Below are 111571 nucleotides of genomic sequence, written 5' to 3'. Positions count from 1 at the left end.
GCTCGTCGCGGGATGGCTCTGGCGTGGGGTCGACCTCACGCCAGGGTTGCGCGTGATCGGCTGGCTGATCGGAGTGGCTGTCGCCGGGACCGTCGTGGGCTGGCTGCTGGTGGCGACGTACTCACCGCGACTGCCGAGCCACGTCGGCGCCGCGCTGTTGATGCTGACGCCGGTCGGCGCGCTCGTGCTGAGTTCCGTGGTGCTGCACGAGCGGCCGACCGGGTTGCAGCTGATCGGGTGTGTCCTGATCCTGGCCGGTGCCTACTTCTCCGGGAACCGGATCAGAGGCCGGCGAACAGGTCGTGCTCGAGGCCGTCCGGGCCCGGAGCAGGGGTGCCCTTGACCAGGCGGTAGGGCTCGGAGGCCCAGATCTGGTTGCCGTTGTTGTTGGACAGCGCGAAGAACGGGCCGTCGACGGTGATCTGGGTGGCGTGCGCCTTCATCGCGTTCATCTTCCGGTCGAGGAACTCCTCGCCCTCGATGACGCAGTCGATCAGCCGGTCCGGCGTGATCATCGGCGGCAGCGGGCCGTCCGGGTCCATGCCCTCGAAGGTCGTGGTGTCGCCGGCGTCGCGGAGCGCCCGCAGTTGCTCGCGCATCGGCGACTCGGCCATCGCGGTCCAGTAGATCTTCGGGATGTCCCAGGCCGGGCCGAGGTCCTCCCGGTACGACCGGGCGGCGGCCAGGTCGGCGGCGTAGGTCGCGACGCGGTGTGCCTTGATGTGGTCCGGGTGGCCGTAGTTGCCCCACTGGTCGTAGGTGACCAGGACCTGGGGGCGGAGCTCCCGGATCACCGGGACCAGGTCGTTGGCCGCGGCGACCAGGTCGGCCTGCCAGAAGCTGTCCTTGCGGGTCTCCGGCGGGACATCCGCGTTACCCGAGTCGTTGTAGATCATCCCGGTGTCGCGGTACTTGCCCGCGCCACCCAGGAAGCGGTGGTCGGTGACGCCGAGCTCGGCCATCGCGTTCGCGAGTTCACCGATCCGGTGCTCGCCGAGGCCGTCGTCCTGGTCGGAGGCCAGGTGGGACAGCTCGGGGACGAGCACCTCACCCTCCTCGCCGAGGGTGCAGGTGATCAGCGTGACGTGGGCCCCCTCGGCCACATACCGCGCCATCGTCACACCGTTGTTGATGGTTTCGTCGTCCGGGTGCGCATGCACCAGCAGCAGCCGGCGCTCAGCAAGCTCAACCATGCCGAAAGCCTACGTCGGCGTCCGGACAGTCTCCGGAGCGCGCACTCTGCCAGGCGGAAGATCAGCCGAAGCGGCGGACCAGCAGGCACCCGGCCTGGAACCGCGACTTGGCACCGAGACCGGCGATCAACGCACTGATCTCGGAGCGGACGGTGCGCAGCGAGAGCCCCAGCTCACGGGCGATCGCGGCGTCCTTCGCGCCGGTGGACATCATCCGGCCGATGGCGACCTGACGGCTGGTCAGCTCCTTGACCGCGGCGGGGATCCGCCGATGCGATCCGAGTTCGTACACCTCGCAGACGACGTCCGGTGCGAAGTCCTCTCTCGGCACCATCGGAACGGCCGGATAGACCGACATGCGTCACTCCTCCCCAAGAGTTCAGGGAAAGATTCTGTCGACGGTCCCGATCGGTCGCCAGGTACAACCCATACAAACGACCCATACAGTTCCAGGCCGTGATCTTCTGGTGGCGACCCGCGATGTGACTTCCGCCACTCACAGAAGGTTGCGCACCACCCGGACGAAGGGCCGGTCGGGGACGAGCCAGTCCTGCTCCTCGAGTTCCCCCGCGGTAAACCAGCGCAGCTCGGAGTGCTCCCGCAGTACCGGATCGCCGGCGACGACCGTGGCCAGATAGACGTGCAGCCGATAGGCGCCGGAGATGTCGACGCCCGGCCCGAGCGAGGCACCGACCTTGACCTCCAGGTCCAGTTCCTCGCGAATCTCCCGCACCGCGGCCGCCTCGTCGGTCTCCCCCGGCTCGACCTTCCCGCCCGGGAACTCCCACCCACCGTCGGGTCCCGGCCGGTACGCCGCCAGTACCCGGCCGTCCTCGACCACAGCCACTCCTACCACCGTCTGCATGTCGCGACTCTGCCAGAAATTGTCCGCCGGGTCCGAGATGATGCCTGGCATGCCCTTGCAGAACAGGGTTCTACCCACCCAGGAGATCGTCGCCGACCCCGCTCGCGGCCTGCTGATGGGCAACCGCGGCAGCCTGCACGGCCCGGATCGCCGCCTCGGGACCACCCGCTGGCGCTCGAAAGCGTGGATCTGCTGCGTCCTTGACTGGAAGGGGATCCGGCGCGACCCGATGCCGCCCGGCCGCTGGACCGCACTGTTCTTCTTCGACGAAGCCGTCGCCCTCGCCGCCGGCCATCGCCCCTGTCATTACTGCCGCCGCAGGGACTTCCTGCTGTACGCCGGCGCGTGGGCGACCGGCCGCGGCCTCGGCGAGCGGCCGCGGGCCGCGGCGATGGACGCGCAACTCCACAGCGAACGCGTCGAACCACGGACCAGAAGGCAGCGGACGACGGTGCGCCCGCTGGCCGAACTCCCTGACGGCGCGATGATCCGCTACGACGGCAGCCCCGCACTGATCCTCGGCCACCAGGTGCTCCCCTGGTCCTGGACGGGGTACGCCGTGGCCCGCAGACCGCCCGGGCTCCGCGAGGCCGAGGTGCTCACCCCACCGGCGAATCTCGTTGTCCTACAGGGCGGATTCGCTCCATTACTCCACCCGTCGGCACGGTCGCAACTGAGGTGACCCTTACCGGAAACACGCCGTACCGAGGGGTCTTCCGTTGGGCGCTCGGCAGGGGCAAAGTGTGCCCATACTGACAGCTACATAACCATCACTGGAGTCGGCATGAGTGAGGGCAACAGCGGCCGTGACGTTACCGCCGGAGTCGTCCGTGCGCTCGAAGGACTGCATGCGGCAGTCGGCAGACTCAGCCAGGAGTACGGTGACACCCTCGGCATCCGCCGCCTGGTGTCCGATGTGGCCCGGCTGAGCGACGATCTCGCAGAGCTGGGCCCGCCCGACCCCAGGCACAGGCCCGGACCAGTTCCGGAGGAACTCGAGGAGATTTCCGACGTGGAGTATGACGCGTCCATGTGGACAGACGCGGAGCACGAAGGCTTCGGCGCCCCAGATCGGCACGCCCCCTGATGGCAACGGGTGTAAGCGCACCGGGCCGCGCTCAAGTAGGCCTGAAGACCGCACGTACGGATCGATGGTGGCTCGCGCCGTTGCGCATCGGCGTGATCCTGCTGTTCTTCATCGTCTACGCGACGGTCCGGATCTTCATGAACAAGTGGTACTGGGTCGACGCGTACCACTACCTCACGCCGCTGTACTCGCCGTGTGTGACCAGCAGCTGTGTCGAGGGCTCGAGCCACCTCGGGACCTGGTTCGGCGCGTTCCCACGCTTCCTGCCGTTCAGCCTGATCACGTTCGTGATCCTGGCCGGCTTCCGTGGCACCTGCTACTACTACCGCAAGGCGGGGTACCGGTCGCTGTTCTGGGCGCCGGCCGCGTGCGCGGTGCCCGAGCCGCACAAGACCTACACCGGTGAGCGGAAGTTCCCGCTGGTCGCGCTGAACCTGCACCGCTACTTCTTCTACGGCGCGCTGGTCTTCGGTCTGCTGAACGTCTACGACGGCATCCAGGCCTTCCACGGCAAGGACGGCGGCTTCGGTATCGGCCTCGGCACGCTGATCATCTGGATCAACCTGGTCGCGCTGTGGCTGTACACGCTGTCCTGCCACGCCTGCCGGCACATCGTCGGCGGCCGGCTGAAGAACTTCTCCAAGCACCCGATGCGCTATCGGTACTGGACGTTCGTGTCCAAGCTGAACCCGAAGCACGGCACCTTCGCGATGACGTCGCTGTTCACCGTGATCCTGACCGACTTCTACATCATGGCGCTGTCGGCCGGATGGTTCTCCGACCTGCGCTTCATCAATTGAGGACTTCATGACTGAGCTGGAACGACACTCCTACGACGTCGTCGTGATCGGGGCCGGCGGCGCCGGCCTGCGCGCGGCGATCGAGGCCCGCGAGCAGGGCAAGAAGACCGCGATCATCTGCAAGTCGCTGTTCGGCAAGGCGCACACGGTGATGGCCGAGGGCGGTTGCGCGGCCGCGATGGGCAACGCGAACTCCAACGACAACTGGCAGGTCCACTACCGCGACACGATGCGCGGCGGGAAGTTCCTGAACAACTGGCGGATGGCCGAGCTGCACGCGCAGGAGGCTCCCGACCGGGTCTGGGAGCTGGAGACGTACGGCGCGCTGTTCGACCGCACGCCCGACGGGCGGATCAGCCAGCGCAACTTCGGCGGCCACACCTACCCGCGGCTCGCGCACGTCGGTGACCGCACCGGCCTGGAGCTGATCCGCACGCTGCAGCAGAAGATCGTCTCGCTGCAGCAGGAGGACTTCGAGGCCACCGGCGACTACGAGGCCAACCTCAAGGTGTACGCCGAGTGCACGATCACCGAGCTGCTCAAGGACGGCGATGCGATCTCCGGCGCCTTCGGGTACTGGCGCGAGTCGGGCCGCTTCATCCTGTTCGACGCCCCGGCCGTGGTGCTCGCGACCGGCGGCGTCGGCAAGTCGTTCAAGGTCACCTCGAACTCCTGGGAGTACACCGGTGACGGGCACGCGCTGGCGATGCGGGCCGGTGCGACGCTGATCAACATGGAGTTCATCCAGTTCCACCCGACCGGCATGGTCTGGCCGCCGTCGGTGAAGGGCATCCTGGTCACCGAGTCGGTCCGCGGTGACGGCGGCGTGCTGAAGAACTCCGAGGGCAAGCGGTTCATGTTCGACTACGTGCCGGACGTGTTCCGGGCGCAGTACGCGGACAACGAGGAAGAGGCCGACCGCTGGTACAAGGACGCCGACAACAACCGGCGCCCACCGGAGCTGCTGCCGCGTGACGAGGTCGCCCGGGCGATCAACTCCGAGGTCAAGGCCGGCCGCGGCACTCCGCACGGCGGTGTCTTCCTGGACGTGTCGACCCGGCTCCCGGCCGAGGAGATCACCCGGCGGCTGCCGTCGATGCACCACCAGTTCAAGGAGCTGGCGGATGTCGACATCACCAAGGAGCCGATGGAGGTCGGCCCGACGTGTCACTACGTGATGGGTGGCGTCGAGGTCGATCCGGACACCGCGTCGTCCGTCGTACCGGGGCTGTTCGCCGCCGGTGAGGTCGCGGGCGGCATGCACGGGTCGAACCGGCTCGGCGGCAACTCGCTGTCCGACCTGCTGGTGTTCGGCCGGCGCGCCGGAATGGGCGCCGCGACGTACGTCGACCAGCTCACGGAGCGGCCGAAGATCGACGAGGCCGATGTCGACGCGGCGGCGGCCGAAGCGCTGGCGCCGTTCGAGCTCGAGGGTGGCGAGAACCCGTACTCGATCCACCAGGAGCTGCAGCAGTCGATGAACGACCTGGTCGGCATCATCCGCAAGGAAGACGAGATGGAGCGGGCGCTCGGCCGGCTGGCCGAGTTCCGCGGGCGGATCGCGAAGATGACGGTCGAGGGTCACCGGCAGTTCAACCCGGGCTGGCACCTGGCGCTCGACCTGCGGAACATGCTGACGGTGTCCGAGTGCGTCGCCGGTGCGGCGCTGCTGCGGCAGGAGTCGCGCGGCGGTCACACCCGCGACGACTTCCCGGAGATGTCGGCGGACTGGCGCAAGAAACTGCTGGTCTGCAAGCTCGACGCCGAGGGCCACGTGAACGTGAGCGAGAAGCAGCAGATCCCGATGCGCGAGGACCTGCTCGAGCTGTTCGAGGTCGACGAGCTGAAGAAGTACCTGACGGATGAGGAGCTGCCGACCGCATGAGTTACAAGGGCAAATTCCGGGTCTGGCGGGGCGACTCCGAGGGCGGCGAGCTCAAGGACTACGAGGTCGAGGTGAACGAGGGCGAGGTCGTCCTCGACGTCATCCACCGGCTGCAGGCCACGCAGACGCCGGACATGGCGGTCCGCTGGAACTGCAAGGCCGGTAAGTGCGGCTCCTGCAGCGCCGAGATCAACGGCATGCCGAAGCTGATGTGCATGTGCCGGATGAACACTTTCGAAGAGGACGAGGTCGTCACGGTCACGCCGCTGCGGACGTTCCCGGTGATCCGCGACCTGGTCACGGACGTGTCGTTCAACTACCAGAAGGCCCGCGAGGTGCCGGCCTTCAAGCCGCCGGCGGACCTGAAGCCGGGCGAGTACCGGATGCAGCAGGTCGATGTCGAGCGGTCGCAGGAGTTCCGCAAGTGCATCGAGTGCTTCCTGTGCCAGGACACCTGCCACGTGATCCGGGACCACGAGGAGAACAAGGAGAGCTTCTCCGGTCCCCGGTTCCTGATGCGGATCGCCGAGCTGGACATGCACCCGCTCGACGCCGCGGACCGGCAGAAGGCCGCCCAGGAGGAGCACGGCCTGGGCTTCTGCAACATCACCAAGTGCTGCACCGAGGTGTGCCCCGAGCACATCAAGATCACCGACAACGCGCTGATCCCGATGAAGGAGCGCGTCGCCGACCGCAAGTACGACCCGCTGGTCTGGCTCGGCAACAAGATCCGCCGCCGCCCGGCCTGAGGACGTGACCTGACGAGGCCCCCGGAATCCGCCGAGATTCCGGGGGCCTCGGCCTGTCGCACCGCCGGTGAGGCGGACCGGCTGCACTCCTTGGTGCCCTAGGCTCGTCGTTGAAACATTTCAAGCACTGGGAGCGTGATCGATGGAACGCCCGAAGGTCCTCGCCTACTACTTCCCCGGGTGGCACGCCGACCGCCGGAACGCGCACTGGTTCGGCGCGGACTGGTCCGAGTGGCAGCTGCTGCGCGACGCGACGCCCCGGTTCGACGGCCACCGGCAACCCCGCATCCCGCTCCTGGGGTACGCCGACGAGGCCACGCCCGCGGCCGCCGAGGCGCAGATCGCCCTCGCGAAGCAGTACGGCGTCGACGGCTTCCTGGTCGACTACTACTGGTACGACGACGGCCCCTACCTGCAGGCCGCGCTCGACGAGGGGCTGCTGTCCGCGGCGAACAGCGACGACGTGCAGTTCGCCTTGATGTGGGCGAACCACGAGCTGCTCGACATCTTTCCGCACGGCGATCCCGCGCAGGGCCCGCCGCGGAAACTCAAGCACGGCGCCATCGACCGCGCGGTCTTCGAACAACTCGGCCGGCAGGTGATCGACAACTACTTCTCGCGGCCGAACTACCTGACCGTCGACGGCAAGCCGTGGTTCTCGGTCTACGAGCTCGGCAACCTGATCACGGGACTTGGTGGGGTGGCGGCGGCTGCGGACGCGCTGCGGTGGTTCGACGAGGAAACGCGACGCGCCGGGCATCCCGGCGTACATCTCGACGCTGTCGTCTGGGGGATCGCGGTGCTGCCGGACGCCGTGACGGTGGACGATCCGCAGGAGTTGGTGCGCGAGCTCGGGTTCGGGTCGGCGACGTCGTACGTGTGGGTGCATCACGCGGACGCGGGTGACTTCGACTTCCCGGTGGCAGACATCGGGCCGATGCGGGAGTCGGCGTTCGCGGAGTACGAGAAGTTCGCGGCGGAGCTCGACGTACCGTTCTACCCGAACGTGACGGTGGGATGGGACGCGTCGCCGCGGACCGATCAGTCGGTGCCGTTCGAGCGCCTCGGGTATCCGTGGACGCCGGTGTGGGACCAGACCCCCGAAGAGTTCCGCGAGGGCCTGCTGCGCGCCAGGAAGTTCCTCGAGCGGCACGGGCCGGCCCATCCGGTGGTGACCGTGAACGCATGGAACGAATGGACCGAGGGCTCCGCACTCCTGCCTGACACCCACCACCGCTACGCATTCCTGGAGATGATCCGGGAGGTGTTCGGAAGCGCCTAGTGTCCTGAGTCGGAAGTTCGACCCAGGACACTAAGATGGGCTGATTGCTTTGGGATTCGGGGTTTCTGTGGTGCGGAGTGTGACGATCAAGGACGTGGCGGCGCTGGCCGGCGTCTCGCTCGGCACCGTGTCGAACTACCTGAACGGCACCCGGACCGTCTCACCCGACACCCGCGCCCGAATCGAGCGGGCCATCGAGGTGACCCACTTCGTCCCGAACCGCGCGGTCCGCACACTGCGCGGCAACAGGACGCACACCGTCGGGCTACTGGTCCCGGACGCCGGCAACCCGTTCTTCACCGAGATCGCGCGCGGCGTCGAGGACCGGGCGCGCGAGCGCGGCGACGTCCTGGTGTACTGCGACACCGCCGGCGACCCGGAGCGCCAGTCGCTCTACATCCGCCGGCTCGCCGAGATGCGCGTCGGCGGGCTCGTCATCTCGGCGACCGCGTCGATGCCACCCGACCTCGGCGACCTGGAGTCCGTCGGCACCCCGATCGTGGTGGTCGGCGGCGAAGGGATGGCGCTGCGCACGTCGCGGGTCACCTTCGACCACCGGCTCGGCGGCGAACTCGCGATGCGGCACGTCCTGGAGCTCGGGCACCGCCAGATCCTGTACGCCGGCGGCCCGGGCGGTGAACTCGTCATCCAGGCCAGGTACCAGGGCGCGCTCGCGGCACTGGCGGAGTACGGCGACGCGGAGCTGCACCGGGTCGACGCGACCGGGCGCAGCGCACGGGAACGCGGCGAGCTGGCCGACGAGATCATGGCGATGCGGCCGCGGCCGACCGCCGTGCTCTGCGGCAACGACCTGATCGCGATCGCGATCGCCAACAAACTGATCCGGGCCGGCCGCGCGGTGCCCGGCGACGTGGCGATCGTCGGGTACGACGACATCACCGACGCGCAGCTGGCGGTTGTGCCACTGACCACGGTGCGGCAACCGGCGTACCAGATCGGGACCTCGGCCGCCGAGCTGCTGTTCGAGCGGGTGGACGACCCGGTGACGCCACACCGCGAGATCAGCTTCGCGCCGGAGCTGATCGTCCGCGACTCGTCGGGCCGGTCGCCGCGGGGGATGTCTCCGGGGGCCGTTCCCTCGCGTGGGTGAGTCCCGCGACGCCGGTCAGCCCCTAGGGTTCCGGGCATGGATGTTGTGCTGGGTGGCCTGTTCAGCCTGGGCGTGTTCCTGGTGATCTTCGTGCCGAGCGCGCAGCGGCTGCTCGGGGTGCGCTTCGGGCTGATGCGGATGGCGCTGGCGGCGGCGGTCACGTTGAGCCTGTTCAGCCCGATCGCCAACGCGCTCGTCGGCCGGGCGCCGTTCACGGGTTCGAACGGCGCCGCGATCGCGTTCCTGGTGCTGACGACGCTCTGCGCGATGCTTGCCGGACTGGTGTTCCTGGTCCTGTCCGAGGCACTGGTCCCGACCGGATCGTTGCCTCGGGCCCGCGATCTGCGCCGCGACCTGAGCGGCCGGATCGCACGCACCCGGCGCTACCTGCAGATCCTCCGGATCGCCCTCGAACACGGCCTCGGCCCGTACCTGCGCGGCCGCCGCCGCCCCGGCCGCGAGAACGCCGCCGGTCAGGCCGAGCTCGCCCGCTCGCTGCGCCTCGCCCTCGACGAAGCCGGCGTCACCTTCGTCAAACTCGGCCAGGTGCTGTCGACCCGCAGCGACATCATCCCGAGCTCGGTCGCCACCGAGCTGAGCCGCCTCCAGGACCAGGTCTCCCCCGCACCCTGGCCGCAGATCGAACAGGTCCTCACCGAAGACCTCGGCATCCCACCGGCCCAGTTGTACGCCGCCTTCGACCCCGAGCCGCTCGCGGCCGCGTCCGTCGCGCAGGTCTACACCGCGCGCCTCACCGACGGCACCGACGTGGTCGTGAAGGTCCAGCGCCCTGCGATCGCCGCCATGGTCGACCGTGACCTCGACATCGTCCGCCGCCTCGCCCGGCTGCTGGACCGCAACACCGACTGGGGCCGCTCGATGGGCGTCCGGGCACTGGCCGACGGATTCGCCGACGCGATGCGCGAGGAGCTCGACTTCACCGTCGAGGCCGGCAACATGACCACCGTCGCGGCCGGCCGATCCGTTGCTGATAGCAATGACCTCGTCGTCCCCCGGCTGTACGCCGAACACTCCACCCGCCGCGTCCTCACCATGCAGCGACTGGACGGCATCGGCCTCGGCAACGCCCAGCAGGCGATCGCCGATCGGGGGCTCGACCCGGTGCGCCTCGGCCACGCGCTGTTCAACTGTCTGCTCGGCCAGGTGGCGATCGACGGGGTGTTCCACGCCGACCCGCACCCGGGCAACTTCCTGCTGCTCACCGACGGCCGGATCGGGATGCTCGACCTCGGCTCGGTCGGCCGCCTGGACCCTGCCACCCGGGACGCCCTGCAACGCTTCCTGCTCGCTGTCGACCACGGCGACCCGATCGCCGCCACCGACGCCCTGCTCGAGATCGTGCACCGTCCCGACGTCATCGACGAACGGGCATTGGAGCGCTCCGTCGGCCAGTTCATGACCAAGCACCTCGCGGCCGGCGTAACGCTCGGGCCTGCCATGTTCAACGATCTGTTCCGGATCATCACCTCGCACGAACTCGGCGTACCGCCGGAAGTTGCCGCGGTGTTCCGCGCGCTGGCGACGATCGAGGGCACGATCTCGCGGATCTCGCCCGGGTTCGATCTGGTCGCGGCGTCCCGGCAGTTCGCCGGCGCCCATGTCACGGACCGGCTCGCTCCCGAGGCTCTTCGCCGTACGGCGACCGAAGAGCTCGCCACGCTGCTGCCGATGCTGCGCCGGCTGCCGCGGCGGATCGACCGGATCGCGGCCGCGGCGGAGGGCGGCCGGCTGGGACTGAACGTCCGCCTGCTCGCCGACGAACGCGACCGCCGGCACTTCACCGGCCTGCTGCACCAGGTTCTACTGGCGGTGCTCGGCGCGACGGCAGGGATCATGGCCGTCCTCCTGCTCGGTACGCCGGGCGGTCCGCGGGTCACCGATTCGATGTCGCTGTACCAGCTGATCGGCTACAACCTGTTGGTGATCTGCGCCGTCCTGGTGCTCCGGGTCCTGGTCCTGATCTTCCGGTTACCCAGGCACTTGACTTAAAGCTCACTTGAGCTTCGACGATAGCGGGCATGTCCTCCACGACTGAGTCCGCGACCCGGCCGCGCCTGTTCACCGGCCAGCACCTCCCGCTCGTGCTCGGCGTGATCGGACTGGTCACCCTGGGCGCCTTCGAGAACCGCGCCGTCGGGACGGCGTTGCCGACGATGGTCCGCGAGTTCCATGCCCTCGGCAGCTTCGGCCTCGCGAACGCGGCACCGAGCGCGAGCTACCTGATCTCGCTCGCGCTCGGCGGGCTCTGGTCCGACCGCCGCGGCCCGATCCCGACGCTGCGCGCCGGCGCCGTTTCGTTCGCGCTCGCGCAACTGCTGGTCGGAACCGCGACCGCGATGCCGATGGTGATCGCGGGCCGGCTGCTCAGCGGTCTTGCCGAGGGGTTGCTCGACGTGTCGTTGATGGTTCTCGTCGCCCGGGCGCTGCCCGCCGTACTGCGGCCGCGGATGTTCTCGCTGTTCGCGGCGATGTGGATCCTGCCGTCGGTGCTCGGGCCGGTGCTGACCGGGGTGGTGACCGAGCAGTTCGGCTGGCGCTGGGTGTTCCTCGCCGCCGTCGTCCTGCTGGTGCCGAGCTGGCTGCTGCTCGGCCCGGCGATGCGGCAGTCCGTCGACGTCCCCACGCCCGAACGCACAGCCGAGGACGCGGCAGAGCTCGAGGCCTGGCGCGCCGCCCTCCCGTGGGCCCTGGCCGCGTCCGTCGCCCTGTTCTCGATGACGCTGGCCGGAGACCACCTCCGGGCACACCCGATCATCAGCGGTACGGCGATCGTCGTCGCGCTCGCGGTCCTCGGGCGGGCCGCCGTACGCGTGATGCCGGCCGGTACCTTCATCGCCCGGCGCGGCTTCCCGGCGATCGTCGCGGTCCGCGGTCTCGGTGCCGCCGCGTTCTCCGGCGCCGGCGCGTACCTGCCGCTCCTCCTCACGCTGCAGCACGACTTCAGTCCGTCGCGCGCCGGCGTGACGTTGTCGATCACCGGAGTCTGCTGGGCGTTCGGATCGTGGCTGCAGGGCCGCGAACACGGCATCGCGCGGGTGACCGTACTGCGGACCGGCCTCGCCTTCATGACCGTCGGCATCGCCGTCACCTCACTGCTCGCCTGGACCGACGCGACGTCCTGGATCGGCTTGATCGGCTGGGGTTTCGCGGGCATCGGCATGGGCCTCAGCTCGTCGAGCCTGTCGGTCCTCACCCTCGATCTGTCCGACCACCACAACGCCGGCCGCAACAGCAGCGCCGGCCAGATGGCCGCAACGATGAGTGTCACCACGGCATTGGCGATCAGCGGCACGCTGCTGGCCTTCAACGCCGACGACCCCCGCCCGTGGGTCTTCGGCACGATCATCGCCGCAGGCGCCGCCTTGTCCCTCCTCGGCGTCCTCGCAGCCCCCCGAGCCCGGCGCACCACGCCTTGACGCGCGCGTGGCGCAGAGACCTCATCGTGAAACTTACCGCGGTCGCTCAGGGTCTAGAGTGAGGTCATGGCTGAGCTCCTGACCGATGACCAGATCGACCTCGCGATTCGTGACCACCTGCCGGAGTGGAAGGTCGTCGACCAGGAACTCGTGCGGAGCGTCAAGCGGGACAACTTCCTCGACGGCATCCGGCTGGTCGCGACCGTCGCGCAGCTGGCCGAGTCGATGAACCACCACCCGGACATCGACATCCGCTACACCACGATCACCTTCAAGGTCAGCAGCCACGAGGCCGGCGGCATCACCGACGACGACCTGGTGCTGGCCCGGCACATCGACACCGCCATCGGCTGACCTGTTCTCGTCATGGCGCCTGTCGGTCACCGCAGGCGCTGGTGACAGCTGCCCGAAGGCCCTTACATCTAAGGGATGACCGCCCTCGGAAGTGCCCTGGCCGCCCTGCTTCTGATCGTGCCGACCGCCGCTGATCCCGGCTGGTTCTGGAACGAGCCGCACTGCGACACCGTGTACGGCGACGGCTCGGTGACGATCACCGAGTCCGACGGGGCCACCCTCGCCCCGACGACCGGCACGCTGCGCCCTGTCACGTACGCGAAGGTCGCGACGCTCGAAGAACCGAACACGCTCATCACCATCGGCAAGCAAGCGATTCAACGCTCCAACGACGCAGGCTGCAGCTGGCAGCTCCTCGACAAGTCGCCGGACGATCTCAGCACGTACGACGTTCAGCCGGGCCCGGGCGACTCGGCGTACGTCTACAGCGTTAACGACCAGCCCATTCATCGCGTCCACGGAGCGCAGGTCAGCACGGTCGCGGGGCCCGTCGACGGCGGTGGTCTCGCGGCGCTCGACGCCCGGCCCGGGCGATTGCGTGCGGTGGCCGACGACGGGCAGCTCTACGACTCCTCGAACGACGGCGTGACCTGGCAGCGCGTCGGCGTACCGGCTGCTCGTGATCTGTTCCTGTACGACGCGGTGGTGGACCCGCGGAACCCGGACCACATCGTGATCGGGGTGATGTCGGACGGCGTGTACGTCACGTACGACGGCGGGCGGACCTGGACCCGGTCGCGGCCGGTCGAGCGCGTGAACGCGTTCAGCCTGGCGATCTCGCCCGCCGACCCGTCGAAGGTCTGGATGGAGGGCTACGACCGTGACCGGTCGACGCGGTTCATCTGGGAGTCCACCGACGGCGGACTGAAGTTCCGCGAGGTGCTGGACCAGAGCCGGGCCGACCTGATCAACGGCAACCACATGTGGGCGTCGCCGGCCGACCCGGACCTGCTCTACTTCAGCTACGGCACGTCGTTCGCGAACTACGGCGCCGACCTGTACCGCTTCCGCCCGTCGACCGGCGAGCTCACCAAGAACCACAACCGCAACGACGGCATCCCGTCCCTCGCCTTCAACCCAGCCGACCCGAAGATCCTCTACCTCGGCCTGGCGGAGGAACGGTAAGCGGACCTGCACCACTCACCAACCCCCGCCGGCGGCCGCTCCGCGCAGGGCGCCGAGCGCGGGGAGCCCTCACCGCCGGAGGTTGGTGAGTGGCTCAGGTCCGCTCCTCTGACCTGCCACCCCAGCCCACGCCTCAGATCGTAAGTCTCTGGCCGGGCCTCATCGGTTAACGTTGACGAGTGACGACTGCCGAGGAATATCGCCTGCTGGGGTTTGCCGAGGTCGACCGCGAGGCCGCTGAGGCGTTCTCGCCGGATCAGGTGGCGGTGAAAGATCTCGCCGACCAGATCCGGGGCGCGATCGGCCGGCTCGGGAGCGAGCCGGAGTTCCGGATGCCGGAGGACCCGCGGAACTCGATCCAGGCGTTCCTGGACACCGTGCCGGACATCCGCCGGTACCACGCGGAGCGCGGGATCCCGGACGACATCAGCTGGGCGACGCTCGCCGACCTCGGGCAGCAGATCAAGGTGAACCGCCGCACCCACGGTGACTACGGCCTGGAGACGCACTGGTGGATGACGATCCACTGGACCGGCCAGATCTACGCGCTCGGCCGGCTGCAGTACCTGCTGCACCAGGTCCCGGCCGACAAGCCGGTCCCGGGCACCGAGCCGGGCGAGTGGATCATCGGCGTCCACATCCCGGAGACCGGTGCGCTCACGCCCGAGCTGGTCGACGAGAGCCTCCAGCAGGCCCGCGAGTTCTTCCCGCGCTACTTCCCGGAGTACCCCGTGAAAACCGCGAACCTGTGGTCCTGGCTGATCGACCCGTACCTGCTCGACAACCTCCCGCAGGACTCGAACATGGTGAAGTTCGGCCGCCGCTTCACGCCGTACGGAACACCGAACGACAGCCAGGACAGCGCGATCTTCTTCACGTTCCGCACCCATGGCCTCGACCACCTCGACGAGCTCCCGCAGGACACCCGCCTGCAGCGGCTGGTCGTCGGCCGGATCAAGGACGGCGGCACCTGGCAGAGCGCGTACGGCTACCTGAAGCTATGACAGGGTTATGACGGCCGGTTCCGTCCACTGGGTACGCCGTACTTCGCCAGCCAGCTCGCCAGCTCCATGTTCGACACACACCGGACATCGGGCTGCGTGCACGTCTGCTTGACGAAATCGGTGAGCGCGTCGGAGTACACGCTGTTGTTCCACCGGTTGAAGTGGTTGCCGAGGAACAGCGGCGGGTTGCCGCTCGCCCGCGACTTCGCGAGCGCCTGCCGATAGGTCGCGAGCACCTGGGCCTTCAACGCGGGCGCCTGCGCGAGCGGCGCCTTGCGGGCCTGGGTCTGCGCGAACCACAGGTTGTAGTCCATCGTCAGCGTCTTCTTGCCGGTCCCCGCCAGCGTGACCGACTCGAGCGGGAAGTCCCACACCCCGTTCTGCTTCTTCGGCCAGGCGATGTAGCCGGGCGCGGACGCGTCGTACAGCATGCCGCGCTGGACCATCGCCTGCCGGTACGCGGGCCGGTTGCCCTCCAGGCACGGCGTCCGCATGCCCTTCACGGTCGCGGGGTCGAACGGTGGCGCGACCGTCTTGCCGGCCGCGAGTGACGGCCCGGTCCGCACCATCCGGTCGAACGCGCTCAGTTCGGCGGTCCACTGCGCCGTCGTCCACCGGCCGATACCGGTCGAGCCGCAGAAGTGCCCGTTCGCGTGGGTGCCGATCTCGTGGCCCTCGGCGATCGCCTGCCGCAGGACCGTTGTCCGGCCGAGCACGTTCGCGGTGTCACCCCAGCCGATATCCGACGCGCCGGGCTTCTTGTACGGCGGTTTGTAGTCGTCGCGGTGATCGCCCGGGTAGAGGTACGGACCGGAGAGGAAGAACGTCATTCGGGCGTTGACCTGCTTCGCGACCGCCCGCCAGTGCGCCCAGAGGGCGAGATCGCCGGCGCCGTCGAACGAGACGACCACGAACAGTGGCGGCTTCCCGGTCGGCAGCCGGCCCGGGAAGCTCCGGGTCACCGGTGCGGCGGCGAGCAGGTTCCCGGCCGGCGGTTTCGCCGGGGGTGTCGACGGCGTCGGCTTCGTTGACGGCGTGCTGGGCGTTGACGGCGTGCTGGGCGTCGGCTTCGTGCTCGGCGCCGGCGTGACGCTGGGCTTCGCTGTCGGCGCGGTGCCGGGCCGGGTGGCGGTGGGATTGCCCGGCGACGGAGCGCCTTCCAGGGGTACGTCGGCACATCCGGCCGCAACCGCCGCGATCACGAGCGCGGCGCCCACGAGGTTCACCCCAGGCCTCACCACCTGTCTACTGACGCACGTCCGCCCCGGAATGTTGGTCCGGGACACGCGTCGGCGGCGAAACCCGGGCGGGGATCGTTAAGCGCTCGTGATCTTCGCCGCGCGGCGCTTGACCGCGATCCGGCGGGTCGTCTCGATCACCAGACCGACCACGGCGGCCAGGCTCAGGCTGAACGCGAGCGCCTTCAGCTGGTCGTGCGCGAACGCGTCACCACCGAGGTACCCGAGCAGGGCGACGTACGTGTAGGCGACGGTGACGCCGGCGATGGTGAACACGATGAACTTCTTGAACGAGTACCGCGTCGCACCCGCCGTCAGCGTCGCGACCATCCGGGCGCCGGGGATGTAACGCACCGTCATCAGGATCAACCCGCCGCGCGAGTGCAGCGCGGCCGAGACTCTGTCGTAGACCCGCTGGCGACGCTCCTGACGCTTCATCCAGCGGTGCAGCGCCGGGCCGGAGCCGCGGCCCATGAAGTAACAGACCGATTCACCGATGACCGATCCGGCCATCGCGACCGCGATCACCAGCAGCAGGTTCTGGTGGCCGGCGGCGGCTGCCATGCCGGCGGTGACGACCATGCCCTCGCTGGGCACGACCGGGAACACCGCGTCGACCGCCGCGGCGATGAACAGCACCAGCAGCAGCCAGTGCGAGGCCATCGCGAGGCTCAGCAGGTGTCGCGCGACCTCCATCAACTCTGTCACCCGGACAGAATGACATCCCCGGTCAAGCAAGCTGCAATCCCACCGGTGTGATTCAGCCGCGGTTCATCGGATGTTCAGGCGGCTCCGACGAGGCGCGATTACAGCTGTACGGGTAGTTCCCGGATCGCGTTCATCAACAGGCTGGGGTGCCGCGGCGGGTCCTGGTCCGGCTCGGCCAGCCGTAGGTTGGGGAACCGCTCGAACAGCATGCCGAGCGCGATCCGGCCCTCCAGCCGGGCCAGCGGCGCGCCGAGGCAGTGGTGGATGCCGTGCCCGAACGCGAGGTGCGCGGTGTCGGCCCGGGTGATGTCGAGCTCGTCCGCGCGGTCGACCTTGCGGGCGTCGCGGTTCGCCGGGAGGAGCGCGAAGACGATCACCTCGCCGGCCTCGACCTTGCCCGTGGCGAGCTCGAGCGGCGCCTGCGCGACGTACGGGATCGCGGCCTGCAGCGGGCCGTCGTACCTGAGCAGTTCCTCGACGGCGGCGGGTAGCCGATCGGGCTCCGCCGTCAGCAGCGCGAGCTGGTCCGGATGCCGAAGCAGAGCGTGTACTCCGTTCGTGATCAGGCTGACCGTGGTCTCGTGCCCGGCGGCGAGCAGCAGGAAGATCATCGAGGTGAGCTCGTCCTCGCTCAGCCGGTCGCCGTCGTCCTGCGCCAGGATCAGGCCGGACAACAGGTCGTCGGCCGGCGCCGCCCGCTTGGTCGCGATCAGCTCGTGCACGAAGTCGAGCATCAGCGTGGTCGCCTCGATGTACTCCTCCGCGGTGTGCACGGTGGCGTTCACGAACACCGTCGACCAGCGGCGGAAGTCCTCGCGGCGCACCGCCGGGATGCCGATCAGCTCGCAGATCACGGTGATCGGCAGCGGGTAGCTGTACGCGTTCACCAGGTCGACGCGGTCACCCGCCTCAACCACCTCAGCCGCCATCTCGTCGAGGAGCTCGCCCGCGATCTCGCGGATCCGTGGCTCGAGGGCGTCGATCCGGCGGCGGGTGAAGGCGGCGGTGACCAGTTTGCGGAGCCGGGTGTGGTCCGGCGGGTTCGCGCCGAGCATGTGCTGCTCGGTGCGGTAGATCAGGTCGTCCATCACCGAGTCCCGGTGCGGGCCGTCCAGCGGTGCACGCACCACGTCCGGATGGGCGAGCAGTTCGCGCGTCTCGGCGTACCCGGTGACGAGGCAGACGGGGACGCCGGTGAACAGCGTCAGGCGCTGCAACGGTCCGCCGGCGGCGAGGGCCGCGAAGCCGTCGTGGCGGGCGGTTCCACTGGTCTCGATGAACGGCTGCGTCATGTCGGCCAGCGTACGGACTTGACAGAACACTTCACCAATTGGTGAAGTGTTCTCGTGCTGACCGGACTGCCGAGGACCTTCGGAGCGCTGGCGGACCCGACCCGGCTGGCGATCGTCGGCCGGCTCAGCCGCGGCGACGCGACCATGGGCGAGCTCGCCGAGCCGCACCGGATCACGCCACCGGCGATGACCAAGCACGTCCGGGTGCTGGTCGACGCCGGGCTGGTGCACCGGCGGCGGGTCGGCCGGACCGTGGTGTGCACGCTCCGGCCGGAGGCGTTCACCGAGGTGGAGCAGTGGCTCGGCGACCTCACGACGTACTGGAACAGCACCGTCGACCGGCTGGAAGAACTGCTGCGAGGGGACTCCGATGACCACTGAGATCCGGATCGAAAGGGTGCTGCCGGCAACGATCGGGCGGGTGTACGACGCCTGGACGCGCGCCGAACTGCTGGCCCAGTGGTACTGCCCGAACCCGGACCTGAAGCTGAAGGTCGAGGCCGAGGTCCGGGTCGGTGGGGACTACGTCGTGCGGATGGGACCACACGTGGTGCGCGGGACCTATCTGGAGGTCGAGCCGCCACGGCGGCTGGTCTTCAGCTGGAAGTGGGACGGAACCGACGACGATCCGACCCGGGTCGAGGTCGAACTGTCCGAGGTCGCGGACGGCACCCGGATGCTACTCAGCCACACCGGCTTCGCGAACGCCGAAGACGCCGCCAACCACCGGCAGGGTTGGGAGCCCGAACTCGGCCGGTTGGCCGGCCTGCTCGCGCCGATCCCCCAGTAGCCGTCGCCGCTCGGGGCAATCGACCGAACCTCGGACACTCGATGAAGCCCGCGGACAAGTTATCGCCTGTCCACAGCCCGCAAAGGGTATCCGCAGTCCTGAGAAGTTCCCGGAGCGCTGCCTCGACGTACTGCCCGGGGAAAGGTCGAGCCCCGGGCGGCAACCCGGGGCTCATGCGGATGGATGGACAGTGGCGGTGGTCAGCTGCCGGACTTGCGCCGGAACTGGCGCTTCTGCTTGTCGTTGTGCGCTTCGCCGACGCCCTGGCCACGGACCCCGCTGCCGGGGTGGTCGTGGTTTCCGGCGTTCTTCTTCTCGAGCGCTTCCCGGAACTTCTTCTGCAGATCGTCCGCCGGCGTGCTGGACTTGTCGCTCATACCGTCTCCTTCACAAACCGTCAGGCGTACGCCCCCACGCTAACCGAGGGTGAGCACCGGCCGCGAGTGCAATTCCGCCGATCGGAAAACCCCAACGGTCTCCGAGCCCGCGCTGTTAGGTTCGATCCATGCTGGTCAGCAACGAAGCGCTCCTCGGTATCGCCCTGGTCGAACTGGGTCTGGTGATCGTCCCCGGACCGAACATGATCTACCTGATCTCCCGATCGATCGCGCAGGGCCGGCGCGCCGGACTGATCTCGCTGGCCGGGGTCGGCGTCGGGTTCGGCATCTATTTGCTCGCGGCAAGCGCCGGTCTCGCGACGCTGTTCGCGCTCGTCCCCGAGATCTACGTGACGCTCAAGCTCGCCGGAGCGGCGTACCTGCTGTGGCTTGCCTGGAACGCGCTCCGCCCCGGCGGCTCGTCGGTATTCGCGACGCAGGAACTGGAGCCTGACCGGCCGCGGAAACTGTTCGGTATGGGCCTGCTGACCTGTCTGCTGAACCCGAAGATCGCGATCCTCTACATCTCGCTGCTCCCCCAGTTCCTCGACCCGTCCCGCGGCCACCTCGGCCTGCAGAGCCTGGTCCTCGGCCTCGGCCAGCTCACCGTCGGCGTCGTGATGAACGCAGCCTTCGTGATCACCGCCGGCTCCGTCGCGGTGTTCCTCGCCCGCCGTCCGACCTGGATGCGGATCCACCGCTACCTGACCGGTACGGCGCTCGCGGCCTTCGCGATCCGCCTGGCCACGGACCGCGCCCGCCCGCTCGCAACGCACTGAAGTAGGTTCTGCGGATGGTCATGCACGAGGGGCAGCTGAGCGTCACGACCGACGACGTGGCAGGTCTGGTCCGGGAGCAGTTCCCGGATTGGAGCGGGTTGCGGATCCGCGAGGTGACCTCGCACGGGACGGTCAACGCGCTGTTCCGGATCGGGGACGAACTGGTGGCCCGGTTCGTGATCCTGCCGGGCGACCCGGACGAGCTGCGGCGGGAGCTCGAGGACGAGGCCGACGCCGCGCGGCGGTTGCGCGCGATGTCGCCGTACCCGACGCCGGAGCCGGTCGCGATCGGTGCGCCGGGGCTGGACTATCCGCTGCCGTGGAGTGTCTACAGCTGGGTCCACGGGACGATCGCGTACGACGCCGACGTGGCCGGATCACCTGCCTTCGCGGAGGATCTGGCGCGATTCGTGCTGGCGCTGCGTGCGCAGCCGACCGAGGGGCGGGTGTTCACCGGGTCGTGGCGTGGCGGGCTGGTGACGTCGCAGGACCCTTATGTCGCGGACGGTCTGGAGCGCAGTCGCGGGATGATCGACGTGGACGCGCTCGCGCGGTTGTGGGCCGACCTGCGGACGACGCCCCACACCGAGCCGGACGCATGGACGCACCGCGACCTGATGCCCGGCAACCTGCTGGTCAAGGACGGCCGACTCGCCGGTGTGATCGACGTCGGCACCTTCACCGTCTCCGACCCCGCGATGGACCTCCAGCCCGCGTGGAACCTCCTCGACCCGACAGCGCGTTCCGCGTTCCGGACGGCACTCGGCAGCGACGACGCCGAGTGGCGCCGCGGCATGGCCTGGTCGTTCGCCCAGGCCATCGGCTGCCTCTGGTATTACGTGGAGACCAACCCGGTCATGTCCCGCACGGCCCACCACACCCTCACCGCGCTACTCAAAGCTTCCTAGCGACGAACACGAACTCTTTGCCCGGGCGATCCGGCGCCTCCCGTACGTCGTCCACCGCGAACCCGGCCGCCACCAACGACTGCTCGACCTCGTCCCGCTCGCGGAACCGCAACGTCGAGTCCGACGTCAGCACCGCCCCGTCGGAGGAGAACACGTAGTTCGCGCGGAACGATACGAACGGCAGGTCCACGTCGGTCAACTCGCTCCAGACCTCGACGGTCCCACCGTCGTCGGCCGCGACAACCTGCCCGGTCTTCTCGCGCGACCACTCCGCCCACTCCTCCCAGATCCGCCGCGCCGGATCCCGCGTCTCGAACACGAACCGCCCACCGGCGACGAGCGCATCATGCACCCCACGCACCGTCGCCGCCCAGTCCTCATCGGTCAGGAACACCTGCGCGACGTTGCCCGTCATCACCGCCAATTCGACATCCAGCTCCGGCAAGGACGTGGCGTCCCCATGGATCCACCGCACCCGCTCCGCAAACTCCTTGCCCCGAGCAACCTCCAACGAAGCCGCCGCCGGATCCACCCCCACGACCTCAACACCCCGCGCCGCCAGCAAACAGGCCAGTTCCCCCGTCCCACACCCCACGTCCAACACCCGCCGTAGCCCGAACTCCCCCACCATCGCCGCGTAATGCTCGAGATCCCCCCGCCCGACCTCCAACAAGTCATAAAGCCGAACCAACCGAGGCACCCCAAACAAGTCATCAACCATCCCGCGACGCTAACCGGCCGAGCCCTCGCCCGCGATGCATTTCTCGTACAGCTTCCACGGGAAAAGACGGCTGTCGATGGCCTGTTTCATTGAGATAGTCCGGGGATGCGTGCGGAGCGGCTTCTTCGGCTGTTGTTGCGGTTGCAGACGGGTGGTCGGTCGACGGTTGCGCAGTTGGCCGTGGTGTTGGAGGTCTCGCCGCGGACCGTTCAGCGTGACCTTGATGCGTTGAGTCTCGCCGGGGTGCCTGTGTATTCGATCCGCGGGCGTGGCGGTGGGTGGGCGCTGCTTCCCGATTACCGCAGCCGGCTCACCGGGCTCACGCCGTCCGAGGTGATGTCGGTGTTCGTGGGGGCGACCGCGCGTGTTCTCGCCGATCTGGGGCTTGACGCGTCCAGCGAACTCGCGGTCACGAAGCTGATCGCGTCGCTCCCCGAGGGGACCCGCCGAGAAGCGGAGTACGCGCGGCAACGGCTCCTGATCGACCACGCGGGCTGGGACGACCGCCGCGAAACCCCGCGCTGGCTCGACCTCTGCCGCCAGGCCGTCTGGGAAGAACGCACGATCGAGATCCAGTACGGCGAGCCCGAGTCGGCCGCCCACTCGACGGACGGCGGCACCCGGCGCCGCGGACCGTTCCCGATCGAGCCGCTCGGGCTGGTCGCGAAGACCCGCACCTGGTACCTGGTCGCCGCCCGCACCGACGGTCGTCTTCGCACCTACCGCCTGTCGCGTGTGACCTCGGCCGAACTCACGACTCGCACGTTCACCCGCCCGTCCGGTTTCGACCTGGCTGCCTACTGGGCCCAATCCCAAGAGGAGTTCCGGGCCGCGCGCCCGACGTACCCCGTCACCCTCAAAGTTCGCGACCACGCCGTACGCCGCTTCCGCCCCACCACCCCGATGGTCCCGGCAGACGACGGCTGGTGGCTCGTCCACACCGACCTGGAGTCCCACCCCGAAGCCCAAGCTGCCGTCCTCGCCCAGGCCGGCGCCGCCCAAGTCATCGCCCCAACAGAACTAGCCCAAGCAGTCCACAAAGCCGCCCAAGCCATCGCAGTCCAACACAGCCGCGACCCCGGGCTCGAAGATCAGCCGCGGTAGGTCGATGCCTGCGGAAACCGGTCGCTCGGCGGACGGGGGCGTCCTAGGGTCTAGGGGTGGCTCTTCGACTGGAAGCAGTTGTCTTTGACGTGGCCGACTCGGCGGCGGTGGCGGACTTCTGGGCCGGGATGCTCGGCCGGGAGGTTGTCATGGAGCCTGATGGCGCGTTGGTGCCGGGGAACGAGACGCAGGTTGGGCTCCGGTTTGTCACGTCCGACAGCTTGCAGGTTGGCCCGCGGCAGCTGCATCTGCATCTGACGAGCACCAGCCTTGAAGATCAGCAGCGGACCGTCGAGACAGCGTTGCGCCTGGGTGGTCGCCACCTTGACGTGGGACAAGGGCCTGACGAGAGCTTCGTCGTACTGGCCGATCCTGGTGGCAACGAGCTGTGTGTGATCGAGCCGGGCAACAACTGGCTGGCCGGCACCGGATACCTCGGCGAGGTCACCTGTAACGGAACGCGGGACGTCGGCCTGTTCTGGCGCGACGCGCTGGGCTGGCCGCTGGTGCTGGACGAGAACGAGCAGACCGCGGTCCAGTCGCCGCTCGGCGGCACCAAGATCTCCTGGGACGCATGGGACCGATCCAAGAACGCGAGGAATCGGCAGCGCTTCGATCTGGTGGCGGCGGATCCCGCCAACGAGGCGGAACGACTGGTCGCGCTCGGCGCGACCCGCCTCGCCGACCACGCAAACCACCTCGAGCTGGCCGACCCGAACGGCCACGAATTCAGCCTCCACCCAGCCTGAGCCCCGCCACCGACTCAACTACCGGTGGTCAGACGTTGAAGCAGAACTCCACCACGTCGCCGTCCCACTCCCCCAGCTTCATCTTTCTCAGACGTTGAAGCGGAACTCCACGACGTCGCCGTCTTGCATCACGTAGTCCTTGCCTTCCATGCGGACCTTGCCGGCGGCGCGGGCGGCGGTCATGTTGCCGGCGGTCATGAGGTCGTCGAAGGAGACGATTTCGGCCTTGATGAAGCCACGCTGGAAGTCGGTGTGGATGACACCGGCGGCCTCGGGGGCGGTTGCGCCGCGTTTGATCGTCCAGGCACGGGATTCCTTGGGGCCTGCGGTGAGGTAGGTCTGCAGACCGAGGGTGTCGAAGCCGACCCGGGCGAGTACGTCGAGGCCGGGCTCCTCGATGCCCATCTCGCTGAGCATCTCGCGGGCCTCGTCCTCGTCGCCGAGCTCGACCAGTTCGGCCTCGAACTTGGCGTCCAGGAAGATCGCCTCGGCCGGCGCGACCAGGTCCCGCATCTTCTGCAACAGGGCCTCGTCGGCGAGCTCGTCGGCGTCGCAGTTGAAGACGTACAGGTACGGCTTGGCGGTCATCAGCATCAGTTCGCGGATCGCGTCGCGGTCGATGTTCGTGGCGCTGATCGGCGTACCGGCCTCGAGGTGCTTCTGCGCCTCGCGGACCGCGTCCAGGACGGCCGCGCTCTCCTTCTTCAGCCGGGCTTCCTTCTCCAGCCGCGGGATCGCCTTCTCGACGGTCTGCAGGTCGGCGAGGATCAGCTCGGTCTGGATGGTGGAGATGTCGTCGGCCGGCGAGACCTTGCCGTCGACGTGGGTGACGTCGTCGTCGCGGAACACCCGGGTGACCTGGCAGATCGCGTCCGACTCGCGGATGTGGCTGAGGAACTTGTTCCCGAGCCCCTCACCCTCCGACGCGCCGCGGACGATGCCGGCGATGTCGACGAACTGCACGGTGGCCGGGATCACCTTGGCGGAGTCGTACAGCTCGGCCAGCTTCGGCAGCCGGGCGTCCGGGACGCCGACCACCCCGACGTTCGGCTCGATGGTCGCGAACGGGTAGTTCGCGGCGAGCACGTCGTTCTTGGTCAGCGCGTTGAACAGGGTTGACTTGCCCGCGTTGGGGAGTCCGACGATTCCGATGGTGAGTGCCACGGGCGTCAAGGTTACGCGGCCAACACCGAAGTACCCCAATCCGTCAGATCAGGAAGGCCTCGAGCTCGGCGCCGTACCAGCGGTTCGTGCGGCCGATCGGCTGCATGCCGAGCCGGCCGCAGACGGCCAGTGACGCGACGTTGTCCGGGCGGACGACCGCGTAGATCTGGCCCACGCCGGCCTTGAAACCGTGCTCGATCGCTCCCCGCGCCGACTCGGTCGCCAGCCCACGCCCCCAGGCGTCGGGGTGGAAGTGCCAGCCCACCTCGACCTCGCCCTGTCCAGGGGTTCCGTCGGTCGGGTCGGGCAGCGGTACCAGCAGGACGGTCCCCGCGACCGTCCCGGTGGCCCGCTCCTGGACCGCCCAGACGCCGTACGTCGAGTCGCGGTTGCGCTCGTTCCATCGAGCGATCACCTTCGACGCGGCGCCACGGTCGGGCATCACCCGCGGAGCGGCGCCGAGCCAGCGGGACACCTCCCAGCGCCGGTAGATGTCGAACACCCGGTCCCCGTCGGCGTCGGTCCAGTCGCGCACGAGGAGCCGGTCCGTCTCGTAGACCACCTTCGGTTCCATCGCCCACCTCCCGAAACTGTTCTTATTCGTCCCAACCAGGCGACCGCAAGCAACGTCTCCAGTCTGTGACCACCTGGACCGACCGCCTCGGGATCCCTTCACGCTTCGTGTTCGGTTGCTGGCAATTCCTCCGGTTCGGGTGTCTGGAACTGGTGTCGTGCCTGTTCCCGGCGTTCCTGTTCGCGGGCCTGGCGATCTCGAAGTACGTCGCACTCCCGATCGCCCGGTACGACGCGTTGCTGATCTACTGCCTCGCGCTGACGCTGCTGTTCTGGCTGGTCCGGCTGGAGACCTGGCGCGAGGTCGCGGTGATCTTCGGGTTCCATCTGGTCGGGCTCGGGCTGGAGCTGTTCAAGGTGCACGTCGGCTCATGGCAGTACCCGGGTGACGCGGTGACGAAGATCGCCGGCGTACCGCTGTTCGCCGGGTTCATGTACGCCGCGGTCGGCAGCTACATCTGTCAGGCGTGGCGCCGGTTCGACCTGCGGGTGAGTGGCTACCGGCCGCTCCAGACCACGGTGCTCGCCGTCCTGATCTACGCGAACTTCTTCACCCATCACTGGATCCCCGACCTGCGGATCCCGATCACGCTCGGGCTGCTCGTCGTACTGCGTCGCACCTGGGTCTTCTTCACCGTCGGAATACGGCGCTACCGGATGCCGCTCGCGGTCGCGTTCGCGTTGATCGGGTTCTTCCTCTGGATCGCCGAGAACGCGGGCACGTTCCTGGACGCGTGGAACTACCCCGACCAGGTGAACGTCTGGCGGCTCGTCCACCCGGCGAAGTTCGGGGCGTGGTCGTTGTTGGTCAGCATGAGCTTCGTGCTGGTCGCGAGCGTGAAGTCACTCGAGGGCCGGCTGTACCACCGCGGGGGCGCCGCGACAGTCGAGATCTCACCGCAACACAGCCAGGCCAACCAGGCTGACAGGTAAGGCGTCTTTGGTGTGTTGAGGCGCTCCTGACCATCTCGGCCGGGAGCACTGGGGAACTACCGCCTGATTCGCAGTGGGGAGCGATCATGTCCCGAAGGTTCGCCGCGTTCGTCGCGACCGGGGTGGCGCTGGCCGTCGTCGCCGGTTCGCTGCTGGTCCTGGCGCTCGGGCACGAACCGCCGCCGCGGCCCGCCGCCGCGGCCACCCAGACCTCGGTCACACCGTCGCCGATGCCGACCGCGACGCCGACCCTGAACGCGCCGCCGTCGACACCGCACCGGCCGGCGCCGAACCCCACCGCGGCGTTTGCCACCGGCAACAAAAAGGTGCTGTTCTTCAGCTTCGACGACGGACCGGACCCGTACTGGACTCCGAAGGTCCTGCAGGTACTGCGCAAGCACGGCGCGCACGCCACGTTCTTCGAGCTCGGCGCGATGCAGACCGCGCACCCCGGCCTGCGCGAGCAGGTGCTTGCCGCGGGCAACACGATCGGCAGCCACTCGATCACGCATCCGCAGCTCACCGCGGTGCCGGCGGCGAAGCGGCACCACGAGATCTTCGACGGACCGGCGTCGACCTGCTTCCGGCCGCCGTACGGCGCCTCGAACCCGAAGGTGCGCGCCGACATCAAGGCCGCCGGCAAGGTACAGGTGCTCTGGGACGTCGACCCGCGGGACTGGGCCCGTCCGGGGACGCCCGCGATCGTGCACAACATCATGACCCACGCGCACAACCACAACATCATCCTGCTGCACGACGGCGGCGGGAACCGCGCGCAGACCGTCGGCGCGCTGGACAAGGTACTGCCGTTGCTGAAGGCGCAGGGCTACACGTTCCCCGCGATGGACTGCTGACCGACCGGCCCCCGCGGGCGCACAATGCCCCATGGATGCTTCTCGGGAGTTGCTCCGCCTGATCGGCGGATACCAGGTGTCCCAAGCGATCTCGGTGGCCGCTCGGCTCGGGATCAGCGACGCGCTCGCCACCGGTCCGCAGACCCTGGCCGAGCTGGCCGAGTCGACCGGCGCCGACGAACAAGCGCTCGCTCGACTCCTGCACGCCTTGACCGCACTCGGCCTGTACACGGCTGACGACGGGAGCTTCGCGAACACCGAACTCGGGGCGGCGTTGCGGGTCGACGTACCGCGCTCGGTCGCGGGCTGGGCCCGATTCATCGGCACCGGCTCCTACTGGCAGACGTACGCCGCGTTGGAGCAGTGCGTGCGCTCCGGCGAAACCGCGTTCTCGATCGTGCACGGCGAACCGGTGTGGGAGTACCGCGCCAAGCATCCCGACGAACAGGAGGCGTTCGACGCCGCGATGACGTCGATGGCGGACGCGGTCTCGGACGCGGTCGTCACGGCGTACGACTTCAGCCGGTACGAGAGCGTGGTTGACGTCGGCGGCGGGCACGGGCGGTTGCTGAGCGGGATCCTGGAGCGCTACCCGACCATCCACGGTGTGCTGTTCGACCAGCCCGACGTTGTCGCCGGAGCGGATACGGAACGCTTCCAGGTGGTCGGTGGTGACTTCTTCGAGAGCGTGCCGGCGGGCGACGCGCTGGTGCTCAAGTCGGTGATCCACGACTGGGCGGACGCCGAGTCGATCGAGATCCTCCGCAACTGCCGCCGCGCGTTGCCGACCGACGGCCGTGTGCTGCTCGTGGAGCAACTGCTCGACCGATCACCCGATCCTGTTCGTACGGCGTTGTCGGACGTGAACATGCTGATCATGACCGGCGGACGGGAGCGTACGACGGACGAGTATCGCAGGTTGCTCGCGGCCGCCGGGCTCACGCTCGTCGACACGGTCGCGACGGCGGGAACGACGCACGTGATCGAGGCCGCGGCGACTCACTGAACAAGGTTGCCGGAAACTGTCGGTGGGCTTCGGCACTATCAGTGACATGACCGGTACGACGCTGTTGCTGATCCTGCTCTTCCTGATCATCGGGCTGTTGCTGGGTGCTGCGTTCGGCGTGCTCTGGGCGCGCGGGCGGGACGGGTCGCGCCTCGCGCGGATCACCGCCGAGCGGGACGCCGCCGAGGATCGCGTCGTCGAGCTGACCCAGGAGCGGACGTCGGTCGGTCAGCAGATGCGTGGTCAGGCGGTCGTGAAAGAGGCGCTGGATCGCCTGCATGCGCAGCTGAACAAGCTCGAGCAGGGTCGGGCCGCGTGGCAGAGCCAGTTGCATCAACAGGTCAACGAGGTGCGGATGAGCGGCGAGGCGTTGCGTCGCGAAACCGCGTCGTTGTCGACCGCGTTGCGAAAACCGCAGGTGCGTGGGCGGTGGGGCGAGCTGCATCTGCGCCGGACCGTGGAGCTCGCCGGGATGGTCGCGCACTGCGACTTCACCGAGCAGGCGACGACCTTCGGCGAGGACGGCGTACTGCGGCCGGACCTCGTGGTGAGGCTTGCCGAGGGCAAGAATCTCGTCGTGGACTCGAAGGTGCCGTTGGCCGCGTTCCTCGATGCCAGTGAGACCGATGACGCCGACCTCCGCGAGGACCGCTTGCGGGCGCACGCGCGACACCTGCGGACGCATGTCGACCAGCTCGCGGCGAAGGCGTACTGGACGCGTCTGTCGCCGTCACCGGAGTTCGTGATCCTGTTCGTGCCGGGCGAGTCGTTCCTGTCCGCGGCCCTCGACATCGAGCCGAGCCTGCTCGAGTACGCCGCTGAGCGCCGCGTGATCCTGGCGACGCCGACGACCCTGATCGCGACGTTGCGCGCAGCGGCGTACGCGTGGAACCAGTCGGCGCTGACCGAGTCGGCGCAGCAGGTCTTCGAGTTGGGCCGGGAGCTGTACGAGCGGCTCGGGACGATGGGCGATCATCTCGGGCGGGTCGGGCGGTCGCTGACGTCTGCGGTGGAGGCGTACAACGGGACGGTCGGGTCGTTCGAGCGACGGGTCTTCATCACCGCCCGCAAACTCCGCGACCTGCACGTCACGGAAGCCGAGCTGACCGCGATGGAGTCGATCGAGGCCTCGGTCCGGCCACTCACAGCCCCCGAATTCCTGGCCCTCGACGAGGCCCCGCCGACCCACCGCTGGCCCCCGTCTCAGGCCTCACACCTCGCCGACCCCCCTTCCCAAACAGGCTGACACGCCGCTGTCCCGGCCGGCCTTGGTTGTTCCGGAAGGGGAATGTCCGGAAAGGCGGATAGCGTGCTCGGCATGGAGAACGCACCACTGGCCGAGCCGCCGATCGCGGGGACTGAGGCCGACACGTTGCTCGGGGCGCTCGAGCGCAATCGGCGGACCTTCGCCTGGAAATGCGGAGGGCTCGACGCAGCCGGTCTGACCAAACAGCACCCGCCGTCGACGGTGACGCTCGGCGGACTGCTCAAGCACCTCGCGCTGGTCGAGGACGAGTACTTCACCCGCCGGCTGCTCGGCCAAGAGCTCGGCGCCCCGTGGGACACCGTCGACTGGGACGCCGACCCGGACTGGGAGTGGAGCAGCGCGGCGGACGACTCCCCCGAGGAGCTGATGGAGCTCTGGGAAGCGGCGGTCGCCCGCTCCCGCGCCGCCGTCGCCACGGTGCTCGCGACCGGCGACGTCGACCAGCTCGCGCAATGGAAGGGTCGCGGCGGACAGTCGCCGAGCCTGCGCTACATCCTCGTCGACCTGATCGAGGAGTACGCCCGGCACACCGGCCACGCCGACCTGATCCGCGAGTCGATCGACGGCCTCACCGGAGAGGGTGCGCCACAGGGCTGATGTCGGAAAGCCGACAGTGATGAGTTGTTGACAGTCGGTGGCCTCTTCACGGAACGATGAGAGCGCTCTCTCAGGCGGACGTGAGGAGAATAGAGATGCGCTCAAGAATGCGAATTGCCGGTGTTGTCGCGGCTGCGGTGGCTTTGGCCGGCGGGTGGTCGGCGGCACCGCGGCATGCGGCCGAGGCGGCGCAGGACGCCGTACCGTCGACCATTCCGCTCAAGATCACCAACAACTCCGGCCGTGGCGACGCGGTCTACATCTACAACCTGGGCACGAACCTGACGACCGGCGAGCAGGGCTGGGCCGACGCCTCCGGCACCTTCCACGCCTGGCCGGCCGGCGGCAACCCACCCACGCCGGCGCCGGACGCATCCATCCAAGGACCCGGCAACGGCCAGTCGCTGACGATCCAGATGCCGAAGTTCTCCGGTCGGGTCTACTTCTCGTATGGGCAGAAGCTGGTCTTCAAGCTCACCACGGGCGGGCTGGTGCAACCCGCCGTACAGAACCCGAGTGATCCGAACCGGAACATCCTGTTCAACTGGTCGGAGTACACGCTCAACGACGGCGGGCTGTGGATCAACAGCACCCAGGTCGACATGATCTCGGCGCCGTACGCGGTGAGTGTGAACGGCAACACCACCGGGCATCTCAAGTCCGGCGGATACAGCGCCGTCTACAACACGCTCAAGAACACCGCGGGCGGCTGGAGCGGCCTGATCCAGACCGCACCAGACGGCTCGAACCTCCGCGTGCTCTCCCCCTCGTACGGCGTGGAGACCGGCGCACTGCCCGCGAACGTCATGGACGACTACATCAACCGCGTCTGGTCGAAGTACAGCTCGGACACGTTGACGGTCACGCCGTTCGGCGACCAGCCGGACACGAAGTACTTCGGCAAGGTGTCCGGCAACGTCATGAACTTCACCAACGGCGCCGGCGCGGTCGTCACGTCGTTCCAGAAGCCGGACGCGGCGAGTGTGTTCGGCTGCGCGAAACTGCTCGACGCACCGAACGACCAGGTCCGCGGCCCGATCTCGCGCACACTGTGCGCCGGCTACAACCGCTCGACGTTGCTGACGAACCCGAACCAGCCGGACGCCAGTGACGCGGACTTCTACGAGGATGCGGTCACCAACCAGTACTCGAAGACCATTCACGCGCAGATGGCCGACGGCAAGGCGTACGGCTTCGCGTTCGACGACGTCGGCAACCACGAGGCCCTCGTCCACGACGGCAACCCGCAGGACGCCGGCCTGATCCTCGACCCGTTCAACTGACCCTTGACTCCTCGCTTCGTTAGTGGCAACTTACCGTTCGTGGAGACTTACGGATCGCTCGAGGTGGTCGGCCCGGTGCTGGATGCGCTCGGGGACCCGACCCGGCGAGTGATCCTCGAGACCCTGCGGACCGGCGGGCCGTGTTCGGTCGGCGTACTGGCCGAACACGTCCCGGTCAGCCGGCCCGCGATCTCGCAGCACCTGAAGGTGCTCGGCGCGGTCGGGCTGGTGCGGCACGAGTCCCGCGGGACGCGGAACATCTACCGCGTCCACCAGGCGGGTCTCCACGAGTTGCGCAGCTGGCTCGATCAGTTCTGGGGCGACGCGCTGCAGGCGTACGCCGACCACGTGCGGCGGACCGAGGAGGAACGGACATGACTGTGGAACAAGACCTGTCGCCGTTGGTGAAGACCGTTGTCGTACCGGTCGGCGTCGACCGCGCGTTCGAGGCCTTCACCGCGGAGACGTCGGCGTGGTGGCCGCTGTTCAGCCACTCGGTCGGCGAGGAGGCGGCGAACGAGGTGCGTCTGGAGGGCGCCGTCGGCGGCCGCATCGTCGAGTACGGCGCCGACGGTGAGCTCGCCACCTGGGGCACGATCTCGGACTGGGATCCACCCGCATCACTCAGCTTCAGCTGGCACCCCGGCGGCGACCCGTCGGAGGCCGGCCAGGTCACCGTGACCTTCGAGGCGACCGGCGGCGGCACCCAGGTCCAGCTGGTGCACTCCGGCTGGGAGCGCCGCGGTGAGGGCGGCGGCCGGGCCCGCCTCAGCTACGACACCGGCTGGGACTACGTGCTGGGCAAGTACGTGGAGTTCGCCCGATAGCTTCGGGTCACGCTGCACCCGGGGCACTATTGGGAGATGCTCAGTCCTGACGCGCTGGAAGCTTCGTTGCGGCCGCATGGTGAGTCGGTCATGTTGCCGCGGGCAGCGTACGTCGATGCGGACGTGCTCGCCTGGGAGCGCCGGCATTTCTTCGCCGGGACGTGGACATGTCTCGGCCGCGTCGACGAGCTGGCCGGCGGTACGACGTACCGCGAGGTGACCGTTGGTGACATCGCGACCGTTGTCACGTTCGGGGACCGGCCGCGGGCGTTCGCCAATACGTGCCGGCATCGCGGGCACGAGCTGTTGCGGCGCGACGAGACGAGCGACCGCCGCGCGGTGGTGTGCCCGTACCACGGGTGGTCGTACGAGCTCGACGGGTCGGTGAAGACCGCACCGAGGATGGGTGACACCTTCGACCCCACGCCGTACGGGCTGGTCGAACTGCCCGCCGAGGTGTGGCAGGGGTGGCTGTTCGTGAACGCGACGGGTACCGCCGGGGCGTTCGCGGACCACGTCGGTGGGCTCACGGATCTCGTCGCGCCGTATGCGCCGGAGAAGCTGGTACTGAAGGCCCGGCACGAGTACGACGTGGCCGCGAACTGGAAGACGATCGTGGAGAACTACCACGAGTGCTACCACTGCCCGCTGATCCATCCTGAACTGTGCAAGGTGTCGCCGCCGTCGTCGGGCGACAACTGGGACCTGCCCGGCGCGTGGGTCGGCGGGTTGATGGACCTGCGGCCGGACGCCGAGACGATGTCGCTCGACGGCCGGTCGCGTGGAGTTCCGCTGCCAGGCGTGAACCCACGACAGGTCAACTACGTCGGCCTGTTCCCCAACCTGCTGCTGTCATTGCACCCCGACTACGTGATGACGCATCGCCTCGAGCCGCGTACCCCGGGGGCGACCGCGGTCGAGTGCTCCTGGTACTTCCGTCCCGAGGTGACCGACCCGTCGTACGCCGTGGAGTTCTGGGACATCACCAATCGCGAGGACTGGGCCGCGTGCGAATCGGTCCAGCGCGGCGCCGAATCCCCGCACTTCCGGCCCGGCCCGCTGGCACCCGCGGAGGACGCCGTCTACCAATGGGTGACGATGCTGGCCCGCGGGTACCTCGGCAAGCCGCTCAGTACTCCAGCGTGAAGCGCTTGCGGTGGTGGGCGGGCTTCTCGAGCTCGTCGATCAGCGCGATCACGAAGGCGCAGGCGCAGGCGGCGTACGACGCCTGAACATCACAAGCTCCGCACTGTCGGATCACAGCTCAACCTTTCGGAACCCTCGCCTCATCACACTCCTGACCGGATGAGAGCTGGGGGTATGTGGCAATGGATCCAGGACGGGATCGGGAGTTCGCGGACTTCGTGGACGGGCGGTTCACGGCGTTGCAGCGGTTCGGATACCTGCTGACCGGCGAGTGGCATCTCGCCGAGGACCTCGTGCAGACGTCGCTGACGAAGGTGTGGTTCCACCGAGCGTCGCTGCGCAGCGGGAACGCGCTGGAGAGCTACACCCGCACAGTCATGGTGAACACCAGCACCCAATGGTGGCGCCGCAAATGGAAGGGCGAGACGCCGACCGAGCATCTCCCCGAACCGACGCAGTCCTCAGCACAGTCGGAGTACGGCGTCGTGGACGACCGCGACCTGCTGCTCCGGGCGCTCGCCACACTCCCCCGCCGGACCCGCGCGACGCTCGTCCTACGGTACTTCGAGGACCTGCCCGAGGCCGAGATCGCCCAGATCATGGGCTGTTCGCTCGGCACGGTGAAGAGCAACGTCTCCCGCGGACTGGCCAAGCTCCGCGAGCATCACCTGGTCGCCGCCGTCTCCGCCCCTGCCCAGAAGGAGGGCTGAGCCATGACCGAAGACCTGAAGAGCCGCTTCGACCAACTGGTCGCCGAACCACCACCGCCGAGCGCGGTCCCCAGCGAGGCAGTGTTCGCCCGTGTCCGGAAGGTACGCCGCCGCCGCACCGCCGGCGTGATCACCGTCGCCACCACTTGCGTCATCGCAATAGCCCTTGCCCTAGGCAACGTAACGGACATCGGCGGCGCACCCCCGGTCACCAACACCCCCGGCGCCCCGAAGTCGGTGGTCACCGGCCCACCCACAGCCACTCCCGAACCGGCACCCCCGATCAAGGTGCTGCTCAAGCCCTCGATCAAGGGCCGGACCGTCGGGATGACCGTGACGGTGTCCGGCAAGGCGTTCATCCCGACGGCGATCCCGGAGGGCACGCTGCTGCCCGCGGATTCGTTCGTGGACATCTCCGGGGGCACCGACTACTCCTTCGGCGAAGGCATGCCGGGCGGCTCCGACGGCGGTTCGATCGACTGCACGCGGAAGAAGCTGACCACGGGCTCGCAGACGTACGTGATCCCGGAGACGCACGTCTACCAGAAGCCGGGCAGCTACAAGTTCACGTACACGATCCGCTACTGCGGTACGAAGGGCTGGTTCCCGACGACCGCGACGACGCGGTTGACCGTCAAATAGTCCACGCGTGGTCCGAGGTGCCGGTGGTGGGGAGGCCGGCGGCTTTGAGGTCGGTGCGGAGGTCTCGGGGGAGGGCGAAGGTGAGGCTCTCCTCCGCGGTGGTGACTTCCTGTACGTCGGCGTAGCCGCGCTCGGCGAGCCAGCGCAGGACGTCGCGGACCAGCACCTCGGGCACGCTCGCGCCGCTGCTGACGCCGACCGCGTCGACGCCCTCGAGCCAGGCCTCGTCGATCTCGTCGGCGAAGTCGACCAGGTACCCGGCCTTCGCGCCGTGCTCGACCGCGACCTCGACCAGGCGCACCGAGTTCGACGAGTTCCGCGAGCCGACCACGATCATCAGGTCGGCCTCGGGGGCCAGCTTCTTCACCGCGGCCTGGCGGTTCTGGGTGGCGTAGCAGATGTCGTCGCTCGGCGGGTCCTGCAAGTGCGGGAACCGTTCGCGCAGGCGGCGTACCGTCTCCATCGTCTCGTCGACGGACAGCGTGGTCTGCGACAGCCAGACGACCTTCTCCGGGTCGCGGACGACGACGTTCGGCACGTCGTCCGGTCCGTCGACCAGGTGCACGTGGTCCGGGGCCTCGCCGGAGGTGCCGATGACCTCCTCGTGGCCCTCGTGACCGATCAGCAGGATGTCGTAGTCGGTCGCCGCGAACCGCTTCGCCTCGTGATGCACCTTCGTCACCAGCGGGCAGGTCGCGTCGATCGTCTTCAACTGCCGCACGGCCGCCTCCTCGTGCACCACGGGCGCGACACCGTGTGCGGAGAAGATCACCGTCTGGCCCTCGGGGACCTCGGCGGTCTCGTCGACGAAGATCGCACCACGTTTCTGCAGCGTCTGTACGACGTACTTGTTGTGCACGATCTCCTTGCGCACGTACACCGGCGGGCCGTACAGGTCGAGGGCCTTCTCGACCGCCACGACCGCCCGGTCCACGCCCGCGCAGTACCCGCGGGGGGCCGCAAGCAGCACCCGCTTGGTCGTAGTCGCAGTACCGGTGGTGTCAGGCTGGGCAGTCACGGTCCCCATGGTACGGGCCCGGATTCAACGCATCCGGCCGTGGAGAACGAAATCAGCCCCGGCGCAGGACTCGCCGCCCGTGGGTCTGTGAGCAGCATCACCACGAGCATGTCGAGGAGCCGTCCGCCCTGTCCGGACGGCTCCCCCATGGGAGGTGTTACCAGCACGTCAAGAATGCGACGGAAACGCCTTGTCCGCAAAGGGTTTTCCGCCCCACACCCGGAGCTCCTCGAAGTCCCGCTCGGTCAGCCCGGTCGTCGGATCGACGCGGAGAATCAGCTGGTGCGCCCCCGGAAAACGGGTCCGCTCGGTCTCCCCGATCTCGTCGTCCACCCAGGCGAACGGACGATCGCCGACCCACTCCGCGACGTACGGCGTCTTCCAGGAACCGCGGCGTACCGGCTTGCGACCGGGCCACTGCAGAGTGGGGAGCTCCGGCAGGCCGAGGCGCGGCCCGAGCAGGCGGTTCGCCCCGTCCTCCCAGCTGCTCGCCCAGACCAGCTCAAACGTTTTCGCAAGCTCCTTGAGCTGTACGCCGTGACTCGGGTTGAGCAGGATCCGCCAGGTCTTTGCGCCCTCAGTGATCTCGTGCCGCACGTACCCGGGCGGGATTCCGTCGGCCGCGTGGGGGTTGAGCGGACCGTCGACATCGAGCAGCAGCACCGGGCGCATCACTCAACGTTAGTGATTGTCGGTGCTGGGTCGTAGGGTCTGGGGGTGGCATTGGAGACCTCACCGGACGCACCAGCGGCCGTTCGCACGATCGCGAACGGGATCGCCAGCTGGATCAACCAGCTCGGCGCCGTGTGGGTCGAGGGGCAGCTGACCGACGTCTCCATCGGCCGCGGTACGACGACCGTCTTCGGCACGCTGCGGGACACCGACGCGGACATCTCGCTGCGGTTCACCTGCAACCGCCGGGTGTTCGAGGCGGTCGACCCGCCGGTCAAGGACGGCTCGCGGGTCGTCGTGAACGCCAAGCCGAACTTCTTCGCCCGGCGCGGCACGCTCGCGCTCGCGGTCAACGAGATCCGGCACGTCGGCATCGGCGAGCTGCTGGCCCGGATCGAGCGGCTGAAGCAGCTCCTCGGGGCCGAGGGGCTGTTCGCGGAGTACCGGAAGAAGAAGCTACCGTTCCTGCCGCACACGATCGGGCTGATCTGCGGGCGGGACTCGGCGGCCGAGCGGGACGTGCTGGAGAACGCGAAGCGGCGTTGGCCGGCGGTCGCGTTCCGGATCGAGTACGCGTCGGTTCAGGGGCCGTCGGCGGCGGGTGAGGTGATGACCGCGCTGCGGAAGCTGGATGCGGACGAGTCGGTCGAGGTGATCGTGATCGCGCGCGGTGGCGGCTCGTTGGAGGATCTGCTGCCGTTCTCCGACGAGGGCTTGATCCGCGCGGTGTCGAAGGCGAGCACACCCGTGGTGAGCGCGATCGGCCACGAGCCGGATTCGCCGCTGCTCGACCTGGTCGCAGATCTGCGGGCCTCGACGCCGACCGACGCCGCGAAGCGGATCGTGCCGGACGTGCGCGAGGAGCTGGACGGCGTGCGGCTGCTGCGCGAGCGCGGTTCGCGGGCGATCAGGTCGTGGCTGGATCGTGAAGCGCACGCTTTGGCGGCGATCCGAAGCCGGCCTGCGTTGGCGGCGCCGGTCACCGATCTGCAGCGCCGGTCCGACGAGGTCCTGGCGCTGATCGAGCGCAGCCGGCGGACGCTGACGCACCGGCTCGACCGGGCCGGCGACGACATCGCGCACCGGTTGGCGAGTGTGCGGGCGCTGTCCCCGAAGGCGACGCTCGAGCGCGGGTACTCCGTGCTGCAGCTCGCCGACGGGACCGCCGTCCGGGAAGTGGCGCAGGTCGCGCCGGGTGACCTGCTGCAGGCGCGGGTCACCGACGGCCGGTTCGCGGTCGAAGTCAAGTCCGAGGAGAACACGTGAGCGGCGACCGACCCGAGATCACCTACGAGCAGGCCCGCGAGGAGCTCGTCGAGGTGGTCCGCAAACTAGAAGCCGGCGGCACCACGCTCGAGGAGTCGCTGGCCCTGTGGGAGCGCGGCGAGGAGCTGGCCACCACGTGCCAGCGCTGGCTCGACGGCGCCCGCGAACGTCTCGCCAAGGCCCAGGCCGCCCACGAGGAGAAACCCCACTGATCGTCCGGCCGGCGCGCCCGGACGATCTGCCGGACGCTGCCGAGGCGCGGGTCGCGAGTTGGCGGGCTGCGTTCACCGGCCTGGTTCCGCAGGATTTCCTCGATGCCATGGACCCGTCGGCGATCGCGAGCTCGTGGGCCGACAGCATCGCAGCCGGCCGGTCCCGGATCCACGTCGCCGTACGGCACGACAAAGGCATCGGGTACGCCGGAGTCGGCCCCGAGCGCGCTCCGCAGGCACCGCCGACCACGGGTGAGTTGTACGCGCTCTTCGTGCATCCCGACCACTGGGGAACCGGCGCCGGACGGGCGCTGACGGACGCGGCGTGTGACGATCTGCGGGACGCGGAATGTACCACTGTGGGGCTTTGGGTGCTTGAGGCAAATAGTCGCGCGCGCACGTTCTACACGCGGTACGGGTTCACCGAGACCGCCGGCCGTACGTACTCGTCGCTCGGGAAACTCCCGGAAATCAGGCTGATCCGCGACCTGACGTGAAGGTTGCGCAAAGCCGGACCGGTTCGGCGAGTGGTGACCTGATCCGTCACTACGGTGAACCACTTTCCTGAAATTGGTTCACTCGCGTGGAGGATTTACACCCCATGATCGTGCTGATCGTGCTCGGCGTCATCGTTCTCGGGCTCGGCGGATTCGTCGTCTGGTTCCTGAAGATCCGCGACCCGCTGAAGGGCGAGGACTTCTACAAGTTCCACGCCGAGCAGAAGTGGGCCTGGGAGCTGACGCTGTCGCCGGAGCAGGAGCAGGCGTTCATGGCCGGCCTCGAGGCGTACGACGACGACCGCGGCTGCTACCCGATGCGTGAACAGGGCATCCTGCGCGTGCACCGCCCGATGATGCTGATCTCACTGTTCTGGATGACCGAGCAGTTCGCCGCGATGGGTCCGGGCGCCGTACAGGATCCGGCCGGCGCCGTGCAGCACCTGATGGACCGGGCCGCGGACGGTGAGATCCCGGGCGTGCTCTACTACGACGACGAGTGGATGGGCGAGGACGTCGAGCAGATCGACGGCCTGGACAAGTACGCGTTCACCGACGCGATGATGTCCGCGACCCACGCGCAGTCCGTCGACCACGCGTTCGCCGGCGGCTACGCCGACGAGGACAGCGGCTTCGTGGCGATGGGCGTGCTGGCGAAGGACCCCGCGCACGTCTCCCGGATGTACGACGAGGCGTCCGCGATGGGCGGTCCGCAGAAGCCGCTCGACAACCGCCTCGACGTGATACGCGAGGTGATGAAGCCGGTCGACCCGACCCTGATGGATGCGTACGGCCGGGCCGAGGCGGAGAAGAGCAAGTACATCAACACGCTGGTGTTCTGCTTCGAGCGCGTCGTCAAGCGGTACCACGAGGCGCGGCCGGAGATGCAGTACGCCGAACCGCGCGACGTACTGTCCGTCGTCATGGCGCGGATGCTGGAGGAAGGCCGTTCCGGATGCACGTGGACGCGGCCGCCGTCGCGGGAGCAGCACGACCTCGCGCTCGCGATCCTCAGCAATCGGGGCTGAGCGCGCCTCGTGGACAAGCAGCGTGAGGATGCACTGACCGCGATCCTGACCGGGCTCGCCGAACGGATCGCCGAGGCGGCGCCGAAGGGCTGGAAACGCGCGGTCCTGCACGGCTACGCGGCCGGCGACAGCGTGTCCGGACATCGTGGTTTCGGGTTCGTACCCGACGACCTGAACGTGCACGGCGCGAACGACATCGAGATCCATGACAGCCTGTGCGCGATCCACACGTTGCTAGCGGCAACGGAGTACCTCACGATCGATCTGCGACTGGAAGCCCGCGGCCGTTTCCGCGCGGTCCTGAGCGAACGGCTCACCCGCGCGGACGACCGCGGCTTCCGGTACATCCTGGACGCCGGATCCGAGCCGCCGTACCCCGCCGTACCGGCCTCGACCGCAACCGAGGCCGGTGACCCGGACGAAGCGGTCGCCCTGTTCACCGAGTACCACCAACTGCTGCGCGAACTGCTCGAAGAGCGCCCGGAGCTCCCACCGCCGCCACCGGCCGTTCCGGGGCTGCCGAGGGACCTGGCGGCGCTGTACGCCGTGGCCGACGGTGACGGCGGATTCGGTCAGCTGCATGGGTTCTGCTGGTTCGACGCCGAGACGCTCGAGGAGTTGAGCGAGGACCGCTGGTGGGTCACGCGCGGTTGGCGCCAGTACCTCGAACCCGCCGTCTCCGAGTTCGGCCCACCCGGCGCGGTCCGGCGGGTCGTCGATCATCCGGCCTGGATTCCGTTCGCCACCGACACGTTCGGCAACTACCTCGCCGTCGACCTGGCGCCGGGTCCGAACGGGCGACCGGGCCAGGTGATCCTGATCGGTAGGCATCAGTACGCGGGCGCCATCTACGTCGCCGAATCCGTGACCGATCTGCTCCGGCGGCACGTGAAAACACTCAAGGACGGCAACATCGGTCACGACGAGGACGGCAACCTCTGGATCAACTCGGGAGACGCCTACCACCACCAGCGCCGGTACGACGACAACTGCCGGCTGACCGTCAGCGGCCGGGAGGCGGGACCCGTCCGCGGAATGACCGCCGAAACCCGCGAACTGCTGATCCACGACGCACCCTGGGTCGACCTCGGCCCCGTCCGCGGAACTCCATTGCTGAAGCTGGAGGTCCGCAACTGCGCCGGCCTCGACCTGTCGTCCTTGCAGGAAACCCCGGTCGAGGTGCTGGAGCTCGCGGTCGACACGGTCGACCTGGCCGGTGTGCAAGGGCATCCGACGTTGAGTCGCGTCGTACTGCGCACCGAGAAGCCGGTGGATCTCCGGCCGCTCGGATCCTGCCCGAACCTGCACAGCCTCGACCTCACCGCCGCACCCGCCGCGGACGGGGTCGAGCACCTGACCGGCGTGCGTTACCTCCGGATGCTCCGCGCCCAGTGGCAGGCGTTTCCGCAGTTTCCGAAGACGCTTGCCGTCGCCGAGCTCGCCGAGGAACCACTGCAGGAACGCAAGTACTACTGGTCTTTCGACAAGGCCTACGAGAAGCGCCGTCCGACACTCGACGACGCGCTCGAATGGGCCGGGTCCCGCGACGGCGACGTACTGGTCGTCAGGGGGAAGTTCAGGCGCTGAGCAGGTTCTTGGCGATCGCGGCGAGGCCGGCCCGCATCCGGTCGAGCTCGAAACCCTGGGAACGCAGGGCGTTGTGCAGGTCGGCCGCCAGCGGCGCCAGCAGTACGTGCGCCGTGTAGTCGGCGTCGAGGTCCGGACGGGCGGACTCGACCAGGTGCGCGAGGTGCCGGTGCCAGAGGTGGTACGAGCCGATCCGGTAGCGCGCGCCGTCGGAGGCGTTCTCGCTGTCCATGAACAGCTCGGCATGCCGGTCCAGCAGCTCCAGGTACGCGTCGAGGAACGCCATCACCCGGATCATCGGCGGCGCCCCGGGGCCGAGCGGCGGTGGGCCGCTGATGATCTTCGCCTGGAGCTCCTGCTCGCGCTCGTCGAGCAGGGCGACCGCCAGCCCGGCCCGGTCCCCGAACCGGCGGAACACCGTACCCTTCCCCACGCCCGCTTCCGCGGCGATCGCGTCCAGCGACACGTTCTTCACCCCGTGTGTGGTGAACAGCCGATCGGCGGCCTCCAGCACCCGGAGCCGGTTCCGGCGGGCGTCGGCGCGTTCCGGGCGTCGCTCCCCCACGACCGGAAGATCCCGTTGTGAAGCGGACCGCGGTCCGGTACTGTCGTTCATAAGACGGACTGTAGTCCGCTAAAGACTCAGGAGGAAGCACCATGAGCACGAACAACGCCCGGATCGCGATCGCCTACCACTCCGGGTACGGGCACACCGCCAAGCAGGCCGAGGCGGTCGCGGAAGGAGCCGCGGGCGTCCCGGACACGACGGTCGACCTGGTCCCGCTGGACGAGTTGACCGAGGCCGTCTGGGAGCGGCTCACCGCCGCCGACGCGATCATCTTCGGAGCTCCGACGTACATGGGGAGTCCGAGCTGGGTGTTCAAGAAGTTCGCCGAGGAGAGTGTGCGGGTGTGGGCCGCGGACCTCGCCTGGCGGGACAAGATCGCGGCCGGGTTCACGAACTCGAAGGCGATGTCCGGCGACAAGCTCAACAGCCTGGTCGACCTGGCCGTGTTCGCCGCGCAGCACGGGATGATCTGGGTCGGCCTGGACATCTACCCGGGCTGGGCGGAGAGCACCGCGAGTATCGAGGACCTCAACCGGCTCGGCAGTTGGCTGGGCGCGATGGCGCAGTCCGACGCGGACCTGTCCGCGGAGAAAGCACCGCCCGCGACCGACCTGCGGACCGCCGCCGCGCTCGGGGCCCGGGTCGCGACGGTCACGCACCGGCACCTGCGAGGAGCGCTGGCGGCCTGATGGCGTGGATCGTCCTGCTCGCCGCGGCGGCGTTCGAGATCGCGTTCGCGCTCAGCCTGAAACCGAGCGAGGGTTTCAGCCGGCTGTGGCCGACCGCCGGCGTGCTGGTGTTCGGCGTGATCTCGGTCGCCCTGCTGGCGAAGACGCTCGAGCGGCTCCCCGTCGGTACGGCGTACGCGATCTGGACCGGCGTCGGCTCGGTCGGGGTGGTGACGCTCGGGATCATCCTGTTCGACGAGCCGATCACCCCGGTCCGCCTGGCCAGCATCGCCCTGATCGTCACCGGCGTCATCGGCCTCCGCCTCGCGGGCGCCGACTGACCCCGGCTGACCCCGGCAGCTCGCGTGGGCTTGAACACCATCTGGTGAGTAAATACAGGCAATAACCTGTGCTCTCCCAACAGTTCTTGTGCACCGCCACTGCAGTGGGTTGGGCGCGACGGTCTGGCGCCGCCGTGGATCAGGGGGCGGTACGGCGGCGGTGGCGGGTCATCGGGGCTACGGGAAGAGGGTGGGTGTCGAGCGGGAGGTCTGCCGGGACGGGGGTGCCGGAGAGGAGTTGGTGGTACTCGGGCCAGGTGGTGACGCGGGCCGGAACGTTGCCGATGGCATCGACTCTGGTGATCGGGTGGGTGCCTTCGTGGACGGAGTCCCACAGATCGGCGTCGCTACGGAGGGTGCGGAGTTCGCCGAACAGTTCGCGCCCGAACCAGCACGGGTAGCTCTCGCCGTCGTCGTACCGGCAGACACCGATCGGGGTCGCGACCTCGGCGACGAGCGACCAGACGGCGGCCGACGTGATCCCGGGCTGGTCACCGAGCAGGACGACGATCCCGTCGGCCCGCCGGTCGACCGCGTCGAGGGCCGGGACGATCGAGGAACGTCCGGTATCGGAGTGCGGGGACTCGACCACCCGCACTCCGTCGAGGTCGATCCGCTCGTGGACAGCCTGCGAAGAACTGCCCAGCGTCACCACCAACTGGTCGAAGGCGCACTCCCGCGCGCTCTCGAGGGCCGCACCGAACAGCGTGCCGCCGCGGTAGGCCAGCAGCTGCCACGGGGTGCCGAGATGCGGCGATCCGTTGGCACCCAGCAAGATCCCGGTGATGAACATCGGCAGGTCAACCCCTCACCCGGGACGGCGCGACCATGGTGGCCCTTCCGCTAGTCCCCGAGCGTGCACAAGCCGTGCATCGATCGAACCAATTGCCGAGGGCACGTGTCAACGACCGTCCGGAAAGTGGGCGGAATTGCCCGGAAATTGGTCAGCGCACGCACCGGAAACTCAGCGAAACGACCGCACCCGGAAACCCGGAAATCCCCGGCCCGGCCCGCGGCAGCTCAGAACCACTCAGTGCAACGCCGCGGCGAACGTCGCGAGGGCCGGGTACCCGGCATTTCCGGTGACGATCGTGGTCACCCCGGAACCCACCAGAACCAAGGCGTTCTCGCCCTTACGGTCGAGTAGGACCTTGCGTTGCCAGGTCACGCCGCCGACTGTCGCCGTACCGTCCTCGGTGGTTCTGCCGAGCTTGTCGGACAGGTATTTTCCGCCGGAGACATTCGACTGCTCGAGGCCGACGTATTTCTTCTCGTTCGTCACGACGCCGAGATGCCAGGTCATCGGCTCCTGCTGAGGTGAGCGGAACTCGACGCTCGTCGCCGTCCACCCGGACGGCATCGGCTCCGGTCCGCGGACCCAGGACGCGGCCTTCCGGGCGTCCTGCAGTTGCGCGGTGTATTCGACGGCCTTGACGGTCTCCTGCTTCGGCCGCCAGGTGACGATGATCAGGAACGCGACCACGACGAGGCAGATCAGCAGCGCGACCACCATGTTGCCGACGGTCTGCGACTTCTGCTTGTCCCGCCGGTACGCCAGGCGGTACTCGTTCGCCTCCGCCTGGATCTGCGCCTTCTCCCGCGCCGCAGCCTCGTTGGAAGCATCCTGACCTGTGGAACTCATGCCCACAGTGTCTCGCGAGGCGCAATCCGCCCGAACACCCCCCAGGGTCGTTGGCTACGATCCGTTGGCATGAGCGAGCGCAGCGAGCGACCAACAGGCAGAGCCGAGCTATCGCTCATGCTGGAGCCGAGCGGCGGCGAGGTGGAAGCATGAGCGATCCGACCACTCCGCCTGCCCATCTGGAGGTCGAGGCTGATGCGCCAGACCGGAACCTCGCGCTCGAACTGGTGCGGGTCACCGAGGCCGCGGCGATGGCGGCGGGGCGCTGGGTCGGCCGTGGCGACAAGAACGGTGCCGACGGCGCGGCCGTGAACGCTATGCGGACGCTGATCGGCACCGTCGGGATGAACGGCGTGGTGGTGATCGGCGAGGGCGAGAAGGACAACGCCCCGATGCTCTACAACGGCGAGCAGGTCGGCTCCGGCGAAGGACCGGAGTGCGACGTGGCGGTCGACCCGGTCGACGGTACGACGCTGGTCGCGAAGGGCATGGCCAACGGGATCGCGGTGATGGCGGTGGCCCCGCGGCACGCGATGTACGACCCGTCCGCGGTCTTCTACATGGAGAAGCTCGTCGTCGGCCCGGAGGCCGCCGAGGTGGTCGACATCCGGCTCCCGGTCGCGGAGAACATCCGCCGGGTCGCGAAGGCGAAGGGTTCCACGGTCGACGACGTCACCGTCGTCCTGCTGGACCGGCCGCGGCACGAGGACCTGGCCCGGCAGATCCGGGCCACCGGCGCGCGGATCAAGTTCATCTCCGACGGTGACGTGGCCGGCGCGGTCGAGGCGGCCCGGCCGGACACCGGTCTGGACATGCTGCTCGGGATCGGCGGTACGCCGGAGGGCATCATCGCGGCCTGTGCGATGAAGTGCCTCGGCGGGAAGATCCAGGGCAAGCTCTGGCCGCAGGACGACGCGGAGCGGCAGAAGGCCCTGGACGCGGGCCACGACCTGGACCGGGTGCTCGACACCGGCGACCTGGTCGGCGGCGACGACTGCTTCTTCGTCGCGACGGGCATCACCGACGGCGAACTGCTCCGCGGCGTCCGGTACGGCGGGTCCACCGCGCGCACCCACTCACTGGTGATGCGATCGCGCAGCGGCACGATCCGCAGCATCGAGAGCGTCCACCAACTGTCCAAGCTCCGCGCGTACTCCACGATCGACTTCGAGCACGCCCGATGAGCACGGTATCTTCGGCCGGGCCTCCGGCGCCGGCCCGGTCTTTGGGCCGCGGCTCCGAGCCGTCCCTCGCCGCCCCGCTTCCGATGCTCCTCAGTCCCGGCCGGGAGGCCCAGTGACCGTACCTCTGCTCGTCGTCGGTGAGGCCCTCGTGGACATCGTCGGCACTGCGGCCAAACCGCGTAACGGGAACGGCAGGACCAAAGCGACGCCCGGCGGGTCCCCGGCGAACGTCGCGGTCGGGCTGGCGCGGCTCGGCGTACCGACGGAGCTGGTGACGCGGTTCGGCACCGACGCGTACGGCGATCAGCTCGGCGCGCACCTGTTCGGGAACGGCGTACAGCTGGCGCCCGGCTCGGTCGACCCGACGTTCCGGACCAGTACGGCGACCGCGACGCTGGACGCCGCCGGAGTCGCGACGTACAAGTTCGACATCACCTGGGAGCCGCCGGCGCTGTCGCTGTCCCGCGGCTGTCCGGCGATCCACACCGGGTCGATCGCGACCGTGCTGGAGCCCGGCGCGGCGGCGATCCGGGAGTTCCTGGAGTCGGTCGCCGACCAGCCGGTGACCGTCACGCTGGACCCGAACGCGCGCCCGAGCATCACCCCGGACCCGGTCGCGACCTGGGAAGCGGTACGGGCGCTCGCGGCCTCGAGCGACCTGGTCAAACTCAGCGACGAGGACTGCGAGTTCCTCCGGCCCGGTCGGTATCCGGAGGACATCGCGGAGGAGCTGCTGACCGCGGACCGGACCCAGTGCGTGGTGATCACCCGCGGCGGCAAGGGCGCGCTCGGGGTCAGTCGCGACGCGAAGGTCGACGTGACCGCACCGGTGATCGAGGTCGTCGACACCGTCGGCGCGGGCGACTCGTTCATGTCGGCACTGATCGCGGGCCTGGACGCGCGTGGGATGCTCGGCGAACGGCGGCTGACCGGACTGACGTTCGAGGACCTGCGGGACGTCGTGGACTACGCGGTGAAGGCGGCGGCGATCACCTGCACCCGCCACGGCGCCGACCCGCCGACCGCGGCCGAGCACACCGCGAAGTGGGGTTCATGAGTGTCCGCCGAGACGTGGGCCGCTGAGCTCGAGTCCAAGGGCAGCGTGGAGTTCCCGCCACGCCGCGGCCGGCTCGTGGTCCGGCTCGCCGGTTTCGGCATCCTGATGGTGGCGTCCGCGTGGACGAACGTGGACCACCTGCAGTCCGACGGGTTCTCCGGCACCCTCAGCGTGCTCCGTCTCACCGCGCTGGCCGCGTTCGTCTACGGGACCGCGCTGACCGCGTGGCAGCTGATCACCAATCGCCCCGTGGTCCGGGTCGACGCCGACGGCATCAGCCGCGGGCGGAACCTGCCCTGGTCCGGCATCACGAGCATCGACGGCCCGGCCGGTCTGCCGCTCGCCCGGACGGTGCAGGTCACGCCGGCGGACCGCCGTACCCGGCCGATCTCGATCCCGCAGGACAACGTCGAGGATCTGGCCGCGCTCACGCCCTGGCTGCGATCACTTCTCGAACAGCACCGGAACTAGACCACCGAGCTCCGCACCGCGCTGAGGTGCTCGCGGGCGCGTGTCGCGGCCAGCTCCGGGTCCTTGGCGCGGATGGCGTCCGCGATCGCCTCGTGCGCGGCCTGGTCGTGCCGGTGGCGATGTTCGTCGTCCAGCTTCAGCATGTCGATCATCGCCCGCCGGATCCGCGGCACGAACGTGTCGAACAGCTCCGTCAGTACGGCGTTGTGCGCGGCCGTCACCACCGCGCGGTGGAACGCGAGGTCCGCTTCGATGTACCAGTCGTCGGGCGCGTTCGCCGCCGCCCGCTTCCGGTCCGCGAGTGTGTAGCGGAAGTCCTTCAGGTCCGCCGGCGTACGACGGGTCGCGGCCAGCCGGGCGCCCTCGGTCTCGATCGCCAGGCGCCCTTCGAGGACGTCGGTGATGTCGGCCTTCCGCAGTACCTTGTCCCAGTCCTCGGCGGCCTGGAGCGCGATCACGAACACGCCCGCGCCCTGCCGGCTCTCAAGCACCCGGCGCCCGGCCAGTTCGCGCACGGCCTCCCGGATCGTGGACCGTCCGACCCCGAGCTGCGCCGCCAGCGTGGTCTCGCCGGGAAGCTTCGCGCCGAGCGTCCACTCGCCGCTCCCGATCCGGCGCAGCAACTCCTCGGCGGCCTGTTCGGCAAGCGGGTGACGGCGAATCATCTCGGTAGTCTAAGGGAACTCAGGTTGTCAGCTTGTCTGAGGAGTTGATAGCGTGCTCGGCATGCGCAAGCTTCCGGGTCTCCTCCTTCTTCGCCGCCACGGCGGGAGCTGACTCGATCGGCGCTCCCTCCGTGGAGTGCCGTCACCTGCCGGTCCTGCCCCGCACTCCCCGGAAGGACCCACCATGAACCGCCAGCAGCCCTCCCCCATGCCCAGCCACCGGTACCGCGACGTCTTCGCAAGAGTCCCGGTCCCGCCGGTCGACCGCACCTGGCCGGACCGCCGGATCACCAGGGCCCCGCTGTGGGTCCCGGTCGACCTGCGGGACGGCAACCAGGCGTTGGCCGACCCGATGGACCCCGAGCGCAAGCGCAAGTTCTTCGAGCTGATGGTTGCCATCGGCTACAAGGAGATCGAGGTCGGCTACCCGTCGGCGTCGCAGACCGACTTCGACTTCGTCCGGATGCTGGCCACATCCGATCTCGTGCCGTCCGATGTCACGATCGTGGTGTTCACACCGGCCCGGCGCGACCTCATCGAACGGACCGTCGAGTCCGTCGCCGGAATGCGCGGCGACGTCGTCATCCACCTGTACGCCGCGACCGCTCCGGTGTGGCGGGACGTCGTACTGCGGAAGTCGCGGGACGAGCTGGCGTCGATGATCTACGCCGGGTCCGAGGAGATCCTGCGGCTGACCGGGGACTCGGTGCGGTTCCAGTTCTCGCCCGAGGTGTACAACCTGACCGAGCCGGACTACGTGCTCGAGCTCGCGGACCATCTCACCAAGCAGTGGGACGCGACACCCGAGCGGCCGGTGATCATGAACCTGCCGGCGACCGTCGAGGTCGCGACGCCGAACGTGTACGCCGACCAGATCGAGTACATGCACCAGAACCTGCCGCGTCGCGACGGGGTGATCCTGTCGGTGCACCCGCACAACGACCGCGGTACCGGGATCGCCTGCGCCGAACTTGCCGTACTCGCCGGGGCGCAGCGCGTCGAGGGCTGCATCTTCGGCAACGGCGAGCGCACCGGCAACGTGGACATCGCCACGCTCGCGCTCAACCTGCACGCGCAGGGCGTGGACCCGATGGTCGACTTCTCCGGCATCGACCGGATCCGCGAGGTCGTCGAGTACTGCACCCGGATGCCGATCCATCCACGGCACCCGTACGTCGGTGAGCTCGTGTACACCGCGTTCTCGGGCACGCACCAGGACGCGATCCGCAAGGGGTTCGCCGTCCAGGGTCCCGGTCGGTGGGAGGTGCCGTACCTGCCGATCGACCCGGCCGACGTGGGGCGCGGGTACGAGGCGGTGGTCCGGGTGAACAGCCAGTCGGGTAAGGGTGGGATCGCGCATGTGCTGGAGTCTGTGTACGGCATCCAGGTGCCGGTCGCGGAGGAACGCGCCTTCGCGCAGCAGGTCCAGCGGCATACGGACGCGACCGGGCGGGAAGCGAGCGCGGAAGAGCTGAAGGCGTTGTACGAGGAGGTTTACGGGTGCTCGAACTGAAGGACGTCGACTTCATCCGGGACGGCAAACTGCTGCTCGGCGGGGTCTCGCTGACCGTCGGCGAGGGCGAGCGCTGGGCGCTGCTCGGGCCGAACGGGGCCGGGAAGAGCACCCTGCTGAACCTGTGCGGAGCGATCACCCATCCGACCCGCGGTACCGTCGAGATCCTCGGACGCCGCCTGGGTACGGTCGACATTCGCACCCTGCGCGAGTCGATCGGGCACGTGAACCCGCGGCACCCGCTGCGCTCGCCGCTGAGCATCCTCGACATCGTGCTCACGGGTCTGACCGGGACGATCGAGCGGATGCCGCGCTGGGAACCGGCTCCCGCGCAGGTGCAGCGGGCCCGGGAACTGATCGACCTGCTCGGCATCAGCGCTCTCGCCGCCTCGCCATGGACCACGCTGTCCCAGGGCGAGCGCGGCCGTGCGCTGATCGCGCGGGCGCTCATCTCCGACCCGAAACTGCTGCTGCTCGACGAGCCCTCCACCGGCCTCGACGTCGCAGCCCGCGAACAGCTCCTGGAGACCCTCGACCAGATCGACGTCAGTCACCCGCACCTGGCCTGGGTCCTGGTCACCCACCACCTCGAGGAACTCCCCACCTGCACCACCCACGCGGCCCTCCTCACCGAGGGCCGTGTCCTGGCGGCCGGCCCGGTCGAGGGGACCGTTACCACCGAGCTGATCTCGACCACCTTCGCCCACCCGATCGAGATCAACCGCCACTCCGGCCGCTGGACCGCGACGGCACACCGGAACTGACCGACCCGGAGTACAGTCGTCCTGCTCCGGGGGTGGGGTCACACGGCTGGGGGACGACATGAAGGTGATGGGCGAACGCCTACCCGAGGCATGGCTGGTCGAGATGCACCGCAACGGCCGCGTCGAGTTCCCGGTGCGCCGGTCGGTGTGGGTGCAGGTCCCCGGATTCCCGGTGCTACTGATCGCGCTCAGCGGGGCGATCCACATCCCGTACGTCATGGACAGCGGCGGGCGATGGATCGGGTACCTGATGATCGCGGCCTACGCCTGCGCGTTCGTCGGATGCGTGTGGCAGCTCGTCACCCAGCGGCCTGTCCTGGTTGTCGACCGCCAGGGGATCCACCGCGGGCGTACTCGATCGATGGCGTGGAGCGCGATCGGTTCGATCGGGCTCACCTCCGGGCGGTCCCTGGCCCAGCAGTTTCGGGTGCATCCGAAGAACGTCCGGGCCAGGGATCTGGTCCTCAACAGGATGCACGTGAACGACCTGGAGGCGTTCCGCGGCTGGCTCGAGGAGTTGCTGGCGGAGCAGCGGCGACAGGTCAGGTGAGGCCGAGGCGTTTGCTCAGGCGGGGGCCTCGTTTGATCTTGATCTCGCCGAGGATGGCGGTGCCGCGGATGTGGATGCGCAGCGGCGCGGCCGGCTGGGCGTTCGGGTCCGGGACGGCTTTCAGGCCGGCTTCCTGTTCGGAGACCGAGCCGAGGATGGGGTTACTGTCCAGCAGCACGATCGCGTTCTGCGGGACGCGGATCTTCACGTCGGCGAGGATCGACTTCACGTCGACCTGAATCTCGTCGTACGGGATCTGCGCCTCGGTGTAGTCCAGCGTCACGTCGCCGAGAACTGCGTTGACTTCCTGGCGCTGCGGGACCAGCCAGTTGCCCATCCGCTTGGTGTCGGACAGGAACACGTTGATGACCGGCCCGGACTCGAGCAGCGCCCCGCCGTGCTGCGGGCTCGCGGCCGGCTGCGTCCCCGGGGCCTGCAGACCGTTCGGCAGGTCGGCCGTCAGCTCGACGAGCTCGCCGTAGGTCTTGGAGGCGTACAGCGTCTCGAGCCGCTCCTCGAGCTCGGCGTACGACAGCCGCCCCTCGCCCGCGGCCTCGCGCAGTACGTCGGCGACTCCCTCCCGCTCCAGGTCGGACACCCGGCGCCGCATCGCCAACTCGTCTCCGGTCGGCGCCTGCGCGGGCACCGCATCCTGCGGTCGGTTCTCCTGAGGAACGTCATCCTGAGCCACCCTCAGAACCATACGCGCGCGGCACCGCACCCGCTGCCCGTTTCTTCCCCCATTCGCCCCTGACCACGGCCCTGAATCGGCGCCGCGGAGTGAGGGTCGCCTCACCGGCGGGTGAGACGGAGGTCGCGTCAGCCGGTCCGGCGGGGAGAACTAGGCTTTGGGCGTCCAGTCCACTTCTTCTGGAGGTATGCCCGGTGTCTGCCGACTTCAACTACTCCGATCTGTTGCCCCTGGGTCAGGACGAGACGGAGTACCGGCTGCTGACGACCGAAGGTGTCAGCACGTTCACCGCTGGCGACCGGACGTTCCTGCAGGTGCAGCCGGAGGTGCTGCAGACGCTGACCGCCGAGGCGATGCACGACATCTCGCACTACCTGCGGACGGCGCACCTGGCCCAGCTGCGGCGGATCATCGACGACCCGGAGGCGTCCGGGAACGACCGGTTCGTCGCGCTCGACCTGCTGAAGAACGCGAACATCTCGGCCGGCGGCGTCCTCCCGATGTGCCAGGACACCGGCACCGCCATCGTGATGGGCAAGAAGTCCGAGGGCGTGCTGACCGGTGCGGTCGACGAGGAGTGGATCAGCCGCGGCGTGTACGACGCCTACACCAAGCTGAACCTCCGCTACTCCCAGATGGCCCCGCTGACCATGTGGGACGAGAAGAACACCGGCTCCAACCTGCCCGCGCAGATCGAGCTGTACTCGACCCCGGGCGCCGGCGACCCGGCGTACAAGTTCCTGTTCATGGCCAAGGGCGGCGGGTCGGCGAACAAGTCGTTCCTCTACCAGGAGACCAAGGCGGTGCTGAACCCGTCGCGGATGATGGAGTTCCTGGACGAGAAGATCCGTTCCCTCGGTACGGCGGCCTGCCCGCCGTACCACCTCGCGGTGGTGGTCGGCGGGACGTCGGCCGAGTACGCGCTGAAGACCGCGAAGTACGCCTCCGCGCACTACCTCGACACGCTGCCGACGACCGGATCGCCGGTCGGGCACGGGTTCCGCGACGTGGAGCTGGAGGAGGAGGTCTTCAAGCTCACCCAGCAGTTCGGGATCGGCGCGCAGTTCGGCGGGAAGTACTTCTGCCACGACGTCCGGGTGATCCGCCTGCCGCGGCACGGCGCGTCCTGCCCGGTCGCGATCGCGGTGTCCTGCTCGGCGGACCGGCAGGCGCTGGCGAAGATCACCCCCGAGGGCGTGTTCCTCGAGCAGCTCGAGCGGGAGCCGGCGCGGTTCCTGCCCGACACCACCGACGAGCACCTCGACGACGCGTCGGACGTCGTACGGATCGATCTGAACCGGCCGATGAGCGAGATCCGGGCCGAGCTGTCGAAGCTGCCGGTGAAGACCCGGCTGTCGCTGACCGGCCCGCTGGTGGTGGCGCGGGACATCGCACACGCGAAGATCAAGGAGCGCCTGGACGCCGGCGAGCCGATGCCGTCGTACCTGCGCGATCACGCGGTGTACTACGCCGGACCGGCGAAGACCCCGGAGGGCTACGCCTCCGGCTCGTTCGGCCCGACCACGGCCGGCCGGATGGACGCGTACGTCGACCAGTTCCAGGCCGCCGGCGGCTCCTTCGTCATGCTTGCCAAGGGCAACCGCTCGGCGAAGGTGACCGCGGCGTGCAAGGAACACGGCGGCTTCTACCTCGGCTCGATCGGCGGCCCCGCGGCCCGGCTGGCCCAGGACTGCATCAAGTCCGTCGACGTGATCGAGTACGCCGAGCTCGGCATGGAGGCGATCTGGAAGATCCAGGTCGAGGACTTCCCCGCCTTCATCGTCGTCGACGACAAGGGCAACGACTTCTTCACCGACACCCGCAAGCCGGTCCCGCTGACCGTCCGCCCCCGCAGCTGACCCCACCCCGTCCGCCCCCGCAGCCGACCCCAGCCCGTCCGCCCTCGCAGCCGACCCCAGCCCGTCCGCCCCCGCAGCCGACCCCAGCCCGCCCGCCCCCGCAGCCGACCCCAGCCCGCCCGCCCCCGCAGCCGACCCCAGCCCGTCCGCCCCGCAGCCGACCCCAGCCGCCGTTCGCCCGCGCGGGAGGGGTTATCCGTCCGAGCGGTGGGTTCTCCGCTGGTACACGAACGAGCAACCCCCCACAAGCGCGGATAACCCACGCTCGGACACACACGCTCGGACACCCGCGCGGCGCCGCGATCGCGGTGCGGCGATGCGCCGGGACATCCGGGTGTGACGAGGTCGCGTGAACCGGCACCTCGACAGGAGGTGTCACGCTCCGGGCTAGTGCACCTGAGCGTGAACCGGTCCGCGCGTACGCCGTACCGCGGGTGCACTACCTGTCGACCCGCCCCACCAACCACCCGACCGAGCTGCTGCGCGGCCACACCACCGCTCCCAGGCGGCCCCAAGCATCCGACAGACCGGCGCGCACCCCGCCACCAGCTCTACCAGCGCCCGGCCCGATCGGCCCTCCGCGCGGGAGGGGTTATCCGTCCGAGCGGTGGGTTCTTCGCTGGTATACGAACGAACAGGCCCCAACAAGCGGGGATAACCCCTTTTGCGCGCGCGGTGCGGTGCGGCTCGCGGTGGGTGGGTTGGCTCCTGGAGTGGCGCCGGGGCTGAGGCGTGTGCCGGTGGCGTGGCGGGCTGAGGCGTGTGCCTTGCCGGGGCTGGGACGGGGCGCGGGCGTGAAGGGGCGGCTCGGCCTGGTGGTGGTCGACGTGTGGGAGGGGCTAGCTGGCTTGGCTGTCTACGTGCTCCGGGAGCTTGGCCAGCAGGGCGCGGGTGGCCTTGACCAGGTCCGCCTCGTTGTGGCCGAACGCCTGGAGGTAGCAGTTCAACGCGGAGCGCATCAGCTGCAGCTCCTCGGCGTCCAGCTCGATCGTCTCCATCTTTCCAAGGTAAGACGGATCGCAGGAGTTGCAACCGCTCGTGACCCAGCCGTTGCCCGGCCGCCGGTCAGCTGTGCAGTTCCGCTGCGACCAGGGTGGGCCGGTGACTGGTCGGCGCGGCCGGCAGCGGCCAGTCGGGCGGGGCCGTCCAGGTCTGCCAGTCGTCGGAGAACGGCGCCGTCCACGCCTCGATGTCCCGGATCGCCTTATGGGCGTCGGCGACGATCTGCTCCGCCTCGGCGAGCGTGAAGCGGCCGGCGGTGACGGCTCCTTCGAGCTCGTCCTCGTCCTTCCAGTCGATGCTGCGGTCCGGGTTGATCCACAGGTCAAGCACATGATCGACGGTGCTGGTACGACGGGAAGCCCAGTCCCGCACGTGTTCACGCTCGAGGTTCACGTACCACCCGAGGAAGGTCCGGTCCGCGGCCCAGAAATACCAGACCGACCACGGCCTGCCGGGCGGCGACACCTTGAGGATCCCGGTGCCGTGCCAGATGTCGAGTTTCAGCACCCGATCCGCGGTGAACATCCCCTCCGGACCGGCGTGCCGGAGCTCTCGTCCGTCGGCGAGGACCGGTTTGAGCAGCGGCGTACCGGGGGCGAGCCAGGCGACCAGACCGTCGGCGTCGTCGCGCACGACCGTCATCGGTCGCACGTTCGGCAGGTCGGCGTGCCGCCCGGCGCCTTCGTAGACCCACTCGATCGTCGTCCCCGGCTCCCAGTACCGCGTCACGAGGTGGCCGGCCGGGTCATGGACAGTACGTCGAGGGCAGCGTCCAGCTGTTCCTCGGTGAGGTCACCCTTCTCGACGTGCCCGTTCTCGATCACGACCTCACGGATCGTCTTCCCTTGTTTCAAGGCGCTCTTGGCGACCGCGGCCGCGTTCTCGTAGCCGATGTAGCGGTTCAGCGGGGTGACGATCGAGGGCGACGACTCGGCCAGCGCGCGGGCGTGGTCGACGTTGGCGGTGATGCCGTCGACGCAGCGGTCGGCGAGCAGGCGGGAACTGTTCGCCAGCAGGGTGATCGACTCCAGCAGGTTACGGGCGATCACCGGGAGCATCACGTTCAGCTCGAAGTTGCCGCCGGCGCCGGCCACGGTGATCGCGGTGTCGTTGCCGATCACCTGGGCAGCGACCATCAGGGTCGCCTCGCAGATCACCGGGTTCACCTTGCCCGGCATGATGCTCGAGCCGGGCTGCAGGTCCGGCAGCGCGATCTCGCCGAGCCCGGCGCGGGGGCCGGACCCCATCCAGCGCAGATCGTTGCAGATCTTGGTCAGGCTGACCGCGACCGTCTTCAGCTGCCCCGACAGCTCGACGAGCCCGTCCCGCGCGCCCTGGGCCTCGAAGTGGTCCTCGGCCTCGGACAGCTCCAGCCCGGTCCGCCGGTTCAGCTCGGTGATCACCGCGGCGGCGAACCCGGGCGGCGTGTTGATCCCGGTCCCGACGGCGGTGCCGCCGAGGGGCAGCTCGGCGACCCGGGGCAGGGTCGCGCGGACCCGGGCGGCGCCGCGGCGGATCTGCTGTGCGTACCCCGCGAACTCCTGGCCGAGCGTCACGGGTGTCGCGTCCATCAGGTGCGTTCGCCCGGACTTCACCACCTCGGCGAACTCGGACCCCTTCCGGGACAGCGAGTCGGCGAGGTGCTCGAGTGCCGGCAGCAGCTCCCGGACGACGCCGGCCGTGGCCGCGACGTGGATCGCCGACGGGAAGGTGTCGTTGCTGGACTGCGACGCGTTGACGTGGTCGTTCGGGTGCACGTCGATGCCGGACTCGCGGGTGGCGAGGGTGGCCAGGACCTCGTTGGCGTTCATGTTCGTCGACGTCCCGGACCCGGTCTGGAAGACGTCGATCGGGAACTCGGCGTCGAACTCCCCCGCGGCCACCTGGTCCGCGGCGGTCACGATCGCGGCGGCGCGGTCGGCGTCGAGGACACCGAGCGAGGCGTTCACCACCGCGGCCGAGGCCTTGATCTGCGCGAGCGCGTGCACGAGCTCCGGCGCGAGCGGCCGGCCGGAGATCGGGAAGTTCTCCACCGCGCGCTGCGTCTGCGCCCGCCACAACGCGTCCCGAGGCACCTTCACCTCGCCCATCGTGTCGTGCTCGATCCTGAACTCCGCATCATCACCCATACCTGCAGAGTACGTCGCTCACCGTCGCCGGAACGCCCTGATCGACAAGCTGTGGACAACGCCACAGGCCCGGATCAGCTGCCTTGATAGACGTAGTACAGCTCGGAGCGGCCCTGGAGATCGACGGGCACGGGTTTGACCACGCAGGCGCCGAACGTTGCGCTGACCGCCGACTCCAAAGCGTTCGACGCGGACGAGGACCACACGGTCAGCACTCCGCCGGCGCGGAGCTTCGTACGGCAGGTCGTGAGGAAGCCAGACGTGTAGATGGCCGAGTTCTCTTTGTAAACAAGGAAGTCCGGCCCGTTGTCGACGTCCAGCAGGATCGCATCGACGGAGCAGTCCGAGAGGCCGGTGACGACGTCCCGGACGTCTCCGACCACGACGGCGACCCGTGGGTCGTCGAGGATCGAGGGCACCAGCCCGGACCGCATCCAGGACACCAGGTCCGGCTCGATCTCGGCGACGACCACCTCACCGATCCGGTCATCGGTGAGCAGCGCACGGACCGTATAGCCGAGACCGAGCCCACCGACGAGCACGCGGTCGGGGTGCGGCACTGCTTCCAGCGCCGCCGACGCGAGCAACTCCTCGCTGGACGTCTCCTGGTCGTCCATCACGAACACACCGTTGACCCGGAGTTCCAGCGCCCCGTCGTCGTCCCGCCGCCGCAGAACGAGCTCGCCACGCTCACTACGACCCCGCGCGATCTCTGCCACGTCACACCCCCAGACCGGCGTCGTGAGCCAACAGTGCGAGCTGCACGCGGTTCGTGAGCTGCAGCTTGGCCAGCGAGTTCGTCAGATGCGTCTTCACCGTGGCGATCCCGAGGTCCAGTGCCACCGCCGCTTCCGCATTGCTCTTGCCTTGGGCCACAGCCAGTACGACGTCCCGCTCGCGCTCGGTCAGCTGCGCCAGCGCCGCGAGTGCCGCCGTACGCCGGCTGTCCTGATCGACGGCGCCGATGTGGTCCATGAGCTGTCGGGTGGACTGTGGTGAGAGTACGGACTCACCAGCCGCCACCTTCAGCACCGCAGCGACGATCTCGGCCGGCGCGGCGTCCTTGAGCAGGTAACCGGACGCACCGGCGCGCAAGGCCTGCAGCAGGTACTCCTCCGATCCAAATGTGGTCAGCATGACCACCTCCGGTGCACCGGGTCGCCGACGGATGACTGACGTCGCAGCCACCCCGTCCAGCACTGGCATCCCGATGTCCATCAGTACGACGTCCGGCCGCAGATCACGTACCGCGTCCACTGCCTGCTGCCCGTCAGCGGCCTCACCGACCAGCTGCAGCTCCGGCGCACCGGTCAGCATGCTGGACAGCCCTGCCCGGACCAGTGGATCGTCATCGACGAGCAGGAGTCGGACCGGTTCAGTCACGCCCGTCATCGTAGGCCACCCAGGGCAGCCAAGCCGCCAGCCGGAACTCTCCGTCAGCGGTCGACCCGTGCTCAAATCGACCGCCGGCCAGCGATGCCCGTTCTGCCAGCCCGATCAGCCCCACCCGCGACCCAGGCCCCGCCACACCGTGCTCCAGCGGATTCGACAGCTCCACGGACAGTCCAGCCCCCGGACTGCCGCTCAGCACCACCCGGACCGTCTGGTGTGGCGCATGCTTCCGCGCATTCGTCAGCCCTTCTTGGACGATCCGGTACGCATGCCGCCCGATGGAGTCCGGTACGGCAGCGAGCTCGACACTCACCTCGAGCTCGATCCGCATCCCAGCGGCCCGTGACTCGTCCACCAGCTCGTCCAGCTCGGCAATCCCCCGGCGTGGCCCGTCAGCGGTGTGCTGAGACCGCAGTACGCCGACAATCTCGCGCAGATCGTCCACGCAGTCGCGCGCACTGGACCGGATCACACCAGCCGCACGCGACAGCTCAGCAGTTGGCATGTCCGGCCGGAACTCGAGAGCACCCGCGTGCATGCTCAGCAACGACAGCCGATGCCCCAGGGCGTCATGCATCTCCCGCGCGATCCGCTCCCGTTCCCGCCGCTGCCCTTGCTCGACACGCAACTGCTGCTCCGTCTCGGCCCGAACGGCGCGCTCGGTCAGCGACGCCATCAGCTGCCGACGGGTCCGGACCACGATCCCCCACGCGACCAGGACCAGACACGCCAGCGCAGTGAAGGTGACCGCGATCCAGTAGCCATTCGGCGTGTTCGCGACCGGGTAGAGCCAGAACTGCAGCATGCAGGACGCCATCGCCAGTGCACCGAGCGAGAGGCTCACGGCCGGGCGCCTGTGCACAGCAACGTTGACGAGCGCCAGTCCGCCCGCGCCACCGAGTGATGGGACCAGCGTGGACAGCAGGATCATCACCAGGGCCAGCCCGACCGGCCAGCGGCGGCGGAGCAGCAGCGAGAGTGCGCCGGCGATACACAACGACAGGTCCAGCCAGTGCGGCAGCGGACCGATCCGTGGCGGCGGGTTCACGTCTCCGATAGCGGCCAACCCGAGCAGGAACGCGATCACCACACAGGCGACATCCACGACTCGGTCGCGCGGGGTCAGCCGCCCGTAGCCCGGCGCGGCCCGCGATCCGGGGGCGATCAGCGCGGCGAAGATGTCCACCGGGCTGACGGTAGCGCCTCGACAGCCCGGTTCAGCGGCGCTACGGCGTACCGCGAGACTTTCGGTGGAGGCAGAGGTCCGCCGAACGACGGGAACGGCGTACGGCGGACTGATCCCCCGGCGACCGCCGGACGGCAGTGTTACCGGCATGATCCTTGCCGAAAGCACCTTCCGCGGGACGACGGCCGCGGAGCTGGCCGCGCGGACCCGCTGGGACTCCTTCAAGGCCGCTGTCGACCAGCGTGCCATCTTCCCGCGGTCCGGCACGATCCGGCTGCACGCTAGCCATCTGGAACTGAACGGCTGGGACCAGGGTCGCGACATCACCGTCCATCCCGCCGAACTGGGGTCGGTCAGCAACGACTTCACCGACCTGTACGGGCGCTTTCTCGGCGGCGGCTCCAAGACCCTCGGCGCACCGCTGATCCTCGAGCTGCGGTCCGGGACCGTCCTGTACCTGCTGGTGAACCACCGCTGGTTCACCGAGCGCACCGACAACGCCCTGTGGACCGGACGGCTCACGCAATGGCTCGCCACCAATCACCGCGAGCACCAGGCGACTCCGGAGTCCGAGTCATGACCGCGCGTCTGAGCCGCCGGGGCTTCGTAGCTACCGCGGCAGGAGCGGTCGCGGCCGTCAGTGGCGCCACATCCGCGGCCGCAGCACCCACGAAGGTCGCTCCCCTGCCGCCCGAGACCCGGCGCCGGATCGACGCACTGATCGCGGCGATGTCGGTCGGCGACAAGATCGCGCAACTGAACGTTCCCGTGGTCGTCCCCGGCGACGCAGGCACTACACCGATCGCAACGGCCGCCGATCAAGACCATTACATCAGCGGCGGCTGGGTGCACAACGGACTGACGCTCGGACCGGGCGGCGGATTCTTCGGGCTCGTCAACGAGTCACTCTTCGGCAGCATCCCGCTGGAGCACCCGAAGACGCCACGCCGGCAGGCCGAACGGCACAACGAGCTACAGCGACTGGCGCAGGCCACCCGCCTCAAGATCCCCGTGCTGCAGATCAGCGAAGGCACCCACGGCTCGATCGGGCCGGGGGCAACGATCTTCCCGGAGGGACTGGGCCTGGGCGCGACCTGGAACCCGGATCTCGTCGGCCGGGTGTACGGCGCGGTCGGGGCGGAGGCCCGCGCCGTCGGGATCCACGCGATCAGCACGGTCACGGCCGAGCTCAACCGCGATCCGCGCTACGGCCGGTCGATCTGGTCCTTCGGCGAGGATCCGTACCTCGTCGCCCGGTACGTCGAGGCTCTGGTCCCCGCGGCGCAGGCAGACCTGCGGACCGGCCCGGTGGTGTCGCTGTGCACGTTCCCCGCCGAGTCGCCGAACGTCGGCGGTCTGGAAGGGTCGTCGATCGAGCTCGGCGAGCGGGAACTGCGGCTCATCCATCTGCCACCGTGGCGGGCCGGATTCGCGGCCGGGTCGCTGATGACCGAGGCGAGCGAACAGGTCATCGACGGGATGCCGGTGCACGGCTCACCGAAGTACCTGACCGCACTGCTGCGCGACGAGCTCGGTTTCGGCGGTGTGGTGATCGGGATCGGCTTCGGCGGGCTGATCAGGGACCGGCTCGCCGCCACGCCCGCGCGAGCCGGCGCCCTCGCGCTCCGAGCTGGTGTCGACATCAGTCTCGGCTGGGATGACGCCTACCTCGACGGCCTGCAGGAGGGCAGGGTCGATCTGCTCGACCGGGCTGTCCGACGAGTGCTGACGCTGAAGTACCGCCTTGGCCTCTTCGACCAGCCGTATGCCGATCCGGACCGGGCCGAGGCGATCGTGAACCAGCCCTCGCACCGGCGACTGGCGCTCCAGGCGGCGCGGGAGTCGATGGTCCTGCTCCGCAACGAGAGGAACCTGCTGCCGCTCGGCCCGGGCGTTCGCCGGCTCGCGGTGATCGGCCAGAACGCGGACGACGCGCGGAACCTGCTCGGCGACTATTCGGCCTGGCCGGCGCTGCACGACGTACCGACGATCCTGAACCGGCTGAAGGCGACCGGGCGTCAGGTCACTTACGCGCACGGCGCTGCGACGACCGGGACCGATCGGTCGGGTTTCGCGGCCGCGGTCGCCGCGGCGAAGGACGCCGACGTCGCGATCGTCGTACTGGGCGAGGAGACCAAGGGCGGCTATCTGAACCCCGGCCGGACGAACGGCGAGCTTGCCGACGTCGCGAGTCTGGATCTGTCCGGCGTTCAGCAGGAGCTGCTGGAGGCCGTCCACGCGACCGGAACTCCCGTCGTCCTCGTCCTGGTCAACGGGCGTCCGTTGTCGGTCCGATGGGCGGCGGAGAACGTGCCCGCGATCCTGGAGGCCTGGCTCCCCGGCGAGCAGGGCGGGCAAGCCGTCGTCGACGTCCTCACCGGCGTGGTCGACCCCGGCGGACGGTTGCCGATCACCGTCCCGCGAAGCGTGGGCCAGCTGCCGATCTACTACAACGTCAAGGGTTCCCGAGCCGCCGCGGACGACTACGTCGATCTGCCGTCCACACCGCTGTACCCGTTCGGTCATGGACTCAGCTACACGACGTTTGCCGTCAGCAACGTCCGGCTGAGTCGTGACCGGATCGGCCGGAACGGGTCCACCGAGGTCCGGGCGGAGATCCGTAACTCCGGGCAGCGCGCCGGCACCGCGGTCCTCCAGCTGTACGCGACCGACGACGAGGCGAGCGTCGCCGTACCCGCCCTGCAGTTGCGCGGGCTGGCCAAGGTGAGCCTTGAGCCCGGAGCCGCGGCGACCGTGGTGATCCCGCTCGCCGCCGCGAACCTCGCTCTGGTCGACGCCGACAACCGAACCGTGGTCGAGCCGGGCGCGTTCACGCTGCACGTCGGAACCTCGGCGGCCGTATTGCCACACAAACTCCAGCTGACTGTGATGTGAGTGACCAATGAATCGAATCACCATCGTTGCCATGAACAACATCTGCGTCCGCGGGGCTCGGTCATGAGGCGGCTCGGGAGGTTTGTCCTGCGGTTCGCACTGGTGGTCGTTGTCTTGGTGCTGATCTTTGCCGGGTGCTCGGCCGTGTGGACCTGGCAGGACAACCGCCGGGCCGAGATGACGACCAACGGGCCGTACGAAGCGACCGTGGAGTCGCTGAACAAGCATCCGTTGCCGGAGTGGTTCGCCAACGCCAAGTTCGGGATCATGATCCACTGGGGGCTCTACTCGGTGCCGGGCTTCGCCACGAAGGGCACCACGTTCGCCAAGCTCCTCGAGACGCAGTACGGGAACGCGATGACGCACAACCCGTACGCCGAGGACTATGCGAACGCGATGAAGGACCCGGACTCGCCGACCGGCCGGTATCACCGCGAGCACTACGGCGACGCGCCGTACAGCGACTTCACCAAGCAGTTCGACGCCGGACTGGCGCAATGGAATCCTGATCGGTGGGCAGCACAGTTCAGGGCCGCCGGAGCGTCGTACATCGTGGTGACGGCCAAGTACGCCGACGGGTACTCGCTGTGGCCCACGCAGGTCCGCAACCCACACGCACCGGACTTCCACGCCCAGCGGGACCTGATGGGCGAGCTGGCCGCGGCAGTGCGCAAGCAGGGGCTCAAGTTCGGCGTCTACTACTCCGGTGGGGTCGACTGGACGTTCCAGCGCAAGACCGTGAAGACGCTGGGCGACTACGCCTACCTGCACTACGGCGAGGACTACCGCAAGTACGCCGAGGCACAGGTCCGCGAGCTGATCACGCGGTACAAGCCGGACATCCTCTGGAACGACATCTCCTGGCCGACCGGCTCCAAGCGGCTCTACTCACTGATGGCGGACTACTACAACACCGTCCCGGACGGCGTCGTCGACGATCGCTGGGGTACGGCGTCGTTCGGCCGGCAGCTGCTGGGTGTGCAACCGCTGCGCTGGGGCTTTGACCAGCTCATGAAGGGCCTGTTCAAGCTGCCTGGTGTGGCGGAAGGCGTCAACACCCAGAAGCCCGCTCCGCACAGTGACTTCCGCACACCGGAGTACACCGACTTCGACACCATCCAGGACAAGTTCTGGCAGCAGGACCGCGGCATCGGCGGCTCGTTCGGCTACAACCGCGAGGAGACCGGCCAGGACTACGCCAAGCCGGCGGATCTGATCGGGTCACTCGCGAAGGCCGCGGCCAACAACGGCGCCCTGCTGCTGAACGTCGGACCGAGCGGGGGTGCGGGCGAGATCGTCCCGGAGCAGCTGAGCCGCCTCACCGCGATCGGAGCCTGGCTGAAGGTCAACCGGGAGGCCATGGACGGCACCCGTCCCTGGACGCGCCCGTCGGCGACCACGGCGGCCGGCGATCAGGTGATGTTCACCCAGAAGGGCAAGGCGGTGTACGCCGTCGTACTCGGGCAACCGAAGGGGGACATCGTCCTCAAGGACATCAAGCTGAGCGGTCAGGCAAATCGGGTGGGTGGGCAACCGATCACGCTGACAACCACCGGCGCGGACACCGTGCTGAAGGCTGCCGGCGACGGAAGCTTCGGTCCGGTGTTCCGGATCGGGTGACGGGTCAGTACCAGTTCTTGGCCACCGAGTGCGCCCACGCGGAGCACGGCGAGCCGTAGGTGGCCTCGATGTAGTCCAGACCCCACTTGATCTGGGTCACCGGGTTGGTCCGCCAGTCGGAGCCGTACGCGGCCATCCGCTTACCGGGCAGGGCCTGCGGGATGCCGTACGCCGAGGACGTCGGGTTCGCCGCGCTGACCTTCCAGCGGGACTCCTTGTTCCAGAGCTTCTCCAGGCAGCTGAACTGGCCCTGACCCCAGCCGTGGTCGGGGAGGAGGTTCATCGCGACCTCCTTCGGCGTGCCCTCGTACTTCTTCCGCTCGGCGTCCCGGCTGGCGCGCTCCTCGCTGGCCGAGCGGGCGGCCCGGGCCAGCGCCTCGTACCGCTTCAGCGCGGCGTTCTTGCCGGCCATCTTCAGGTCGGCGGCGTTCTGCAGAGCGACCTGCTGCTGGGCGATCGCCTCGACCTGGTTCCGCATCCGGACCGCGTCGGCGGCGGCGTCAGCGGCGGAGGATGACGGCGCGGTGGACGGCTTGTCGTCGGAGGCGATCACCTTGCCGCTGTTGATGACTGCCATCTCCGCGCGGCCGGACACCTGCTCCGACGCACTGCTGCTCCCGGGGGAGCTGAAGAGATCGACACCGACGACCACGGAGACCACGGCGATTCCAGTCACTGCCAGAACCGCGACGGAGCGCTTCGCTTTCATCTGTCCTTCCGAGAAAACCCGACCCCCGTCGGCTGCAACGAGAACATACTCTGGCGTAAACCGTCCGTGATCACAAGCAGGTCACGAACGAACGGTGCGGTCGCCGCGTGGCGACCGCACCGTTCTTACTCTCGCTTTACAGAATGCTATGACCCAATAACTCAGACGCTCCTTACAGATACCGTCGGCACCGAGACCATCGGCCCACCGCCCCGGTCACAGCTGCAGGTCGTCGAGCATCTCGGTGACCAGCGCCGCGATCGGCGAGCGCTCCGAGCGGGTCAGCGTGACGTGCGCGAACAGCGGGTGACCCTTCAGCTGCTCGACCACCGCGACCACGCCGTCGTGCCGGCCGACCCGCAGGTTGTCCCGCTGGGCGACGTCGTGGGTGAGCACCACCCGCGAGTTCGCGCCTACTCGGGACAACACCGTGAGCAGCACGTTCCGCTCCAGCGACTGCGCCTCGTCGACGATCACGAACGCGTCGTGCAGCGACCGGCCGCGGATGTGGGTCAGCGGCAGCACCTCGAGCATGCCCCGGTCGATGACCTCGTCGATCACGTCGCTGCTCGTCAGCGCGCCCAGCGTGTCGTAGACGGCCTGGGCCCACGGCTGCATCTTCTCCGACTCCGAACCCGGCAGGTACCCGAGCTCCTGGCCGCCGACCGCGAACAGCGGCCGGAAGACGACGACCTTCTTGTGCTGGCGGCGCTCCATCACCGACTCCAGGCCGGCACACAGCGCGAGCGCCGACTTACCGGTACCGGCGCGGCCGCCGAGCGAGATGATCCCGACGTCGGGGTCCAGCAGCAGGTCGAGCGCGACCCGCTGCTCGGCGGACCGGCCGCGGATCCCGAACGCCTCCCGGTCGCCGCGGACCAGCCGGATCCGCTTGTCCGGCATCACCCGGCCGAGCGCGCTGCCACGGTCGGACAGCATCACCAGTCCGGTGTGGGTCGGGAACTCCCCGGCCTCCGGCAGCTCGACGTTGCCGTTCTCGTACAGGTCGTCCACGACGTGTGTCTCGACCTCGAGCTCGGCCATTCCGGTCCAGCCCGACTCCAGGGTCAGCTCGGCCCGGTACTCCTCGGCCTGCAGACCGCACGCCGACGCCTTGACCCGCATCGGCAGGTCCTTCGAGACCAGCGTCACGTCCTTGCCCTCGGCCATGAAGTTGCAGGCCACGGCCAGGATCCGGCTGTCGTTGTCACCGAGCCGGAAACCGGCCGGCAGGGTCTCGGGGTCGGTGTGATTCAGCTCGACCCGGAGAGTTCCACCCTTCTCCCCCACTGGCAGGGGCGCGTCCAGACGTCCGTGCAGGATCCGGAGCTCGTCGAGCAGTCGCAGCGCGGTGCGGGCGAAGTAGCCGAGTTCCGGGTGATGCCGTTTGGCCTCCAATTCGGTGACGACGACCACCGGGACGACCACCTCGTGCTCGTCGAACCGCAGCATCGCGTGCGGGTCGGAGAGGAGCACCGAGGTGTCCAGCACGAACGTGCGCTGGTCCGGTGTGGATGAGGTACTTGACGCCTTGGCGTGGATGGCCATGTCGCACGTCCTCTTCTTAGGCCGTGACGTGCACCCTCGCCCCGGCCCGCCAGTGGTTAGGTGATGGACCGGGTGCTGCCCCTGGGGTCCGGTGCAGACCCCGTCCGCGCCGCGTGACGAGCGGCAACGGCAATCAGTGAGCTCGAGACCAGAGGTCTCGGGTACTCCGTTCGGCCCCTCACAGGGCCACCGGCTGGGACGAGATTCTCAAACTGATCGGGCCTCCCGGACAGCCGGCTTCCCCTCCGACCGTCTCTGCCAGAGTAGGAGGGTCCCGCAAACGGCGCAGCCCGACACGCCCGGCCACGGGGTTAACAGGGCGTTACGCCTTCCGGGTTGCTTCTTCCGGGGGACCTTGATCACTCCACCGAGTGATCCGGTACGTGTCCGCGCAGGCGACTCTCGGTGCATGAGGAAGAACTGGCCGTCGTGGACCGGGTACGCCACCGCGCTCTGGTCCCTGGGGTACGGCGTACTCGGGCTCTACTGGACCCTCGGCGGCGCGGGCTACCCGTTCGCGCCCGTCCCGGACGATCGCGCGACAGCGTCGATCCTGGAGGGTACGCCGGTCCACGTCGTCGCACCCGTGATGGCTGCGATCGGCCTCGGCGGCGTGGCGCTCGCGCTGGTCATGGCACGCCGTACGCCGCGCGGGTGGGTGCTGCAGACAGTTGCCGCCGTACTCGCGGTCGTACTGGCGTTGGTGATACCCGACTACACACTGATCGCCATGGTCGCGCTGGCGCCGGCACTGCTCGTGTTCGCGTTCACCGGCGTACCGGGGGCGCAGGGTGGGGTCGGCGACATCCTGTACTGGCACCGGGTGAACCTGATCGTGCTGTTCGTCGGCGGCCTGCTCTGGGCGGCGACCGCCCTCGCCTACCACCGCCGGAGCCGAGGTCTGTGCGTCTCCTGTGGCCGGGGAGACGCCGAGCCGGCGTGGACGAGTCCGCCGGCCGCGCTGCGCTGGGGCCGGTGGGCCGTCGCCGTCGCGGTGGTGGCGAATCTTCCGTACGAGTTCACCCGGATCGCCTGGTACTTCGGCTGGCCGGTCGGCATCAGCGGCGAGTTCCACCAGATGATGGCCGACACGCCGGGGATGCTCGAAATGGGGCTCGGCCTGGCCGTCATGGGTCTCGCCGGCGGTGTCCTGACCCACGGGCTCGTCCATCGCTGGGGCGAGGTGTACCCGCGGTGGATCTGGCTCCGGGCGGGCCGGCGCGTTCCGCCGTACCTCGCGATCATCCCGGCGTCGGTCGTCGCGGTCGTGCTGATCCCGGCCGGACTGATGAACGCCCGGCTGCCCCTCGACGGCGACAACTGGGCGATCAACGCCCCGGGCGTCCTCTGGACCGTCTGGGGTGCGGCGCTGGGCGTCGCGACGTACGCGTACTACCTCAGACGCCGTACGGCGTGTTCGCGCTGCGGCCGCGGTGTCAGGTCCCGAACCGGCGTTCCCGCTGGGCGTAGCTCCGGACCGCGCGCAGGAAGTCGACGTGCCGGAAGTCCGGCCAGAGCGCCTCACAGAAGTAGAACTCGCTGAGCGCGCTCTGCCAGAGCAGGAAGCCGCCGAGACGCTGCTCACCCGAGGTCCGAATGACGAGGTCGGGGTCCGGCTGACCCTTCGTGTACAGGTGCCGGGCGATGTGCTCGACGTCGACCCGGTCCGCCAGCTCCTCGATCGACATGCCCTTCGCCGCTTCTTCGAGCAGCAGCGAGCGGACCGCATCGGCGAGCTCGCGACGGCCGCCGTACCCGACGGCGACGTTGACCAGCATGCCCTGGACGTCCTGAGTGGCGGTCTCGGCCGCCTTCAGCGCCTCCGCCGTCGTGCCGGGCAGCAGGTCGAGCGCGCCGACCGGGTGGATCCGGTAGCGGCCGATCGCGGTCAGCTCCTCGACCGTCTGCTCGATGATCCGCAGCAGCGGCTCGAGCTCGTCCGCCGGACGGGTCAGGTTGTCGGTGGACAGCATCCACACCGTGACGACCTTCACGCCGACGTCGTCGCACCAGTCCAGGAACTCGGAGATCTTGTTCGCCCCGGCCTCGTGGCCGCGCGACACCGGGTCGCCGCCCTGGCGGGCCCAGCGCCGGTTCCCGTCGATGATGACGCCGATGTGCCGGGGAATCCGGTCCGGCGCCAACGATCGCCGCAGCCGGCGCTCGTACAGTCCGTAGACCGCGTCGCGCAGCTTCTGTTTGCCAGGTGTCCGCATGGGCAGGATGCTCTCCTCAAAGACTCTCGATCACGAGGCTAGCCCAGATTCACCCGGTGCGAGAGGCCCTGGAGTGGCTCACGGAAAGGTGCCAGAAAGGTCGAACTTTCTGCGGAGTTCGTGCATCGTAAACGCGGGGGACCTGCACTCGGGCGGTGACTTCGCCTACATTTCGTTCTTCCGGCCGATGTTACCTACGGTGCCGTAGGTTACGGTTGCGTAGGTACGAACCGCCCGACACCCCTCGAAAGGACGGCGATGACCGCTACCAGCGCCCAGCCCCAAGACCTCGGGCACCGGCTCTCCGGCCGGCTCGGGCCGCTCAAGCCAAAACTTCGTGGCTGGCTACACGCCGGCACCTTCCCGTTCGCCACCGCCGCCGGCATCGTGCTGATCTGCCTCGCCCCACACGCGAACGCCCGCTGGGCCGCCGCGGTCTATACCGCCGGCTCGATGCTGCTGTTCGGGATCTCCGCGCTGTACCACCGGTTCTACTGGGGCCCGACCGGCGAGGCGATCCTGCGCCGGCTCGACCACAGCAACATCTTCCTGCTGATCGCCGGCACCTACACCCCGCTCGGGATGGTGCTGCTGCACGGCAAGGACCGGGTGCTGTTGCTCGGGCTCGTCTGGGGCGGCGCGACACTCGGGATCCTGTTCCGGATCTTCTGGCTGAGCGCACCGCGCTGGATCTACACCCCGATCTACCTGGCCCTCGGCTGGGTCGCGATCTTCTGGATGGGCGACATCTACCACGCCGGCGGCGCGGCCGTCGTCACCCTGATCGCGGTCGGCGGCGGCCTGTACTCGATCGGCGCCGTCGTCTACGGCACCAAACGCCCCAACCCGTCACCCCGCTGGTTCGGCTTCCACGAGATCTTCCACGCCTTCACCGTCGCCGCCTTCATCTGCCACTACATCGCCGTAAGCATCGCGACGTACCACGCCGGCTAACCCCACCGCCGCGTTTGGGGGGACCGCGGCCGGGGGTTTGAACAGGTACTGGGGTGTGGGGACCTGGTATTACCTGTGCACCGGGACTGCTTCCTGTTCACAGACCCTCGGCTCGCAAGGCCGCCGAACCACCGAGTCGTGGCACATGGCAGGTGGACATGGCGGATGTGGGGCCGGGTCAGGGGGTTAGGTCGTGGAGCATTTGGCGTAGGGCTTGGTAGCGGGCTGGGCCGAGGTGGTCGGACCATTGGCTCTCGACTCTTGCGATGGCGGCTCGGCTGAAGGCGACTGCCTCGTCGCCGAGGGGTGTGCGGCGGACCAGACGGACGCGGCGGTCGCCCCGGAGTCGGTCGGATTCGGTGTAGCCGAGTTTCTGCAGGTAGTCGACGTGCTGACCGAGGCCTTGCTTGGTCATCGCGGCAACCTCGGCGAGGTCGGTGATTCGGGCGCCGTCGGGTGGGATCAGGTCGAGGAGGCGGTAGTGCGAGACGCGCAGGCCGGGGTACTGCTGCTCCGCGGTGGCCAGGATCTCGGCGCGGATCGCACCGAGGGCTCTGCCGAGGAGGTTCGCGATGTGATCGGAGCCGACGCGGGGGCCGTCGTTGACGGAGGTCATAAAGCAACTTTACTATGCCGATAGTAAGGCCGCTTTACTTCCAGCGTTGTCGCGCTGACCACGGCGGAGTCGGAGGTATTTGGGGGGACCATGATCGCGGAGTTGGCACCGTTGGGCCGGGACGCTCTGGGGGCAGCGGACCTGGCCGCGCTCGTGCGGACGATCACCGGGGATCCAGCGGCCGTGCCGGGCACGGTCCGGGTCGTTCCGGTCGACTACCCGATCGGAACACCGAGCACCGAGTCGTTGCATCGGGTGTTCGGCACGACAGCCGGCGGCCAGGAGTGGTCCTGCTTCGTCAAGAAGCTCCAGTCGGTGCGCCACTCCCCGATCATCGAACTGGTGCCGCAGGAGTACCGGCAGAGCTTCATCGACTACATGCCGTGGCAGCTGGAGATCGCCGTCCATCGCAGCGGCGTCGGCGACCTGATGCCTGCGGGCATGCGGCTGGCAACCGCCTACCGCATCGACCTGTACGACGACGATCGCGGCACGTTGTGGATGGAGAACGTCGTCCAGGAATGGGGGCCCTGGCCGATGGAACGGTTCGAGCGCGCGGCGTACCTGCTCGGCCGGTTGTCCGCGCGCCGGCAACCGCATCTCGTCGAACCGCTACTCCCCCGCGACTCGTCCAGCACTCCCGGCTACGCGCTGCGCTACTACGCCGACGGGCGCGTCCTGAAGTCCGCACTGCCGGCGCTCGCGGATCCGCGGACCTGGCGGAATCCGCTGCTCAGCGCAGCCGTCTGCCATCTCGGTGACCACAGCCTGCGTGACGATCTGCTCGACATGGGAGCCCGGGTTCCCGCCGTACTCGATGCGCTCGAGGCGTTGCCGCAGTGCTACCAGCACGGTGACGCGAGCCCGCAGAACCTGCTGGTCCCCCAGGACGCACCTGACGAGTTCGTGGCGATCGACTGGGGCTTCGACTGTCCACAGGCGGTCGGATTCGATCTAGGCCAGTTGCTGATCGGGCTGGCGCATGCCGGCGAGCTCGCGCCGGACGCCCTGCCGGCGGTGCATCGCGTGATCCTGAAGGCGTTCCGGGACGGCCTGGCGATCGAGGGGATGCAGGTGTCCGAGGAGGAGGTGCTGTACGGGTACCTCGGCTCGCTGCTCATCCGCGCCGCCTTCACCGCTTTGCCGCTCGAGCTGTTCGGCAAGGCCGACGCGTCGCCGGAGCTGTTCGAGCAGCGGGTCCGGTTGACCCGCGCGATGGTCGACCTGGTGTCGCCGGTCGTCTGACGATCACATCTCAGTCGTGTCACAGCTGCAACGAACGGCATGCCAACGGGTATCCATGGTGCGTGAGGAACCTGAGCAGATACGCAGCAGTGGCCGTGTTCATGACCGTCGCGGGAGTCGTGCTGAGCGGGTGCGGCGACGAGTCCGGATCGAGCGGTGGTACGCCGGTGAGCTCGCCACCGCCGACGTTGCCGACGGCGTCGGTCACGCAATCGACGCCGGTCGGAGCCGGCTTGCCACTCACGGTGTCCAGGACCGGTGGGTTCGCGGGGTTCGACGACCAGGTGCAGATCAGCCCCGACGGCATCGCGACCGTGAGCGCGCGCGGAAAGCAGACGATCCGGTGCAAGCTCGACCCGAGCCTGCTGACCACGATCAGCACGGCTGCTCAGCAAGTCGACTGGGCGAGCCTGGTGGCGACGAAACCGTCGACGAAGCACCCGGACGACATGGTCGTCGCGGTCTCGGCGAACGGTAAGACCGCCCGCATCGAGGACCCGGAACTCAAGCCACTGGCGGCCCCGGTGAACAAGTTGCTCACCGAAGCCGCCATCCCACCAGGCAAGCTCTGCACAAAGATCTAGCCGGCCGTCAGGGCCACGTCGTCGATCACGAAGCTGGTCTGCGCGGAGGAATCCTCCTGGCCGACGAACTTCACCGTGACCGTCTTCCCCTTGTACTGCGTGACATCGAGCGTCTTCTGCACGTACGACGCGGACTTGTCCAGGTTCGAGTACGTCGCCAGCGTGGTCGCCGTGGACCCGTCGACGACCTGCACCTTCACCGTGTCGTACACCGTGGCGGACGTGGTCTCCGCGGTATCGATCCGGATCCACAACGACAACGAGGCCGCGGTGGCGGTCGCCGGGATCGCGACCGACTGAGCGATGTTCTCGGTGGTGGCACGGCCGTTGCCCTGGAGCCACGCCTTCCAGCTACCGCTGTGCGCCGGGCGCCCGGTGTTGTCGGTGATCGGGCCGGTCGTTCCGGTCCAGTTCGCCGTACCGGACTCGAAGCCCGGGTTCTGCAGGAGGTTGCCGCCGGCCGGTGGTGGGCCGCCGGTGTAGTCCTTCTGCGCGTACAGCCAGATCATGTGGCCGATGGCATCGATCTGGCGGTCGAGCGAGGTCAGGTCCAGGTTGCTGATCGTGTCGCAGGAACGGTGGTAGCAGGCATCGAAGGCCTGCCCCGCCGTCCCTCCCCACTTGGTGGCCTGGGCCGACGTCTTGATCTCCTCGGCGCCGGAGAACGTCCCGGCCGTGGGGATGCCCAACGATCGGAAGGCAGCATGGTCGGAGCGGCCCTGGACGTCGATGAACTCGGTCTGGACGTTCTTGCCGGTGAAGTACGTGACGAGATCGTCCCGAGCCGCGTCGCCGGAGGGGTTGTCGTCGTACACGAAGTAGCCCGGGTTCGGGGACGCGATCATGTCGAAGTTCAGATACAGCTCGATCTTGTCCCGGTCGGCGGCCGGCAGGTTGTTCACGTAGTACTTCGAGCCGAGCAGCCCGAGTTCCTCCGACCCCCAGAAGCCGAACCGCAGCCGGTTCTTCGGGGTCTGGCCGCTGGCAGCGTAAGCGAGGGCGGTTTCGAGTACGCCGGCGCTACCTGAGCCGTTGTCGTTGATTCCCGGACCGGCGCTGACGCTGTCCAGGTGCGAACCCGCCATCACCACGTGGTCCGCGTCGCCGTGCGGCCACTCCGCGATCACGTTGTACGACGTACCCGCCGAGGTACTGAAGGACTGCAAGGTGGTGGTGTAACCGGCCGCGTCCAGCTTGGCCTTGACGTAATCGGCCGACGCCTTGTACCCGGGCCGGCCGGTGTAGCGGTTCCCACCGTTGCTGGTGGCAATCGACTGCAGCTGGTCCAGGTGGGCCTTGGTGTTGGTGACGGAGATGTCGGGCGAGTCGGCCGCGACCGCGGCGTTGCCCGGGGCAAGCAGGACACCGGCGACGAGGGCGGCGCCGACTCCGGGGACGAGAAACTTGCGCATGGCTGGATCTCCTTTGACCCACAGGAAATCCGGGGCGTGCGGGCCCGGGCGGAGGGCCGCGCACGCCCCGGACGAATCACCGCGAGGTCAGCTCGCGGTCAGGGAGGTGTCGTCGATGACGAAGCTGGTCTGCGCGGAGGAGTCCTCCTGGCCGACGAACTTCACCGTGACGGTCTTGCCCTTGTACGCCGACAGGTTCACCGTCTTCTGCACGTACGACGTGTTCTTGTTCAGGTTCGAGTACGTCGCCAGCGTGCTCGTGGTCGACCCGTCGACGACCTGAACCTTCGCGGTGTCGTACGCCGTGGTCGTGGTGGTCTCCGCGGTGTCGATCCGGATCCAGAAGGTCAGGGTCGCGGTGGTCGCCGACGCCGGGATCGCGACCGACTGGCCGACGTTCTCGGTGGTGGCGCGACCGTTGCCCTGCAGCCACAGCTTCCAGCTACCGGTCCGCGCCGGGCGGCCGGTGTTGTTGGTGATCGGGCCGGACGTGCCGGTCCAGTCGACCGCACCGGACTCGAAGCCCGGGTTCTTCAGCAGGTTGTCGCCGGTCGGCGGCGGCGTGGTGCCACCACCGCAGGCGGCCGATCCGGCCGGGACGGCGATCCCGCTGAATGCGGCCTCGATGCCCTTGCACTCCGCGGAGTCCGCGCCGTACAGCTCCTTCGCGGAGGTGATCGCACCTTCGCGGGCGTCCTTGTAGGTGCTGCCCGAGCTGAGCTTGGTGCTCAGCGTGCGGTACCAGACCTTCGAGGCGACGTCGCGGCCGACACCGGCGAACGTCGTACCGTTGCAGGCGGTGCTGTTGTAGGTGACACCGTTGATGGTCTTGCTGCCGGTGCCCTCGGAGGCCAGGTAGAACCAGTGGTTCAGCGGGCCGGACGAGTAGTGCGGGTCGAGGCCGCCGGTGCTGGTCGACCAGCAGTCCACGCTGGCCCCGTCCTTCGACGGCTTGTCCATGTAGCGCAGCGGCGTACCGTCGCCGTTGATGTTGATCTTCTCGCCGATCAGGTAGTCACCCGGGTCGGTGGAGTTGTTCGCGTAGAACTCGACCATGGTGCCGAAGATGTCGGAGGTCGCCTCGTTCAGGCCGCCCGCGTCACCGGAGTAGTCCAGGTTGGCGGTCGCCTCGGTGACACCGTGGCTCATCTCGTGGCCGGCGACGTCGATCGCGGTCAGCGGGTGGGTGTTGCTGATGCCGTCGCCGTACGTCATCTGGGTGCCGTCCCAGAACGCGTTCACGTAGGCGTTGCCGTAGTGCACCCGGGAACGGGCGCCCTGGCCGTTGTTGAAGATGCCGTTCCGGCCGTGGACGTTCTTGTAGTAGTCCCAGGTCAGCTGCGAACCGTAGTGCGCGTCCACGGCGGCGGTCGCGCGGTCCGAGGCGGCACCGCTGCCCCAGGTGTCGTCGGCGTCGGTGAACGTCGTGCCGTTGCCGGACGTCGCACCCTTCAGGTCCGTGGTGTAGTTGCCACCGCGGGTCGAGTCGGTCATCGTGAAGTTGCCGGACGAACCCGACGTACCGATGGTGACCTTGCCGGCGTACATCGAGTTGCCGGTGCCGGTCTTGATCTCGTCGTCCTGCGCCAGCACCTTGCCGGACTTCGCGTCCACGAACGAGTGCAGCACCGACGGGGTCTGGTCGGGCTTCACGCCGGTCGTGACGACCTCGTAGGCGAGCACGGGCTTGGTCGGCGTCACGAAGACGACCAGTTCACCCTTGTTGCCAGTGGCCTTGAACTTCGCCGACTCCGCGCCCTTCGCGAGCGCCGCCGACTGGGACAGAGTCGGCTTGGTGGCGACGGCGACGGACTTGGCGCCACGGTTGTAGGTGACCTGACCGATGGACTCGCCCTTGCTCTTGACGATCAGGTCGCCGCCGACGACCTTCAGGCCGTTGTAGGTGCGGTCGTAGCGGACGTACTCCGTACCGTCCGCGTCCTTGACGACGTCGTGGACCTTGAGCTGCTCACCCTTGCCGAGGCCGAGGGCAACGGCCGTCTGCGGGGCCAGCGCCTGCTCGGCCTTGACCGCGGCGGGCTGGTTGAAGCCCGACGCCGGGAGCGGAGCCGTCCGGTCGGCGGCACCGGCGGTCGACGCGGTGAACCCCGCCATACCAGTGGCAAGACCCGCTGCCGCGACGATCGCCACCGCCCCTGCTGATGTCAGTCGTTTCAAGACAACATCTCCTCACGGTGTGGTCGCTGTTTGGGCGCAGCGACCGAATTCAGTTGGGGACGCGCCGGATGCTGACGCAACAGTGCCACTGCCTCATTTGTGACACTTTGTGTCTGAACGTGCGAGTTCTGTTACATCCGGCTGAGGACCGACTGTTGCCGTCCGGTCGCCGTGAGTCAAGGGATTCGGGTGAAACGGCAGGGAAAACCCGCACCCGGGGAGGGCTCAGTCCACCGGGCGCAGCTCGCGGCGAAGGTGTTCCGGCAACGTGACCGGCAGCCGGCAGGTGAATTTCTGACACACGTACGCCGCGGATTCCTGCCGCCCGTCCATCAGCGGGACGGCGAGACCGGGCTCGCCGCTGACGATCGCCGTACCCCACGGAGCAAAGGTGAACGCGGTCCTGGTCAGCTCCGGCCGGTCGCCGACGATCGCGATCTCGAGCGGTCCCCCGGCGATGGTCTCGGCGACCGCGAGAGCGCGGCCGGCGAACCGGGGCGCACGGTCGGCGATCGCGGCGGAGGCCTGCAGGGCATGGTCGGCGGCGGCCTCGTAGCGGACCGATCCGGTCAGGCTCGCGAGCGTGCTGAATGCCTCGGCGGCCAGGCTGACGCCGGACGGGGTGGCGTTGTCGGTCGCGTCCTGCGGGCGCCAGACCAGCTGCTCGGCATCCGCGGCAGTGTCGAAGTACGCGCCATCAGCTACGAACTGCTCAAGGACCCGGTCCAGCAACCGCTCAGCAGTCCGGAACCATTCGGCCTCACCGGTTGCCCCCAGCAAGGTCGCACAGGCCTGCGCGAACGCGGCATAGTCCTCGAGTACGCCGTGCGCGGTCCCCCGCACGCCGTCGCGGGACGTGCGGTACAGCCGGCCGGTCTCGTCGAGGTGCACGTCGCGGATCAGCTCGGCCGCGGCGCGCGCGGCTTCGACGTACTCCGGCTTCTCAAGGACGACGCCGGCGCGGGTGAGTGCGGTGATCGCCAGGCCGTTCCAGGCGGCGACCACCTTGTCGTCGCGCCCCGGGTAGGTGCGGCTGCTCCGCGCCCGCCGGAGGGTTTCGCGGACGCGCTGCCAACGGGCCGGGTCGTCCGGGTCCTGCCGTAGCTGGAGGACCGACGTACCGTGCTCGAAGGTTCCGCTGACGTCGCAGAGATCGATGACCCAGTCGGCGTCGTCGGTGGCCGCGCGCAACTGCTCGGGGGTCCAGACGTAGTACCTGCCCTCCTCGCCTTCGGTGTCGGCGTCGAGAGCGGAGGCGAAGCCACCTTCCGGTGTCCGGAGCTCGGCGAGCAGGAAGTCGGCGGTCTCCTCGGCGACCCGCCGCGCGAGCGGATCCGACGAGAGCGTCCACCAGTGTGTGTAGACGTCGAGCAGCAGCGCGTTGTCGTACAGCATCTTCTCGAAGTGCGGCACGATCCACTGGCCGTCGACGGAGTACCGGGCGAAACCGCCGGCGAGCTGGTCGTACATGCCGCCGCGCGCCATCCGGTCGCAGGTGTGCGCGACCATCGCCAGCGCCTCCTCGTCACCGGTCCGGCGATGGTGGCGGAGCAGGAAGTCGAGCACCATCGACGGCGGGAACTTCGGCGCCCGCCCGAAGCCGGCGTCGACCGGGTCGAAGTCGGTCTTCAGCAACTGGACGGCGCGACCGAGGTCGAACGCGCCGGCCTCGGTGGGCTGCTGGGCGCCGAGCTGGTCGACCACCCGCTTGCCGATGCCGTCGATCTGCTCGCGCCGGTTCTGCCAGGCGTCGGTGATCGCCTCGAGCACCTGCCGGAACGACGCCATGCCGCCGCGGGAGTCCTTCGGGAAGTACGTCCCGCAGAAGAACGGCTCCCCCGCCGGCGTCAGGAACACCGACATCGGCCAGCCGCCCTGCCCGGTCATCGCCACCGTCGCCGCCATGTAGATCGCGTCGACGTCCGGCCGCTCCTCCCGGTCGACCTTCACACTCACGAAGTGCTCGCTCAGGTACGCCGCCGTCGCCGCGTCCTCGAACGACTCATGAGCCATCACGTGACACCAGTGACAAGCGGAGTACCCCACCGAGAGGAAGATCGGGACGTCTCGCTCCCGGGCCTCGGCGAACGCCCGCTCCGACCACTCCCGCCACTCCACCGGGTTGTCCGCGTGCTGCCGCAGGTACGGGCTGGTCGATCGTCCGAGCTCGTTGGCCATGTCTCCACCGTAGTGCCCGGAATGGAGGGACCCGAGCGGCGGTTGTACGACGTCATGCCCGTGCACCCGCTGCTCGCCAGCCGCTTCAGCCCGTTGCGCTTCGACACCGGCTGGACCGTCTCGGACGACGACGTCGAGACACTCCTCGAAGCGGCCCGCTGGGCACCGTCGGCCGGGAACTCCCAGCCGTGGGCGTACTTCGTCGCCCGCCGCGGCGAGCCCGCGCACGACCGCGTGGTCAAGCACCTGGCCCGCAGCTCGGCCCGCTGGGCACCGACCGCGTCCCTGCTGATCGTGACGATGGCCCACCGGTACATCGAGGACACCGACTGGGCGTATTCCGACTTCGCCGACTACGACCTCGGCCAGTCGGTCGCGCACCTGACCCTCCAGGCCCACTCGATGGACCTGGCCTGCCGCCAGTTCCGCGCCTTCGACCTCGACGCCCTGACCACCGACCTGAACCCCGGCGCCGGCTGGCACATCATCTCGATGATCGCCGTCGGCCGCGCCGCCGAAGACCGGCCGGCCGGCCGCGAACGCCGCAGTACCGCCGAGCTGCGAACGGCGCCCTGGACCTAGGCGGTTTGCGAAAGGGCGACCGAGAGACCGAGGGCGATGGCCATCGTCAGAAGTTCGAAGCCGACGATGCGCCAGAAGGGGAGGGTGGCGTCGAGGAGGTCGCCGTGTGAGCGGGAGCGGTGGAGGGCGGCGAGCACGATCAGGAGCAGGAACGCCACGATCTTCACGATCAGCAGAGCGCCGTACGCGTCCTGGGTGAGAGCGTCGCCGATCGCGCCCCAGCCGCCACCCCTCGCCGCCAACCGGCCGGCGGCGCTGACCAGGCCGCTCACGAGTACGGCGATCGACGACACGAACGCGACCTGGCGGTACCGCTCCAGCACCATCCGCAGTCCGGTCCGGCTCGCCCGCCCGTAACGAACCAGGCCCGCGAGTCCGCCGACCCAGGTGGTCGCGGCGATCACGTGGATCACGAGCGCCGCGCCGGCGAGTACGACGTACGACTCGTTGCGCGGGTACGCCGTCACCGCGGTCGGGACCAGTGCGGCGATCGCCACCAGCACCCCGAGGCCCGCGGCGGACGCCGTCTGCACCCGGCGGATCCCGATCGCCAGCGCGACCACCAGGATCCCGGTGATCAGTAGCGCCTTGACCTCAGGTACGCCGAGGGCGTCGTCGAGCCGCAACCGGAGCAGCCGGACCGGGGTGCCGAGCAGGATCGCCGCCGTGACGACCGCGCCGGCCAGCGCGCACACCGCCCAGATGATCGCCGAGTTGCTCGCGTCCCGGACCGCCCGCCGGCCCTGGACACCCAGCGGTCCGCCGTCGGTCCGCAGCAGCACCACCGCCGCGAGCAGCGCACCCGCGCAGCCGACCGTCGCCAGGACGGAGACCAGCCGGAGCAACGGCAGCAGCCAGGAGACGAAGATGTCCGGTCCGCCGATCCCGCCGAGCTCGCGCGGCTGACTGCCCGCCGCGTAGAGCGCGACCACCAGCGCCAGCGAGGCCACGACGACGGCGGCCACGCCACCGATGACCAGGCGCCCGGGCATCCGGTGCCGCGCGGCGCGGGTCGCGGTCACCGAGCAGACCGGGGAAGGGGGCCAATCAGCACGCGGCTCACTATAGGGTCAGCCGAAGGTGGGCAGCCCAGTCCGACACCATCTCGTGATCAGGGTGTTTCCCAGCTCCCAGGAAACGGTGACCGCACCGATATCTCTTCGGTGCCGAGAGTGTTCCTCAGTGCTGAGAGTGTTGCTTGCCGTCACTCGCCGTCGGCGCCGGGTCCGAAGTCGTCCCCGATGTCGTCCCCGAAGTCGTCTCCGTCGGGTCCGAAGTCTTCGGCGCTGCATCGCCAGCCGGGGACTGCGAGCTGTCCGGACTCGCTGGGCCGTCGGACGGTGCTGGGTCGTCCGCACCATCGCCGTCCACGTCGATCCGCTTCAGCTGTTTGCCCATGTTCCGCCACAGCAGCACCGTGGCGGCACCGAGAGCGAGCACGATCAACAGCGCGACCCAACCGGGCTTCACGGTATTCGGGTCGATCTCGGCCGTCAGAAGGGAGGTCGTCGCTGTCACGCCACCAGTCTCTCACTGTCTCTACCGCCCGTCAGCGGAGCCCCGCGAACAGGTCATTTTCAGGCAGCTCCGACTCGATCAGACTCCGCGCCAGCTCGTAGTCCTCGGTCGGCCAGGCCGCCTGGTGTACCTCGAGCGGTACGGCGAACCACGCGCCGTCCGGATCGATCTGGGTCGCATGCGCGAGCAGCGCCCGGTCCCGAACCTCGAAGTACCGCGCGCACTCGACCCGGGTGGTGATCCGGCGCTCGTTCTCCGGGTCCGGCTTCCAGTCCTTCAGGCGCTCGGCGTACGGCGACTCGAGCCCGCGCGCGAGCATCGCGTCGTGCAGCGCCTTCATCCGCTCGTAGTGGAAGGTGTGGTGGTAATACAGCTTCAGCGGCTGGAACGGTTCGCCGAGCTCCGGGTAGGCGTCCTTGTCCCCCGCGGCCTCGAACGCCGCGACGGTGATCTGGTGGCACATCACGTGATCCGGGTGCGGGTAGCCGCCGTTCTCGTCGTACGTCGTGACGACCTGCGGGCGGAACTCGCGGATCAGCTTCACCAGCGGCGCCGCCGCGTCCTCCACCTTCTGGGCCGCGAAGCAGCCCTCGGGCAGCGGTGGCAGCGGGTCACCCTCGGGGAACCCGGAGTCCACCCAGCCCAGCCACTCCTGCCGGATCCCGAGGATCTCGCGCGCCGCGTCCATCTCCTTGCGGCGGATCTCGGTGATGTTCGCCAGCACCTCGGGGCGGTCCATTTTCGGATTCAGGATCGATCCGCGCTCGCCACCGGTACAGGTGGCGACCATCACCTCGACGCCCTCGGCCACGTACCGGGCCGTCGATGCGGCTCCCTTGCTCGACTCGTCATCCGGGTGGGCGTGCACATGCAACAACCGAAGATCTCCACTCACAAGACACAATGGTCCTCCAAGCGCACCGAAAACCCACGACCGACCCCCTGGACGACCCTGTGACCGAGCCTTCAGCCTCACCCGCCGCCGACCCGACCCCCGACCTGAACGCTCGGTACGGCCGGGGCCGCCGGTCGCGGCGACCGCTGGTGATCGGCGGGCTGGGCGTCCTCGTCCTGGCCGCGCTCGCGTGGCTGATCTGGGCGGCCTGGGTGCAGTCGAACCCGCCGGTGACCTCGCAGCTGCAGGGCTTCGAGATCGTCTCGGCGACCAGTGCGAAAGCGACCGTGAAGGTCGACCGGAGCAAGTCGGTGGAGGCGAGCTGCCGGGTGCAGGCGAAGGCCTCCGACTTCTCGATCGTCGGCGAACTGACGGTGACGGTCCCGGCCGACTCCCCCCGGCACCAGGTGCTCCCGGTGACGCTGACAACGCAGCGCTCGGCGACCTCGGTGGTCCTCGTCGGGTGTACGACGGCCGACCAGCACCGGCCGCGCTGACCGCAACGCCGTACCCCCTGCCGCGGCCGGGATCGCTGCGCCGGCAACCGATTGCCGCCAGCCGGCCGGGGCGGCGCGAAAAACCCCGGTAGCAAGCGTTTTCCAAGCGTTTGCGTCCGGTCAGAACCCCTGCGTGATCGGCGGTCTCTTGCTACGCTCGTTGGATTGGTCGCCGTCGACGACGGCGGCCAGCAGTATTTTCCTGCCCATCCCACCGACACAAGGAGCAGCCCGTGACGCAGAAGATCGACGAAGACAGCGTTGTCTGGCTGACGCAGGACGGTTACGACCAGCTGAAGTCCGAGCTCGAGCACCTCAAGGGCCCCGCCCGTGCCGAGATCACCCAGCGGATCAGCGAGGCCAGGGACGAGGGCGACCTCAAGGAGAACGGCGGCTACCACGCCGCGAAGGACGAGCAGGGCAAGATCGAGGCGCGGATCCGGCAGTTGGAGGACATGCTCCGGCGGGCCCGGGTCGGCGAGACCCCGAAGGCCGGCGGCAAGATCGAGCCGGGCATGAAGGTGTCGATCAAGTTCGCCGGCGACGACGACGTCGAGACGTTCCTGCTGGGCTCCCGAGAGTTGCTCGCCCTGGACGCGTCGGTCGACATCGACGTGTACTCGCCGCAGTCCCCGCTCGGTGCCGCGATCCTCGGGAAGAAGAAGGGCGACAAGGCCACCTACGAGGCCCCGAACGGCAAGGACGTGACCGTCGAGATCGTCGCCGCGGAACCCTTCACCGGCTGACTCCACCACAGCTTTCAGCGCCCCGGTGGACACCCCACCGGGGCGCTTGCTTTTGTGAGGTCAGTCGCCCGCGGGCGCCGGCGTCCAAGGACGTACGCCGGCACTCGCGGACCGCGGCGCCAGCCTTAGGTTGAGTCGAATCGGCTCAACTTTGTTGATACTTGAGTCGACATGACTCAACTCGGCGCTTACGGTCGCGGAATGAGCATCCTCCGCCACCCCGAGTTCCGCCGGCTGTGGGCCGCCGATCTGCTGAGCCAGCTCGGGTCCCGGTTGAGTATGGGCGCGATCCCGCTGCTCGCCGTCCTCACGCTGAATGCGTCAACCCTCCAGGTCGCACTGCTTCGTACCTGCGAGACCGCCGCCTGGCTCGTCCTCGGCCTGTTCGCCGGAGCCTGGGCGGACCGCGTCCGCTGCCGCCCGGTCCTCGTGCACGCCGACTTGCTCCGCGCGATCCTCTTCGCGTCGATCCCAGTCGCCTGGTGGCTCGGCGTACTCACCCTGACGCAGGTGTACGTCGTACTCGTGCCCGCCGGGATCCTCACCGTGCTGTTCGACGTGGCGCACAACTCGTACCTGCCGCGCCTGCTCGAACCGGACCGCCTGCTACCGGGCAACGCCAAGCTCGCCGCCAACCACTCGATCGCGGCAGTCGTCGGCGCGGGCGCGGCCGGCATCCTCGTCCAGTGGCTCGGCGCCGCGCTGACGATCGGTCTCGACGCGCTCAGCTTCCTGTGGTCGGCGCTCTGGCTCCGCTCCATCCGGACCCCGGAACCGCGCCCGGAGCAGCCCGCGCGCCCGAACCTCCGCCGCGAGATCGGCGACGGCCTGCGGTTCGTCTTCCAGCACCCGCTGTTGCGCCCGCTCGCCCTCAACACGATGGCGACGATGCTCTTCCAGGCGGCGGCCGGCGCGATCATGGTCGTCTACCTGGTCCGCGCCGTTCACCTGCAGCCGGCAACCATCGGCGTACTCAGCATGATCGGCCTGCTCGGCGCGATCGTCGCCTCCGCCGTCACCGAACGAATCAGCCGCCGGTACGGCGATGCGCGCACCCTCCTGCTCTCGTCGACCGGGATCGGCATCGCCTTCACCGTCCAGGCGCTGACCGCACCGGGATGGGCGGTGAACTGGTTCGTGATCGGGACCCTGCTCGCCGGCTTCTGCATCATCGTCAGCCACATCCTGCAGGTCAGCACGCAGCAACGCCTGTGCCCGCCGGACCTCCAGGGCCGGGTCAGCGCCACCATGAGCTTCGTCAGCTGGGGCGCCACTCCCCTGGGCAGCCTGCTGGGCGGCACGCTCGGCACGGCCTTCGGCCTCCACACCACCCTCTGGATAGCCGGCCTGGGCACCCTCACCGCAACCGCCGTCCTCTACCTCTCCCCGCTCCGCGCCCTCCGCACGATCCCCACCGACCCCACACCCGCCCCAGCTCCCTGAGCCGTGGGCTCATACCCGTTCCAGAGGCCTTGAACAGGTTATTACCTGTTCAAGCCCCCACCCCGCTGGGCAATCCCCCCACAACAACCCCAACCCCAACCCCCAAGCCCCCACCCCGCTGGGCAATCCCCCCACAACAACCCCAACCCCAACCCCCAACCCCGGCCCAGCCTCAAGCCCAGCCCCAACCCCAGCCAGCGCGCCAACCCCACGCCATTTGAGGGGCTGACCCCTGAGCCTGTGGGGTGCGCACCCGTGTTTCCCCTACGCAACCCACCATTTGAGGGGCCGGCCCCTCAAATGGCATCCTAGCGACCGTCCCGGCACCACGCCTGAGCCGAGCGATGGATCGTTGGACAGGGTGGGTTGGCGTGAGGGGGCGGATGGGGCGTGGGTGGGAGGTTGGCGTGTGGGGGCGGGTGGGGTGTGGGGGTCAGTCGGAGGTCAGCTGGGCTGTGCCCACGAGGACCTCGACGTCGAGCGCGGCTCGGCCGCGGCCGATTTCCACATCCTTGGACTGGCCGGAGACGGCGCCGGACCAGGTGACGCGGCCGAGTTGGGCCTCGGTGTGGACGTGCACGTCGGAGCCACGGCGGAGCGCGACCTGCGCCGTACCGGACTCGACGCGGACCCGGGAACGGCCCTTGGTGATCTGGGCGTCGAGGTTGGCGGAGCCGGCCTGGACCAGGACGTCGATCGGGCCGTCGACGTCCGCGACCTTCGCCGTACCGGCGGTGACGCGGACGCGGGTCAGGCCGGGCAGGCGCTCGGCGTTCACGCTGCCGCCGGTCACCTCGACCTCGACCTGGAGGTGCGGGTTGACGCGGATCGACAGCTCCTTGGCGAGACCGTTGACGTGCGCCTTCAGGTCGGTCGGGTTCCGTAGCATGCTGAACCCGTCGATCGAGACGCCCATGTCGCCTTCGCTGCTGATCGCGAGGGTGTCGCCGTCGCGCTTGATCACGTGCGGCCCGTCGACGGCGACGCCGTTCACCGCGGGCTCGCCGATCAGCCGCACCCGGCGCCCGATCGCCCGCACCGTCACCCGCTGCACGCCGGACGGAATCGGCACGTTGCTGTGCTCCTCCTCGACCGGCTCGTCGTTCTCCTCGGGCACGGTGTCCTGCACCCGCGAACCATTCGACGCGCCGGACTCGTCACCGGACACCGCGGCGGACGGCCCGCTCGACGGCTCAGCCGGCGGCGCGGCAGACGCCTCGGCGGAGGGCTCGGCGGAGGGCTCGGCGGAGGGCTCGGCGACGGGCGGGGCGGTCGGCGAGTCGACGGCGTCGGCCCACGCACCGGCGGTCGGCGTGTCGTCGGCCGAGGTGTCGTCGGTCGGCGTGTCGTCGGTGGAGGTGCCGCCGGTCGGGGTGTCGGCAACCGGAGCCGCGGCCGCCGGCTCTGCCTGGGTGCCGGCAGGCTCGGAAGGACTGGTCTTGATGGCGGCGATCAGCGTCGTGGCCTCGTCGGTCGAGAGGTGGCCCTTGGCGACCCGGTCGAGGATGTCCTTGACCTGCCGGTCGTAGCTCTGGTTGCTCATGCCCCAAGTCCAGCACCCAACCGGTTCGAAACCAATCGGGGTTACCCCCGAAATGCGGTGGTGCGGACCCCCGAGGGAGTCCGCACCACTGCTGTCTCTATAACCGCACAGCCCGGCAAAGGGCTGGTTGTTGTCATGCGGCCGGAGTCATCTCCTCCGCCGCCAGCTCGTCCTGTACGGCGGCCAGCTCGGCGGCCTCCGCCTCTTCGGCGGCCCGCCGGGCCCGTAGCCCGCGCAGACCGGTGAGCGCGATCACCAGACCGAGCGCCGCGATCCCGGTCACGACCCCCAGCCCGGACTTGTACGCCGACAGGATTCCGGTCGGTGCGGTGACGCCGACTGTCTGCCCGCTGATCACCGCGGTCACGATCGCCAGGACGACCGCGCCACCCACCTGGTTGGAGGTGTTGAACAGCCCGGACGCGAGCCCCTGCTCGTGGTCCGGAACCCCGGACACCGCCTGGATGTTCAGCGACGGGAACCCGATCGCGAACCCGAGACCGAGCAGCATGATGGTCGGGAACACGGTGGAGAAGTACGCCGACTCCGGGCCGATCCGCAACGACAGCGCGTACCCGGCGACGAAGAAGGCCATCGCGACGATGATCATCTTCTCGGTGCCGACCCGGTCGACGATCTTGCCGACGTTCGGGGACAGCGTCGCGACCAGCAGACCGGCCGGGAGGAACCCGAGTGCGGTCTGGAACGACGACCAGCCGAGCAGGTTCTGCAGGTACATGGTGCCGATCAGCTGGAAGGCGACGTACGAACCGAAGACGGTCAGGATGGCCAGGTTCGCGCGCCGCAGTGACGGGTTGCGCAGGATTCCGAGCCGGACCAGCGGGTGCTTGGTGCGCAGCTCGATCGCGACGAAGCCGGCCAGCAGCACGACTGCGAGCGCGAACAGTCCGATGGTCTGCACCGACACCCAACCGGCGTGTTCGGCGCCGACGACGGCGTACACCAGGGACAGCATGCCGCCGGTGACGGTGATGGCGCCGGGTACGTCGTACCCGCCGGCGGCGTCGTCGCGCGGGCTGTTCGGGATCAGCTTGATGCCGAACAGCAGCACGATCAGGGCGACCGGGCCGGGCATCAGGAAGGTCCAGCGCCAGCCGACCTCGGTCAGCGCCCCGCCGAGGATCAGGCCCATCGAGAAGCCGCTGGCGGCGCAGGTGGTGAAGATACTGAGGGCGCGGTTGCGATCCGGACCCTCGTGGAACGTCGTGGTGATGATCGAGAGCGCGGCCGGCGCCGTGAAGGCGGCGGCGATGCCCTTCACGAACCGCGCGGCGATGAGCAGTTCGGGGTTGCTCGCCAGTGAGCTCAGCATCGAGACCACCGCGAACACGGCCAGCGCGATCAGGAAGACCCGGCGGCGGCCGAGCAGGTCGGCGGTGCGGCCGCCGAGCAGCAGCAGACCGCCGTACCCGAGCACGTAGCCGGTCACGACCCACTGGAGAGAAGCGAGGGAGACGCCGAGGTCGGCGCCGATGGACGGCAGCGACATGCCGACCATCGACACGTCCAGGCCGTCGAGGAAGATCACGCCGCAGACCACCAGGAGAGCACCCCAGAGACGGGCATCCCAGGTCATGCGGGCAGGTGCAGTGCCGGTTGGAGACGGGGTTTGCGTAGTCACGAGGAGAGACTATTGCATGCACGTGCATCTAATGTCTAGGCATTAAATGCGTTTGCATTGATTGCGTGTGCATGCTATGGTCACCTCCATGACCGCTATGAAGGTCAGCGGTGGACCTGGTGAGACCACCGCCGATGCCAGCGCCGACGTCAGGGAATGGCGCGAGCTACTGGCCCGCCACGCGGATCTGACCTGCGCCCTCGACCGGGCACTGCAGGCCGGTCACTCGCTGGGTATGAGTGAGTACGAGGTGCTCGAGCGGCTCGCGGAGCTGCCGGAGCACTCGGCGAAGGTGGCGACGATCGCCAAGTCCGTGCACCTGAGCCAGAGCGCGCTGTCCCGCGTGATCGGCCGGCTGGAGACCGCCGGACTGGTCGAGCGGCACATGTGCGCCGAGGACCGGCGCGCGATCAACGTCCGGTTGACCGACGAGGGCCTCCGGCGGCAGACCGAGGCGCGACCGACCCAGCGCCAGGTGCTCGCGCAGCGCCTGCACGCACCTCTCGTGAAGAGCTGCGAGCCCTTACCCTCATCAGGTGAGTGAGACCTTCGACGACGCTCGCGCGATCATCGCGGACCTGCATCGCATCGTGACGCCCAACGGCGTGCAGGAGAACTACCAGCTCCCCGCCGGCGGCATCGGCCACTACGTCTACGCCCGCGGCCAGGACCGTTCCAATCCGGTCATCTTCTTCATCCACGGCGGCCCGGCCTCGCCGCTCGCGCCGGCGGCGTGGGAGTTCCAGCGACCGATCGAGGAGTACTTCACGGTCGTCACCTACGACCAGCGCGCCGCCGGCCGAACGCTGCACGCGGTCGATCCGGACAGCATCGCGGACACGCTGACGATCGCGCGGTACGTCGCCGACGCCATCGAGCTCGCCGAGCAGGTCAGGGAGCGCTACGGCGTCGAGAAGCTGATCCTCCTCGGCCACAGCTGGGGCACCCTGATCGCCTTCGAGGCGGCCCGCACGCGCCCCGACCTCTTCCACGCGTACGTCGGCATCGGCCAGGTGATCGACGCTCGGGCGAACGAACGCCTCTGCTTCGAGTACGCGCTCGAGCAGGCCCGCGCGCACAACCACACCGAGGCGCTCGAGCAGCTCGCGTCGATCGCGCCGTACCCCGGGGACGTGCCGCTGACCCGTGAGCGGATCGTGATCGCGCGGCAGTGGGCGCAGTACCGCGGCGGTCTCTCGGCGTACCGGAGTGACTCGCGCTATTTCTTCGAGGCGCCGCTGCTGTCGCCGGAGTACACGGTCGCGGAGGCCGAGACCATTGGCGAGGGCAACGAGTTCACGCTCGGGCGGGTGCTGGACGAGATGCTCGAGGTCGACCACAGCGGCGTCACCGAGTTCCCGATCCCGGTGCTGATGTTCCTCGGCCGGCACGACTACACGACGCCGGCCGAGCCGTCCGCGGCGTGGCTCGAGGCGGTCGACGCGCCGTACAAACAAGCCGTCTGGTTCGAGAACTCGGCGCATCTGGCGCCGTGGGAGGAGCCGGGCAAGTTCCTCGTCAGCCTGGTGAACGCCGTCCGTCAGCTGAGCGTGTAGGTATACCCGTTCGCGACAAGGACGGCGAGCGGACGCTCGCGGCGGCCACCCTGGTCAGGAAAAGCTGTTGCTCCTGGAACATACGCTGCACTCCATGAGAGTCACGGCGATCGTGGTGCGTCCGTCCGGCCAGGCAACCGTCGTCCGGCACGTGGACGCTCCGGACGACCTCTGGTTCCCCGACGTCGATCCGGTCCTGCGCGCGCTCCGTGACGAGCACTCCATCGAGGCGACGGTCCTCTCCTGCGTCAACCGGGAGCCGCTCACGTTGCTGCTGCTGGCGCGCGGCGAACTCCCGGTCGACGAGGAGCCCGCCTGGTACCAGCCGCAGTGGTACGACGAGGCGCTGCCGTGGATCGCCCGGCACGTCACCGCCACCGGACCGTGGTCGCAGGTCCGCTCGTGGGGTCTGTCGAACGTCCTGCGGATCCCGACCGCCGACGGAGACGTGTATTTCAAGGCACTCTCGGACCCGTCGACCCGGCCGGATGCGCTGCCGTTCCTGTTCGCGAACGAGCCGCTCTTCCTGCGGCACGCATCGGCGGACCGTCCGGGCGCGGTGCCTGCGCCGATCGCGATCGACGAGGAGCGGCGGTGGATGTTGCTGCCCGATCTCGGCTCGCCGCTGGCGAACGAGACCGACATCGCGCTGTGGCTCGACGCGATCCGTGATCACGCCCGTTTGCAGCGCAGCTACGTGGACCGGCCCGAACGCCTGCTGGAGTTCAGTTGTGTCGATCGCCGGCTCGCGGTCCTGGACGCCGAGCTCGACCGGCTGCTCGGGCCGAACCCGGCCACCGACCGCCTCGGGCCGGACGAACGCGCCCGGCTGCCGATCCGCACGAAACAGTTGCGCGAGGCAATCACCGAGCTGGCGTCGATCGGCGTACCGGAGACCTTGCTGCACGGCGATCTGCATCCGCGGAACCTCGCGGTGCGCGACGGTCGGGTGCGGGCCTTCGACTGGACGGATGCCGCGGTGGCGCATCCGTTCCTGGATCTGGTGACGTTCGTCGAGGAGCGGTCGCCGCTGTCGACCGATCCGCGGGTGCGGGACGCGTACCTGGCCGAGTGGGAGGAGTTCGCCTCCCCCGCCGACCTGCGGCGCGCGCTCGAGCTCGCCGAGGAGCTCGGCACGCTGTACCAGACGATGACGTCGTTGCACCTGTTCGATCACCTGACCGGCCCGAGCCAGGACTCCGTCATGCGCGGTGCGATGTGGTGGTTGGAGAGGCTGCTAGCGGTGCAGGACGGCTAGCTGGTTGCGCAGGCCGCGGCGTACCGGTGGGTCGAGGTGCCGATCCCACTCCGGGTGGCGTTCGCCGCGGAGCATCGCGTAGTACGCAAGGGCTTCGGCGAGCGCCGCCTCCCGGAGGTAGCCGCGGGCCAGCGGCTGCTTTCCGCGCCCGTTCGGCCGCGGACGGCGCTCGTACGCCGCGTTCGCGGTGAAAATGCCGAGTCCGTAGAAGACCGTGATGAGGTCGGTCAGCGGCTCGTGATCGGGACGGCCGGTGAGGGAGATCCGGCCGCCGCCGAGCAGCAGCTCGTGCCCGACCTCGTGCGCGTAGATCGCGATCAGCGCGACCGGGTCGGCCGCCAGCGCCGGAGCGAGCTGGATCTGGTTGCGGTCGATGCCGCGGGTCCAGCGCCCGGACTGTTCCTTCACGACGAGCGTCGTACCGCGCGTCGACGGCCGCCGAGCACCGTCCAGGCAGAAGTCCAGACCACACTGGCCGGGTGGCAGGTCCATCCGGCCGTCGACGCGGGCGCAGACCTCGATCGCGGCCGACTCGCTGCCGTCGTACCCGTCCGGGATGACGTCGGCAGGCAGCGCGATCGGACGGAACAGGACGTCCCGGCCGAACTCGGCGACCAGCCAGTCCATCGACGCGCGGATCCAGCGGCGGCTGCCACCCGGCAGGCGCTCGCGGGGTGCCTTCAGCTGGGACCGCACCTGCTGACTGCGACGGATCATTCCGATCGGGTTCCTCACCCGCCGGATCATGCCTGCCCGACGGCTCGGCAAACCTTCCGGTGCCGTTGCGTCACCGTCAGTTGACATCAGGTCATCGGCGAGCCCTCCTGGATCGACGAGATCTCGGCGTCCTTCACCAGCGCCGCGAGCCGGGCGAACGTCCGCATCCGGACCGCGCGGTCCAGCTCGGTCGGCATCACCGGCAAGAGCGAACTCGGCCACAACTGGTGCCGCCGGAAGCAGTACGCCGCCAACGCCTCGGAGGCACCGCGTTCGCCCAGGTACCCGAGCGACTGCAACGCCGAGCGATGTCCGGGGACCCGCTCGACCGCCTGGTTCGCCAGGAAGATCCCGAACCCGTGGAACACCGCGAACAGGTCGGTGACCGCTTCGGCATCGGCGCGCTTCCGGTCGAGCAGGTGATAACCCCACAGCACCTCGTGGCCGAGCTCGTGTGCGGTCGCAGCGACCACCGCGGACGGGTCGGACAGCGCACCGGCCGACACCATGACGGCGGTGCCTTCGTAGCCACCGCTGCGCAGATCCAGCCAGCACGCGCGCGATCCGCTCCCGGCAGGTTTCGACCAGATCGCCGTGGCGCTCGAGACCAGCTCGGACCGTCGATGCGGGTCCGTCTCCTGCGCGATCGCCGTACCGCGTTTCAGCTCGGCCTGCAGCTCACGCTCGGCGAGTACGGCGATCTCGGGTGCGTATCCCTGCTCTGCAAGGGCTTGCACCTCGTACGGCGTCATCGTGGCCCGTAGACCGGAGTACGCCCAGATGTGTCGCGGGTGCTCCGCCTGCAGTCGATGGACGGCTGCGCTGCGGGCGGCGCCCCGAACCTCCTCCATCCGGAAGCTGAACCGGATCCGGTCGTCGGGCACCTCCATCCAGGCGCAGACCTTGAGGCAGAGTTCGCGGGCGGCCGGCTCCGAGCCGTCGTACCCGCGCGGGACGAAGGCGCTCGGCACGACCGGCGGGCGGTGCAGCGGCTCGGTCCCGAACCGGGCGACGAGCCAGTCGAGCGAGTCCTCGATCCACTGCTCCGGTCCACCGGGGAGCAGGACCTTCGGCCCGTACAGCCGTTCCCGCTCGCGTTGCCGGCGCCGCCAGGCACCCATGGGGTTCATACCGACACTGACGCGACCCGCCGAGCCGCCGTTCCACACCGATTGTTGCGGTTGGATCACCAACCCAGCAGGCTCGGTGTCCCGCCGATCAGATCGTCCAGCCGGGACAGGAAGCGAGCCTGCGGCACAGGGTCGATCGCCTGGTACCAGTCCGGCACGAGCGGCCCGTCGCGCACCAACTGGTGCTGCTGGAAGCGGTAGAGCGCGAGCGCGTCGGCAAGCGCGTTCTCGCCCAGGTAGCCGGCGGTGTGCACCCATTCGTCGTCCAGGGTGCTCTCGTCGACGGCAGAGTTGACGAGCGCGAGGCCGAACCCGTGGAACAGCGCACACAAGTCGGTCAACGGCTCCTCCAACGGCCCGGTCGCCCAGGGCAGCTGCACACCGCTCAGCAACGCGTGACCGAGTTCGTGGGACGCCACGGTCATCAGCCTGATCGGGTCGGCGACCAGATCCGAGCGGAGCAGCACCGCGGACCGTCCGGGGATCGGTTCCGCGACCGGAGACTCGGCTGCCAGGTCGATCCAGCGACCGCCGGCAAAGAGCTGCCGATCGACACCCGGCGTCCGCGGAGGCTGAGCACGACCGTCCCGCTGCTCCGGATCGCGTCCGGAAGCGATCAGCAGGCACCGGACCACCTCGTCACCGAACTCGGACGCACCCAGCCGCCGGGTCAACGCCCGCATGTCCAGTCCGGAGTCGTCGACCAGACCGGACGCGATCAGGCGGTCCACCTGCTCGAACGACGCCGTACCCAGTCGGTCCGAATGGGTCCGTACGGCGGCCAGGTCACCGGGCGACGCTCCTCGCGAGAACGAGTCGCCCGGATCGAGGTACCGGCCGAGCAGCACCGAGGCGACCAGGTCGGCGGCCTCGCTCACCCGCTCCAGCCGGAAAACGAAGTGGACCTGCTCGGACGGGAGACCCATCCGTTCGCAGACCCGGCGGCAGAGCTCACGGGCGGCTGCCTCCGAAGCGTCGTACCCGGCGGGGACGAACTCACTCGGTACGACGGCCGGCCGGCGCAGCGGGTCGGTGCCGAAGTGCTCGGTCAGCCGCTTCAACGAGTTCTCGACCCACCGCCGCGGACCGCCGGGCAACTCGACGACCGGCGACCGCAGGACGTCCTCGGACGTCTTGTCCGTCACGCCTCACCACGCTCGCTCGGCAACTGCAACCGGCGGCTGAGGACCAGCCGTGCGGACAGCCGGCTTCCTCGCGCCACAACGGCATCACGCTCCCGCCACCCTGCGATGCTGTCCATGCTCTTGCAGACGCGATCCGTCCGGTGCGGGTTCCCACCGGTCGCGGTCGTTGCCGTGGGCTACTTCAGCAGCAGCTTGCCGAGCCGGCGGGAGGCGACGTACATCCCGGCGGCGCCCATCGCGGCCAGGTACAGCGCGTGGATCAGCAGGAACCAGCTGACGTTGCCGGTGGTGAACGCGCGCTCCAGGACGACGCCCTGATACAGCGGGGTGATCTCGACCAGCCAGCGGATCGCGCCCGGGTAGGTGTCGACCGGGTAGAAGGTGGCCGAGAACAGGAACATCGGCATGATCGCCAGCTGCACGAACTCGAAGTCCTGCCAGCTGCGCATGAACGTGGTCAGCGCCATCCCGGCCCCGGCGAACGCGAACCCGATCAGCACCGCGGCCGGCAGCGCGAGCAGCGCCCACCACGACGAGACCAGGCCCATGATCAGCATCACCACGATGAACATCGCCGAGTAGATGCCACCGCGGAGCAGTGCCCAGGTGACCTCGCCGGTCGCCACGTCCCACGGTTTCAGCGGGGTCGCGAGCATCGAGTCGTACAGCTTGGCGTACTTCATCCGGAAGAAGATGTTGTACGTCGAGTCGAAGATCGCGCCGTTCATCGCGGAACTGGCGAGCATCGCCGGCGCGACGAACGCGGCGTACGCGATCTTGGTGCCGTCGGAGAGCGTGAAGTCACCGACCAGGTGCGCGACACCGATGCCGATCGACAGCAGGTAGAACACCGGCTCGAAGAAGCCGGACAGGAACACCACCCAGGACCGGCGGTAGAGCAGGAAGTTCCGCTCGACGACATGCCTGCCACCACCGAGCCGAACCGGCACGGGTACAACCCGTGCTGCAATCGTCCCCATCAGCCGATCAGCCTTTTCGTGAAGCCGCGGACGGCGAGCCAGGTGCCGACCAGGAACCAGGCCAGCAGGTAGACGATGTTGAGCAGCGCGAGCCACGGGTTCACGGTGCCGAGGCTCAGGCTGCGGCACAGGTCGACCGCGTGCCACAGCGGGCTGACGTAGGCCAGCCACTCGATCCAGTCCGGCAGCTGTGAGACCGGGAAGAACGCCCCGGAGAACAGGAACGCGGGCACCACGCCGAACCGGAAGATCATCGCGAACCCGGAGTCGTTGTCCAACGTCGTCGCGTACGCCGCGATCGGACTGGCGACCGCCATCCCGACCAGCAGCGCGACGAACAACCCGAGCACCCCGAGCGGCGACTTCAACCCGCCGAACAACGCGATGATCACCAGGAACACCGCGCACGAGCTGAATACCCGGAACGCGATGAACCCCAGCTGCCCGAACACCACGTCCGCCGGCCGCAGCGGTGTCGCGATCATCGAGTGGTAGAACTTCTGCCACTTCAACCCCGACATCACCGGGTACGTCGCCTCGCCGACCGCGATCTGCAACGCGGTCGCGGCCAGCAGCCCCGGCGCGATGAACTGCAGGTAGCTGACGCCACCGAGCGCACCCGTCCCGTTGCTGTCCACGAACGAGCCGAGCCCGATCCCCATCGCGGCCAGGTAGAGCATCGGCAGCAGGAAGCTGCTGATCATCGTGCCCTTCCAGGTCCGCTTGTAGACGGTCAGCCAGTAGTCGAACATCCGGCGACCGTTCTCCACTGCCATCGCGGTCATGTCAGTCCACCAGCGTCCGGCCGGTGAGGCGGAGGAACACGTCCTCCAGAGTGGAACGGCGTACCAGGACGGCGGCCGGCTGCAGACCGCGCTCGTGCACAGCGGCGACCGCGCGCTCGCCGTCGTCGGTGTACAGCAGCAGCCGGTCCGGCAGTACTTCGATGCGCTGGGCAAGGTCCTCGACCTTGCCGGCCAGTGCGTCGTGGTCGGCCAGCATCACGTCCGGACCGAACCGCAGCTCGGTCACCTCACGCGTCGAGTAGTCCCGGATCAGGTCGGCCGGCGAGCCCTCGGCCGCGATCAGACCGCCGTCCATCACCACCAGCCGGTCGCAGAGCTGCTCGGCCTCGTCCATGTAGTGCGTGGTGATGATCAGCGTCACGCCGGCCTGCTTGAGCCGGAACAGCTTGTCCCACAACAGGTGCCGCGCCTGCGGGTCGAGGCCTGTGGTCGGCTCGTCGAGCAGCAGCAGGTCGGGCTTGCTCACCAGGGAACGCGCGATCGTCAGCCGGCGCTTCATCCCGCCGGACAGCTCGTCGACCTTGACCTTCGCCTTCTCGGTCAGTGCGACGAACTCCAGCAGCTCGTCCGCGCGGCTGCGGCACTCGGCGCGGCTTAGCCCGAAGTACCGCCCGTAGATCGTCAGGTTCTCCCGGACGGAGAGCTCGGTGTCGAGGGTGTCGTCCTGTGGGCAGACGCCGAGCCGCGCGCGGATCGCCGGGCCGTCGGTCGCCGGGTCCAGACCGAGGATCCGCAGCGTGCCGCCGCTGGTCGGTGAGACCGCGCCGATCATCCGCATCGTCGACGACTTGCCCGCGCCGTTCGGCCCGAGGAAGCCGAACGCCTCACCCCGCCACACGTCCAGGTCGATTCCCCGGACCGCTTCGAAGTCGCCGTACGACTTCCGCAGCCCGCGGACATGGACCAGGGACTCCCGCTCGTCACTCACCTGCCCGAGACTAGACGGACCTGCGGACAGTTTTCTTGTCGTTTTGGGTGTAGCCGAGCCGGTGCACCGCGTACGCGCGGACCGCGGCCGCCAGCCACTCGGGCAGGTCCGCGTCGACAGAGGCGATGATCGCCCGCTGGTCCGCGTTCTCCACCAGCACGTCACCGAGGGCGTGGTACGACGCGGGCGTGGCCGGCCAGAGCTCCAGCACCCCCTCGTAGTGCTGCTGGGCCAGCTCCAGCGCCTCCGGCGAATCCGGCAGTACGCCGCGATCCCGCGCGGCCGCCATCCGCAACAGCAACCGCCGGCCCTCGTCCCCCATCCGCTCGTAGTCCTCGCGGGTCCAGCCCTCGGTCTCGCGCACCGCCTTCTCGAACCCTTCGGCGGCGCACTCACCGAAGCGTTCGGCGAGGTCGTCCCGGAACCGCGACCGCGCCTCCGTGAGCCCGGTGAAGAACTCCTCGTCGGTCACACTCTCGTCGCCCGACAGCCCCGCGATGGTCCGTTCGACCGCTCCGAGCATGTCGTCCAGGCGCTTCCGCTCCTGCAACAGCTGCTCACGATGACCTCGTAGCGCGGCGACCTCGTCGTCCTGCTCGTCCAGGATCCGCGCGATGCCCGGCAGCGGTACGCCGAGTTCGCGCAGCAGCAGGATTCGCTGCAGCCGGATCAGTTCGGGCCGGCCGTAGTACCGGTAGCCGTTCGTCGCGATGCGGCCCGGTGGGAGCAGACCGATGGCGTCGTAGTGCCGCAGCGTCCGTACCGAGACACCGGCAAGCCGGGCGACCTCGCTGACCGTACGTTCCACCACACCTCCGAAAACAGGTTGGAGTATGACGCTACGTCACCCTTTAGCGTCCGGGACATGGCATTCACCATCCTGCACACCAGACTGGTCGACCGCGGCGCAGTACTACCCGCGGACTGCCTGCGCGTAGCGCACGGCCGCATCACTGCGATCGGCGGCGCGGACATCGCCCACCCCGGCGACTCGGTGATCGACGGCGCCGGTCTGACTCTTCTACCGGGTCTGATCGACGCCCACGTGCACCTGGCGCCCGGCTGCACCCAGTTGGCTGCGACGTTCGGTGTCACCACACTGATCGACCAGTTCAGCATGCCCGAGGTGATCGACCGGGTGACGCCGCGATCGTCGGTCCGCACCTCGAGCATCGGCGCCACCGCGCCGGGCGGTCACCCGACGATCGCGTTCCCACCGATCCCCTACGTCACCGGACCGGAGGACGCGAAACAGTTCGTCGCCGATCGGGTCGCCGAGGGCGCTGACCACCTGAAGCTGATCTACGACGACGGCTCCGGCGCGATGCTGAACATCCCGACGCTCGGTTCAGCCACCGTGCGAGCACTGACCGACGAAGCTCACGCTCACGGACACACAGTGGTCGCGCATGTCTCCACGGCCGCCGGCGCGGTGCAGATGGCGCAGTGTGGTGTCGACGTACTCGCGCATGCGCCGTCCGACCCCATGTCGCCGGCGGACATCGAAGCGGTCGGTGGTCTCGCGGTGATCGCGACGCTGGACGTCATCGACGGCTTCAACGGCCCGACCGGTCATCTGCCGTTGCTGGACGAGCCAGAGCTGATGGCACGGATGCCTGCACGCTGGCGGCGAGTGCTGGACCACCAGTCCCGCCGCTGGATGCCACCACAGCCACCAGACGGTACGGCGGCCCGCGCCAACACGCTGGCGCTGCAGAGGGCCGGCGTACCCGTGCTGGCTGGGACGGATGCGCCGAATCCCGGTCTGGTGTTCGGAGCGTCACTGCATCGCGAGCTGGGGCATCTGGTACGTGCTGGGCTCACGCCGGCCGAAGCGCTCGTTGCTGCGACCAGTGCGCCGGCTGAGGTGTTCAAACTGGCGGACCGTGGCCGTCTCGCCGTCGGAGCGCGCGCTGACCTCCTGTTGGTGGACGGGGACCCGCTGGAGGACATCAGTGCCACACAGCGGATTCGCCAGACCTGGGTGGGTGGTGAGGAGCCGGCTCGCTATGCGGGGACCGCTGTGGAGCTGGCAGGCATCCATTTCCTCGGTGAGACGACGGCCCGCATCGTCAAGGCGTTGAAGGAGCAGTGGCCCGGATTCCCGTCACCGGAGGATGTGGTGCGGGAGGACGGCGAGGTACTCGGACGGGTAGTACCTGTGACCGGCGGGTGGTTGCCGACCACCGTCTTCGGTGCGGCGCTCGGACCGGTGAGTGATCGGGACGGAGCGGTCCAGACAGTCGAGGCAGAAGGGCTATCGAGCCTGACGGAGCCCTGGTGGGCGCGGACGGACGGACCGGACTGGCAGGAGGTTGTGCTGGTCGAGGCGCAGCCGGATCGGGTCCGGCTGCGCTGGAAGGACCCGCTGGTCGAGCAGGCGCCGAGTGGTCAGTGGTACGACCTGACCGACATCGACGTGGCCCGTGCCCGCCCGAACTGATCAGCCGCGGCCCACGTAAGGCATCCCGGCCGCCATCACGGTCAGCGTCGGCACCGCGACCGTGGTGGGCAGGTCGGCGATCCGGACCACGAAATCGGCCACGATCTTCGGGTCGAACGTCGGCTCGACCGCGATCGACCCGTCCGGCTGGAGCACGCCCTGCTCCATCCGGGCGGTCATTGCGGTCGCAGCGTTCCCGATGTCGATCTGGCACGCGGTGATGCCGTGCGCCCGGCCCTCCAGCTCGAGGCCCTTGGTCAGTCCGGTCATCGCGTGCTTGCTCGCGGTGTACGCGATCCCCTGCGGCCGCGGCACGTGGGCCGAGATCGACCCGTTGTTGATGATCCGCCCGCCCTTCGGGTCCTGCCGCAGCATCAGGTCGAACGCCGCCTGTGCGCACAGGAACGACCCGGTCAGGTTCGTGTCCACCACGCGCCGCCAGTCCGCCTCCGCCACGTCCTGCACAGCTGCGGCCGGTGAGCCCGTGCCGGCGTTGTTCACCAGTACGTCGATCCGCGGGAGGTCACCGAAGAACCGGCGTACCGCTGCTCCGTCGGCGACATCGAGGACGGCGAACTCCACCTGACCGCCACCGAGCTCGACCGTCTCCTTCAGCTTCTCCTCGGTCCGGCCGGTCACCCACACCCGGTACCCGGCCGCGGCCAGCGCGAGCGCCATCTCCCGTCCGAGCCCCGAACCACCACCGGTCACCACGGCCACCCGTGTCATAGCGCCACCTCTCTGCGTCGTCGAACTGCCGTCCAGGATGGCAGCAACGCCGCGGCGACCACCGTCAGGACCAGCAACTCCAGCCAGACGCCCTTGCCGAGCGGAGGAACCAGCTCCTCGGTCAGGTTCCACGCCGCATGCACGAGGATCGCCGCCGGTACGCCGCCCCGCAGGCGCTCGCTGACGAACAGCATCACGAAGGTGAGCGGAAACAGCTCGAGGAAGAACGTCAGCCCCTGCTGAGTGAACAGTCCGTCGTCGTGCTGGCCTGTGCCGTTCAGAAAGTACAGCGGCAGGTGCCAGACACCCCACGCCGCGCCGAGGATCGCCGTCGTCCCGAGCGGACCGTAGTACTGACGCAACCGCGGCTGCACGTACCCACGCCAGCCGAACTCCTCCGACACCGGCCCCGCCAGGAAGGTGTACGCCGCTGCGCCCAGCACTCCCCCGGCGCCAGAGACAACAGAAGCAGCGTGGTCGGGCAGCGCCGGCAGATCGCCCATCAGCGCACAGGCCACGAGCGGCGCGACCGCACCGAGCCCAACCGCAGCCAGCGGCCACACCAACGACCACCTGACGACCGGCCGCCCCTCCCGGTACCGCAGCCACATCACCAGCGCTGCGAACGACGGCCCCGAAGCCGCCAGCGCGAACACCAGCGACCCCACCCCCTCGTCGGGATCCACACCGAGTACGCCGAGCACTCCCCACGGCACCCAGGTCAGGACGAGACAGATGACGCCGAACTCCAACAGCCTGCGCTTGATCACCGCCCAAGCCTCGTGGCGGGCGCAGGTACCGGCGAGGGTGCTGGACCGACCGCTGTTGGGGGATCCAGCACCCTTTCCGCGTCACAAAACGCCACCCTCCGCCGTCGGATCAGTGTGCGGACGTCTCCTTTGACTGCGGACAGTGATGGCTTCACGACTGAGAGCAAATAAGTGGCGACTCAGCTGAAGACCTTGGAAACTCATTTGCGTGTATCACGCAAGCATGTATATGCTTGCAGCATGCAAGTAAACGACGCGTACGCACCACAGACCCCGATCGAGGGTGTCATGCACGCGTTCACCCGGATCGGACGCCGGCTGAAGGCCAAGCAGCCCGGCGACACGATCGACCACAGTGCGCACGTCGTGCTGTTCGCACTCCGGTGCAACGGTGCGCTGCGGCTGTCCGACCTCGCCGCGCGGCTGGAGCTGGATGCGTCGACCGCCAGCCGGCACGTCCGCTCGCTGGAGCAGCTCGGCCTGGTCCGCCGCTCCCCCGACCCGGACGACGGCCGCGCGTTCCGCGTCGAGCTGACGGAGCAGGGCATCGAGCAGTGGGAAGCCAGTGCCCGGCACCGGATGGAACTGCTCAGCGCGGCGATGGAGGGCTGGTCCGAGGAGGACGTGCAGACCTTCGAGCGCTTGATGACCCGCTTCGCGGACGGCGTGACCGCCAACACCGAAGCCCCCAGCAGCGCCGCCTGGGCCGACAAGGGCTGGGCCGCGGTAGCACCGCGACTGCAGCCGTCGACCCCCGCAGAGCGCAGTACCGACACCACAGACTCCACGGCCGACGGAGACCCCGCCTCCCGTGAGAACACCGACAAGAACCTGGAGAGCACCAGATGAGCACCACAGAGCCCGCCACCGCCGGCGGAGCTTCAGTCACTCCGGACGGCGGCCCCAATTACCTGTCCCACAAGCAGATCCTGGTCGTCCTCGGCGGACTGATGGCGGGTATGTTCCTGGCCGCCCTGGACCAGAGCATCGTGGGTACCGCGCTGCCGCGGATCGTCAGCGAGTTCAACAGCCTCGACAAGCTGTCCTGGGTGGTCACGGCGTACCTGCTGACCTCGACCGCCTCGACCCCGTTGTGGGGCAAGGTCTCCGACCTCTACGGCCGCCGCCCGCTGTTCATCGCGGCGATCGTCACCTTCCTGGCCGGCTCCGTGCTGGCCGCCATGTCGCAGAACATCGAGATGCTGATCGGCTTCCGGGCCGTCCAGGGTCTGGGTGCCGGCGGCCTGATGTCGCTCGCGTTCGCCACCATCGGCGACGTGATCCCGCCGCGTGAGCGCGGCAAGTACATGGGGTACTTCGGTGCCGTCTTCGGCCTGTCCTCGGTGGCCGGCCCGCTGCTCGGCGGTCTGCTCACCGACGGTCCCGGCTGGCGGTGGATCTTCTGGATCAACCTGCCGATCGGTCTCGTTGCCCTCGGCATCGTCGCCGCCGTGCTGAAGCTCCCGCACACGAAGCGCTCGCACAAGATCGACTACCTCGGCGCCTCCACGGTCGCCGCGGCGGTGACCGCGCTGCTGCTGGCCGTCTCCTGGAGCGGCCCGACCAACGGCTGGGGCACCGGCACCACGATCGCCCTGCTGGCCGGGTCCGTCGTGCTCGCCATCGCGTTCGTCTTCATCGAACTGCGGGTCGCCGAGCCGATCATCCCGATGGACCTGTTCAAGGGCCGGATCTTCTCCGGGTACGCCGGGTTCGCGTTCCTGCTCGGTTTCGCGATGTTCGGTGCGCTGATCTTCCTGCCGCTGTACCTGCAGGCGGTCAAGGACCTGTCGCCGACCCGCTCCGGCCTGGCGCTGCTGCCGATGATCGTCGGCATTTTCTCCGCGTCGATCCCGAGCGGTCAGCTGATGAGCAAGACCGGTCGCTACAAGATCTACCCGATCATCTCCGCGGTCATGGTCGGCGCCGCGATGGTTCTGCTGTCCACGCTGAGCCTGAACACGCCGTACTGGCAGCTGGCGATCTACATGTTCGTCATGGGTGCCGGTCTGGGTCTGTCGATGCAGATCACCGTCACCGCGGCGCAGAACAGCGTGCCCCGGCAGCACATGGGGTCCGCGACCTCGACGATGACGTTCTTCCGCTCGATGGGTGGCGCGATCGGCACCGCGGTGTACGGCGCCGTACTGACCAGCCGGCTGAAGACCCACCTCGGCGACATCATCCCGAACGCCACGCAGTCGATGGTCGAGGGACTGGCCAAGGCGGCCAACAGCGTCCAGGCACTGCACGCGCTGAAGGAGCCGTTCAAGGGCTTCGCACTGCACGGCCTGGTCGACGCGATGGACGACGTGTTCCTGGTCTCCCTGCCGTTCCTGGCGATCGCACTGGTCATCGCGATCATCACGCCGGAGCAGCGGCTGGCCGGCCGCAACGACGGCCCGAAGGCCGACGGCGAGGAGTCGCTGGAGTCCTCGGCCGCCGCGGCCATGCACTGACGGGTACCCGTCTGCGCCAGCCGCGTCACCGAACTGAGACCGAACGACGGTTGACCTACCCGACAGCCGCCCTGGGAAGCTTCCCAGGGCGGCTGTTCGCATGATGCCCACGCATCGGGCCGCCGTCTGACCCCACCGGGGTCTTAGTTTCGACAGCAGAGTGTGCCGTACCGAACGACAGGGACTGCCCCACGGATGAAGACACTGGACCGGCCATTGGACGACGACGACCGGGCGATGGCGGACATCGCCGACGTCCGCGACTGGCGACGCCTCGGCGGACCACAGACCGGCGCGACCGGCGCCGTACCGGTCCGGCGACTGATCCGACGGGTGAAGTCGGCAACCAACTGGAAGCCGTGGCCGATCAACCGCCGTACCGTCATCGACGACCAGCTCGACGGCTGGGGTTTCCTGACCCGCCGCAACACCGAACTGGCGGTGTACGACGACCAGGTGCTGCCGCACAGCCCGTTCAGCGGCTGGGTCGCGTTCGCGATCGAGCCCGCCGACATCGACGCCGCGGCCGCCGGACTGGACGAGCACTGGCCGGAGAAATTCGACCTCGCCTGCCGGCACTGGGGACAGCCTTCGTACGTCGGAGTGGAGAGCAAGACCGGATTCGTCGACGACTGGGCGCCCGGTGCCGGCATCGACCGACGGCACCTGGCGGTCTGGACGCCGCCGGGCGCGGAGATCCACCTGTACAGCAACAAGCCGACCGCGAGACCGCTGTCGGTGTCTGTCGGAATCAACTACACGGTCTACCTCGCCGAGGAGGGGACATGAGAAGCGCAACGACCGACCGGTCCGCCCAGCGTGACCTCCAGTTCGCCAACGTCGGAACTCCGCCGGATGGCCCCACAGTCGACCAGGCGACGCTCACCCGGTTGGCCCACGGCCGGGCTGCGGCCGGCGCCGAGCAGACCGCCACGCCGCCGACGCTCGACGCGAGCATGCGCGCCGGCCTGACGCCACGCCCCGGCCAGACCCGCTCCACCGGAGCCACCGGTGAACGCCAGCGAACCGGTGGAACCTCCCCCGCCAACCGCACGTCGGACCGCAAAGGCCCCGCCCGCTAACGCCGGCACACGCCCCTCAGTCCCCAGTTATCCACAGGTCCGGAATCGCCCCACCCCTGACCCCAAATCCGCCGTACGGTTTCGAACGACGGCTTGAGTCACAACGGAAGGAACAAGCCCGGAATGAAGACCCTGGACAGGCCGCTCGACGAGGACGAACGCGCCTTCGCCGACTTCGCCGAGATCAGCGACTGGTCGCCGATCGCCGGCCCGCGCGGCGACAAGAGCGGCCCCGACGTCGTCCGCGCCGTCGTGCAGCGGGTCACCTCAACCACCGACTGGCAGCCTTGGCCGCTGCAGCCGGGCGAGAAGATCGACAAGGCGTTGGCCTCGTGGGGCTTCACCACCAAGCGGGGCAGCACCATCATCGTGTTCCCGGGAATGGCCTTCGCCGACGCGCAGAACGCCGGATGGTGCGCCTGGGACATCGAGGCTGGTGACATGGCCGAGGCCGAGGCCGGTCTCGACGCCCACTGGCCGGACCACCTCGAGCTGGCCCGCAAGTACTTCGGCGACCCGGACTACATCGGCGACGACAGCACGCCGGGCTTCCTCGACGACTTCGGACCGGGAGCTGGGGCCGACAAGCGGCACCTCGCCGCTTGGATGCTGCCGGGCGCTCACCTGCGGCTGTTCAGCACCAAGCCCACCACCAATCCGCTGACCACGGCCGTCGGCGTCAGCTACGCCGTCTACATCGACTAGGAGACGCAATGACTACCCCTTCCGAAGGCCCCGGCTGGCCGCAGGGCAGCTGGTCGGAATCCGGCGACTGGCTGCGCAACCTGAACGAGACCGAGCAGGCGAACCTCCGGACCTTCGTCGGTATGTCGCCGGAGCAGCGGACCGCCTCACTACGGTTCGCGAACCTGGACGAGCGCCGCCAGGACAATCTGATCCGGATCTCGGACAAGGACCCGTTGAAGGACCGCGTGAATGCCGCGGTCCAGGGCGCCGTGGCCCGGGTGCACCTGACTTATGACCGGACGCAGGCGCGGCTGAGCGAGATGGCGACGTCGCTGGCCACCCAGGGCCGGGCGTACCGCGACGCTGCGGTCGCCAACGCGCGGAGCGCGCGCGACACCGCCGTCCAGGGCGCGCGGGACACGCGGGACGCTGTCGTCGGCGTCGGCCGGGATGCGCTCGCGGCCGGACGCGAGCGGGCCACGGAGTTCGGCCAGCAGGTCGCGGCGACGTACCAGGCTGGGCGTGACCGGGCGACGGAGTTCGGCCAGCAGGTCGCCGGTACTTACCAGGCCGGCCGCGAGCAGGTCGTGGACATGGCGCAGCGCGGGCAGGCCCGGCTCGATCAGGCTTGGACGGCCGGTGCGGATCGCGCGAACGCGGCACGGGAACAGTTCGTCGCCGGCGCTCGCAGTGTCCGGGACAGCACCCTGCAAGGTGCTCGGAACACCCGGGACACGGTCGTCGGCGCCGGCCGCGACGCCATGGCCGCCGGGCGCAACCGGGTCGTCCAGGTCGGCCGTTGGGCGTCCGCGAAGCTCGACCAGGCCATGCTGAAGGCCGAGAGCTCGCTGGCCAGCGCCAACATCAACCGGCACAACATGGCCCTCCGTGGACCGGAGGGGACGCAGGTGATGACCTCGAAAGATCGTCTCGAGATGTCCCAGCGGTTCAGCGAGGCCATGAGCGCGCCGAGTCTGGAAGAGCAGAACCGGATCATTCAGGGCATGGCTCAGGAGACCCAGGCCCGCGTGGACGCGGCGACCGCTGCTCGCATGCTCGGTGGCGTGGCGCCGGCGGCGCAGGCTGTCGCGCAGAGCCCGGCGCAGCCCGCCGAGCAGGGTCAGCAGGGTCAACAGCCCGCTGCGGACCTGACCAAGCGCACCGACAAGGGCTCAGGCATCGACCGCTGATCCCAAGCACGCAAAAGACGCCGCCGAGGCCAACTCGGCGGCGTCTTTGCTTGGTGCCCGGCAGAGCGGCCTCATGAATCCGCTCCAGCTCCGGATGGCCACACCCGACCTACAGGCCCTGGCCGAGTCCGCGCTTCGTGCTGGCCGGCGGTTACGCCCTCCGGGCTCACGGCTTCGGCAACCGTGACTCCGACGACATCGATCTGTTCACCGACGATCTCGACCCCATCCACTTCGCCGAATCCGTGTCCGGTACAGCCGGGACGCCCTGCTCGAGTTGGCCGACCATCGCGAGGCCCTGCCCCTGGACCGGAGATGCTCGCGGGCCAGCCTCGCGCCGGACGCTGCCTGCCGGACTCCGGGTTCATCCGGTACGGCGCCACTCCCGGACAGATCGCGAACATCCGGCGTACACGCCTCGGAGTGGGCGCGACGCTCAGCGACCGCGGGATGGACGGTTCGACTGGGACGGTGAGCTCATGAGTGACAAGCACGAGGCGCGGCCCGGCGACACCTACGCGTCGATGATCCCGTACATGGTGCCCCGCTCGCTGGACCAGCTCCAGGGGCCGGCTGCCGGCGTCATCGATCTGCCCACGCGGCTCGACTGGGGACCGAACCCCCGGTACGACCTCGCCAAGATCGACGAAGCGACCACCCTGTACAACAAGGTGATCAGCGAGGCGTCGACCGTTGACGACCTCGCCGAGTTCCTCAACCGCGAGATGCTGGTCGCGCTGTGGCCGCGGCTGCGGCTCCCCCGACACTGCGCGGATCTGTGGAACCAGGCCTTCCCGCAACTCGCCACGGGCGGCCAGTCCACCGCATCTCGGGGATGAAGCCGGCAGCTGTGCCGAGTGTCGCGCAGTAGGCGGGGGATTGGGAGACACGCCCCAGTCCCTAGTGCCGTGACAAGAAACGTTGCGGTCGTCCATCAGCTCAGCGCGCCCCCCCGGGCCCGGCACCCCAGCCAGGCACCCCGGCCAGGCAATCGAGGGGTTCACCCCTGATGTTGTCCCTGAGCAGTTGGCATGCGGTGTGGGAACGGACCATCTCCGAGGTGAACCACCCAAACGGCGCCACGGCGCCACGGCGGCGCGACGGCGCGACGGCGTGTGCAGAGCCGGCTGAGGTCATCGCTGTCAGGGACGGCAAGGGCCTCACAACCGAAGGTTCTTGACGCGGCACTAGCGGTTGCCGTGGCGCGGCGGTCAGTCCTCGGTTGTTGCCGGGGTGTGGTTGTTGCGGCGTCTGGGGAGGGGTCTGGGGGGTTCGGGGTCTACGTCGTTGCCGGCCAGGTGGTTGACGATGGTGTTGATGACGGCGGCGGTCGGGACGGCGACCAGGGCGCCGACGATGCCGGCGATGACGACGCCGGTGGCGATCGCCAGGATGACCGCGAGGGGATGGACACTGACCGCGCGGCCGAGCAGGAACGGCTGCAGGACGTGTGCCTCCAGCTGCTGTACGCCGATCACCACCGCGAGCATGACGATCGCGACAATGGGACCCTTGGCAACCAACGCGACGAGGACCGCGACGATACCGCTGACCAGTGCGCCGACGACCGGGATGAACGCGCCGACGAACACCAGGATGCCGATCGCGCTCACCAGCGGCAGCCCGAGGATCGCCGCGCCGAGTGAGATCCCGATCGCGTCGACCGCGGCGACGATCACGGTGGCGCGGACGAACGCCGTCAGCGACACCCACGCCTTGCGGCCGGACGAGTCCGCCTTGCCGCGGGCGCGGCGCGGGAACAGTCGCACCAACCACGTCCAGATCTGCTCACCTTGGTACAGGAAGAAGAACAGGCAGAACAACGCGATGAAGAGTCCGGCGACGACGTGCGTTGCCGTCGTACCGACTGCTGCTGCCTGTTGGCCGAGCGCGCCGCCGGACGTGAACTGCTTCTGGATCTGTTTGAACAGGTTCGTGATGTCGGAGTCGGTGAGGCCGAAGTTGATCCGGGCCAGGTCGCGGAGCTTCTGCACACCCTCGCCGACCTGGTTCGACAGGTCCTCGAACTGACCGGCGATCTGCGTCCCGACCAGGGTCAGCAGGCCGGCGATGACGATGATCGTCGCGATCACCGTGATCCCGGCCGCCGGACCGCGCGGTAGGCGGAGCTTCTGCAGCCCGTTGGTGACCGGCACGAGCAGCGCGGTGAGCAGGATGCCGACAGTCACCGGTACGACGACCTCGGACAGGTACCGCATCGTGTAGCCGATCACGGCCACGGCCGCCACGACGACCAGGAACCGCCACGCCCAGGCGCTGGCGATCTCCATCCCCGGCGTGACCCCGGTGTCCACCCGCCTGCGTTGGGTGGACGCCCCGGGCTCGGCCGCGCTGCTCTTCTCGAGCACCTCGTTGTCCGCGATCGGACTCGGATCGTCGCGGACCTCGTCCTGCCTGGCCTCGTCGCGCGTTCCGGCGTCGTCGTGCCGCCCCGTGTCGCTCATCCCACCTCCGCAACTGTGCTGGTGATGAGACTAGTGCCCGCGCGTACCCGTTCCATGAATGTGCGCGGCCAGCCCTTCGGCCGCCTTGGGCGTGTCGTCAGCCAGCAGCCCCACACCGGCCAGCACGTAGTCCGTGTCGACGCAGACCTCCGCGCGCTGCGGGACGAGCCAGCCCTCCTCCTGCGCGTTGGTCCCGATCGAGCCCAGGATCCGGGCCGCCACCTCCGGCGGGTTGTGCCGCAGCACTCCCCCGGACCCGACCAGCAGGTCCACCTCGCGCAGGTCCTTCCCGGACCGCTCGATCACCCGGCCGCCCGGCCCGAACACGATCCGCTGCCGTCCCGCGTGCCGCCGGAGCGCGACCGTAGCGGCCACGCTCGCGAGGCTCTCGTCGTACGACGCCTCTCGCGCACTGTCCGGAAGGAACGACGGATCCGTACGCCGCAGCTCGGCCGCCGACCGCAGCTCGCCCGCGTCCGCGACCAGGCCGGCCTCGACGGCCGCGTCGACCACCGGTACGGCACTCCACCGCATCCCCAGGTCGCCTTCGACGGTCCGTGTGACCGGATGGGTGGCGACCACCTCACGACCGAGGTTCGCGTCCTCGGGGTCGAGCTCGATCACCGAGTGCACGTCGGTGGTCGCGCCGCCGATGTCCACGACCGCCACGTCACCGTGCAACCCGGCGAGCACCTCGACACCCCGCAGTACGACGTCCGGCGTCGCGGCGCGCACCATCGCCTGGAACCCGGGATCACGCGAGAGGTTCTTGCCGCCGATGACGTGTGCCAGGAACATCTCCCGGATCGCCGCCCGCGCCCCGTCCGGCGCGAACACCCCGATCTCCGGTACGACGTTGTCCGCCAGCACATGCGGTACGCCGGCCGCGGCCAGCGTCGCCGCGATCTCGGGCCGCGCCTCGACGTTGCCCGCGACAACGACCGGTTTCCGCCAGCTGTACTTCGCGAGCGTCTCGGCCGCCTTGAGCAGAACCGCCGAGTTGCCGCCGTCGGTCCCGCCGAGCAGCAGTACGACGTCCGGGCGGTCCTTGCGGAGCTCCTTCTGGGTCGTCGCGGTGAGTCCGCCGCTCACGACGGCCACGACACGACCGCCGCTCGACAGCGCGACCCGCTTGCCCGCTTCCGCGGTGACGAGCTCTTCGTTGCCGACGACACCGATCCGCAGTCCCCCGCCGGCGCTCGAACACGCCAGCACCTCGGCCTTGGCGACGCCCCGATCGACCGCTTCGAGGGCAGCCCGGCACGCGTGCCAGCCCTCCATCACGTCGGTGCCGATCGTCGTCCGGTGCTCGGCCCGGGCGACCAGGTCGCCCGAGCCGGAGTCCACCGCGATCGCCTTCGTGAACGTCGACCCGAAGTCGACGGCCACTACGAGGCTCACGCCATCGCGCGATCGAGGTCGAGGAGCAGGTCGTCGACGGTCTCGATGCCGACGCTCAGCCGGATCAGGTCGGCCGGGACCTCCAGCGGGGTGCCGGCGACCGAGGCATGCGTCATCTTGCCCGGGTGCTCGATCAGGGACTCGACGCCGCCGAGCGACTCGCCGAGCGTGAAGACCTCCGCCTTGTTGCAGATGTCCAGCGCCTGCGCCTCGCCCCCGCGGACCCGGAAGCTGACAATTCCGCCGTACCGCTTCATCTGCTTGGCGGCGGTCTCGTGGCCGGGGTGCCCGTCGAGACCCGGGTACAGCACCTGGCTGACGGACTGGTGCCGCTCGAGGAACTCGACGACCTTCTCGGCGTTGTCGCTGTGCCGGTCCATCCGGACGCCGAGCGTCTTGATGCCACGCAGGACCAGCCAGGAGTCGAACGGACCGGCGACCGCACCGATGGCGTTCTGGTGGAAGGCGATCTTCTCCGCCAGCCCGGCGTCCCGCACGATCAGCGCGCCGCCGACCACGTCGGAGTGCCCACCCATGTACTTCGTCGTGGAGTGCACGACCACGTCCGCGCCGAGCTCCAGCGGCTGCTGCAGGTACGGCGAGGCGAAGGTGTTGTCGACGACCAGGAGGGCGCCGGCGTCATGCGCGATCTGGGCGACGATGGCGATGTCCGCGACGTTCAGCAGCGGGTTCGTCGGCGTCTCCAGCCAGACCACCTTGGTCTTACCGGGCTGGATCGCGGCCCGGATCGCCTCCGGGTGGGTGACCGCGGCGGGCGTCATCTCGACACCCCAGTTGCTCAGCACGCGGGAGAACAGCCGGAACGTGCCGCCGTACGCGTCGTCGGGGAACACCACGTGGTCGCCGGGCGCGCAGATCGAGCGGATCAGCGTGTCCTCGGCGGCGAGGCCGCTGGCGAACGCGAACCCGCGGCTGCCCGCCTCGATCGCGGCCAGACACTCCTCCAGCGCGGTCCGGGTCGGGTTCGCCGACCGGGAGTACTCGTAGCCGTTGCGGAGCCCGCCGACGCCGTCCTGCTTGTAGGTACTGGTCGCGTAGATCGGCGGGACCACCGAGCCGGTGGTCGGGTCGGGCTCGTTCCCGGCGTGGATGGCGAGCGTCTCGAAGCCGTAATGGTGTTCCGTGTTCACCGGACCAGCGTACGGCCTGGTCTGCTCGGCCCCGCCGGGCCGTCCACCGGGACGAACTTTGCGGGATCCAAGTTGTCCACAAGCGCGTCGTACCAGGTGGCGAATGACCCACTCCGCCGCCTACGGTTGCGCACAGAGGGTTGCCGGCAGGCAACCGGGCAGGAAGGGACCTCAAGGCCGGATGAAGACGCAGGACAGGCCCCTCGACCAGGACGACCTGGCGATGGCGGATCTCGCCGAGATCCCGGACTGGACAGTGATCGCGGGTCCGGACGGCGACGAGGCCGGTCCGGCGGTCGTGCGTGCCCTCGTGCACCGGGTGATGGGTCAGACCACCTGGCAGCCCTGGCCGCTGCAGCCCGGCGAGGTGATCGACCCGGAGATGGTGTCGTGGGGTTTCACCACCCGGCGCGGTACCACGATGATCGTGTTCGACGGTCTCGCGTTCGCGGACACCCCGGACAGCGGCTGGTCGGCGTACGACATCGGTCCGGACGACATCGCCGCCGCCGAGGCCGGTCTGGACGAGCACTGGCCTGCCAGCCTCACGCTCGCCACCCGGCACTGGGGGCGGCCGGACTACGTCGGCCACTCGAGTAGCCCCACCTTCGTGGACGAGTGGGAGCCCGGCGCCGGGATCGGCCGCCGGCACCTCGCCGTCTGGCTGCGTCCGGGCGCCCAGATCCACCTGTACAGCACCCTGCCCAGCAAGGACCCGCTGACGACGTCTGTCGGGGTCAACTACGCCGTGTACATCGACTAGGAGACCTGATGAGCGAGCCCTCCGCCGCGCCCCGCCAGAAGGGACGCTGGTTCGCCGGCGCCCGAGGCACGAAGAAGCTCAAGGCCACCTATGCGCTGGCCCAGAGCGAGGCGAAGAAGTTCGACCGGGCGACCCGGGCGCGGGCCAGCCGGTTCACCCCGGCCGAGCTGGCCGTGCTGGCGAAGGCAGCCGTCAACGCAGGCGTCGACCAGCAGCGGTACGGCGATCTGGCGCAGGAGACCGGTCAGCGGTTCACCGACCGGATGCGGGCCACGGAGCCTCGGCAGCAGGCCCCGACCAGGAACCCGTTCCGCCGGATCGCGCGCGCCTGGAACGAGCGGCGACAGGTCCGACAGGGAACGAAGAACATCAAGGCCGCGATGGCGCTCAACCTCAAGGATGCGCGGAAGTCCGACCTCGGTATCCGGAGGGCGGCGGGGAACAACCGGAACCTGTCCAGGGTGGAGCTCGCCGCCGCGATCAAGGGGCAGTTCCAGGAGGCGCTCAATCCGGAGGTCTACGGCCGGCAGCAACAGGCGCCCCCGGGGCAGGTTCAGGGCCAGGGGCAACAGGTTCAGGGTCAGCAGGGCCAGGGGCAACAGGTTCAGGGCCAACAGGTTCAGGGCCAAGGTCAGCAGGTTCAGGGTCAGCAGGCTGGTCAGCAGCAGGCGGTGCAAGGAAACGAGCGCGCCCAGGCGATCCAGCGGTTGATCGCGGCTCAGCAGCGGATGGTCAGCACGGTCGCCGAGATCAATCAGTTGAGCACCGAGATCCAGCAGATGATCAACGCGGACCGCAACGCGCTCGATCAGCAGTCCGCCGACCTCGCGCAGGCGAACCAGCAGTTCAACCAGGCGATGGCCCAGCAATTCCAGGGTCAACAACCCCAGCAAGCTCAGCAGCCGCAGCAGCCGGAGCAAGGTCAGCAAGGTCAGCAGCCGCAGCAGCCGGACCCGGATCTGCACAATGTGCAGTTCGTGGCGCCCGTGCAGCCCGAGGCGACGCGACCCGAGGCCGCGCAACCCGAGGCCGCGCAACCCGGGGCCGTACAGCCCGAGGCCGGGAAGGGGGAGGCCGGGCCGGAGGAAGCCGCGCCAGAAGGGGCCGGCGGGAACCCGCGGGAGTCCGGTGGTGAGGTGAGCGCCGACGGCGAGCAGGCCGCTGAAGGCACGCAGCCCGAACGGGCCGCGCAGCCGGAGCTCACCGAGGAACAGCAGAAGGCGGCGCAGGCCGCGGCAACGCCGGAGCGGAACGAACGGTGGACCCAGCGGGCAGCTGACCCCGAGGCCGCCGCTGAGAACCCCGCCCGTTCGCAGGTCGACCCCCAGGCGCAGCAGCAGGGCCAGGGCGACAACACCGGCCAAGTCCAAGGCGACAACGCGACCCAAGTCCAGGGCCAGGGCAACAACGCGGCCCAGGTGCAAGGCCAAGGCGACAACCCGGCTCAGGTCCAGGGCCAAGGCGACAACCCGGCTCAGGTCCAGGGCCAGGGTGGCAACGCGGCTCAGGTCCAGGGGCAGGGTGGCAACGCGGCTCAGGTGCAGACCCAAGGCGACAACTCCGCTCAGGTGCAGGGACAGGGTGAGTCCACAGGGGAGCAGCAGACCGGGGCGGCCAAGGACGGTGCCGATTCGATGCGGCTGGCGAGCTCTGGTGTCAGCGGGCCGAAGGCCTCGGACCCGAAGAAGGCTGCGGAGACCGCGCAGAGCGCAGGCGAGGACACCACCACCCGCCAGCAGCCCGCCCAGGGCGCGAGCAAGACAACCCGCAACGGTCGCGAGTGACCACGAACCTTCCGGGCCAAGAACCACCGCCCAGAAGCTGACCACACGCTGAACCACGAACGCCGCCGGAACCCCGGCGGCGTTCGTTGGTAGTTACCGCACCCGTCCTGACCCCGGCGGCGTTCGTTGGTGGTTACCGCACCGGTCCTGACCCCGGCGGCGTTGGTGGTCACCGCACCCGGCCCGACCCCGGCGGCGTTGGTGGTCACCGCACCCGGCCCGACCCTGGCGGCATTCGCAGTTACTAGTGCCGCGTCAAGAAACCTTCGGGTTGTCAGGCCCTCGCCGTCCCCGCCAGCGATGACCCCAGCCGCCTCTGCACACGCCGTCGCGCCGCCGTTTGGGTGGTTCACCTCAGAAATGGTCCGTTCCCACACGGCATGCAAACTGCTCAGGGACAACATCAGGGGTGAACCGCTCAAATGCCCGGCCGGGGTGCCTGACCGGAGCGCCTGACCGGAGCGCCTGACCGGAGCGCCTGACCGGAACGCCTGACCGGAACGCCTGACCGGAACGCCTGACCGGAACGCCTGACCGGAACGCCTGACCGGAACGCCTGACCGGAACGCCTGACCGGAACGCCT

Annotated in this window: 116 protein-coding genes (1 of these 116 cut by a window edge); 68 read left to right on the top strand and 48 right to left on the bottom strand. The window is 69.0% G+C overall.

From position 1 onward, the window contains the following. Nucleotides 1–343 carry the 3' end of a DMT family transporter gene (locus tag ACFYRH_RS28185; protein ID WP_387781673.1) on the top strand. 590 nt of this gene lie to the left of the window's left edge, so 343 of the gene's 933 nt are visible here — the last part of the coding sequence; the start codon falls outside the window, past its left edge; it ends in the stop codon at nt 341–343. Here the strand turns inward: ACFYRH_RS28185 and mshB are convergent. The 3 genes from mshB to ACFYRH_RS28170 all read right to left on the bottom strand — a co-directional run bounded on the left by mshB (nt 282) and on the right by ACFYRH_RS28170 (nt 2058). Beyond that, entirely contained in the window at nt 282–1193 is a 912-nt protein-coding gene (gene mshB, locus ACFYRH_RS28180; protein ID WP_387781671.1) for an N-acetyl-1-D-myo-inositol-2-amino-2-deoxy-alpha-D-glucopyranoside deacetylase, read from the bottom strand. The genes ACFYRH_RS28185 and mshB overlap by 62 nt on opposite strands. 61 nt (nt 1194–1254) lie before the next feature. Further along, on the bottom strand, nt 1255–1551 hold the full coding sequence (locus tag ACFYRH_RS28175) for a response regulator transcription factor (RefSeq protein ID WP_387781669.1): 297 nt from the start codon (nt 1549–1551) through the stop codon (nt 1255–1257). 138 nt (nt 1552–1689) lie between these two features. Then, complete coding sequence (locus tag ACFYRH_RS28170; RefSeq protein WP_387781667.1) at nt 1690–2058, bottom strand: (deoxy)nucleoside triphosphate pyrophosphohydrolase; 369 nt, start codon at nt 2056–2058, stop codon at nt 1690–1692. Nucleotides 2059–2107: 49 nt separating this feature from the next. On the opposite strand from ACFYRH_RS28170, the gene ACFYRH_RS28165 reads away from it, so the two are divergent. From ACFYRH_RS28165 to ACFYRH_RS28110, 12 genes are all read left to right on the top strand, one after another. Continuing rightward, nucleotides 2108–2740 (top strand): hypothetical protein, encoded by a 633-nt coding sequence (locus ACFYRH_RS28165; protein ID WP_387781665.1) that lies wholly within the window; start codon nt 2108–2110, stop codon nt 2738–2740. Nucleotides 2741–2842: 102 nt separating this feature from the next. Beyond that, entirely contained in the window at nt 2843–3145 is a 303-nt protein-coding gene (locus tag ACFYRH_RS28160; RefSeq protein ID WP_387781663.1) for a hypothetical protein, read from the top strand. Next, on the top strand, nt 3145–3945 hold the full coding sequence (locus ACFYRH_RS28155) for a hypothetical protein (protein ID WP_387781661.1): 801 nt from the start codon (nt 3145–3147) through the stop codon (nt 3943–3945). The genes ACFYRH_RS28160 and ACFYRH_RS28155 overlap by 1 nt, the downstream gene beginning before the upstream one ends. A 7-nt stretch (nt 3946–3952) precedes the next feature. Continuing rightward, nucleotides 3953–5830, top strand: a complete 1878-nt coding sequence (locus ACFYRH_RS28150; protein WP_387781659.1) for a fumarate reductase/succinate dehydrogenase flavoprotein subunit — start codon at nt 3953–3955, stop codon at nt 5828–5830. Further along, nucleotides 5827–6579, top strand: a complete 753-nt coding sequence (locus ACFYRH_RS28145; RefSeq protein ID WP_387781657.1) for a succinate dehydrogenase/fumarate reductase iron-sulfur subunit — start codon at nt 5827–5829, stop codon at nt 6577–6579. The genes ACFYRH_RS28150 and ACFYRH_RS28145 overlap by 4 nt, the downstream gene beginning before the upstream one ends. A gap of 142 nt (nt 6580–6721) precedes the next feature. Beyond that, nucleotides 6722–7861, top strand: a complete 1140-nt coding sequence (locus ACFYRH_RS28140) for a glycoside hydrolase family 99-like domain-containing protein (protein ID WP_387781655.1) — start codon at nt 6722–6724, stop codon at nt 7859–7861. A gap of 79 nt (nt 7862–7940) precedes the next feature. Continuing rightward, a complete protein-coding gene (locus ACFYRH_RS28135; protein ID WP_387781653.1) occupies nt 7941–8972 on the top strand; it encodes a LacI family DNA-binding transcriptional regulator in 1032 nt (343 codons plus the stop codon). Between the two features lie 36 nt (nt 8973–9008). Then, nucleotides 9009–10982: an ABC1 kinase family protein gene (locus tag ACFYRH_RS28130; protein WP_387781651.1), complete on the top strand. Its 1974-nt coding sequence runs from the start codon at nt 9009–9011 to the stop codon at nt 10980–10982. A 29-nt stretch (nt 10983–11011) separates the two neighbouring features. Beyond that, a complete protein-coding gene (locus ACFYRH_RS28125) occupies nt 11012–12409 on the top strand; it encodes an MFS transporter (protein WP_387781648.1) in 1398 nt (465 codons plus the stop codon). Between the two features lie 66 nt (nt 12410–12475). Then, complete coding sequence (locus ACFYRH_RS28120) at nt 12476–12763, top strand: 4a-hydroxytetrahydrobiopterin dehydratase (protein ID WP_387781645.1); 288 nt, start codon at nt 12476–12478, stop codon at nt 12761–12763. A 75-nt stretch (nt 12764–12838) separates the two neighbouring features. Then, on the top strand, nt 12839–13888 hold the full coding sequence (locus tag ACFYRH_RS28115) for a hypothetical protein (RefSeq protein WP_387781642.1): 1050 nt from the start codon (nt 12839–12841) through the stop codon (nt 13886–13888). 179 nt (nt 13889–14067) lie between these two features. Then, nucleotides 14068–14892 (top strand): acyltransferase domain-containing protein, encoded by an 825-nt coding sequence (locus tag ACFYRH_RS28110; RefSeq protein ID WP_387781639.1) that lies wholly within the window; start codon nt 14068–14070, stop codon nt 14890–14892. A 5-nt stretch (nt 14893–14897) separates the two neighbouring features. Here ACFYRH_RS28110 and ACFYRH_RS28105 read toward each other — a convergent pair whose 3' ends face one another. From ACFYRH_RS28105 to ACFYRH_RS28095, 3 genes are all read right to left on the bottom strand, one after another. Then, nucleotides 14898–16118 carry a hypothetical protein gene (locus ACFYRH_RS28105; protein WP_387781636.1) on the bottom strand — a complete coding sequence of 407 codons (1221 nt, stop codon included), beginning with the start codon at nt 16116–16118 and terminating at the stop codon, nt 14898–14900. Nucleotides 16119–16208: 90 nt separating this feature from the next. After that, entirely contained in the window at nt 16209–16838 is a 630-nt protein-coding gene (locus tag ACFYRH_RS28100; RefSeq protein ID WP_387781633.1) for a DedA family protein, read from the bottom strand. 98 nt (nt 16839–16936) lie between these two features. Next, nucleotides 16937–18130: a cytochrome P450 gene (locus tag ACFYRH_RS28095; protein WP_387781628.1), complete on the bottom strand. Its 1194-nt coding sequence runs from the start codon at nt 18128–18130 to the stop codon at nt 16937–16939. Nucleotides 18131–18184: 54 nt separating this feature from the next. Here ACFYRH_RS28095 and ACFYRH_RS28090 point away from each other — a divergent pair, with 54 nt between their 5' ends. Continuing rightward, entirely contained in the window at nt 18185–18511 is a 327-nt protein-coding gene (locus ACFYRH_RS28090; protein WP_387781621.1) for an ArsR/SmtB family transcription factor, read from the top strand. Beyond that, complete coding sequence (locus ACFYRH_RS28085) at nt 18501–18920, top strand: SRPBCC domain-containing protein (protein ID WP_387781619.1); 420 nt, start codon at nt 18501–18503, stop codon at nt 18918–18920. Before ACFYRH_RS28090 ends, ACFYRH_RS28085 begins: the two co-directional genes overlap by 11 nt. Nucleotides 18921–19120: 200 nt before the next feature. Here the strand turns inward: ACFYRH_RS28085 and ACFYRH_RS28080 are convergent, their stop codons facing one another. Then, nucleotides 19121–19297 carry a DUF5302 domain-containing protein gene (locus ACFYRH_RS28080; protein ID WP_387781616.1) on the bottom strand — a complete coding sequence of 59 codons (177 nt, stop codon included), beginning with the start codon at nt 19295–19297 and terminating at the stop codon, nt 19121–19123. 128 nt (nt 19298–19425) lie between these two features. Between ACFYRH_RS28080 and ACFYRH_RS28075 the strand changes: the two genes are divergently transcribed. Then, the gene (locus tag ACFYRH_RS28075; protein ID WP_387781613.1) at nt 19426–20076 is read left to right on the top strand and encodes a LysE family translocator; all 651 of its coding nucleotides are present in this window, start codon (nt 19426–19428) and stop codon (nt 20074–20076) included. A 14-nt stretch (nt 20077–20090) separates the two neighbouring features. Then, nucleotides 20091–20984 carry an aminoglycoside phosphotransferase family protein gene (locus ACFYRH_RS28070; RefSeq protein WP_387781610.1) on the top strand — a complete coding sequence of 298 codons (894 nt, stop codon included), beginning with the start codon at nt 20091–20093 and terminating at the stop codon, nt 20982–20984. On the opposite strand, the gene ACFYRH_RS28065 is transcribed toward ACFYRH_RS28070, so the two are convergent. Continuing rightward, nucleotides 20971–21705, bottom strand: a complete 735-nt coding sequence (locus ACFYRH_RS28065; RefSeq protein WP_387781607.1) for a class I SAM-dependent methyltransferase — start codon at nt 21703–21705, stop codon at nt 20971–20973. The genes ACFYRH_RS28070 and ACFYRH_RS28065 overlap by 14 nt on opposite strands. A 105-nt stretch (nt 21706–21810) precedes the next feature. Here ACFYRH_RS28065 and ACFYRH_RS28060 point away from each other — a divergent pair, with 105 nt between their 5' ends. Further along, a complete protein-coding gene (locus ACFYRH_RS28060) occupies nt 21811–22809 on the top strand; it encodes a helix-turn-helix transcriptional regulator (RefSeq protein ID WP_387781604.1) in 999 nt (332 codons plus the stop codon). A 56-nt stretch (nt 22810–22865) separates the two neighbouring features. Continuing rightward, nucleotides 22866–23558 carry a VOC family protein gene (locus ACFYRH_RS28055; protein WP_387781601.1) on the top strand — a complete coding sequence of 231 codons (693 nt, stop codon included), beginning with the start codon at nt 22866–22868 and terminating at the stop codon, nt 23556–23558. Nucleotides 23559–23645: 87 nt separating this feature from the next. Here the strand turns inward: ACFYRH_RS28055 and ychF are convergent, their stop codons facing one another. Together ychF and ACFYRH_RS28045 are read right to left on the bottom strand one after the other, a co-directional pair. Continuing rightward, a complete protein-coding gene (gene ychF / locus ACFYRH_RS28050; protein ID WP_387781598.1) occupies nt 23646–24722 on the bottom strand; it encodes a redox-regulated ATPase YchF in 1077 nt (358 codons plus the stop codon). Between the two features lie 43 nt (nt 24723–24765). Beyond that, the gene (locus ACFYRH_RS28045; protein ID WP_387781595.1) at nt 24766–25296 is read right to left on the bottom strand and encodes a GNAT family N-acetyltransferase; all 531 of its coding nucleotides are present in this window, start codon (nt 25294–25296) and stop codon (nt 24766–24768) included. 65 nt (nt 25297–25361) lie between these two features. Here ACFYRH_RS28045 and ACFYRH_RS28040 point away from each other — a divergent pair, with 65 nt between their 5' ends. The 9 genes from ACFYRH_RS28040 to ACFYRH_RS28000 all read left to right on the top strand — a co-directional run bounded on the left by ACFYRH_RS28040 (nt 25362) and on the right by ACFYRH_RS28000 (nt 33208). Beyond that, a complete protein-coding gene (locus ACFYRH_RS28040) occupies nt 25362–26228 on the top strand; it encodes a DUF817 domain-containing protein (RefSeq protein WP_387781592.1) in 867 nt (288 codons plus the stop codon). Nucleotides 26229–26314: 86 nt separating this feature from the next. Then, nucleotides 26315–27082: a polysaccharide deacetylase family protein gene (locus tag ACFYRH_RS28035; RefSeq protein WP_387781589.1), complete on the top strand. Its 768-nt coding sequence runs from the start codon at nt 26315–26317 to the stop codon at nt 27080–27082. 31 nt (nt 27083–27113) lie between these two features. Beyond that, a complete protein-coding gene (locus ACFYRH_RS28030; protein ID WP_387781586.1) occupies nt 27114–28088 on the top strand; it encodes a methyltransferase in 975 nt (324 codons plus the stop codon). Between the two features lie 46 nt (nt 28089–28134). Beyond that, nucleotides 28135–29334 carry a DNA recombination protein RmuC gene (locus ACFYRH_RS28025; RefSeq protein WP_387781583.1) on the top strand — a complete coding sequence of 400 codons (1200 nt, stop codon included), beginning with the start codon at nt 28135–28137 and terminating at the stop codon, nt 29332–29334. A gap of 72 nt (nt 29335–29406) precedes the next feature. Next, on the top strand, nt 29407–29952 hold the full coding sequence (locus tag ACFYRH_RS28020) for a DinB family protein (protein WP_387781581.1): 546 nt from the start codon (nt 29407–29409) through the stop codon (nt 29950–29952). Between the two features lie 107 nt (nt 29953–30059). Continuing rightward, entirely contained in the window at nt 30060–31235 is a 1176-nt protein-coding gene (locus ACFYRH_RS28015; protein WP_387781578.1) for a glycoside hydrolase family 64 protein, read from the top strand. Between the two features lie 39 nt (nt 31236–31274). Continuing rightward, complete coding sequence (locus tag ACFYRH_RS28010) at nt 31275–31613, top strand: ArsR/SmtB family transcription factor (protein ID WP_387781575.1); 339 nt, start codon at nt 31275–31277, stop codon at nt 31611–31613. After that, nucleotides 31610–32062, top strand: a complete 453-nt coding sequence (locus ACFYRH_RS28005) for an SRPBCC domain-containing protein (protein ID WP_387781572.1) — start codon at nt 31610–31612, stop codon at nt 32060–32062. The genes ACFYRH_RS28010 and ACFYRH_RS28005 overlap by 4 nt, the downstream gene beginning before the upstream one ends. A 36-nt stretch (nt 32063–32098) precedes the next feature. Continuing rightward, entirely contained in the window at nt 32099–33208 is a 1110-nt protein-coding gene (locus ACFYRH_RS28000; protein WP_387781569.1) for an SRPBCC family protein, read from the top strand. Here ACFYRH_RS28000 and ACFYRH_RS27995 read toward each other — a convergent pair. Further along, nucleotides 33192–33323: a hypothetical protein gene (locus ACFYRH_RS27995; RefSeq protein WP_387781566.1), complete on the bottom strand. Its 132-nt coding sequence runs from the start codon at nt 33321–33323 to the stop codon at nt 33192–33194. The genes ACFYRH_RS28000 and ACFYRH_RS27995 overlap by 17 nt on opposite strands. Before the next feature lie 67 nt (nt 33324–33390). On the opposite strand from ACFYRH_RS27995, the gene ACFYRH_RS27990 reads away from it, so the two are divergent. Further along, nucleotides 33391–33918: a SigE family RNA polymerase sigma factor gene (locus ACFYRH_RS27990; RefSeq protein WP_387781563.1), complete on the top strand. Its 528-nt coding sequence runs from the start codon at nt 33391–33393 to the stop codon at nt 33916–33918. A 3-nt stretch (nt 33919–33921) separates the two neighbouring features. Next, a complete protein-coding gene (locus ACFYRH_RS27985; protein WP_387781560.1) occupies nt 33922–34560 on the top strand; it encodes a hypothetical protein in 639 nt (212 codons plus the stop codon). Here the strand turns inward: ACFYRH_RS27985 and ACFYRH_RS27980 are convergent. Both ACFYRH_RS27980 and ACFYRH_RS27975 read right to left on the bottom strand, forming a co-directional pair. Further along, on the bottom strand, nt 34553–35587 hold the full coding sequence (locus ACFYRH_RS27980) for a 4-hydroxy-3-methylbut-2-enyl diphosphate reductase (RefSeq protein ID WP_387781557.1): 1035 nt from the start codon (nt 35585–35587) through the stop codon (nt 34553–34555). The genes ACFYRH_RS27985 and ACFYRH_RS27980 overlap by 8 nt on opposite strands. Before the next feature lie 159 nt (nt 35588–35746). Further along, a complete protein-coding gene (locus ACFYRH_RS27975; protein WP_387781554.1) occupies nt 35747–36250 on the bottom strand; it encodes an HAD domain-containing protein in 504 nt (167 codons plus the stop codon). A gap of 45 nt (nt 36251–36295) precedes the next feature. On the opposite strand from ACFYRH_RS27975, the gene xseA reads away from it, so the two are divergent. From xseA to ACFYRH_RS27950, 5 genes are all read left to right on the top strand, one after another. Beyond that, nucleotides 36296–37516, top strand: a complete 1221-nt coding sequence (xseA, locus tag ACFYRH_RS27970; RefSeq protein WP_387781551.1) for an exodeoxyribonuclease VII large subunit — start codon at nt 36296–36298, stop codon at nt 37514–37516. Beyond that, nucleotides 37513–37728, top strand: coding sequence for an exodeoxyribonuclease VII small subunit (locus ACFYRH_RS27965; protein ID WP_387781548.1), 216 nt, complete (start codon nt 37513–37515; stop codon nt 37726–37728). Before xseA ends, ACFYRH_RS27965 begins: the two co-directional genes overlap by 4 nt. Further along, nucleotides 37653–38225 carry a GNAT family N-acetyltransferase gene (locus ACFYRH_RS27960; protein ID WP_387781545.1) on the top strand — a complete coding sequence of 191 codons (573 nt, stop codon included), beginning with the start codon at nt 37653–37655 and terminating at the stop codon, nt 38223–38225. The genes ACFYRH_RS27965 and ACFYRH_RS27960 overlap by 76 nt, the downstream gene beginning before the upstream one ends. 104 nt (nt 38226–38329) lie before the next feature. Further along, nucleotides 38330–39253: a hypothetical protein gene (locus tag ACFYRH_RS27955; RefSeq protein WP_387781543.1), complete on the top strand. Its 924-nt coding sequence runs from the start codon at nt 38330–38332 to the stop codon at nt 39251–39253. Between the two features lie 9 nt (nt 39254–39262). Next, on the top strand, nt 39263–40840 hold the full coding sequence (locus ACFYRH_RS27950; RefSeq protein WP_387781540.1) for an SMI1/KNR4 family protein: 1578 nt from the start codon (nt 39263–39265) through the stop codon (nt 40838–40840). Here ACFYRH_RS27950 and ACFYRH_RS27945 read toward each other — a convergent pair. Further along, a complete protein-coding gene (locus tag ACFYRH_RS27945) occupies nt 40830–41456 on the bottom strand; it encodes a TetR/AcrR family transcriptional regulator (protein WP_387781537.1) in 627 nt (208 codons plus the stop codon). The two genes, ACFYRH_RS27950 and ACFYRH_RS27945, sit on opposite strands and share 11 nt — an antisense overlap. Nucleotides 41457–41497: 41 nt before the next feature. On the opposite strand from ACFYRH_RS27945, the gene ACFYRH_RS27940 reads away from it, so the two are divergent. Together ACFYRH_RS27940 and ACFYRH_RS27935 are read left to right on the top strand one after the other, a co-directional pair. Beyond that, nucleotides 41498–42097: a flavodoxin family protein gene (locus tag ACFYRH_RS27940; RefSeq protein WP_387781534.1), complete on the top strand. Its 600-nt coding sequence runs from the start codon at nt 41498–41500 to the stop codon at nt 42095–42097. Further along, nucleotides 42097–42417, top strand: a complete 321-nt coding sequence (locus ACFYRH_RS27935) for a DMT family transporter (protein WP_387781531.1) — start codon at nt 42097–42099, stop codon at nt 42415–42417. Before ACFYRH_RS27940 ends, ACFYRH_RS27935 begins: the two co-directional genes overlap by 1 nt. A 139-nt stretch (nt 42418–42556) precedes the next feature. On the opposite strand, the gene ACFYRH_RS27930 is transcribed toward ACFYRH_RS27935, so the two are convergent. After that, nucleotides 42557–43210: an NTP transferase domain-containing protein gene (locus ACFYRH_RS27930; protein ID WP_387781528.1), complete on the bottom strand. Its 654-nt coding sequence runs from the start codon at nt 43208–43210 to the stop codon at nt 42557–42559. A 237-nt stretch (nt 43211–43447) separates the two neighbouring features. Further along, nucleotides 43448–44059 carry a DUF4245 domain-containing protein gene (locus ACFYRH_RS27925; RefSeq protein WP_387781525.1) on the bottom strand — a complete coding sequence of 204 codons (612 nt, stop codon included), beginning with the start codon at nt 44057–44059 and terminating at the stop codon, nt 43448–43450. Between the two features lie 149 nt (nt 44060–44208). Here ACFYRH_RS27925 and glpX point away from each other — a divergent pair, with 149 nt between their 5' ends. From glpX to ACFYRH_RS27910, 3 genes are all read left to right on the top strand, one after another. Further along, entirely contained in the window at nt 44209–45243 is a 1035-nt protein-coding gene (gene glpX / locus ACFYRH_RS27920; protein ID WP_387781522.1) for a class II fructose-bisphosphatase, read from the top strand. 112 nt (nt 45244–45355) lie between these two features. Then, on the top strand, nt 45356–46300 hold the full coding sequence (locus ACFYRH_RS27915; protein WP_387781519.1) for a carbohydrate kinase: 945 nt from the start codon (nt 45356–45358) through the stop codon (nt 46298–46300). Beyond that, nucleotides 46301–46771, top strand: coding sequence for a hypothetical protein (locus ACFYRH_RS27910; protein ID WP_387781516.1), 471 nt, complete (start codon nt 46301–46303; stop codon nt 46769–46771). It begins immediately after the preceding gene. On the opposite strand, the gene ACFYRH_RS27905 is transcribed toward ACFYRH_RS27910, so the two are convergent. Then, nucleotides 46768–47436, bottom strand: coding sequence for a FadR/GntR family transcriptional regulator (locus ACFYRH_RS27905; RefSeq protein ID WP_387781513.1), 669 nt, complete (start codon nt 47434–47436; stop codon nt 46768–46770). The genes ACFYRH_RS27910 and ACFYRH_RS27905 overlap by 4 nt on opposite strands. Before the next feature lie 184 nt (nt 47437–47620). On the opposite strand from ACFYRH_RS27905, the gene ACFYRH_RS27900 reads away from it, so the two are divergent. The 3 genes from ACFYRH_RS27900 to ACFYRH_RS27890 are packed head-to-tail and all read left to right on the top strand — an operon-like array spanning nt 47621 to nt 50263. Further along, complete coding sequence (locus ACFYRH_RS27900; RefSeq protein ID WP_387781510.1) at nt 47621–48949, top strand: 2-isopropylmalate synthase; 1329 nt, start codon at nt 47621–47623, stop codon at nt 48947–48949. Then, nucleotides 48937–49713 (top strand): ABC transporter ATP-binding protein, encoded by a 777-nt coding sequence (locus ACFYRH_RS27895; RefSeq protein WP_387781508.1) that lies wholly within the window; start codon nt 48937–48939, stop codon nt 49711–49713. The genes ACFYRH_RS27900 and ACFYRH_RS27895 overlap by 13 nt, the downstream gene beginning before the upstream one ends. Before the next feature lie 58 nt (nt 49714–49771). Then, nucleotides 49772–50263, top strand: coding sequence for a hypothetical protein (locus tag ACFYRH_RS27890; protein WP_387781505.1), 492 nt, complete (start codon nt 49772–49774; stop codon nt 50261–50263). Here the strand turns inward: ACFYRH_RS27890 and ACFYRH_RS27885 are convergent. Then, nucleotides 50256–50954, bottom strand: a complete 699-nt coding sequence (locus tag ACFYRH_RS27885) for a DUF1707 domain-containing protein (RefSeq protein WP_387781502.1) — start codon at nt 50952–50954, stop codon at nt 50256–50258. The genes ACFYRH_RS27890 and ACFYRH_RS27885 overlap by 8 nt on opposite strands. A 194-nt stretch (nt 50955–51148) precedes the next feature. Here ACFYRH_RS27885 and ACFYRH_RS27880 point away from each other — a divergent pair, with 194 nt between their 5' ends. Next, nucleotides 51149–52813, top strand: a complete 1665-nt coding sequence (locus tag ACFYRH_RS27880; protein WP_387781499.1) for a fumarate hydratase — start codon at nt 51149–51151, stop codon at nt 52811–52813. Nucleotides 52814–53652: 839 nt separating this feature from the next. Here the strand turns inward: ACFYRH_RS27880 and ACFYRH_RS27875 are convergent. The 6 genes from ACFYRH_RS27875 to ACFYRH_RS27850 form a co-directional block, all read right to left on the bottom strand. After that, nucleotides 53653–53811, bottom strand: a complete 159-nt coding sequence (locus tag ACFYRH_RS27875; RefSeq protein WP_387781496.1) for a hypothetical protein — start codon at nt 53809–53811, stop codon at nt 53653–53655. Nucleotides 53812–53878: 67 nt separating this feature from the next. Then, nucleotides 53879–54544 carry a DUF402 domain-containing protein gene (locus ACFYRH_RS27870; protein ID WP_387781493.1) on the bottom strand — a complete coding sequence of 222 codons (666 nt, stop codon included), beginning with the start codon at nt 54542–54544 and terminating at the stop codon, nt 53879–53881. Next, the gene (locus ACFYRH_RS27865) at nt 54541–55944 is read right to left on the bottom strand and encodes a class II fumarate hydratase (RefSeq protein ID WP_387781490.1); all 1404 of its coding nucleotides are present in this window, start codon (nt 55942–55944) and stop codon (nt 54541–54543) included. Before ACFYRH_RS27865 ends, ACFYRH_RS27870 begins: the two co-directional genes overlap by 4 nt. A gap of 74 nt (nt 55945–56018) precedes the next feature. Then, nucleotides 56019–56663 (bottom strand): hypothetical protein, encoded by a 645-nt coding sequence (locus tag ACFYRH_RS27860; RefSeq protein ID WP_387781487.1) that lies wholly within the window; start codon nt 56661–56663, stop codon nt 56019–56021. Nucleotide 56664: 1 nt separating this feature from the next. Next, entirely contained in the window at nt 56665–57336 is a 672-nt protein-coding gene (locus ACFYRH_RS27855; protein ID WP_387781484.1) for a response regulator, read from the bottom strand. Continuing rightward, entirely contained in the window at nt 57320–58522 is a 1203-nt protein-coding gene (locus ACFYRH_RS27850; protein WP_387781480.1) for a sensor histidine kinase, read from the bottom strand. Before ACFYRH_RS27850 ends, ACFYRH_RS27855 begins: the two co-directional genes overlap by 17 nt. A gap of 148 nt (nt 58523–58670) precedes the next feature. Here ACFYRH_RS27850 and ACFYRH_RS27845 point away from each other — a divergent pair, with 148 nt between their 5' ends. The 3 genes from ACFYRH_RS27845 to ACFYRH_RS27835 all read left to right on the top strand — a co-directional run bounded on the left by ACFYRH_RS27845 (nt 58671) and on the right by ACFYRH_RS27835 (nt 63037). Beyond that, a complete protein-coding gene (locus ACFYRH_RS27845) occupies nt 58671–59102 on the top strand; it encodes a hypothetical protein (protein ID WP_387781478.1) in 432 nt (143 codons plus the stop codon). Further along, nucleotides 59099–61417: a glycoside hydrolase family 3 C-terminal domain-containing protein gene (locus ACFYRH_RS27840; RefSeq protein WP_387781475.1), complete on the top strand. Its 2319-nt coding sequence runs from the start codon at nt 59099–59101 to the stop codon at nt 61415–61417. Before ACFYRH_RS27845 ends, ACFYRH_RS27840 begins: the two co-directional genes overlap by 4 nt. A 102-nt stretch (nt 61418–61519) precedes the next feature. After that, nucleotides 61520–63037, top strand: coding sequence for an alpha-L-fucosidase (locus ACFYRH_RS27835; protein ID WP_387781473.1), 1518 nt, complete (start codon nt 61520–61522; stop codon nt 63035–63037). A gap of 4 nt (nt 63038–63041) precedes the next feature. Here ACFYRH_RS27835 and ACFYRH_RS27830 read toward each other — a convergent pair whose 3' ends face one another. Further along, nucleotides 63042–63746 (bottom strand): hypothetical protein, encoded by a 705-nt coding sequence (locus ACFYRH_RS27830; RefSeq protein ID WP_387781470.1) that lies wholly within the window; start codon nt 63744–63746, stop codon nt 63042–63044. Between the two features lie 216 nt (nt 63747–63962). Next, nucleotides 63963–65294, bottom strand: a complete 1332-nt coding sequence (locus ACFYRH_RS27825; protein WP_387781467.1) for a PhoH family protein — start codon at nt 65292–65294, stop codon at nt 63963–63965. A gap of 409 nt (nt 65295–65703) precedes the next feature. Here ACFYRH_RS27825 and ACFYRH_RS27820 point away from each other — a divergent pair, with 409 nt between their 5' ends. After that, nucleotides 65704–66837 carry an NYN domain-containing protein gene (locus tag ACFYRH_RS27820; protein WP_387781465.1) on the top strand — a complete coding sequence of 378 codons (1134 nt, stop codon included), beginning with the start codon at nt 65704–65706 and terminating at the stop codon, nt 66835–66837. Here the strand turns inward: ACFYRH_RS27820 and ACFYRH_RS27815 are convergent. Continuing rightward, nucleotides 66731–67510 (bottom strand): isoprenyl transferase, encoded by a 780-nt coding sequence (locus tag ACFYRH_RS27815; RefSeq protein WP_387781463.1) that lies wholly within the window; start codon nt 67508–67510, stop codon nt 66731–66733. The two genes, ACFYRH_RS27820 and ACFYRH_RS27815, sit on opposite strands and share 107 nt — an antisense overlap. A 258-nt stretch (nt 67511–67768) precedes the next feature. Here ACFYRH_RS27815 and ACFYRH_RS27810 point away from each other — a divergent pair, with 258 nt between their 5' ends. Then, the gene (locus ACFYRH_RS27810) at nt 67769–68464 is read left to right on the top strand and encodes a hemolysin III family protein (RefSeq protein WP_387781460.1); all 696 of its coding nucleotides are present in this window, start codon (nt 67769–67771) and stop codon (nt 68462–68464) included. Nucleotides 68465–68642: 178 nt separating this feature from the next. Here ACFYRH_RS27810 and ACFYRH_RS27805 read toward each other — a convergent pair whose 3' ends face one another. Then, entirely contained in the window at nt 68643–69080 is a 438-nt protein-coding gene (locus ACFYRH_RS27805) for a MarR family winged helix-turn-helix transcriptional regulator (protein ID WP_387781457.1), read from the bottom strand. 90 nt (nt 69081–69170) lie between these two features. On the opposite strand from ACFYRH_RS27805, the gene ACFYRH_RS27800 reads away from it, so the two are divergent. Both ACFYRH_RS27800 and ACFYRH_RS27795 read left to right on the top strand, forming a co-directional pair. Then, nucleotides 69171–70325, top strand: a complete 1155-nt coding sequence (locus ACFYRH_RS27800) for a phosphotransferase (protein WP_387781454.1) — start codon at nt 69171–69173, stop codon at nt 70323–70325. A 101-nt stretch (nt 70326–70426) separates the two neighbouring features. Then, nucleotides 70427–70909, top strand: a complete 483-nt coding sequence (locus ACFYRH_RS27795; RefSeq protein ID WP_387781452.1) for a hypothetical protein — start codon at nt 70427–70429, stop codon at nt 70907–70909. Here the strand turns inward: ACFYRH_RS27795 and ACFYRH_RS27790 are convergent. From ACFYRH_RS27790 to ACFYRH_RS27780, 3 genes are all read right to left on the bottom strand, one after another. Continuing rightward, on the bottom strand, nt 70906–72321 hold the full coding sequence (locus ACFYRH_RS27790) for a M28 family metallopeptidase (RefSeq protein ID WP_387781449.1): 1416 nt from the start codon (nt 72319–72321) through the stop codon (nt 70906–70908). The genes ACFYRH_RS27795 and ACFYRH_RS27790 overlap by 4 nt on opposite strands. Nucleotides 72322–72408: 87 nt before the next feature. Next, nucleotides 72409–74499, bottom strand: a complete 2091-nt coding sequence (locus ACFYRH_RS27785) for a M4 family metallopeptidase (protein ID WP_387781446.1) — start codon at nt 74497–74499, stop codon at nt 72409–72411. 225 nt (nt 74500–74724) lie between these two features. Beyond that, entirely contained in the window at nt 74725–76677 is a 1953-nt protein-coding gene (locus ACFYRH_RS27780; RefSeq protein ID WP_387781443.1) for a thioredoxin domain-containing protein, read from the bottom strand. Nucleotides 76678–76698: 21 nt separating this feature from the next. On the opposite strand from ACFYRH_RS27780, the gene ACFYRH_RS27775 reads away from it, so the two are divergent. Continuing rightward, the gene (locus ACFYRH_RS27775) at nt 76699–77259 is read left to right on the top strand and encodes a nitroreductase family protein (protein ID WP_387781440.1); all 561 of its coding nucleotides are present in this window, start codon (nt 76699–76701) and stop codon (nt 77257–77259) included. Here the strand turns inward: ACFYRH_RS27775 and ACFYRH_RS27770 are convergent. The 3 genes from ACFYRH_RS27770 to mca all read right to left on the bottom strand — a co-directional run bounded on the left by ACFYRH_RS27770 (nt 77256) and on the right by mca (nt 79672). Then, the gene (locus ACFYRH_RS27770) at nt 77256–78281 is read right to left on the bottom strand and encodes a CopD family protein (RefSeq protein ID WP_387781437.1); all 1026 of its coding nucleotides are present in this window, start codon (nt 78279–78281) and stop codon (nt 77256–77258) included. The genes ACFYRH_RS27775 and ACFYRH_RS27770 overlap by 4 nt on opposite strands. 157 nt (nt 78282–78438) lie before the next feature. Further along, nucleotides 78439–78777 carry a hypothetical protein gene (locus ACFYRH_RS27765; protein WP_387781434.1) on the bottom strand — a complete coding sequence of 113 codons (339 nt, stop codon included), beginning with the start codon at nt 78775–78777 and terminating at the stop codon, nt 78439–78441. Nucleotides 78778–78808: 31 nt separating this feature from the next. Beyond that, nucleotides 78809–79672 (bottom strand): mycothiol conjugate amidase Mca, encoded by an 864-nt coding sequence (gene mca / locus ACFYRH_RS27760; protein WP_387781431.1) that lies wholly within the window; start codon nt 79670–79672, stop codon nt 78809–78811. Between the two features lie 59 nt (nt 79673–79731). On the opposite strand from mca, the gene ACFYRH_RS27755 reads away from it, so the two are divergent. From ACFYRH_RS27755 to ACFYRH_RS27745, 3 genes are all read left to right on the top strand, one after another. Continuing rightward, a complete protein-coding gene (locus tag ACFYRH_RS27755; RefSeq protein ID WP_387781428.1) occupies nt 79732–80169 on the top strand; it encodes a DUF4307 domain-containing protein in 438 nt (145 codons plus the stop codon). A 233-nt stretch (nt 80170–80402) separates the two neighbouring features. Further along, nucleotides 80403–80915 carry a transcription elongation factor GreA gene (gene greA / locus ACFYRH_RS27750; protein WP_167206879.1) on the top strand — a complete coding sequence of 171 codons (513 nt, stop codon included), beginning with the start codon at nt 80403–80405 and terminating at the stop codon, nt 80913–80915. A 201-nt stretch (nt 80916–81116) separates the two neighbouring features. After that, nucleotides 81117–82358 carry an MFS transporter gene (locus ACFYRH_RS27745; protein ID WP_387781424.1) on the top strand — a complete coding sequence of 414 codons (1242 nt, stop codon included), beginning with the start codon at nt 81117–81119 and terminating at the stop codon, nt 82356–82358. 433 nt (nt 82359–82791) lie between these two features. Here the strand turns inward: ACFYRH_RS27745 and ACFYRH_RS27740 are convergent, their stop codons facing one another. Both ACFYRH_RS27740 and ACFYRH_RS27735 read right to left on the bottom strand, forming a co-directional pair. After that, a complete protein-coding gene (locus tag ACFYRH_RS27740) occupies nt 82792–83901 on the bottom strand; it encodes a hypothetical protein (RefSeq protein WP_387781421.1) in 1110 nt (369 codons plus the stop codon). Between the two features lie 133 nt (nt 83902–84034). Further along, nucleotides 84035–85498, bottom strand: coding sequence for an MFS transporter (locus ACFYRH_RS27735; RefSeq protein ID WP_387781419.1), 1464 nt, complete (start codon nt 85496–85498; stop codon nt 84035–84037). Nucleotides 85499–85631: 133 nt separating this feature from the next. On the opposite strand from ACFYRH_RS27735, the gene ACFYRH_RS27730 reads away from it, so the two are divergent. From ACFYRH_RS27730 to ACFYRH_RS27720, 3 genes are all read left to right on the top strand, one after another. Then, entirely contained in the window at nt 85632–86087 is a 456-nt protein-coding gene (locus ACFYRH_RS27730) for a MarR family winged helix-turn-helix transcriptional regulator (RefSeq protein ID WP_387781416.1), read from the top strand. After that, complete coding sequence (locus ACFYRH_RS27725; RefSeq protein WP_387781413.1) at nt 86080–87099, top strand: alpha/beta fold hydrolase; 1020 nt, start codon at nt 86080–86082, stop codon at nt 87097–87099. Before ACFYRH_RS27730 ends, ACFYRH_RS27725 begins: the two co-directional genes overlap by 8 nt. 94 nt (nt 87100–87193) lie before the next feature. Next, complete coding sequence (locus ACFYRH_RS27720) at nt 87194–88357, top strand: aminoglycoside phosphotransferase family protein (RefSeq protein WP_387781411.1); 1164 nt, start codon at nt 87194–87196, stop codon at nt 88355–88357. Here the strand turns inward: ACFYRH_RS27720 and ACFYRH_RS27715 are convergent. The 7 genes from ACFYRH_RS27715 to ACFYRH_RS27685 all read right to left on the bottom strand — a co-directional run bounded on the left by ACFYRH_RS27715 (nt 88337) and on the right by ACFYRH_RS27685 (nt 94871). Next, on the bottom strand, nt 88337–89092 hold the full coding sequence (locus tag ACFYRH_RS27715; RefSeq protein ID WP_387781409.1) for a hypothetical protein: 756 nt from the start codon (nt 89090–89092) through the stop codon (nt 88337–88339). The genes ACFYRH_RS27720 and ACFYRH_RS27715 overlap by 21 nt on opposite strands. A 68-nt stretch (nt 89093–89160) precedes the next feature. Next, nucleotides 89161–90204, bottom strand: coding sequence for a hypothetical protein (locus ACFYRH_RS27710; protein WP_387781406.1), 1044 nt, complete (start codon nt 90202–90204; stop codon nt 89161–89163). A 56-nt stretch (nt 90205–90260) separates the two neighbouring features. After that, complete coding sequence (locus ACFYRH_RS27705; RefSeq protein ID WP_387781403.1) at nt 90261–91349, bottom strand: hypothetical protein; 1089 nt, start codon at nt 91347–91349, stop codon at nt 90261–90263. Between the two features lie 176 nt (nt 91350–91525). Beyond that, the gene (locus ACFYRH_RS27700) at nt 91526–92299 is read right to left on the bottom strand and encodes an ABC transporter permease (protein ID WP_387781401.1); all 774 of its coding nucleotides are present in this window, start codon (nt 92297–92299) and stop codon (nt 91526–91528) included. 29 nt (nt 92300–92328) lie between these two features. Then, on the bottom strand, nt 92329–93114 hold the full coding sequence (locus ACFYRH_RS27695) for an ABC transporter permease (RefSeq protein WP_387781397.1): 786 nt from the start codon (nt 93112–93114) through the stop codon (nt 92329–92331). Nucleotide 93115: 1 nt separating this feature from the next. Then, a complete protein-coding gene (locus tag ACFYRH_RS27690) occupies nt 93116–94063 on the bottom strand; it encodes an ABC transporter ATP-binding protein (protein ID WP_387781394.1) in 948 nt (315 codons plus the stop codon). A 10-nt stretch (nt 94064–94073) separates the two neighbouring features. After that, nucleotides 94074–94871: a MerR family transcriptional regulator gene (locus ACFYRH_RS27685; protein ID WP_387781391.1), complete on the bottom strand. Its 798-nt coding sequence runs from the start codon at nt 94869–94871 to the stop codon at nt 94074–94076. A 57-nt stretch (nt 94872–94928) separates the two neighbouring features. On the opposite strand from ACFYRH_RS27685, the gene ACFYRH_RS27680 reads away from it, so the two are divergent. Next, nucleotides 94929–96506 carry an amidohydrolase family protein gene (locus ACFYRH_RS27680; RefSeq protein WP_387781388.1) on the top strand — a complete coding sequence of 526 codons (1578 nt, stop codon included), beginning with the start codon at nt 94929–94931 and terminating at the stop codon, nt 96504–96506. Here the strand turns inward: ACFYRH_RS27680 and ACFYRH_RS27675 are convergent, their stop codons facing one another. Together ACFYRH_RS27675 and ACFYRH_RS27670 are read right to left on the bottom strand one after the other, a co-directional pair. Continuing rightward, a complete protein-coding gene (locus ACFYRH_RS27675; protein WP_387781386.1) occupies nt 96507–97235 on the bottom strand; it encodes an SDR family oxidoreductase in 729 nt (242 codons plus the stop codon). Next, nucleotides 97232–98005 carry a CPBP family intramembrane glutamic endopeptidase gene (locus ACFYRH_RS27670; RefSeq protein WP_387781383.1) on the bottom strand — a complete coding sequence of 258 codons (774 nt, stop codon included), beginning with the start codon at nt 98003–98005 and terminating at the stop codon, nt 97232–97234. Before ACFYRH_RS27670 ends, ACFYRH_RS27675 begins: the two co-directional genes overlap by 4 nt. Before the next feature lie 240 nt (nt 98006–98245). On the opposite strand from ACFYRH_RS27670, the gene ACFYRH_RS27665 reads away from it, so the two are divergent. The 7 genes from ACFYRH_RS27665 (at nt 98246) to ACFYRH_RS27635 (ending at nt 104262) form a co-directional block, all read left to right on the top strand. Then, nucleotides 98246–98854, top strand: coding sequence for a MarR family winged helix-turn-helix transcriptional regulator (locus tag ACFYRH_RS27665; RefSeq protein WP_387781381.1), 609 nt, complete (start codon nt 98246–98248; stop codon nt 98852–98854). Beyond that, a complete protein-coding gene (locus ACFYRH_RS27660) occupies nt 98851–100464 on the top strand; it encodes an MDR family MFS transporter (protein ID WP_387781378.1) in 1614 nt (537 codons plus the stop codon). Before ACFYRH_RS27665 ends, ACFYRH_RS27660 begins: the two co-directional genes overlap by 4 nt. A 195-nt stretch (nt 100465–100659) precedes the next feature. Continuing rightward, nucleotides 100660–101253, top strand: coding sequence for a hypothetical protein (locus tag ACFYRH_RS27655; protein WP_387781375.1), 594 nt, complete (start codon nt 100660–100662; stop codon nt 101251–101253). Beyond that, nucleotides 101250–101546 (top strand): hypothetical protein, encoded by a 297-nt coding sequence (locus ACFYRH_RS27650; protein WP_387781372.1) that lies wholly within the window; start codon nt 101250–101252, stop codon nt 101544–101546. Before ACFYRH_RS27655 ends, ACFYRH_RS27650 begins: the two co-directional genes overlap by 4 nt. Nucleotides 101547–101669: 123 nt before the next feature. Beyond that, nucleotides 101670–102251 carry a hypothetical protein gene (locus ACFYRH_RS27645; RefSeq protein ID WP_387781369.1) on the top strand — a complete coding sequence of 194 codons (582 nt, stop codon included), beginning with the start codon at nt 101670–101672 and terminating at the stop codon, nt 102249–102251. 8 nt (nt 102252–102259) lie between these two features. Beyond that, the gene (locus tag ACFYRH_RS27640) at nt 102260–103423 is read left to right on the top strand and encodes a hypothetical protein (RefSeq protein WP_387781367.1); all 1164 of its coding nucleotides are present in this window, start codon (nt 102260–102262) and stop codon (nt 103421–103423) included. Nucleotides 103424–103902: 479 nt separating this feature from the next. After that, nucleotides 103903–104262, top strand: a complete 360-nt coding sequence (locus ACFYRH_RS27635; RefSeq protein ID WP_387781364.1) for a hypothetical protein — start codon at nt 103903–103905, stop codon at nt 104260–104262. A gap of 372 nt (nt 104263–104634) precedes the next feature. Here the strand turns inward: ACFYRH_RS27635 and ACFYRH_RS27630 are convergent, their stop codons facing one another. The 3 genes from ACFYRH_RS27630 to ACFYRH_RS27620 are packed head-to-tail and all read right to left on the bottom strand — an operon-like array spanning nt 104635 to nt 108440. Next, nucleotides 104635–105888 carry an AI-2E family transporter gene (locus tag ACFYRH_RS27630; protein ID WP_387781362.1) on the bottom strand — a complete coding sequence of 418 codons (1254 nt, stop codon included), beginning with the start codon at nt 105886–105888 and terminating at the stop codon, nt 104635–104637. A gap of 30 nt (nt 105889–105918) precedes the next feature. Continuing rightward, the gene (locus ACFYRH_RS27625) at nt 105919–107289 is read right to left on the bottom strand and encodes a glutamate mutase L (protein WP_387781359.1); all 1371 of its coding nucleotides are present in this window, start codon (nt 107287–107289) and stop codon (nt 105919–105921) included. Then, the gene (locus tag ACFYRH_RS27620; RefSeq protein WP_387781356.1) at nt 107286–108440 is read right to left on the bottom strand and encodes a cystathionine gamma-synthase; all 1155 of its coding nucleotides are present in this window, start codon (nt 108438–108440) and stop codon (nt 107286–107288) included. Before ACFYRH_RS27620 ends, ACFYRH_RS27625 begins: the two co-directional genes overlap by 4 nt. A gap of 181 nt (nt 108441–108621) precedes the next feature. Here ACFYRH_RS27620 and ACFYRH_RS27615 point away from each other — a divergent pair, with 181 nt between their 5' ends. Both ACFYRH_RS27615 and ACFYRH_RS27610 read left to right on the top strand, forming a co-directional pair. Then, the gene (locus ACFYRH_RS27615) at nt 108622–109203 is read left to right on the top strand and encodes a hypothetical protein (protein ID WP_387781353.1); all 582 of its coding nucleotides are present in this window, start codon (nt 108622–108624) and stop codon (nt 109201–109203) included. Between the two features lie 8 nt (nt 109204–109211). Beyond that, on the top strand, nt 109212–110987 hold the full coding sequence (locus ACFYRH_RS27610; protein ID WP_387781350.1) for a hypothetical protein: 1776 nt from the start codon (nt 109212–109214) through the stop codon (nt 110985–110987). The last annotated feature ends 584 nt before the right edge of the window (nt 110988–111571 follow it).

It is taken from the genome of Kribbella sp. NPDC004875, from assembly GCF_042873375.1.
In the GTDB taxonomy this organism is placed as follows: domain Bacteria; phylum Actinomycetota; class Actinomycetes; order Propionibacteriales; family Kribbellaceae; genus Kribbella.
Note: the sequence above shows the minus strand (reverse complement) of the source record. Positions and strands in the feature narration are given on the sequence as shown.

Excerpts from the sequence above, each read along its gene's own strand:
- mshB (WP_387781671.1), bottom strand. The coding sequence starts at position 1,193 with ATGGTTGAGCTTGCTGAGCGCCGGCTGCTGCTGGTGCATGCGCACCCG.
- ACFYRH_RS28175 (WP_387781669.1), bottom strand. The coding sequence starts at position 1,551 with ATGTCGGTCTATCCGGCCGTTCCGATGGTGCCGAGAGAGGACTTCGCA.
- ACFYRH_RS28170 (WP_387781667.1), bottom strand. The coding sequence starts at position 2,058 with ATGCAGACGGTGGTAGGAGTGGCTGTGGTCGAGGACGGCCGGGTACTG.
- ACFYRH_RS28165 (WP_387781665.1), top strand. The coding sequence starts at position 2,108 with ATGCCCTTGCAGAACAGGGTTCTACCCACCCAGGAGATCGTCGCCGAC.
- ACFYRH_RS28160 (WP_387781663.1), top strand. The coding sequence starts at position 2,843 with ATGAGTGAGGGCAACAGCGGCCGTGACGTTACCGCCGGAGTCGTCCGT.
- ACFYRH_RS28155 (WP_387781661.1), top strand. The coding sequence starts at position 3,145 with ATGGCAACGGGTGTAAGCGCACCGGGCCGCGCTCAAGTAGGCCTGAAG.
- ACFYRH_RS28150 (WP_387781659.1), top strand. The coding sequence starts at position 3,953 with ATGACTGAGCTGGAACGACACTCCTACGACGTCGTCGTGATCGGGGCC.
- ACFYRH_RS28145 (WP_387781657.1), top strand. The coding sequence starts at position 5,827 with ATGAGTTACAAGGGCAAATTCCGGGTCTGGCGGGGCGACTCCGAGGGC.
- ACFYRH_RS28140 (WP_387781655.1), top strand. The coding sequence starts at position 6,722 with ATGGAACGCCCGAAGGTCCTCGCCTACTACTTCCCCGGGTGGCACGCC.
- ACFYRH_RS28130 (WP_387781651.1), top strand. The coding sequence starts at position 9,009 with ATGGATGTTGTGCTGGGTGGCCTGTTCAGCCTGGGCGTGTTCCTGGTG.
- ACFYRH_RS28125 (WP_387781648.1), top strand. The coding sequence starts at position 11,012 with ATGTCCTCCACGACTGAGTCCGCGACCCGGCCGCGCCTGTTCACCGGC.
- ACFYRH_RS28120 (WP_387781645.1), top strand. The coding sequence starts at position 12,476 with ATGGCTGAGCTCCTGACCGATGACCAGATCGACCTCGCGATTCGTGAC.
- ACFYRH_RS28115 (WP_387781642.1), top strand. The coding sequence starts at position 12,839 with ATGACCGCCCTCGGAAGTGCCCTGGCCGCCCTGCTTCTGATCGTGCCG.
- ACFYRH_RS28095 (WP_387781628.1), bottom strand. The coding sequence starts at position 18,130 with ATGACGCAGCCGTTCATCGAGACCAGTGGAACCGCCCGCCACGACGGC.
- ACFYRH_RS28085 (WP_387781619.1), top strand. The coding sequence starts at position 18,501 with ATGACCACTGAGATCCGGATCGAAAGGGTGCTGCCGGCAACGATCGGG.
- ACFYRH_RS28080 (WP_387781616.1), bottom strand. The coding sequence starts at position 19,297 with ATGAGCGACAAGTCCAGCACGCCGGCGGACGATCTGCAGAAGAAGTTC.
- ACFYRH_RS28075 (WP_387781613.1), top strand. The coding sequence starts at position 19,426 with ATGCTGGTCAGCAACGAAGCGCTCCTCGGTATCGCCCTGGTCGAACTG.
- ACFYRH_RS28070 (WP_387781610.1), top strand. The coding sequence starts at position 20,091 with ATGGTCATGCACGAGGGGCAGCTGAGCGTCACGACCGACGACGTGGCA.
- ACFYRH_RS28065 (WP_387781607.1), bottom strand. The coding sequence starts at position 21,705 with ATGGTTGATGACTTGTTTGGGGTGCCTCGGTTGGTTCGGCTTTATGAC.
- ACFYRH_RS28060 (WP_387781604.1), top strand. The coding sequence starts at position 21,811 with ATGCGTGCGGAGCGGCTTCTTCGGCTGTTGTTGCGGTTGCAGACGGGT.
- ACFYRH_RS28045 (WP_387781595.1), bottom strand. The coding sequence starts at position 25,296 with ATGGAACCGAAGGTGGTCTACGAGACGGACCGGCTCCTCGTGCGCGAC.
- ACFYRH_RS28035 (WP_387781589.1), top strand. The coding sequence starts at position 26,315 with ATGTCCCGAAGGTTCGCCGCGTTCGTCGCGACCGGGGTGGCGCTGGCC.
- ACFYRH_RS28030 (WP_387781586.1), top strand. The coding sequence starts at position 27,114 with ATGGATGCTTCTCGGGAGTTGCTCCGCCTGATCGGCGGATACCAGGTG.
- ACFYRH_RS28025 (WP_387781583.1), top strand. The coding sequence starts at position 28,135 with ATGACCGGTACGACGCTGTTGCTGATCCTGCTCTTCCTGATCATCGGG.
- ACFYRH_RS28020 (WP_387781581.1), top strand. The coding sequence starts at position 29,407 with ATGGAGAACGCACCACTGGCCGAGCCGCCGATCGCGGGGACTGAGGCC.
- ACFYRH_RS28015 (WP_387781578.1), top strand. The coding sequence starts at position 30,060 with ATGCGAATTGCCGGTGTTGTCGCGGCTGCGGTGGCTTTGGCCGGCGGG.
- ACFYRH_RS28005 (WP_387781572.1), top strand. The coding sequence starts at position 31,610 with ATGACTGTGGAACAAGACCTGTCGCCGTTGGTGAAGACCGTTGTCGTA.
- ACFYRH_RS28000 (WP_387781569.1), top strand. The coding sequence starts at position 32,099 with ATGCTCAGTCCTGACGCGCTGGAAGCTTCGTTGCGGCCGCATGGTGAG.
- ACFYRH_RS27990 (WP_387781563.1), top strand. The coding sequence starts at position 33,391 with ATGGATCCAGGACGGGATCGGGAGTTCGCGGACTTCGTGGACGGGCGG.
- ACFYRH_RS27985 (WP_387781560.1), top strand. The coding sequence starts at position 33,922 with ATGACCGAAGACCTGAAGAGCCGCTTCGACCAACTGGTCGCCGAACCA.
- ACFYRH_RS27980 (WP_387781557.1), bottom strand. The coding sequence starts at position 35,587 with ATGGGGACCGTGACTGCCCAGCCTGACACCACCGGTACTGCGACTACG.
- ACFYRH_RS27975 (WP_387781554.1), bottom strand. The coding sequence starts at position 36,250 with ATGCGCCCGGTGCTGCTGCTCGATGTCGACGGTCCGCTCAACCCCCAC.
- ACFYRH_RS27955 (WP_387781543.1), top strand. The coding sequence starts at position 38,330 with ATGATCGTGCTGATCGTGCTCGGCGTCATCGTTCTCGGGCTCGGCGGA.
- ACFYRH_RS27945 (WP_387781537.1), bottom strand. The coding sequence starts at position 41,456 with ATGAACGACAGTACCGGACCGCGGTCCGCTTCACAACGGGATCTTCCG.
- ACFYRH_RS27940 (WP_387781534.1), top strand. The coding sequence starts at position 41,498 with ATGAGCACGAACAACGCCCGGATCGCGATCGCCTACCACTCCGGGTAC.
- ACFYRH_RS27935 (WP_387781531.1), top strand. The coding sequence starts at position 42,097 with ATGGCGTGGATCGTCCTGCTCGCCGCGGCGGCGTTCGAGATCGCGTTC.
- ACFYRH_RS27930 (WP_387781528.1), bottom strand. The coding sequence starts at position 43,210 with ATGTTCATCACCGGGATCTTGCTGGGTGCCAACGGATCGCCGCATCTC.
- ACFYRH_RS27925 (WP_387781525.1), bottom strand. The coding sequence starts at position 44,059 with ATGAGTTCCACAGGTCAGGATGCTTCCAACGAGGCTGCGGCGCGGGAG.
- glpX (WP_387781522.1), top strand. The coding sequence starts at position 44,209 with ATGAGCGATCCGACCACTCCGCCTGCCCATCTGGAGGTCGAGGCTGAT.
- ACFYRH_RS27905 (WP_387781513.1), bottom strand. The coding sequence starts at position 47,436 with ATGATTCGCCGTCACCCGCTTGCCGAACAGGCCGCCGAGGAGTTGCTG.
- ACFYRH_RS27900 (WP_387781510.1), top strand. The coding sequence starts at position 47,621 with ATGAACCGCCAGCAGCCCTCCCCCATGCCCAGCCACCGGTACCGCGAC.
- ACFYRH_RS27890 (WP_387781505.1), top strand. The coding sequence starts at position 49,772 with ATGAAGGTGATGGGCGAACGCCTACCCGAGGCATGGCTGGTCGAGATG.
- ACFYRH_RS27875 (WP_387781496.1), bottom strand. The coding sequence starts at position 53,811 with ATGGAGACGATCGAGCTGGACGCCGAGGAGCTGCAGCTGATGCGCTCC.
- ACFYRH_RS27865 (WP_387781490.1), bottom strand. The coding sequence starts at position 55,944 with ATGGGTGATGATGCGGAGTTCAGGATCGAGCACGACACGATGGGCGAG.
- ACFYRH_RS27855 (WP_387781484.1), bottom strand. The coding sequence starts at position 57,336 with ATGACGGGCGTGACTGAACCGGTCCGACTCCTGCTCGTCGATGACGAT.
- ACFYRH_RS27845 (WP_387781478.1), top strand. The coding sequence starts at position 58,671 with ATGATCCTTGCCGAAAGCACCTTCCGCGGGACGACGGCCGCGGAGCTG.
- ACFYRH_RS27840 (WP_387781475.1), top strand. The coding sequence starts at position 59,099 with ATGACCGCGCGTCTGAGCCGCCGGGGCTTCGTAGCTACCGCGGCAGGA.
- ACFYRH_RS27830 (WP_387781470.1), bottom strand. The coding sequence starts at position 63,746 with ATGAAAGCGAAGCGCTCCGTCGCGGTTCTGGCAGTGACTGGAATCGCC.
- ACFYRH_RS27825 (WP_387781467.1), bottom strand. The coding sequence starts at position 65,294 with ATGGCCATCCACGCCAAGGCGTCAAGTACCTCATCCACACCGGACCAG.
- ACFYRH_RS27820 (WP_387781465.1), top strand. The coding sequence starts at position 65,704 with ATGAGGAAGAACTGGCCGTCGTGGACCGGGTACGCCACCGCGCTCTGG.
- ACFYRH_RS27815 (WP_387781463.1), bottom strand. The coding sequence starts at position 67,510 with ATGCGGACACCTGGCAAACAGAAGCTGCGCGACGCGGTCTACGGACTG.
- ACFYRH_RS27810 (WP_387781460.1), top strand. The coding sequence starts at position 67,769 with ATGACCGCTACCAGCGCCCAGCCCCAAGACCTCGGGCACCGGCTCTCC.
- ACFYRH_RS27805 (WP_387781457.1), bottom strand. The coding sequence starts at position 69,080 with ATGACCTCCGTCAACGACGGCCCCCGCGTCGGCTCCGATCACATCGCG.
- ACFYRH_RS27800 (WP_387781454.1), top strand. The coding sequence starts at position 69,171 with ATGATCGCGGAGTTGGCACCGTTGGGCCGGGACGCTCTGGGGGCAGCG.
- ACFYRH_RS27795 (WP_387781452.1), top strand. The coding sequence starts at position 70,427 with ATGACCGTCGCGGGAGTCGTGCTGAGCGGGTGCGGCGACGAGTCCGGA.
- ACFYRH_RS27790 (WP_387781449.1), bottom strand. The coding sequence starts at position 72,321 with ATGCGCAAGTTTCTCGTCCCCGGAGTCGGCGCCGCCCTCGTCGCCGGT.
- ACFYRH_RS27780 (WP_387781443.1), bottom strand. The coding sequence starts at position 76,677 with ATGGCCAACGAGCTCGGACGATCGACCAGCCCGTACCTGCGGCAGCAC.
- ACFYRH_RS27775 (WP_387781440.1), top strand. The coding sequence starts at position 76,699 with ATGGAGGGACCCGAGCGGCGGTTGTACGACGTCATGCCCGTGCACCCG.
- ACFYRH_RS27745 (WP_387781424.1), top strand. The coding sequence starts at position 81,117 with ATGAGCATCCTCCGCCACCCCGAGTTCCGCCGGCTGTGGGCCGCCGAT.
- ACFYRH_RS27740 (WP_387781421.1), bottom strand. The coding sequence starts at position 83,901 with ATGAGCAACCAGAGCTACGACCGGCAGGTCAAGGACATCCTCGACCGG.
- ACFYRH_RS27735 (WP_387781419.1), bottom strand. The coding sequence starts at position 85,498 with ATGACCTGGGATGCCCGTCTCTGGGGTGCTCTCCTGGTGGTCTGCGGC.
- ACFYRH_RS27730 (WP_387781416.1), top strand. The coding sequence starts at position 85,632 with ATGACCGCTATGAAGGTCAGCGGTGGACCTGGTGAGACCACCGCCGAT.
- ACFYRH_RS27720 (WP_387781411.1), top strand. The coding sequence starts at position 87,194 with ATGAGAGTCACGGCGATCGTGGTGCGTCCGTCCGGCCAGGCAACCGTC.
- ACFYRH_RS27710 (WP_387781406.1), bottom strand. The coding sequence starts at position 90,204 with ATGAACCCCATGGGTGCCTGGCGGCGCCGGCAACGCGAGCGGGAACGG.
- ACFYRH_RS27695 (WP_387781397.1), bottom strand. The coding sequence starts at position 93,114 with ATGACCGCGATGGCAGTGGAGAACGGTCGCCGGATGTTCGACTACTGG.
- ACFYRH_RS27680 (WP_387781388.1), top strand. The coding sequence starts at position 94,929 with ATGGCATTCACCATCCTGCACACCAGACTGGTCGACCGCGGCGCAGTA.
- ACFYRH_RS27675 (WP_387781386.1), bottom strand. The coding sequence starts at position 97,235 with ATGACACGGGTGGCCGTGGTGACCGGTGGTGGTTCGGGGCTCGGACGG.
- ACFYRH_RS27665 (WP_387781381.1), top strand. The coding sequence starts at position 98,246 with ATGCAAGTAAACGACGCGTACGCACCACAGACCCCGATCGAGGGTGTC.
- ACFYRH_RS27660 (WP_387781378.1), top strand. The coding sequence starts at position 98,851 with ATGAGCACCACAGAGCCCGCCACCGCCGGCGGAGCTTCAGTCACTCCG.
- ACFYRH_RS27655 (WP_387781375.1), top strand. The coding sequence starts at position 100,660 with ATGAAGACACTGGACCGGCCATTGGACGACGACGACCGGGCGATGGCG.
- ACFYRH_RS27650 (WP_387781372.1), top strand. The coding sequence starts at position 101,250 with ATGAGAAGCGCAACGACCGACCGGTCCGCCCAGCGTGACCTCCAGTTC.
- ACFYRH_RS27645 (WP_387781369.1), top strand. The coding sequence starts at position 101,670 with ATGAAGACCCTGGACAGGCCGCTCGACGAGGACGAACGCGCCTTCGCC.
- ACFYRH_RS27640 (WP_387781367.1), top strand. The coding sequence starts at position 102,260 with ATGACTACCCCTTCCGAAGGCCCCGGCTGGCCGCAGGGCAGCTGGTCG.
- ACFYRH_RS27635 (WP_387781364.1), top strand. The coding sequence starts at position 103,903 with ATGAGTGACAAGCACGAGGCGCGGCCCGGCGACACCTACGCGTCGATG.
- ACFYRH_RS27630 (WP_387781362.1), bottom strand. The coding sequence starts at position 105,888 with ATGAGCGACACGGGGCGGCACGACGACGCCGGAACGCGCGACGAGGCC.
- ACFYRH_RS27615 (WP_387781353.1), top strand. The coding sequence starts at position 108,622 with ATGAAGACGCAGGACAGGCCCCTCGACCAGGACGACCTGGCGATGGCG.
- ACFYRH_RS27610 (WP_387781350.1), top strand. The coding sequence starts at position 109,212 with ATGAGCGAGCCCTCCGCCGCGCCCCGCCAGAAGGGACGCTGGTTCGCC.